This window comes from Pseudoclavibacter sp. CFCC 14310 (genome assembly GCF_008831165.1).
In the GTDB taxonomy this organism is placed as follows: Bacteria; Actinomycetota; Actinomycetes; order Actinomycetales; family Microbacteriaceae; genus Pseudoclavibacter_A.
In genome coordinates, this window is record NZ_WBKC01000002.1 from 115,343 (window position 1) to 229,746 (window position 114,404).

Genomic DNA, 114,404 nt, shown 5'->3' on the forward strand with positions numbered 1-114,404 from the left:
CCGCACCGACACCAGGCATGTCGCACACGCACAGATTGGTGAGCACGTCGAGATCGCTGCGTCTGCCGAGATCGACCCTGGCACGACTCTCGGCTCTGCTGCTGGCGGCCACGCTGCTCGCGTTGGCGCTGCTGGCGACGTCCGTCAGACCGGCAGCGGCATCCGTCGACGACTTCAGCTTCGAATCGATGTCTGTCGACTACCACCTGAGCCGCGACGCCGACGGCAGAGCCCGAATCGATGTCACCGAGACTCTGGTCGCCGACTTCCCGAGCTTCGATCAGAACCGCGGTCTCGTGCGCAAGATTCCCCTTGACTATGACGGGGTGGCGCTCGACCCGACGGTCACGGCGGTCTCCGATGACGCCGGCCGCGCAGTGGTGTACGACACCAAGCGCGTCGGAGGCCAGCTCGAAGTGTCTCTCGGCTCAGACGAGTTCGTGCACGGCAGGCAGACCTACGCGCTGAGCTACACCATGCAGAACACCGTGCGTCACTTCGCCGACACCGACACCGACGAGTTCTACTGGGATGTCAACGGCGAGAGCTGGCAGCAGCCGTTCGGGGTCGTCTCTGCGACGCTCACGGTCGATCCCTCGCTCGTCTCCGCCCTGAACGGCCAGGCCTCCTGCTACCAGGGTGCACACGGCTCGACCGCGCGCTGTCAGATCGTGCGTCTCGAAGACGCGGGTGACGCTGCCGCCCGGTTCACCGCGCAGACTGACGGCGGGCTTGCCCCCGCGCAGACCATGACCATCGCGGTCGGCTTCGCTCCGCAGACCTTCGTGATCCCCGAACCTCCCTCACGGGCATGGTGGACGACATGGCTGCCGCTGGGGCTGAGCGCAGTCGCTCTCGGGCTCGCCGTCGCCCTGGTCGTCGTGCGAAGCCGCCGGTGGCGGGACGCCCCGGGGCGTGGAGTGATCGTTCCGGAGTACGCACCGCCCGCTGGGCTTCCGATCGTCGCCGGGGCCGACCTGGTCAACCGGATGAACAGCTGGATGCCGGCCGCAGTCATCGACATGGCGGTTCGCGGCGTCGTTCGCATGGTCGACATCGAACATGTCGGCATGTTCGGCGCCAAGAGACCGAGCTTCGCGATCGAGATGGTCGACCCCGCTCGAATGCAGGCTCATGACGCAGAGGTGCTCGCCGTGCTGGCCGGGCCTCGTCAGCTGCAGCCGGGTGAGCGCGTGGCCATTGAGACGAAGCCCGACCAGCACCGTGCCGAACGTGCGCAGGCGGTGATCGCCGATGTTCAGCAGCGACTCCTCGCCGGCGGGTTCCGAGCCGTACCGACCTCCACGCTGCCGCTTGCCCTGCGCGTGTCAGGGTGGGGCATGATGGCGATCTCCGCCGCGTACGGGCTGTGGGCGCTGGTGCAGGCCGAACGCATCACCTGGTGGCTCATCGCAGCCGGGTTGGCCACGGTGGGGTCGCTGATGCTGCTGTTCGTGGCCCTGCCTCGTCCGAAGACGCTGACCGAAGCGGGTGCCGAGGCAAGAGACGAGGTCAAAGGCCTGAAGATGTACATGGAGCTTGCCGAGCGAGATCGCTTCGCCGTGCTGCAGAGTGTGCAGGGCGCCGAACGCATCGATCTGTCCGACGGCTCGACCAGTGTGCGTCTGAACGAAAGGCTGCTGCCGTGGGCGGTGCTCTGGGGCATCGAAGGCACTTGGGCGAAGCAGCTGCAGGTCGACTACGAGCGCACCGGCAGCCAACCGGGGTGGTATGACTCGATGACGCCGTTCACTGCAGGAGTCCTCGCTTCCAGACTCGCCGCGTTCAACACCGCTGCGACCACTTCGGTGCAGCCGCCCACCTCAGGAGGCAGCTTTTCTGGTGGGGCAGGGGGCGGGGGCTTCGCAGGTGGTGGTGGCGGTGGCGGCGGCGGTGGCGGCCGTTAGCGCTACCGGGTCGCTGCAGCGGCGATCATCGCTCCTGCCATCGTCGACTGCACAGACGCGTCTGCTCTCGAACCGCATCAGATGACGGGGCACTGCTGCAATCGAAAGAAGGGTCAGATGCGATTCTGTCGATGCCGTTTCAGAGCCTGCTGCACCACTGTGCCCACAGTAGACATTGGCGCATCGACGCCGAAGACCACGACGACCGATTCGGCGTCTGAGACGGTCGGCAGCTGAGGGCGGTCATGATTTCCCTCGGCTGCCGACGATTGTGGCTGCGCCTGTGACGGCTCGCCGACGACGGGCGCGAAGATGGTGAGCAGACGATCGAGTTCGACGCTCAGGTCTCGACGGGCCTGGTCTGGTGAGAGCTGATCTCGAATGGCCTGCCGCAGCACGGCATTGTGCGTGGTCGCGACGACGTCGGCGAACTGCAGAGCCTCGATATGTCGCAATGCGGGCAGCTGCTCGCGCAGATATCTGTCGAAGGCCTTCTGATATCGCGTGATGGTAACGATCTCACGATCTCGCAGTTTGTGCGTGGCTCGCACGATGCGATCACGCGAGCGGATGCTGGGAAGACGGGCCAGAAAACGATCGAGCACCAGCAGTGCGGCGTCGATCACGTCTCTGCGTGCGTCGACGGTGACCACCTCACCACGCAGACGTGCGGCGAAGAAGGCATCAACCTGTTCGAGGATGTCATCATGGTCGGCGAAGATCACATCGTCTTTGGTCCCGAACTGACGAAAGAACGTGCTGCGTGACACATGGGCTGCGGCAGCGATGTCGGCGGCGCTCACCTCGTCATATCCCCGGGCGGTGAACAGTGCGAGGGCGATATCGGCCACTTCGACTCGACTCAGCGATGCGGTGCTCATTCGGTCACGCTACCACGCAGGTGCACCCAAGAAATGACACCGCCTCGCATGATCCATCGCAGCAGGCGTATGCCACGCAGTGCTTGGGAAAACCATCCACCGTCGCCGACCTCGTCCGGAGCCTCGCCGAAGCCGACGTCGTCGCCGGACGGTGGGTCTGGAAGACTGGAAACGTTACGTTTAGTTCTCGGATAGGCACGCCCTACGCTGAGAGCGGATGTCTGCAAGCAGGAGGATCATATGTCGACCCCGGAACCAGCGACACGCGCAAAATGGCTGCCCCGCGGCCCCGGCGTGATGTCCGGCTTCTCGACGACGGTCGGCGTGCTGCTGGCAGTGCTTCTGGCCGCTGTCGTCGTCGCGATCATCAAGCCGCTGACCCTGGTGTTCTTCGCCCTCTTCATCACACTCGGACTGGAGCCGGTGATTCGCTGGCTCGAGAGCAAGGGGATGAAGCGCCCGCTGGCGCTCGGCACGGTGCTCGGCGTCGGCCTGCTGATCTTCGGCGTGGTCGTCTGGATGATCGTGCCCGGCATCGTGAAGCAGGTCGGCCAGTTCGTCGACACGGCGCCAAAGAGCTTCGACGAAGTCAGCCAGCGGCCCTGGTTCCTGCACGTGGACGAGCAGTTCAACGGAGCCGCGACCACGACGCTGCACACGATCGAGACGCAGGTGACGAACCCCGACTTCTGGTGGGGCGTCGGCGGTGGAGCCTTCGAGATCGGCCGCGGCGTGGTCGACGCCATGACCGGCACGATCTTCGTGCTGATTCTGACCCTCTACTTCGTGGTCTCCCTCGATCGCATGAAGCAGGCGTTCTCTCTGCTGGTGCCGAAGACGAAGCGGGCGAACGTCATGGACATCACCGAAGAGATCACCGGATCGGTCGGCAGCTACCTCGGGGGCATGGTCGTTCTGGCCTTCTGCAACGCGGTCTTCAGCCTGATCGTGATGACCGTCTTCGGCGTTCCGTTCTCGCTCGTGCTTGCCATGCTCGCGCTGTTCATCACGATGATCCCGCTCATCGGCAGTGTGATCAGCACCGTGCTGATCACTGCGGTCGCCCTGCTCAGCTCACCGCTCACCGCGGTGTTCGTCGCCGTCTGCCTGATCATCTACATGCAGGTCGAGGCATATGTCCTGACTCCGCGCATCGTCGGCACGAGCGTCAACATTCCCGGATCGCTCGTGCTGATCGGCGCGATGGTGGGTGCGACGCTCGCCGGACTGATGGGGGCGCTCGTCGCCTTTCCCGTCGCCGCTTCGATCCTCATCATCGTCAAACGCGTGATCGTGCCCGCTCAGGAGCAGCGCTGAACTGCCCGGCGATGTAACCTGCGCGCAACGCAGGTCGGCGTAGAATCTCCCCTCGGCGTGGCAGGCTCACGACTCTGCGTCGAGCCTGGAGCAGGAGAGCTCCTGTTCCTCGCCGCTTCATGACATTGAGGAGACGACATGGCTCGAGGAGCTTTCGACTGGCGGCTGCACGGAGACGGCGTGCACATCGGACCGGGCGAGGCGGTGGCTCCCGACGAGCGACTGACCTGGCCGCGCACGATCGGCATCGGCACCCAGCATGTAGTCGCCATGTTCGGCTCGACTTTCCTGGTGCCGCTGCTCACCGGATTCCCACCGGCGACGACCCTGCTGTTCTCCGGCCTCGGCACCATCATCTTCCTGCTGCTGACCCGAAACCGGGTGCCCAGCTATCTCGGATCGAGCTTCGCCTTCATCGCCCCGATCGCCGCGGCGCAGAGCGAGCACGGGTACGCGGGCGCGCTCGGCGGCGTCGTGATCGCCGGTGCCACGCTGTTCGTCATCGGTTTGATCGTGCAGTGGGCGGGCGTTCGATGGATTGAGTGGCTGATGCCGCCTGTCGTCACCGGTGCGATCGTCGCTCTGATCGGCCTGAACCTCGCACCCAGCGCCAAGGCGAACTTCGAGGTTGCCCCAATCACCGCGCTGGTGACACTGGGAGCGATCATCCTGTGGGGCGTGCTCTTCCGTGGGTTCCTCGGTCGTCTGTCGATTCTGTTCGGCGTGGTCATCGGCTACGTCACTGCGGTCGTCCGCGGTGAGGTCGACTTCTCGGCCATCGCCGACGCGGCATGGTTCGGACTGCCGCACTTCCAGACGCCCACCTTCCACATCTCGACCGTGGGCCTCTTCGTGCCCGTCGTCTTCGTGCTGATCGCTGAGAACATCGGACATGTGCGGTCGGTCGGCATGATGGTCGGCCGAAATCTCGACGACAACATCGGTCGTGCGCTGATCAGCGACGGTCTTGCCACGGTGCTCGCGGGTTCGGGCGGCGGCTCGGGCACGACCACCTACGCAGAGAACATCGGTGTGATGGCCTCGACCAAGGTGTTCTCGACGGCGGCCTACTGGGTGGCCGGCATCGTCGCCGTTCTGCTGAGTCTCTTTCCCAAGTTCGGAGCGGCGATCGCCACGGTGCCCGCCGGTGTGCTCGGCGGTGCCGGTGTGGTGCTCTACGGCATGATCGGTGTGCTCGGCGTGCGCATCTGGGTCGAGAACAAAGTCGACTTCTCGAAGTCGATCAACCTGACCACAGCCGGGGTCGCGCTGATCATCGCGATCGCCGACTTCACCTGGCAGGCCGGCGACCTGGTGTTCGGCGGCATCGCATTGGGAACCTTCGCCGCCATCGCCGTCTACCACGTCATGCGTGGAGTGACCCAGCTGCGCGGCGGACGCAGCACGACGCCGGTTTCGCCGGCGAGCACGGATCGCGTGGACGAAGCCGCGCACTGATCCACGCGAGTCGGCCGAGCCGGGCCGGCCGTGACATCCTCATCACCATGACACGACTAGGCTGAGAGCATGCGTCTGATCACTCCCAATCACCCCCTCATCGACCACAAGCTGACCGTTCTCCGAGACCGGAGCACCCCGCAGCCGGTGTTCCGTCAGCTCGTCGAAGAGCTCATGACGCTGCTGGCCTACGAGGGAACCCGCGACGTGGCCGTCGAAGACGTCCGCGTCATGACACCCGTAGCCGAGACCACCGGTGTGCGGCTGCAGCAGCCGCTGCCGCTGGTGGTGCCGATCCTGCGCGCAGGTCTCGGCATGCTCGAGGGCATGACGAAACTGCTGCCGACCGCTGAAGTGGGGTTCCTCGGCATGGTGCGCGACGAGCAGACGCTGCAGCCGACGACGTATGCGAAGCGGCTGCCCGACGACCTCAGCGATCGTGCCTGCTTCGTGCTCGATCCGATGCTCGCGACCGGCGGTTCGCTGATCGGCGCGATCGACTACCTCTTCGAACGCGGAGCTCGCAAGGTGACTGCGATCTGCATTCTGGGTGCGCCGCAGGGAGTCGAGGCGGTCGAAAAGCACTTCGAGGGCCGCGATCTCACCGTGGTGCTCGGCGCCGTCGACGAGGGACTGAACGACCAGAGCTACATCGTTCCGGGCCTCGGCGATGCCGGCGATCGGCTCTACGGAACCATCGACTGATCCCTCCCGGGGCCGTGCGTCGCCCGGCGCCGCATCCGGTATCGTGGGGTGCGGAAGTTCCACGAGTCTTTCGCAGGGCGAAAGATCTCACCGAACCTGATCAAGGGAGACAGTTCATCCATGGCGAAGATCATCTACACGCACACCGACGAGGCCCCGCTGCTCGCCACGTATTCCTTCCTGCCGATCCTGCAGGCGTTCACCGCGACCGCCGACATCGATGTGCAGACGAAAGACATCTCGCTGGCCGGCCGCATCCTGGCCGCGTTCAGCGATCGCCTTCCCGCAGAGCAGCAGGTGGGCGACGCGCTGGCCGAGCTCGGTGCGCTGGCCAAGACGCCTGAGGCCAACATTCTGAAGCTGCCGAACATCTCGGCATCGGTGCCGCAGCTCAAGGCAGCCGTCGCCGAGCTGCAGAGCAAGGGCTTCGACGTGCCAGACTTCCCGGACGAGCCGGCAGACGACGACGAGCGCAGCGTGCGCGCCGTCTACGACAAGATCAAAGGCTCGGCGGTCAACCCCGTGCTTCGTGAGGGAAACTCCGATCGTCGTGTGCCGGTCGCCGTGAAGAACTTCGCGCGCAAGCATCCGCACTCGGTGGCTGAGTGGTCGCCCGAGTCGAAGACTCGCGTGCTCACACTCGGCGATCATGACTTCCGTCACAACGAGCAGTCGGTGGTGCTGCCGAAGGCCGACGATCTCACCGTGCAGCTCGTCGCCGACGACGGCAGTGTCACGGTGCTGAAAGAGTCGATCCCGGTGCTCGAGGGAGAGGTCTTCGACGCGACGTTCCTCAGCGCCAAGGCGCTGGATGACTTCCTCAAAGAGTCCATTCAGCAGGCGAAAGACGCCGGCGTCATCTTCTCAGTGCACCTCAAGGCGACCATGATGAAGGTCTCAGACCCGGTCATCTTCGGTCACGTCGTGCGCGCGTTCTTCCCCGACCTCTTCGAGAAGTACGGTGACGCCCTCGAAGCGGCAGGCATCAGCGCGAACAACGGTCTGGGCGGCGTGATCGCCGGCATCGACTCGCTGCCAGAGGATGTTCGCGAAGGTGTGCGCGAGGCCATCGAGGCCGGCTACCAGAACGGTCCGCGTCTGTCGGCGGTCAACTCTGACAAGGGCATCAGCAATCTGCATGTGCCGAGTGACGTCATCATCGACGCCTCGTTGCCCGCGCTGATCCGCAACGGCGGTCGGCTCTGGGACATGACCGGTGCCGAGGACGACACCTTCGCGGTGATTCCGGACAGCTCCTACGCCGGCGTCTACGAGGCCACCATCGAAGACGCGGTGCGCAACGGCAAATTCGACCCGACGACGGTGGGCAGCGTTCCCAACGTCGGTCTCATGGCGAAGAAGGCAGAAGAGTACGGCAGCCACGACAAGACCTTCGTGATCGATCGACCCGGCGTCGTGCAGGTGCTCGACCAGGCAGGCGAGGCGCTCATCGAGCAGCGCGTCGAGGCCGGCGACATCTGGCGCGGCTGCCAGAGCAAAGACGAGTCGATTCGCGACTGGGTGAAGCTCGCGGTCACTCGTGCGCGTCTGTCCGAAACGCCCGTCGTGTTCTGGCTCGACGACAGCCGTGCCCACGATCGCAACCTCATCGAGAAGGTGCACGCCTACCTCGCCGATCTCGACACCGAGGGGCTCGACATCCGTGTGCTCTCGCCGATCGAGGCCACGAAGTTCACGCTGAAGCGCTTCCGCGCGGGCGAAGACACCATCTCGGCCAGCGGCAACGTGCTGCGTGACTACCTGACCGACCTGTTCCCGATTCTGGAGGTCGGCACCAGCGCCAAGACGCTGTCAGTCGTTCCGCTGCTCGCCGGCGGCGGCCTCTTCGAGACCGGTTCCGGCGGTTCGGCCCCCAAACACGTGCAGCAGTTCCTGGCCGAGAACCACCTGCGCTGGGACAGCCTCGGCGAGTACCTCGCCATCAGCGAGAGCCTGCGCTTCCATGCTCGAAAGAGCGACAGCCCGCGCGCGCAGGTGCTGGGCGACGCGCTCGACCAGGCCACCGAGCGCTACCTCAACGAAGATCGCTCGCCGTCGCGCAAAGCCGGAGAGATCGACGACCGTGGCAGCCACTACTACGTGGCTCGCTTCTGGGCTGAGAACCTGGCGCAGCAGACCGACGACGCCGAGCTCGCCGAGCTCTTCGCCCCGGTCGCCAAGGCGCTGTCCGAGGGCGAGCAGCAGATCACCAGCGATCTGCTCGCAGTGCAGGGCAGCCCGGTCGACATCGGCGGCTACTATCGTCCCGACGACGCACTCGCCTCGGCGGCGCTGCGTCCCTCGGCCGCACTGAACGAGATCATCGACTCGATCGGTCGCGCCTGAACGACGCACCTCTCGGTGGCGCACGGCCTGTGACCGGCGCCGAGACGCCGGCATCCACGTGCAGAACGTGTGATGCCGGCGTCTTTCGTCTCCGCGGCCCTGCCGCGCAGCCGAGTCCACAGCTCGACGCGCGGCAGATCACTCCGGCAGATGTCGGCGAAAGATGTCGGTCGGCGAACCGAAATGTGCCATTCTGACACGACCACGACCGACATCGTATACACCGGTTGTTTCCCCTCTCGGCACTGTCAGAATGAGTGATGTGCGGCCAAGGACGGTCGCGAGGCTGCCGGGCCAGCTTGGTCCGGCGACAAGCGGAATATAAGGAGCATCATGACGATCTATGCAGCGCCCGGCAGCGAGGGCAGCCTGATCACGTTCCAGGAGAAGTACGACAACTTCATCGGCGGCGCATGGGTGCCGCCGGCAGACGGGGAGTACTTCGACAACATCACTCCGGTCACCGGCAAGGTCTTCACCAAGGTGGCACGCGGCAAAGGCGCCGACGTCGAGAAGGCGCTCGACGCCGCATGGGCGGCGTTCCCGAAGTGGAGCAAGCTCTCGGCAACCCAGCGAGCCGACATCCTGTGGAAGATCGGCGACCGCATCGACGCCAGCCTTGAGAAGCTCGCCGTCGCTGAGACGTGGGACAACGGCAAGCCGGTGCGCGAGACGCTCGCCGCCGACATCCCGCTGGCGGCCGATCACTTCCGTTACTTTGCCGCCGCGATCCGCGCGCAGGAGACCAACACCAACGAGATCGACAGCGACATGGTGGCCTACCACTTCAAAGAGCCGCTGGGCGTCGTCGGTCAGATCATCCCGTGGAACTTCCCGATTCTGATGGCAGCGTGGAAGATCGCTCCCGCCCTGGCGGCGGGAAACACCATCGTGCTGAAGCCCGCAGAGTCGACCCCGGTCTCGCTGCTCGAACTGATCAAGGTCATCGAAGACCTGCTGCCGGCCGGCGTGCTGAACATCGTCAACGGCTTCGGCGCCGAAGCCGGAGCTGCGCTGACGTCGAGCAACCGCATCCGCAAGATCGCGTTCACCGGGTCGACGACGACGGGTCGGTTCATCGCGCAGCAGGCCGCGAACCTGATCATTCCCGCCACGCTCGAGCTGGGCGGCAAGAGCCCGAACATCTTCTTCGAAGACGTCGCCGACAAGAAAGACGACTTCTACGACAAGGCGCTCGAGGGCTTCGCGCTCTTCCAGCTCAACCAGGGCGAGATCTGCACCTGCCCGTCGCGTGCGCTGATCCAGGAGTCGATCGCCGACACGTTCCTGCCCGACGCAGTGGCTCGGGTCGAGAACTCGATTCAGGGCAACCCGCTCGACACGGCCACTCAGGTCGGCGCCCAGGCCAGTGAGGCTCAGCTGAAGAAGATTCTCAGCTACCTCGAGATCGGCAAGCAGGAAGGCGCAGAACTGCTGACCGGCGGTGAGCGCAATGTGCTCGACGGCGATCTTGCGGGCGGCTACTACATCAAGCCGACGATCTTCAAGGGCAACAACAAGCAGCGCATCTTCCAGGAAGAGATCTTCGGGCCGGTCGTCTCAGTGACGACGTTCAAAGACTTCGACGAGGCGCTCGACATCGCCAACGACACGCTCTACGGCCTCGGCTCGGGCGTGTGGAGCCGCAACGGCAACATCGCGTACAAGGCCGGCCGCGGCATCCAGGCCGGTCGCGTCTGGACGAACACCTATCACAACTACCCGGCGGGCGCGGCCTTCGGCGGCTACAAGGAGTCGGGCATCGGTCGTGAGACGCACAAGATGGTGCTCGATGCCTACCAGCAGGTCAAGAACCTCCTGGTGTCGTACAGCGAGAAGCCGCAGGGCTTCTTCTAAACCGACGCACACCACGTGTGACCCTGATCGTTCCGGCGGTCAGGGCAGCATACGGGGGTGACCGCAGGCCGAGTCACAGCTGTGTCGACTCGGACATCGACGTGACGGGGCGTGCCCGATCGTTCCGATTCGGAGCGGCGGGCCGCCCCGTCATCGTCTTCGATGGCTGGCGCTCGACGTGCGCGTCCGTCACGATGGGAACACCGGCATCTTCGATGCCTTCGACGAAGGAGTCAATCATGAGCCCACGCACTGAGTCAGTCGACGGCACACCGGCCGCACTGCTCGAACAGGCGCTGCACTCGCGAGTCGTGATCACGACCGCGGCTGCGGCGGTGCTGCACACCATCCGTGAGAAGCACGGCGACGTGATCTTCCATCAGTCCGGCGGCTGCTGCGAGGGGTCAGGGCCAGCATGCTTTCGAGTGGGCAGCTACATCGTCTCACCGCTCGACCGACTGCTGGGCTTCGTCCTGGACGGCAGCAGTGCGGATGCCGCGGGCACGCCGGTCTGGATCTCCAGCACACAGTTCTCGGCGTGGGAGCACACACAGGTCGTGATCGACGTGGCAGAGGGTGTGGGCCTGGGCGGATTCTCGCTGGAGGGGCCCGAAGGGTACGTCTTTCTGTCTCGCGGGCGCCTCTTCAGCAGCGAGGAGACCGCCGAGCTGGCTCCGGCTCCCACGAAGGCCGAAGTCGACGCAGGGGCTGAGACGCCGAGACCGCTGCCGCCGGTCGATCTCGACGGCGAGTTCGGCTCGGTCTGTCAGCTGCCGACCTTCTGATCAGATGTCTTCCAGGCCGTAGGCGCGCATCTTGCGGTAGAGAGACGACCGCGAGATGCCCAGCGCCTGAGCCGTCGCCGACTTGTTTCGGTTGCACTCGTACAGGTTCTGCACGATCGCATCCCGCTCGATGGCCTCCATGGCGGTGAGCACCATGAGATCGCTGAGGCTCGCGAAGCGTGGGATGTCGCTGCGCTGCACGGTCTGCCCGGGCTCGAGATTCGAGACCAGCGTCGCGAGCACGTCGTGCAGCTGCTTGAGGTTTCCGGGCCAGCTCGACTGGCTCAGCGCGGCCATGGCGTCGTCAGCGACGCGCAGCGGCTGTCTGTCGCCGGCGAGCACCTGCAGAAACTGTGCGACGATGCCGGGAATGTCGTCTGGGCGATGTCGCAGAGCGGGAATCATCGTGGTGTGCTGAAAGAACGGAAGCAGCTGCGCCGAGGGCATCCGGTCGCTCATGTGCGACGGGTTGTACGTCGCGGCCACCAGCACGTCGGCGGAACGCGTGATCAGGAATTCGGCCAGCGGCTCGATGGTCTCTTGCGGCAGCGAGTGGATGTTGCGCAGAATGAGCAGGTCTGGTCGGCCGGCGAGCAGCTGTGCGAAGCCGCGGCCGCGACGCACGCGACGATACAGGTCTTCGGGCTCGACGATGGTGCTGCGGCCGTCGGGCTTGAGCTGGTGGAAGATCTCGTCGACGGCCGAGGTCTTGCCCGTTCCGGTCTCGCCGACCGCGAGCACCGACTCGCGTCGACGCAGTGCTGCGCCCAGATCGGTGCGAGTCTGCAGCCACAGAGGAGACCGACCAGAGAGCAGCTGGACGTCTGCGAAGCGACGATAGTTCTCGCCCAGACGCATGGTGCTGCTCGTGCCGGTGTGGCCGATGACCCCGAGCGAGCGACTGGTGCCGATGAACTCGAGCTCGAGCACCAGACCGTCTTGAGCGAGCCCGGACGACATCAGCAGCGTCGGCTTCATCACGCACTCGGCGCCGGTGTGCAGACGAACCTGTCGGCGATCAGCGCTGTGCTGGGTGATCATGCGCAGGGCGGTGCGCTGCAGCATGGCACGGTCTTCGACGTCGAGCGTGAGCGTCGCCCAGGTGTTGCAGATCTCGAAGCCGTCGGCGTAGGCGAGCACCGGTCCGGTTGCCAGCGCGTCGCGATCGCTGAACAGGCGCAGCAGCGGCTGGCGTTCGCTGGTCGTCTCGTCCAGCAGTCGATGCTCGATGCGTCTCTTGGCGATGCTGAGGGTGTGACGCATCAGCTTGGTCGCGAGTTCGTCTCGGGTGGCCTTGGTGGTCATCTCGACGACGCCGATGAGCTGACCGCTGATCGGGTGGCGCAGCGGCAGGCCGACACAGGCGTACTGCTGGAAGGCGTCGTTGAAGTGTTCGGCGCCGATGACGGCCGTGGGCCTGCCCGTCGCGAGCGTCGTGCCGATGCCGTTCGTGCCGACCGACGCCTCGGCGAAAGAGTAGCCGGGCAGCATGTTGATCTCGCTGAGCGAGTCGCGGCCGGAGATGTCGCAGAACGCGGCCGACACGATGTTGCCGGTGGTGTCGGCGACGACGACGCCGGCGCTGACCTCGCTGAGGTCGCCGGCGAGGGTCTGCAGCGCTTCGGTCGAGTGCCGGGCCAATGGTGTCTGAGCCACGCTGCTGATCGGCGTGAGCTGCTGCAGGTCGTGCGCCGAGACATCGGCCTCGCGGCAGCGGCGCCAGGAGTCGGCGATCTCAGGGCGCAGCAGCGCGTCGTCGACGGCGCCGGAGGTGATCAGCCGCTCGCGGGCCCGGACGGCCCCAGAGAGGCCTTTGGGCATGAGAGGCGACGGAACTGACACGGGTGCAGTCTATGCGATGAATCTGTCAGCGAGCGAGGAAGTCTGCGGTCGCCTGGCACGCTGTCGGCGAACGCAGGATTCCGCTGTGCGTGACCCCCGGGAGCAGGCGGATGCGGGCGTTCGGCAGGTTTGCGGCCGCCAGCCGGGCAGCCTGCTCGCGTTCGGCATCCGCACAGCCGGCCAGAAGCAGCGTCGGCATGCGCATCGTGGAGAGCACGTGGGTCGGCACGCCGCGATCTCCGTCGGCCGCGGTCATGTAGGCGGCGAGGGCGAGCGGGTCGTTCATCCGCATGGCCAGAACGGTCGAAGCCGAGAGTGGGCGGCCGAGATGCTGCTCCCAGCGCTCGATGAACAGCTCCATAGACCCCTGTCGCAGCGTCTCGACGATGCCGGGAAAGAAGACCCGATCGAATGCGCCGGGGGAGTTCTGCGGCGATCCCGCCACGCTCACCATCGTCGAGACTCGTGCGGGGTGGTCTGCAGCGAGTGAGAACATGATGCGACCGCCGAGAGAATAGCCCACGACTGCCGCCTGGGGAATCTGAGCGGCGTCGAGCACATCGCAGACGTCTGTGACGAAGTGGTGCATGTCGTAGGCCGTCGCGTCGTGCGGTCTGCCGCTGCGGCCGTGACCGCGGAGATCCATGGTGAGCACGTCGCGGGCCGGCAGAACCGGGTCGATCCAGCCCATGCCGCGCCAAACGGACTGCGACAGCGCGGTGCCGTGCAGCATGATGACTGGAGCCAGGTCGGTCGCTGCCGTCGCGCTGAAACGGCGGCAGCGCAGTTCGACGCCGTCGAGCGATGAGTGCACGGTGAACGACTGCATGTGTGGAGAGTACCTCATGCGCTCGATCGGCCTTCGGCGGGTCGATATATCATCTCGTGGTTCCGAGGTGAGCCGCTCGTGCTCGGCTTAGACTGCAGGCATGAGCACGAACCGAGAGAAGGATCCCGGGCGAAGGGCCCGGAAGGAAGCTGGGCTCGATGCTGATCTCGAACAGATCTGGCAGGATGAGTCCCCGATGACTGCACAGAGCACCGACTTCGCCGACCAAGTCGACGGAGAGCTCGGCACGCGTCGTCGCGCTGGATCGAAGCACAACGATTCGGCTGCCGTCTCTGAGAGCTGACCTGAACTCTCACACCGGTGGTGGTGTCTCACAGCGTGGATGCCGCCACCGGTTCTCTGCGCCCGGCGCCGCTCAGTCGCGTTTGGCGATGGGGGCGTAGCGTGCCCCGGTGACGCTGCAGAGGTCGTCTGGCGTCAGCTCGACGTCAAGCCCACGCTGACCGCCGGAGACCACCATGGTCTCGATGGAGCGGGCGCCCTCGTCGACGAAGATGGGCAGGCGACTCTTCTGCCCGAGCGGACTGATGCCGCCGACCACATAGCCGGTGCGGCGCTGCGCCAGCTGAGGATCGGCCATGTGGCACCGCTTGACTCCCAGCGCGTGCGCCATGGCCTTGAGATCGAGTCGCGCATCCAGGCTCACGACGCCCACGGCGAGATCCTGACTGCGCGATGCAGCACCGTCGATCTCGACGACCAGCGTCTTGAAGATGCGGTCGGCCGGCAGGTCGAGCTTGTCGACGGCTTCGTCACCGAAGTGTCGGTCATCGGGGTCATGCTCGAAGCCGTGCAGCTGATAGGCCACCCCGGCACGGTCGAGGGCACGGGTCGCCGGCGTGGCCGACCCGTGCCCTCTGTGCGCTGCCATCTGTGTCGATCTCTTTCGCGTGTTTCAGCCGGCGATCGACGCCTGGTAGATGCTCTCGATGGCGGCGTCGAGCGTCTGGTTGAACTCGTCGTCGCTCTGCTGCGCCGTGAGACCCTCGGTGAGGGCGCGGCTGAAGCTGGCGATGACTCCCGGATTCTTGGCCAGCAGCGCGTTGGCCTCGTCTCGGCTGTAGCCACCTGAGAGGGCGACGACGCGCACGACGCGGTCGTGGTCGACGAGAGCGGAGTAGAAGCCGGCCTCGGTGGGCAGTGAGAGCTTGAGGGTCACGTTGCGCCCCTCGGGCAGCGCATCGAGGTGCTGCAGAATCTGATCGCGCAGAATCGACTCGGAATCGGCCTTGTCTGCTGCAGTGATGTCGACCTCGGGCTCGATGATCGGCACGAGCCCGGCGTCGAGCACCTGATCGGCCAGCTCGAACTGCTGGTCGACGACGGCGATGATGCCCGACTCGTTGGCCTGTTTGATCAGCGAGCGCTCTTTCGTGCCGAAGACCTCGTTCGCGTTCGCCTTGTCGAGCTGCTGCTGCAGCGTCGGGATCGGCTTGAGCACCTGCACGCCGTCTTTGAGCTCGGCGAGCCCTTTGTCGATCTTCAGGAACGGCACGATGCCCAGCTCGTTCCAGAGATACTTCGCGCTCGGGGCCTCGTTGATCTCACGGTCGACCGTCTGCTCGAAGAGAATCGCGCCGAGCACACGCTCGCTGGTGAAAGCAGGGCTGGTGATGATGCGAGTGCGCAGCTCGTGAATGAGGTCGAACATCTCGGTCTCATTGCGGTACTGCGATTCGTCCACTCCGTAGAGACGCAGCGCCTTGGGCGTGCTGCCTCCGGACTGATCGAGCGCGGCCAGGAAGCCGGCACCGGTCGAGAACCGCTCGTACTGTGCATCGAACACTGATGACATGGTCACCGCTTTCTTTGTTTGGTCAGCAGGGTGCCGTCGTGCGACACGACGAACATTATCTCACGCTGTGGCGAGCTCGGGCAGCGCTGAGCGCAGCTCGCGAGCGGCGGCCTCGGGGTCGTCGGCCTGGGTGATCGCACGTACGACCACGATGCGGTTCGCCCCGGCGTCGAGCACCTGCTCCAGGGTCTCGGCGTTGACGCCGCCGATGGCGAACCACGGCTTGGCATCGCCACGGCTCTGCGTATGCACCTGTCGTACGGCGTCGAGGGTGACCGGGGCCCGACCCGGTTTCGTGGGAGTGCGCCAGACCGGCCCGATGCAGTAATAGTCAGGATCGCCCAGACGCGCCTGCTCGGCCTGCACTCGGGAATGCGTCGACAGGCCGACGAGCGTGCCCTCCGGCAGCAGCGAACGAGCGTCGGCGACGCTGAGGTCGCGCTGCCCGACGTGCAGGATGTCGGCGCCGGTCAGCGTGGCGACGTCGGCTCGGTCGTTGGCGGCGAAGAGTCGCCCATGTCGGCGCGCCGCAGCCGCGAGCAGCTCGAAGTACTCCAGCTCATCACCAGCGTCGAGATGCTTGTCGCGCAGCTGAATGATGTCGACGCCTCCGCGGTAGGCGGCGTCCACGAACTCGTCGAAGTCTCCGGTGCCCAGTCTGGCGTCGGTGCACAGATACAGCTGCGCCTGCTGCAGCATGCTCAGTCGCCATTCTCGGGTGCGAGGTGTGGCGTGCGGGTCGGTGGAGCGGTCAGCGTGCTGAGACTTGACGATCATGCGTCCAGTGTACGAACCGGGCGGTACAATTGCCCCACATGAGCACGGGAGCCGAGAACTCGGCTGAGAGTGCGCGCGATTCACCAGGCCGAAACAGGCCGGTGATCGTGTGCAGACCGTCGACCTGATCCGGATCATACCGGCGTAGGAAGCGAGCAGAATGAACAAGCATGTCATCGTCATCGGTGCCGGCGTCGTCGGCCTGGCGACCGCGTGGCGACTGCATCAGCGCGGTCACGCGGTGACGATCGTCGATCCGGCGCCCGCTTCGGGCGCGAGTCATGCGGCGGCCGGGATGCTCGCCGCCGTGAGCGAGTACGCCTTCGAAGAAGAGAGTCTGCTCGCGCTCTCCGTGCCGGCCGCGCGTCTCTACCCGCAGATCGTCGCCGAGCTGGACCAGGCGACGGTGGTCGGCACCGGCTACCGGTCGACGCCGACCATCGTCGCCACCGCCGACGCCGCCGATCGCGAGCTGCTGCGAAGCCTGCGCGCCCAGCAGCTCGAACTCGGGCTCGACGTGCAGGATCTCACCTCACGAGAGGCCCGTGCGCTTGAGCCGCTGCTCGGCCCGGGCATCAGCGGGGCGTTCCTGGCCCGCGACGACCACCAGATCACCCCGAGACGCCTCGCCGGGGCCTATATATCGGCCCTCGAAGTGTGCGACGACGTGCATGTGGTGCCGGAACGCGCCGTGGAGCTTCTCTGGCGAGACGAGCGGGTGATCGGCGTTCGCCTCGAACCGAGCGAACGTCGAGAAGGACCAGTCACCCATCGCTTCGACGAACAGCCCGCGTGGCCGTCGAGCGAGGTCGTGGCCGACGTGCCGCCGGCGAGCCCGACCCCGAGCGTGTCGGCGCAACAGGTCATCGAGGCAGACGAAGTCGTGGTGGCCAACGGTTTGGAGAGCCCGAGGCTCGGCGGCCTGCCGCGAGGTCTGGTCTGGCCGATCCGCCCGGTGCACGGCGACGTGCTGCGTCTGCGCACTCCGGAGCAGCTGCGCCCGCTCACCACCCACACGATCCGCGGCCTCGTCCACGGCCGCAGCGTCTACATCGTGCCGCGCGAAGACGGAACGGTCGTGATCGGGGCGACCGAACGCGAAGACGCTCGAGACGCCGTGCTCGCAGGCAGCGTGCTGCAGCTGCTTCGCGACGCCCACGAGCTGCTGCCGGCGGTCGACGACCTCGAACTCATCGAGGCCACTGCTCGTGCCCGCCCCGGCACACCGGACAACGCGCCTCTGCTCGGCCGAGTCGCCGACGGGCTGCTCGCCAACACCGGCACCCACCGCCATGGCATCCTGCTCAGCGCTCAGAACGCCGTCGTGATCTCCGATCTCGTCGACGGCACCGCCGCAGCATCCGACTGGCAGGCGTTCGACCCCTGGCGCTTCTCGTCAGACGATCGATCCGAGACCACCACAGGAGCATCCGCATGACACAGATCATTCTGAACGGCGAGGCCGTCGAGACCGAGGCCGACTCGGTGCTCGCCCTCGTGGCCGAACGAACCGGCACCCCGCTCGCCGCCGACGGCCGACCCGCCGACGGCTCGCGGCTCGGCGTCGCGGTGGCCGTAGACGAGACGATCGTGCCGCGCGGCCGCTGGGCGCAGACGGTGCTCACACCGCAGGCCCGCATCGAACTCGTGACCGCGAAACAAGGAGGCTGAGATGGCTGACCACGACGATGACGATCTCTTCGAGGTCGCAGGGCGATCGTACCGTTCGCGGCTGATCATGGGCACCGGCGGCGCACCCAGCCTCGACGGGCTGGAACAGGCACTGCTGGCCAGCGGCACCGAGCTGACGACGGTCGCGATGCGACGGCACACCCCTTCGGCTGGGCCGAGCCTGTTCGACATCCTGCGGCGCAACGACATCGAGGTGCTGCCCAACACGGCCGGCTGCTTCACCGCGCGTGAGGCCGTTCTCACCGCTCAGCTTGCGCGCGAGGCGCTCGAGACGAACCTGGTGAAGCTCGAGGTCATCGCTGACGACCAGACGCTGCTGCCCGACGGGCTCGAACTCGCCGACGCCACCGAGCAGCTGGTCAACGACGGGTTCGACGTCATGGTCTACACCAACGACGACCCGATTCTGGCGCGCCATCTCGAGCAGGCCGGTGCCGCGGCGATCATGCCGCTCGGGGCGCCGATCGGCACCGGGCTGGGCATTCTGAACCCGCACAACATCGCGGCGATCACCGCGAACGCCGGAGTACCCGTGGTGCTCGACGCCGGCGTGGGCACGGCCAGCGATGCGGCTCTCGCCATGGAGCTCGGGTGCGACGCGGTGCTGCTCGCCACGGCGGTGACGCGAGCGGAGCATCCGGCGGTCATGGCGCGCGCATTCCGGCACGCGGTCGTGGCTGGGCGGCTCGCCGCTCTCGGCGGGCGCATTCCGAAGAGGGCGGACGCACTGGCGTCGTCTCCTGTCGAAGGCCGGCCCGACCTGTGAGTGGCGTCGATCACATCGCATCGTTCGTCGAGAGGCTCCAGTCTCTCGACGAGCTGCCCGGGCTCACCGACGACGAGCGACGCAGGTACTCCCGCCAGCTCATTCTGCCCGGGGCAGGCGAGGCAGCGCAGCGTCGGCTGAAGGCCGCCCGTGTGCTGGTCATCGGCGCAGGCGGTCTCGGATCGCCGGTGCTGGAGTATCTGGCAGCGGCCGGCGTGGGCACGATCGGTGTCGTCGACGACGACCGGGTCGACGAGTCGAATCTGCAGCGGCAGGTCATTCACGGCGTCGACCGCATCGGCGAGCTCAAAGTGACCTCGGCGGCGCAGACGGTGGCGCGCATCAATCCGCTGGTGAACCTCGAGGCTCATGCCGTGCGGCTTGATCGAGACAATGCGCTGCGCCTGTTCGCCGAGTACGACCTCGTCGTCGACGGTGCCGACAACTTCGCCACCCGCTACCTTGTGGCAGACGCGGCAGAGATCACCGGACGACCGGTGGTCTGGGGATCGATTCTGCGCTATGAGGGACAGGTCAGCGTCTTCGGCATCGACGCGGGCTACCGCGACCTCTTTCCTGAGCCGCCAGAGCCCGGCGAGGTGCCCTCCTGCGCCGAAGGGGGAGTCTTCGGTGTGCTGCCGGGCATGATCGGAACGGTGATGGCCGGTGAGGCGATCAAGCTCATCACCGGCATCGGCGAGCCTCTGGTCAACCGTGTGCAGGTGCTGGACGCGGCAGCGGGCCGATGGCGCGAGCTGCGACTGACGGCCGACCCCGACCGGGCCAGGGTGCACGATCTCGAGGCCGACTACGTCGAGCTCTGCGGCACGCCGGGCACGGCACAGGGAACCAGTGTGACGGCTCTCGATCTGCAGTCGCTGCTGCAGCGACGAGCCGCCGGCGAGATCGACTTCGATCTCATCGATGTGCGAGAACCGGACGAGTTCGACCTCGTGCACATTCCGGGCGCGCGGCTGCTGCCGTTGGCCCGGCTGCAGCACGAGATCCGTGCCCGGGCCTTCGACGTCCCGGCCGGACGCGAGGTCATTCTGGTCTGTAAGACGGGTGCGCGCTCGACGCAGGCGCTCGAAATGCTGCGTGACTCCGGACGCACCAACGTGCGACAGGTGGTGGGCGGCACGATGGGCTGGGTGCAGACGGTCGATCCCTCGCTGCCGCGCTACTGAACCATCGCTGCGACTGGCTCGGCGTCGAGCCTCAGCGCAGGTCGACGAAGTGATCGACCGGGCCGTGACCCTGCCCGACGTGCAGAGCGTCGGCGCTGCGCAGCGCCCGGGTGAGCCAGGCCTTGACGGTGATCAGCGCGGTGGGCCAGTCGTCGCCTGCGGCGAGGCGAGTCGCCATGGCCGAAGAGAGCGTGCATCCGGTTCCGTGCGTGCAGTCGGTGTCGACGCGCGGAGCGTCGGCTTCGAAGAGCCCGTCGGGCACGGGCGACCCCTCAGGGTCAGACCGGGCGTCGACAAGCGCGTCGTGCACGCGATCGCCGACCAAATGCCCGCCTTTGACGAGCACTACGGTATCGCAGCGTGCGCTGACGAGTCGGGCCTGAGCCACGGCATCCGCCCACGTCTGTGCCTCAGACGCGTCGGCGAGCACCGCGAGCTCTGGAACGTTGGGGGTGATCAGATCGGCACTGCGGCAGAGATCTCGCACGGCCGCCTCGGCCTCTTCGGCGAGCAGGCGGTCGCCGCTGGTGGCCACCATCACCGGGTCGAGCACCACGATCGGCGGCCGCACCTCGTCAAGCCAGGCCTTCACCGTCGTGACGGTGTCGGCGTCGGCGAGCATGCCGATCTTCACGCCGTCGATCTCCACGTCGTCAGACACCGCCTCCAGCTGCTCGCGCAGAAAAGAGACCGGCGGCAGGTGCACCGAGCGCACGCCCCGGGTGTTCTGCGCCACGAGCGCGGTGACGACCGCCATGGCGTAGCCGCCCATCGCCGAGATCGATTTCAGATCGGCCTGCACCCCGGCTCCGCCGGTGGGGTCGGTGCCTGCGATGCTGAGGATGCGCGGCACGCGGATGCTCTTCGGGCGTGATGCGGCATGGTTGACGGTCATTTGGACGATCCCTTCGCTCGTGCTGACGAGAGCAGGTTCGACGGGTCTCTTCTCAGCCCTCGTTCGGGGCACCCCGTGTCACACGCCCAGAGTATACGCCTGCGACCCCGGAGGGTCAGTCTCAGCGAGCGTCGGCGCCGACCCGCGTCTGCACCTCGTGCAGCACCTCGAGCAGGGCCTCGACCGGCTGCGCACCGGAGGCGCCGAAGCGATCGTTGAACAGGAAGAACGGCACTGATGAGATGCCGAGCTCGGCGGCGCGTCGTTCGTCGGCCTGCACCTCGCCCGTATGCGAATGCGTGGTCAGCTCGCGACTGATCGATGCGACATCGAGGCCCTGCTCACCGGCGATCTCCTCGAGCGTCTCGAGACGACCGATGTGGCGACCCTCGCTGAAGTGGGCGTGAAACAGTGCCAGTGCGACTTCGCGTTCCCGGTGGTCGAGACGGGCCGCGTGCAGCAGCTCGTGGGCGAGACCGGTGTTCGACTGCTGCAGCACGTCGAAGTGGAAGTCGAGCCCGGCGTCGGCGGCGGCCACGGTCACTCGGTCGAGCTCGGTTTGGGCCTGAGACACCGTGATGCCCTTGATGTCGGCGAGGTGCTGCGCCGCGCTGCGGGCGTCTGCGTCATCTGCATCGGGGTTGAGTTCATAGCTGCGCAGACCGAGCAGCACACGGTTCTCAGGCCGCTCTTCGCTGAAGCGCTGCACCGCTGCGAGCAGATTGCTCAGCCCGATGTAGCTCCATGGGCAGGCGAGGTCGATCCAGGTCTCGACGCGGAGCGCAGGCGCTCCGTCTGACGACGACTGCTGAGCGGGCGCGGGGGAGTCTGGCATGTTCGGTCTCTCATCCATCTGAAAAGGGTGACTCCATGCTAGCGAGAGCTGCGTGCGCGCTCACGACGACCGGCCGGGCGGTGCGACCCCAGACGAGCCGGCGGGTGTCAGACCCGACCGCGACCGGAGAGCTCCGGAGGCAGGAACTTCGGCGTGAAGTGCCACAGCAGCCAGGCTCCGACGACGCCCAGACCGGCCATGACCGCGGCAGAGGCCGCGATTCCGGCGGCGGCGGCGAGGCCGGAGAGAATCAGCGGCGAACTCGCGCTGCCCGCGTCTGCGACCAGACGCCAGGCTCCCAGAAACGCCGCTGGGTGATGCTCCGGCGCCAGATCCGCGCCCATGGTCATGATGATGCCGGATCCGAGGCCGTTGGCCAGAGACATCAGGCTCGCCGTGACGAGCAGCCCCCACGGCCCGTGCACCGGCAGCAGCGCGAGGTGTGTCACCGCCAGACCGAGCAGCGTCGGCAGCACGACCCAGAGCCGCCCGAAGCGATCCATGAGCTGGCCCGACACGTAGAAGAGCGCGAGGTCGAGGGCACCCGCGATGCCCATGATCAGCGCGATGGTCTCGGTGTCTGCGCCGATGTGCGTGCCCCAGAGCGGCAGAATGACCTGGCGGCTGGATCGCAGCAGCTGCACTGCGGCGATTCCCAGCCCCATGGTCGCGAGCACGCGTCGCGAGCTGACGAGGGTCTGCCACAGCGATGGGGCGGATGCCGTGGTGTCGGAGGCGTGGGCATCGTGCGGCTGCTCTGTGGCCGGCACCTCAGACGTGGATGCCCCGGTGGGAAGGCCAGCTCGCAGCAGTGCCTCGGGGTCGGGCATCAGCACCAGCAGCACGGCGACCACGACGCTGAGCGCGATGCTGGCCACGAAAGCCGACGTGCTGCCGAACCATGCGATCAGCGGGGCGACGATCATAGGGCCGAGAAACAGTCCGCCTCTGACGGTGCCGCCGAGCACTGACATGGCACGGGCTCGATGTGAGACCGGCACGAGCTCGGTGAGCAGGGCGTGTCTGGCGAGGTTGAACGCGGCAGCGGCCATGCCGACCAGCAGCGTGCCGACCAGCAGCACGGTCACAGACGATCCCACTGCGGCAACCGCGGCGCCGGCTGCGCCGAGGGTAGCCGCCACGATCATCGTGCGCTGCTCGCCGAGACGAGCGACCATCCAGCTGCTGGGCAGATCGCCGATCACCTGACCGATCATCAGCATGCCGGCGATGAGCCCCGCGAGGGCGGTGTCGGCTCCGAGCTCGACCGCTCTGGCCGGCAGCACAGGCACCAGGCAGGCCTCAGCGGTCGCGAAGAGCAGAGCTGGAAGAAAGATCGGCACGGCATACCGACGCAGCTGATTCATCCGGCCAGTGTAGACCCGAGGAGGCTGTCGGCTCTCGGTGCGCTGAATCTCGCGTTGCTCGGGGGTCGGGGGTCAGGGGTCGGGTTCGGGATCGGTGTCGGTGTCGGTGTCGGCCGGTCAGGGTAGAGTCAGCGCGACTGAATGAGACGAGCGAGGGCAGAAGGCACCATGGTGACGCAGCGCGGCGCACACGACGAACTGCTGCAGGTCGACGACCTGGTCTGTGTGCTTCGTCGTCGCCCCGTGCGGCGCGTGAGCCTCAGAGTGGGGCGCGTGGGCGGTGCACCACAGAGTGCTCTCGGCGCGCTGAGCTCTGTGGTGCTGACGGCTCCGGCAGGCATGCGCGAGTTCGAGCTGCGGCGTTTCGTGCGCACCAATCGCAGCTGGATCGATCGCTGTCTGGCCGAAGAGCGGCGGCGAGACATCGCGGTTCCGCAGCTCGACTGGTCTGAAGAGCAGATCGCATGGGCGAAGGCCCGACTGGCGGAGCTCGTGCCTGCTCTGATCGCATCGTGGACCCGGCGTCTCGATCTGCCGCGGCCGACGTGGACGCCGCGTCTCATGCGCACGCGCTGGGGAAGCTGCACGCCTGCAACCCGACGCATTCGCTTCAGCCTCGAACTGGCTCGCTACGATGACGCCTTTGTCGAGTACGTCGTGGTGCACGAACTCGTGCATCTGCGAGTGCACAACCACGGTGCCGAGTTCCAGGCCATGATGAGTGCCGCGCTGCCGGCGTGGCGTCGTCTGCGGGCCGCGCTCGGGCATCCGCGCGCTGACATGCTCGCACCCGGTGGCCGCGAGTGCAGGGCGCAGGAACCCGCCTGACCGCGCGTTCGCAGGCACGGCGCGACAGATGAGGCCTACTCTGAGTCGTCTGTCGGATGCACCGGGTGGTCGAGTTTGGCATGACGACCGTCTGCCGACGAGCGCCCGGTCAGCCGCCGCATCGCCCACGGCCAGAGATACTCTCTGGCCCATTGGACGTCGGCCGAGGTGACGTGCCAGCGACCGACAGGCGGCCCGGCCACATGCTCGGGGCTGAGATCGTGTTCGACACCGAGCGTCTCGAGCACGCGAATGGCCATCAGATGGTGGCCGAGGGGCGAAAGATGCAGACGATCCGGCGCCCAGCGGCTGGGGTCATGGAGTGCGCGCAGCCCCCATTGGTCCACGACCAGCGCACCCCGGCGTGCGGCGCTGGCGCGCATGTTCTCGTTGTAGATGGCGACCTTGCCGCGAATCAGAGCGAAGGCGGGCATGGTGCGCAGATCGGGGCCGGTGAAGATCAGCACGGTCGCACCGGTGGCGGTCAGCCGTGCCAGAGAGCGATCGAAGATGGCGGCCACACGGTCGGGGTCGCTGCCAGGGCGCAGAATGTCGTTGCCTCCGGCGCAGAACGTGATGAGATCCGGCCGCATCGCGATGGCCCGGTCGACCTGCTCGCGAACGATCGGCTGAATGAGCTTGCCGCGCACGGCGAGGTTGGCGTATTCGAACGTGGGAGACTGCCTGGCCAGAACTTCGGCTGCTCGGTCGGCCCAGCCTCGTACGCCGCCCGGAGCCTGCGGGTCTTCGTCTCCGACGCCTTCGGTGAAACTGTCGCCGATGGCGACGAAACGCTGAAAACGCATGGTGGCGGGCGTTGAGAGCTCACTCATGCAGACTCCTTTCGTTGTTGGCCGCAGGCGCCGGTGCCGGTGACCGCCACTCGTCGGTGCGGCGGCGCATGGCATCCTCTCGAATGCGAGCGCGCAGCACCCGCCGGCGGTGTCGCTGCCAGCGTTTGACCGACCAATCGATGATCACGCCCAGCGAGAGCGCGATGGCGATGGCGAGGACGGCGGCGAGAAACGGCGACTGCTTGGCCCATGCTCCGGCGAGCAGTCCGATGAGCACCGAGTACACCGACCAGCTGGCTCCGGCGAGCAGACTGAGCGGGGCGAACCGGCGCCAGGGAAAGTCCGTGGCTCCGGCGGTCATATTGACGACGACGCGCCCGACGGGAATGTAGCGGGCGGCGAGTATGAGAACGGCCGGACGGCGGTGCAGCGTGTGGCGCGCGGTCTGGATGAGCCGCTGCATGCGCGGACGGGCCGCCCAGGCGCGCTGATCCAGATGCAGTCGCGAACCGAGCCAGAAGGCGATGTTGTCGCCGGTTGCCGCGGCAACCGCTGAGACGAGCAGCAGCATCCAGAGTTGAGGCTCGCCCTGCGCGACGGCCAGCGCCGCCAAGGCGACCACCAGAGACTCACTCGGCACGGGTGGAAAGAACGCGTCGATCGCGATGAAGAGAAACAGGAAGACGAGAACCCAGGGGCTGGACGACATCGTGAGCAGAGTCGCGTCGAACGCGTCGAACATCTCGGTCATGCACTGCCTCTCGTACCCCGACAGTCTACGGTGACTCCCGTCACGGCTCGGACAGCGTCGCCGAACCTCATGGCCAGCTCACAACCAATCGACAGCTTCGTCGCGTGACCCTCGTCGACTCGGGGGATCGGCCGCCCGGTATATTGACTCAATATGTTCGAGAGTCTCGACGCAATGCCGATCTGGGTGCCGATCGGCCTGGTCGTCGCTTCGCTGATCGCGGGGCTGGTCGATTCGATCGTGGGCGGCGGCGGGCTCATCCAGCTGCCGGCGCTGCTGCTCGTGCCAGGATTTCAACCGGTGCAGGCGTTGGCGACGAACAAGGTCGCTTCGGCGTGCGGCACGATCACCAGCTCGATCACCTTTGCGAGGCGGGTGCGGCCAGACTGGCGAATGCTGGCCCCCGTCGTCGTCGCGGCGTTCGCGGCTTCGTTCGGCGGGGCGGTGCTCGCCGCACGGCTGCCGGCCGGCATCTTCACGCCGATCATCGTCGTGGTGCTCGTCGGCGTGCTGATCTTCACCCTGATGAGACCGGAGCTCGGCAGCCGTCCACGTGACGACGTCGGCAGCGTGTCGTTCGCGATGCTGCGCGGGCTGGCCCTCGGCCTGGTGCTCGGCTTCTACGACGGCCTGCTGGGGCCGGGCACCGGCGTGTTCCTGGTGCTGGGCATCACGCTGGTGCTGCAGGCCGATCTGCTTCGTGCCGCGGGTGGGGCGAAGATCGTGAACGTGGCCACCAACCTGGGCGCCCTGGCATATTTCATCCCGTTGCAGGCGGTGCACTGGCCGCTGGCGATTCTGCTCGGCGCGGCGAACCTCGTCGGCAGCTATCTCGGGGCACGGCTTACCATGCGTCTGGGGGCACGATTCGTGCGATGGATGCTGGTGATCGTGGTGAGCGCGCTGATCGTTCGCCTCGTACTGCAGCTGTTCGGCGTGTGACCGAACAGCCGCAGGCGAGAGGCCAGGGTGCGGTTGCGCTGGCGGATCAGTCGAAGAACGTCTCGATGTCGGCACCGAGCGAGACGAGTCTCTCCTGCAGCTGCTCGTAGCCGCGGGCGATGATGTCGACGTCGCGCAGCACGCTCTCGCCCTTGGCCGCGAGCATCGCGATCAGAATGACGACCGCGGGGCGCAGCGCCGGCGGGCAGCTGATCTCGGCACCAGACCAATGGGTCGGGCCGGTCACGTCGAGGCGATGCGGGTCGCGCAGCCGAACGTCGGCGCCGAGACGGGTGAGGTCGGTCAGATGGATGGCACGACCCTCGTACACCCAGTCGTGAATGAGGGTGTGCCCGTTGGCGCAGGCGGCGATCACCGTGAAGAACGGCAGGTTGTCGATGTTCAGACCCGGGAACGGCATGGAATGGATCTTGTCGATCGGAGCGCGCAGCGTCGAGGGAAAGACCGTGACGTCGACCAGCCGCGTGCGGCCGTTGTGCGCGGCGTACTCCGCTGAGAGCGAGTACTGCAGTCCCATCTCGTGCAGGGTCGCGAGTTCGATCTCCATGAACTCGATCGGCACGCGACGCACGGTGATCTGCGAGTCGGTGACGATGCCCGCCGTCAGCAGGCTCATGGCCTCGATCGGATCTTCGCTGGGCCAGTAGTCGACGTCTGCGTCGATGTGGCTGCGGCCGGTGATGCGCAGGGTGGTGGTGCCGATGCCCTCGATCTCGATGCCCAACAGCTCGAGGTAGAAGCAGAGATCCTGCACCATGTAGTTGGGGCTGGCGTTGCGGATGGTGGTGACTCCGTCGTGCACCGCGGCCGCCATGATCGCGTTCTCGGTGACGGTGTCGCCGCGTTCGGTGAGCACGATCGAGACGTCCTGCGGGGTGTCCTGCGACACGGTGGCGTGGTACCAGCCGGCTTCGGCCTTGATACCGAGGCCGAATGCCTGCAGAGCGATCAGGTGCGGCTGCACCGATCGCTCGCCAAGATCGCAGCCGCCGGCATAGGGCAGGTCGAAGCGGGAGTGGCTGCCGAGCAGCGGCCCGAGGAACATGATGATGCTGCGGGTGCGCCGACCGGCGGCCTCATCGATGTGGGTTAGATCGAGGTCTGCGGGAACCCGGATCTCGACGTCGTTGCCGTCATCGCTCCAGGTGACGCTGACGCCCAGGCTGCGCAGCACGTCGATGATGCGATCGACCTCGACGATGCGGGCGACGCGATGCAGGCGCGTCGTGCCGCGGTTCATCAGCGATGCGCAGAGCAGTGCGACGGCGCCGTTCTTGCTGGTCTTGACATCGATCTCGCCGTGCAGCTTCTTTCCGCCGTGCACGCGCAGATGCGTGTGTCGAGGGCGGTCTTCGAGGTTGATCAGTTCTCGTCCGAGCGCGTCGCTGATGCGGCCGAGCAGTTCGACGCCGATGTTCTGGCTGCCGTGCTCGATGCGGTTGATCGCCGACTGACTGGTGCCGACCTGTTCGGCGAGCTCAGCCTGGGTGAGATTGCGGCCCTGCCGGGCGCTGCGAATCAGCAGCCCGACCTGCTTCACGAAGGGCGAGGGGGCGTTGGGTGTGGTCTTGATCGCCTGAGTCATATGCGCGAGTGTATCTCGTATCTGAGATATTCGGAATGTGACACGCAGGGTCTGAGCAGGCGGTCGCGGTTTCGGCTCGGTAGTCTGAACCCGGTGCGGATGTGCCGCAGCCTCTGCCACGAAGGAGCATTCAGATGAACGCCGACTCCCGCAACCCGAAACCACGCATGAGCGCCTCGTCTGGACCACGAGAGCGCGGGTGGGCGGGGTGGAAGCTGACCGCCTGGGCGGCTGGCATCATGCTGGTGCCTCTGATCGTGCTGCTCTTCGTGCCGAATCACGAGATCTGGACGCTCGCATGGTTCGCCTATGTCTCGCCGATCATCGCGGTCGTGTTCGGGGCCATCTGGGGTCGGGGGCGTGAGCACCCGAGCGAGCTGTGGCAGCTGCCGGCGGCCGTCGCGGTCATTTCGGCCGTCGTGGTGCTGATCTTCATGCGGCCGTTCGACGTCATGTCGGCCACGATCATCGTAGGCGAGTGCTTCGTCGTCGGCATGATCGGAACCCTGGTCGGGCTCGGTCTGCGCAAGCTCTCGGGCAAGTAGCGCTTCACACAGACGCGCCTCGCGCAGGTCGCTGGTGGCGGCAGCAGGGGATGCGTCGTGCGCAGCACAGAGTCTGGCGCCCCTGAGCCGGTCGCGTCTGCACCTGGGGTGCCGACGAACCACGGGCATCCAGCCAGACCACGCAGCCGTAAGGGCATATGAAAAGGCCCGGTCTGCCTCGCGAGAGTGCGAGGCAGACCGGGCCGAGTGCTGATCAGCAGTCGAGCTGATCAACGGTGGATCAGGCGGGGATCATCCAGCCGAGCACCGGTGTCGACTGCAGGAACACGATGATGCAGACGATCAGCAGCAGGCCGAGCGACCAGGGGAGCGCCTTGCGCAGAATGGTCGACTCCTGACCCTTGAGATCGACAGACGTTGCGGCGATCGTCAGGTTCTGCGGGCTGATCATCTTGCCCACGACGCCACCTGACGTGTTGGCAGCCGTGAGCAGGTGCTCATTGATGCCGATCTGGTGCGCAGCCGTCTGCTGCAGCTTCGCGAAGAGAGCGTTCGCCGAGGTGTCTGACCCGGTGACCGCCGTGCCGAGCCAGCCGAGGATCGGCGACAGGAAGGCGAAGAACACGCCGGTTGCGGCGAGCCACTGACCGATCCAGATGGTCTGCCCGGAGAGATTCATGACGTACGCGATCGACAGCACGGTGGCAACCGTGGCCAGCGAGATGCGCGACTTCACAATGGTGTGCCAGAACTCTGCGAGAGCCTGCCCGACGGTCATGCTGAACTTGCCGCCTGCGGTGAAGATGCTGAACACGATGGCGACGATGATTCCGGCGATCAGCAGCGTCGTACCGGGCGACGACAGCCATGTCAGTGTGTACGTGGCCGACGAAGAGATCTTGCCGTCGGCGGTCATCAGACTCTGGCTGAGGCCGGGCCAGGGAATCTTCAGGTCGGTGCCTGCCAGCAGCTTCGGAATGTTGGCGCCCATCGTCCAGAGCTTGGTGAAGCCGAAGAGTGCGATGACGATGATGTACGGCAGCAGAGCCATCCAGACACGCACGCCGGTTAGCGGCTCTTCTTTGACCTTCGACATCTGATCTTCGGGGGTCGTGGGCTTCCAGAACTTGAGCAGGATGGTGGCGATCAGGAAGCCGCCCAGTGCAGCGACGACGTCGGTGAGCTCGTAGACGAAGTGGTGCGCGCACCACCACTGCAGCACAGAGAAGGTGAGGCCGGTCACCAGTGCGGGGAACCAGAGCTGGCGCACACCGCGGAAGCCGTCGAGGATGAGCAGCAGCAGAATCGGCACAACCCATGCGATCAATGGGGTCTGCACGCCGACGACCTGTGCGATCGCCTCGGCCTGGGCCCGCTTGTCGCCGTCACCGGCGGTCAGGTTGCCGGCGGTGGTGATCGGCACGGCCATGGCGCCGAAGGCGACCGGGGCGGTGTTCGCGACCAGCACCGCGAGCGCGGCGCGCAGCGGCGGCAGACCGAGCGCCACCAGCATCACACCGGTGATCGCGACGGGCGCGCCGAATCCGGCGAGCGCCTCGAGCAGGCCGCCGAAGCAGAAGGCGATCAGCACAGCCTGGATGCGCATGTCGCCGCGACCGACGCTCGAGAAGATGCGCCGCAAGTCGTCGCTGCGCCCGCTGAGCACGGTGACCTCGTAGAACCAGATCGCCGTGATGACGATCCACATGATCGGGAACAGGCCGAAGACCGCTCCTTGGGTCGCTGCGGCGAAGGTGAGCCCGACCGACATCTTCATACCGAAGATGGCGACGAGCATCGCCGTCAGCAGCGCTCCGAGACCGGAGCGCAGAGCACTGATCTTGAACCCTCCCAACAGCACGAAGAACACCACGAGTGGGATGAGTGAGACGAGAGCAGTAAGCGGAAGGCTGCCGCCGATGAGGCTTGACTCCAGATTGGGAGTGAAGCCATCGCTAAGCAGGACCGCGGTGTCTGAGGGCGACATGGTCGTGATTCTCTCCTTCGAGAAGTCGGACGTTAGAGACGCAGATGCGTCGTTCGGGCAGATTATCTGGCGTGGTCAGACCACGTCAAGTCGTGAAATACGGTTAGTGTCTCAGAAGCGAGTCAGGCTGCTGCGGTGTGGGCCTCGGTCAGCTGGTAGTAGCCCGTGATGTGGTCGGTCACCAGGCGCGTCGCCGCCTCGTGGTCGCCGCGACGAAACGCCTCGAGGATGCCGGTGTGCTCGGCGTGCAGCGTGCGTGCGGTGGTCGGCCAATCTGGCAGCTGTCTTGCGCGGTCGAGTGTGTGGTCGGCGATTGCCGTGCGCATGCCGTCCATGAGCGTGGAGATGAGCGGATTGGCCGCAGCGTCTGCGAGCGCGGCGTGAAAGCTGGCGTCCAGCGCCAGATACTGCTCGACGGGAAGGTCGGGGTCGGCCATACGATCGAGCAGACGCTGGGCGACCTCCCAGTCGGTGTAGCCGGGGTCAGCGTGGCCTGCGACCCAAGACTCGAGCAGCAGACGAGTGTGTACGACGTCTTCGAATCGCACACTGCGTGAGCTGAGCTGCATTCCGAGCGCGAGTGCGAGAGCCTGCTGCGGCTCGGCAATCACGATGGTGCCGGAGTTCGGGCCTGAGCCCGTCGCAGAGGTGAGCGTGCCGAGTGCCTCGAGAATGCGCAGGCCCTCTCGAACCGTGCTGCGTGAGACCCCGAGCTGCTCGGCGAGCTGGCGTTCTCCGGGCAGACGATCGCCGACCGCGAGCGTACCCGCAGCAAGCTGGTCTCTGACCCAGGACATCACCGTCTCATGTGCTCTCATAGCGAGATGAGGATACCCTACATTGCCGCGTTTCCGCGAAAGTGGTGGCATGGACTCCAGCGGCGCCCGCTCGTCGAAAGTGTGGTCAGACCACAGTGTCGACGCCTGTTCCTGGGCACAGCCGCCAGCTGATTCTGTCAGTCGCAGCGAACGGAGGCACTCCATGCGAGTGGGAATTTTCGGAACGTGTCTGGTCGACACGCTCTATCCAGATGTGATCAGGGCGACGGCTCGTCTGATCACCAGACTCGGCCACGAGGCGGTGTTCCCCGAGGGACAGACCTGCTGCGGCCAGATGCACATCAACACGGGCTACCAGAAAGACTCTCTGCCGCTGGTGCAGAACTACGTCGACGTCTTCGGCGACTCGTCGATCGACGCCGTGGTGCTGCCGAGCGGCTCGTGCACAGGGTCGGTGCGACACCAGCATCCGATGATCGCCGGAAAGTTCGGCGACGAGGCGCTGAGCCGAGAGGTCTCGTCGGTCAATGACAAGACGTACGACCTCGCCGAGTTCATCGTCGACGTGCTCGGTCTCACCGACGTCGGAGCCTACTTTCCGCACACTGTGACCTACCATCCCACCTGCCACTCGCTGCGCATGATCCAGGTGGGCTCGCGCCCGTACCGACTGCTGCAGAACGTCGAGGGCCTTGAGCTGCGCGAGCTGCCCTTCGCAAAGGAGTGCTGCGGCTTCGGCGGCACCTTCGCCGTCAAGAACGCCGCGACCTCGACCGCAATGGTCGAAGACAAGGTCAAGCACATCGAAGAGACCGGTGCAGAGTACTGCGCCGCCGGGGATGCCTCGTGCCTGACGAACATCGGCGGAGCCATGTCGCGCCTGCAGCTGGGAACGAAGACGATCCACCTCGCGCAGATCCTGGCCTCGACGCATGCCGACGCCGATCGCTCGATCACGTTGCTCGGCGAGGAGGTGGCCGCATGACCACGTTCCTCGGCATGCCGGCGGTTCCGCCGGTCGCCCCGGCAGGGGTCGGCAACCTGCGCGGCACAGAGAAGTTCCAGCAGGCAGCGGTGCACGAGCTCGCCAATGAGCAGCTGCGCCGCAACCTGAACTTCGCCACGCACAAGATTCGCGACAAGCGTCAGCACGTCGTCGACGAGATGCCTGACTGGCAGCGCCTGCGTGAGGCCGGTTCGCGCATCAAGCGCGAGGTGCTCGCCAACCTGCCCGATCTGCTCGAGCAGCTGGAAGAGAAAGTGACCGAACACGGCGGCCAGGTGCACTGGGCTCGTGACGCCGCAGAGGCGAACGAGATCGTGCGCGGCATCGTCGCCGATCACGGCGCGAAGGAGGTGCTCAAGATCAAGTCGATGGCCACGCAGGAGATCGGCCTAAACGAGTACCTCGAAGAGCACGGCATCCATGCTCAAGAGACCGACCTGGCCGAACTCATCGTCCAGCTCGGCCACGACAAGCCCTCCCACATTCTGGTGCCGGCCATCCATCGCAACCGCAGCGAGGTGCGCGACATCTTTCTCAAAGAGATGCCGGGCGTCGACCCCGATCTCGACGACAACCCCGCCCATCTGGCTGAGGCGAGCCGTCGCTTTCTGCGAGAGAAGTTCCTGACCTCGAAGATCGCGATCTCGGGTGCGAACTTCGGCATCGCCGAGACCGGCACGCTCTCGATCTTCGAGTCGGAGGGCAACGGGCGTATGAACCTGACCCTGCCCGACACACTGGTCACCGTCATGGGCATCGAGAAGCTGCTGCCTCGCTTCAACGACCTCGAGGTCTTCACCCAGCTGCTGCCGCGCTCGTCCACCGGCGAGCGCATGAATCCCTACACCTCACTGTGGACCGGCGTCACTCCCGGTGACGGCCCGCAGGAGTTCCACCTCGTGCTGCTCGACAACGGCCGCACCCACGCTCTCGCCGACGGCATGGGACGCGAGGCGCTCAAGTGCATTCGCTGCTCGGCATGCCTGAACGTCTGCCCGGTCTACGAACACGCCGGCGGACACGCCTACGGATCGACCTACCCGGGCCCGATCGGAGCCATTCTCTCGCCGCTGCTGACGGGCATGGAGGACTCACACGACCCCAACAGCTCGCTGCCCTACGCGTCGAGCCTCTGCGGGGCCTGCTACGAGGTCTGCCCGGTCAAGATCGACATCCCGTCGATCCTCGTCGAACTGCGCGACCAGAAGGTCAACACCGTCGGCTCCGGGCTCGAGAAGCCGATGCTCAAGACCGTGGCGTCGGCCATGAGCTCCGGCAAACGCTGGCATGCGGCGCAGAAGGCGGCCAGCATCGGCGGCCGCATCGTGGCTGGTCCTGACAAGAAGATCACCAAGCTGCCCGGGCTCTTGGGCGGCTGGACGGACGCCCGCGACTTTCCGGCGCCGGCGAAGCACTCGGCCCGCGAGTGGTTCAAGACCACGGATGCCAAACGTGAGCTGGCGGCCGAGCAGGCGCGTTCCAGCGCAGTGCAGGCCGATCTGACGCAGCGCCCGGGCAACCAGGACGCCCAGCGCGACGCCGATTGGGAGCGCAGGCCCATGCCCGCAGGCTTCGGGAGCCCCGCGGCGCCGTCTGAGCAGTCCGAAGAACGAAGCAGCACGCAGGGGAGCACAAAGTGAGCACCGCACGCGAAGACATCCTGGATCGCATCAAAGACGCGCTGCGGATCGCGCCGCCGGTGGTCGAGCCCGTGGTGCGCGACTATGACGCCGAGATCGAGCTGCCCGACGCCGAACGCATCGATCTGCTGATCGATCGGCTCGAAGACTACAAAGCCGAGGTGCGGCGCGCCACGCCGAGCACCATCGGGGCAGAGGTCGCCTCGGCCCTCGCCTCCGTGCAGGCGAGCCGCGTCGGCATCCCCCCGGCACTGGATCGCAGCTGGCTGGGTGACTACGCGGGCGAGGTGCAGGTCGACGACGCTTCGATCCCTGCCGCATCGCTCGACAGCCTCGATGCCATCGTCACCGGAGCGGCCGTGGCCTGCTCGATCAGCGGCACGATCTTTCTGGACGGCAGCGGCACCCAGGGTCGCCGCGCGCTGACGCTGGTGCCCGATGTGCACGTGTGCGTGGTGCAGGATGCAGAGATCGTCGTCGACATGCCGGCGGCGATTCGGCGGCTGGTGCCGGAAAGGCCGATCACGATGATCGCCGGGCCCTCTGCGACCTCGGACATCGAGCTGCAGCGCGTCGAAGGCGTGCACGGCCCGCGCACCCTGATCGTGGTGATCGTCTCGGCCGAATGACTCGCCCAGACTGAGCAGTAGCAGACCCCGGTCGGCCGTGTGCCGACCGGGGTCTGCTACGCTTTCGACGAAGACACGGGGTGCTCCGAGAGCTGGAGCTGAGATGAGACCCGCTGAACCTGATCTCGTTCACACGAGCGGAGGGATGTCACACGATGGAATCGACGCGCGTCGAATCCGACACCGCAGTCGTCGTCAGCGACGTGGTCTACACGCCTGAGGGCGCAGCGGCGCCGGTGCTCGAAGAACTGAGCCTGAGCATCCAGACCGGCGAGCACGTCGCCGTGATCGGTCGTTCCGGCTGCGGCAAGACCACCGCCCTGTCGGTGATCACCGGGCTGCTCACACCAGACGCAGGCACGGTCCGAGTGCTCGATCACTCCGATCCGGCCGAACGAGTGCGCAGCTGCGCACTCATGCCTCAGGGCGACTCCCTGCTGCCGTGGCTCTCTCTGGTCGACAATGTCGCGATGCCGCTGCGCAACCGCGGCGTCTCCAAGTCAGCCGCACGCGAGCAGGTGCGTCCACTGGTCGAGCAGTGGGGGCTCGGCTCGGTCGCGCACCGCCGCCCGCATGAGCTGAGCGGCGGCATGCGACAGCGTGCTGCTCTGCTGCGCGCCCTCGCCGCCGACAAACCCGTCCTGCTCGCCGACGAGCCCCTGGGAGCCCTCGATGCGATCACCCGTGCCGACGGTCAGACCTGGCTGCGCGAGCGGCTGCGCGATCGGCAGACCACGCTCGTGCTGGTCACCCACGACGTCGACGAAGCCCTGCTGCTGGCTGATCGGGTGCTGGTGCTGGCCGGACGGCCTGCGCGTGTGACCGCTGAGAGTCGCGGCTGGTTCGGCGATCCTCGCTCGCGCACCGAGCTGCTCGCAGACGTCGATCTGGCCGCTGCGCGCACCGGTCTGCTGACCGCGCTGTCCGCAGAGGGGGCGATGCGGCGATGAACACGCGCAACGCACAGAGCCGCCTGCACCGGGTGCTGCCGCCGGCCACTGCGGTCGTGATCGTGCTGGCCGTGTGGTGGGGAGCCACCACGTGGCTCGGAGTGCCGAAATACCTCGTTCCGGCCCCGCAGGACGTCATCGTGGCGCTCGGCCGCTACTGGGGCACGCTGTGGTCGGCCACTCTCGTGACCGGCAGTGAGACTGTGCTCGGCCTGCTGGTCGGCGTTCTCGCCGCCGGCGTCATCTCGGTCACGGTCTTCGCGGTGAAACCGCTGCGCAGCGCCCTCGAACCCCTGCTGATCGGCACGCAGACAGTGCCGGTCATGGTCTTCGCCCCGATTCTCACGATCGCGCTCGGCTACGGCATCGCATCGAAGGTGGTGATCGTCGCGCTGCTCTGCTTCTTTCCGGTGACCGTCAGCCTGCTGTCGGGCCTGCAGAGCGTCGACCCGCGACTGATCGACACGATGCGCACGCTGTGGGCAAGCCCGAGCGCGCTTTTCTGGCGCGTGCGGATGCCATTCGCACTCCCGCAGGGCTTCGCCGGGCTGCGCATCTCGGTGACCTTCGCTCCCGTGGCCGCCGTCTTCGGCGAGTACGCCGGATCGAGCAATGGTCTGGGCTATCACCTGATCCAGGCGATTCCCAGACTGCGCACCGACTTCGTCTTCGCCGAGGTCGTGCTGCTCACCGCCATGACGGCCGCCCTGTACCTGCTGACGCTGCTCGCCGAACGCCTGGTGTGCGGCTGGCAGCGTGACAGCCTGCGCTGAGCCCCGACCTCGGGCGACATCGGCGACCACGCCGATCGAACGGCGCACCGACCCCGGCCGTCACACCCAGAATCCCGGTCCCGATGCCACCTCACGGCACAGATAACTTCACAGCACCGACAACTTCCCAGAACCGATACCACTTCCACGAACCGATACCACAGAGAAGACGAAGGAGAGACAATGATCACCTCGCAGACCGCGTCCCAGAGACGGGCGCATGCACGCATCCGCCGATCGATGGGCATGGGGCTCATCGCCGGAGCCGCCGCGTTGAGCCTGGCGCTGAGCGGATGCTCGAGCCAACAGCAGGACTCGGCCGCCTCAGACGGCCTCGACCCGGTGAGCGTGCTGCTCGACTGGACGCCGAACCCCGACCACGTGTCGCTCTACACGGCGCAGCACACCGGCGCGTACGAGCAGGCCGGGGTCAAGGTGGACTTCACCACGCCGAGCGGCACCGCAGACGCCGCGAAGATGGTCAGCCTCGGTCAGACCGATCTGGCGATCTCGTACGAGCCCGACACACTGATCGCCGAGGGGGAGGGGCTCGACGTCATCTCGGTGGGCGCGCTCGTTCCGACCAGCCTCAACTCGGTGATGACCTGGGAGGGATCGGGAATCAACGGACCGCAGGATCTCGCCGGCAAGAAGGTCGGCACGTCAGGGCTCGCCTCGCAGGAGACGACGATGAACTACATCGCCAAGAAGCACGGCGTCGACCCGTCGACGATCACCTACGTGAACCTGTCACAGGGGCTCAACCAGCCGCTCATCGATCATCAGGTCGATGCGACCATCGGCGCATACCCGAACATCGAGGGCGTCGAGCTCGCCGAGCACGGCAGCTTTCCGTCGTGGTCGAACACCGAGCTCGGGCTGCCCGACTACGACGAGCTCGTCGTGATCGCCCAACGTTCGCGTCTGCAGAGCGACTCGGCCTATGCCGAGCGCGTGCGCAAGTTCCTGGCCGGCACGGCGAAGGGCCAGGAGGTGGCAGAGGCGAGCACCGACACCGCGGTCGAGGCTCTGACCGGACCGACCGACGGCGCCTACGAACCCGATGTGCTGCGCCGGATGGTCGAGCGCACGGTGCCGCTGCTGAAGAACGACGGAGGCTTCGGTCACCAGCCGGAAGACGACTGGGCCGCGTACGCCGCCTGGATGCACGAGAACGGTCTGCTCGAGAACGAGTACGACGGCCGTCAGGGACTGACCAACGAGTACCTGCCCGGCAGGTAATCGAGGCTCCGCAGTGAGAACGGGCTGCGGAGACACCGAACCGTGAGTTCTGGCGTCTCCGCAGCCCTTCGTCTGTGCGGCGGCCTCAGCCGCGGGCTGCGTCGATGATCAGATGACGCCCTGTGCGATCATGGCATCGGCCACGAGCTGGAAGCCGTGGATGTTCGCGCCGCGCACGTAGTCGCCCGGGTGACCGTACTCTTCGGCGGTGCGACGCACCGAGCGGTGCAGCCGGGTCATGATCTGCTCGAGACGCTCCTCGGTGTATTCGAACGTCCACGAGTCGCGCGAGGCGTTCTGCTGCATCTCGAGTGCCGAGGTGGCGACGCCGCCGGCGTTGGCCGCCTTGCCCGGGCCGAAGAGCACACCGGTCTTCTGGAACGTGCGCACCGCGTCTGGCGTGCAGGGCATGTTCGCGCCCTCGGCGACAGCCCGGACGCCGTTGCGCACCAGGGTCTCGGCGTTCTCGGCGTTCAGCTCGTTCTGGGTGGCGCAGGGCAGAGCCACGTCGATGCCGTCGACATCGGCGATGTCCCACACCGAGCTGCTGTCTCGGTACTCGGCGCGGCCGCCGCGGCGCTCGACGTAGTCGCGCACGCGACCGCGCTCGACCTCTTTGATCTCGCGCAGCAGCTCGAAGTCGATGCCGTCGGGGTCGTGGACTGCTCCCTGGGAATCTGAGGCGCCGATGACCGTGCCGCCGAGCTGCTGCACCTTCTGAATGGCGTAGAGTGCGACGTTGCCTGATCCTGAGACGATGACTTTTGCGCCGTCGAAGCCCTGCTGGCGAGTCTCGAGCATCTCACGGGCGAAGATGACGGCACCGTAACCGGTCGCCTCGGTGCGGGCACGCGAACCGCCCCAGCCGATGCCCTTGCCGGTGATGACACCAGACTCGAACTTGTTGCGCAGACGCTTGTACTGCCCGAAGAGGTAGCCGATCTCACGGGCGCCGACACCGATGTCGCCGGCTGGCACGTCGACGTACTCGCCGATGTGGCGCTGCAGCTCGGTCATGAACGACTGACAGAAGCGCATGACCTCACGGTCGCTCTTGCCCTTCGGATCGAAGTCGGAACCGCCTTTGCCGCCGCCGATCGGCAGACCGGTGAGCGCGTTCTTGAAGATCTGCTCGAAGCCGAGGAACTTCACCGTGCCGAGCAGCACGCTGGGATGAAAGCGCAGACCGCCCTTGTACGGGCCGAGGGCGCTGTTGAACTGCACACGGAATCCGCGATTGATGTGCACGTGATTGCGATCGTCCGTCCAGGGAACACGGAAGATGATCTGACGCTCGGGCTCGCAGATGCGTTCGAGGATCGCCGACTCGGCGTATTCTGGGTGACGTTCGAGCACCGGCTCCAGCGACTCGAACACCTCGTGTACCGCCTGGTGGAACTCTCGTTCGCCAGGATTCCGAGTGAGCACGGTCTGGTACACCGAATCGATGAACTCAGCTGCTTTGGACATTCATGAACCTCTCTGCACGGCTGCTCGGGGGCCCGTTCGAAGTGCCCACCGGGGGCACACACGGCGGCGTGCGCACCTCGCTCAGTCTACAAAAGACGATGCGGGCCAGACCATGGCGACGCCATCATCCGACCCGCATCCTGATGCGAACCCACTCTGTCGATCAGTAGATCGCGTCGATCTTCGCCTTGTCGCGAACCGCTCCCTTGTCAGCTGACGTCGCCAATGCGCCGTAGACCTTGAGGGCGGTCGAGATCTCACGCTTGCGATCTTTCGGGTGGTATCCGTTGCCCTCCTCCAGGGCGGCGCGGCGCTCGGCGAGCACCTCGTCAGAGACGTTCAGCTCGATTCTGCGATTCGGGATGTCGATGGTGATCGTGTCTCCGCTCTCGACGAGCGAGATCAGGCCGCCGGATGCCGCCTCGGGGGAGACATGGCCGATCGAAAGCCCCGAGGTGCCGCCGGAGAAACGGCCGTCGGTGATCAGCGCGCACTTCTTGCCCAGGCCACGACCCTTCAGGAACGACGTCGGGTACAGCATCTCCTGCATGCCCGGGCCGCCCTTTGGTCCCTCATAGCGAACGACGACGACGTCGCCGGCCTTGACCTGCTTGTTCAGGATGACGTTCACCGCGTCCTCCTGCGACTCGACCACGACGGCCGGTCCGCTGAACGTCAGGATCGATTCGTCGACGCCGGCGGTCTTCACGACGCAGCCGTCCTCGGCAAGATTGCCGTAGAGCACGGCCAGGCCGCCGTCTTTCGAATAGGCGTGGGCGACGTCGTGGATGCAGCCGTCCTCGGCGTCGAGATCGAGCGTCTCCCAGCGTTCTGACTGCGAGAACGCCTTGGCGCTGCGTTTGCAGCCCGGAGCCGCGTGGAACAGCTCGAAGGCCTCGTCGGTCGCCTTGCCGCCGCGCAGATCCCAGTCGTCCAGGTAGGAGCCGAGCGTCGGATGGTGCACCGAGTGCACGTTCTCGTTCAGCAGGCCGCCACGGTGCAGCTCGCCGAGAATGGCGGGAATGCCGCCTGCGCGGTGCACGTCTTCGACGAGGTAGCTCCCGTTCGGCGCGACCTTGCACAGGCAGGGCACATGGTGCGAGAGGTCGTTGATGTCGTGCATCGTGTAGTCGACGCCTGCCTCCTGGGCGGCGGCGAGCAGGTGCAGAATCGTGTTGGTCGAGCCTCCCATGGCGATGTCCATGGCCATGGCGTTCTGGAACGCCTCACGCGTGGCGATCGAACGGGGCAGCACACTGTCGTCTTCGTCGTCGTAGAACCGGTGGCACAGATCGACCACGAGCGAACCGGCGTTCTCGAAGAGCGCGCGCCTGGCCGTGTGCGTGGCGAGAGTGGTTCCGTTTCCGGGCAGCGACAGACCGAGCGCCTCGGTCAGGCAGTTCATCGAGTTGGCCGTGAACATGCCCGAGCACGATCCGCAGGTCGGGCAGGCGCTGGCCTCGAGCCGGAGCAGGTTCTCGTCTGACAGGTTGGGGTCGGCCGTGCCTGACATCACCGAGATGAGCTCGACGCGCTTCTTCACGGTGCCGTCGACGAGAACTGCCGTGCCGCCCTCCATCGGGCCGCCTGAGACGAAGACGGTCGGGATGTTCAGTCGAAGCGCGGCCAGCAGCATGCCGGGAGTGATCTTGTCGCAGTTCGAGATGCAGACCAGCGCGTCGGCCTGGTGGGCGTTGACCATGTACTCGACGGAGTCGGCGATCAGGTCGCGGCTGGGCAGCGAGTAGAGCATGCCCGAGTGGCCCATGGCGATGCCATCGTCGACCGCGATGGTATTGAACTCGCGGGGAATGCCGCCGGCGGCGCTGATCGCCTCTGAGACGACTCGCCCGACGGGAGCGAGGTGGGTGTGTCCGGGAACGAACTCGGTGAAGCTGTTCGCGACTGCGATGATCGGCTTGCCGAAATCTGATCCGTCGACGCCGGCGGCGCGCAGAAGGGCGCGAGCGCCGGCCATGTTTCTGCCGTGGGTGACGGTGCGTGAGCGTAGATTGGCCATCTGCCCACAATACCCGCCCTCTCTGCTCACGTCATGTGAGGTCGCCCTCTATTTGTCCCGGCCGGGTTTGGAGCTTTCCTGCTGACCGACCCGACGACCACGCAGTGGGAACGTTGGCTAGAGTCGAAGCATGAGAACAGTGGGCTCCCGCATCATCGCAGGCATCGTCATCGTGGGCGTGGGGCTGGTGCTGCTCGCCAACGTGGTGATCCCTGACTTTCAGATGGGCAGCGTCTTTCGTCTGATCATCGGCATCGCCGTGATCGCCTTGGGCGTCTCGACGCTGGTGTCGTCCTGGTCGAATCTCTGGTGGGCGCTGGCGCTCGTCGTCGTCGGCACCGCACTGATCCTCGACAACTTCGGTCTGCTGCCGTTCAGTCCATGGGCACTGATCGCACCGGCCGCTGTGATCGCGCTGGGCCTCAGTGTGCTGACGAGACGTCGTCCGAAGGCGGCGGCGAGCAGGTCTTCGGCAGACCATTCGGTTCCGAGATCGCCAGCCGAGGCGTCTGCCGCAGAGGAGCGCCGATTCGGCGCACGTGACGGCGACGCCGCCCTTGACCAGAACGTGACTGCGGTGCTGGGCAGCTCCGAGGTGCGCAGCACGGCACACGGCTTTCGCAGCGCGTCAATGACTGCCGTGCTCGGCTCGTCGACGCTTGATCTCACTCGTGCCGTGCTGGCACCGGAAGTTCGCATCGAGGTGCTCGCGTTGATGGGCGGCGTCGAGATTCGCATCCCGGACGGCGCCCGGGTGCGGGTCGAGGCGACGGCTCTGCTCGGCGGCGTCGAAGACCGGTCGGTCTTCACCGCGTCGGCTGCCGATCCGTCGGTCGCGGCTCTGGCTCCGGTCGTGGTCATCGGCGGGCAGATCATGCTGGGCGGCCTCGAGGTTCGCAACTGATGCGCAGCACGCACGAGCCGGGCGCGCCTGGCCCGACTTCGGCAGGCGCGTCGACGGCCGGGCTGACGCCGCTGCGCCGTTGTGCGACGGTGCTCGGCATGCTCGTCGCCGTTCTGGTCTCGCTGCTGCTCGTGGTGGTGCTGAGCTTCGCCACCACCCCGATTCCGGGCGCGCTGCTGATCCGGTCGTCGTTCAACGCGGGAGGCGTGCAGGGCAACGAGGCGCTTGGTGCCTACGCACCGGCCGACGTGCGACGTGACGCCGATCTCGCCTACACCTCGAGCGGTCGCGCCGACGAACGGCTCGACGTGTACCGCCGTGCGGACGCGACCGAACCGGCAAGCACCATCATCTGGGTGCACGGCGGCGGCTGGGTCGGCGGCGACAAGTCGCAGGGCGAGAACTACTCGCGCATTCTTGCGGCGAGCGGAGCGACCGTCGTGCAGATCAACTACACGCTCTCGCCAGAGGCACGATTCCCGACTGCGGTGCAGCAGCTCGACGCAGCCACCAGCTACCTGCTCGATCACGCCGACGATCTCGGCATCGCGGCCGACCGTCTTTTCTATGCGGGAGACTCTGCCGGATCGCAGGTCGTGGCCACCTATCTCGCCGCTCTCGAAAGCCCCGACGAGGCCTCGCTGCTCGGCCTGCAGCCGCAGGTTCAGCCGAAACAGGTTCGTGGGGCGGTGCTCTTCTGCGGGGCCTATGACGTCGGCGCCGTGCAGGCGACCGGTCCGTTCGCCTCATTTCTGAACACAGTGATGTGGGCCTACAGCGGCGTGCGCGACTGGCAGAGTGCCGAGATGCTTCGCCAGGGCTCTCCCATAGACGCAGTGACGGCAGACTTTCCGCCGACGTTCGTCAGCGCAGGCAACGGCGACCCCTTGGAGTCACAGTCGCGGGCATTCGCCGCGCATCTGCAGCAGCTCGGAGTGCCGGTGGTCACGCAGTTCTACGACACCGATCACGAACCGCCGCTGCCGCACGAGTATCAGGTGCTGTTCTCGCAGTACCCCGAGGCGATCGCTGCGACGCGCGCGGCCGTGGCCTTCGTCGGGGCACACGGGGGAGGGGACGTCGACGTCGACCGTGTGCCGGTGCTCGCTGCTGCGCGATGACGTCGGGTGCAAGTAACATGAGTTCGTCACTCCATAGTCGCCAATGACGTCGACTGGGATCACCCACACACGTCAGGAGCTCGATGTCCCCCTCTGATCACCACCAGCGACGTCAATTCGCCGTCGGCCGTCAGGCGCAGAACTCGCAGACATCGAACATGCTCGGCTACCTGATCTTCGCCAGCAGGTGGCTGCAGGCTCCGCTCTACATCGGTCTCATCGTGGCGCAGCTGATCTACGTGATCGTGTTCTGGGTCGATCTGTTCCACCTGCTCACCGACGTCTTCACCGACTGGGGCAAGCTCGATGAGACCACCATCATGCTGACCGTGCTGGGACTCATCGACGTGGTCATGATCGCGAATCTGCTGATCATGGTCATCATCGGCGGATATGAGACGTTCGTCTCGAAGATCAACGTCGACGGCCACCCGGACGAGCCCGACTGGCTGTCGCATGTGAACGCGAACATCCTCAAGGTCAAGCTGGCCATCTCGATCATCAGCATCTCGTCGATCCATCTGCTGAAGATCTTCATCGAAGTCGGCGATCTCGGCGCAGAGCATGCGCACAACGTGACCGGCGAGAGCTACACGACCACCGGCGTGATGTGGCAGGTGTTCATCCATCTCACCTTCATTCTCTCGGCGGTCGCCCTCGCCTGGATCGAACGCATCCAGCGCCCCGAACACCACGGAGAGACCGCATCCGGCGCACCCGCGCTGCCGGGGCATCCGTCTGCACCCGATGCCGTGCACCCGGTTGAGCAGGTGGCCTCGGCCGTGCCGTCAGAGCCGGCAGCGACGCACACCGGCAAGCCGCGTGACCACTGATGCACGAAAGTCGGTCAGCGGCTGACGTGCGACGGCACCCCGGAGCAGTGCGCGAGGCTCTGCCCGTCGCTGCCGGCCCCAACCGGCTGTCGCGCGCAGGGCTGGCTCTCTCGGTGGCGCGCACCGTGCTGCTGGCCGTCGGCGTGGTCGCCTTGGGCAGAACGCTTGCGACGGCCTTCGGACCTGACGGCACGGCGGCCGCGGCGCACCTGTTCCTGGTGACGGCCGTCGCGTTCGCCGGCGTCGTGATCGTGCAGTTTCTCGGCGAGGCCGCTCAGGACGCAGCCGAGCGGCAGCTGCAGACCGAGGTGCGCGAGAGCCTTCTCAGACGGCTGGGCGGCCCGGCCGACGCCGACGATCGGCTGCCCGCCGAGGGAGACTTCGCCGATCTGGCCACCGCTGACGCCGCGAAGTACGCGACCTACCGGGCCGAGTTCCACGGCAGCATTCTCGCCGCGCTGCTCTCGCCCGTGATCGTGCTCGTGGTCATCGCACTGGCCGTCGACCCGGTGCTGGCCGGATGCCTCGCGGCTCTGGTCGTGCTCGTCACGGCGGCGGTGGGCGCCTTTCAGCGTGTCACCCGAAAGTCGATGGGCGGTTGGCGGCGGCGCGAGGCCTCGCTGGCCGTGACGTTTCTGCAGGGGCTCCAGGGGCTGCGCACGCTGGCGCTGTTCGGCGCCGGCGACCGGTATCTGCAGCGCCTGGCTCGCAGCGCGGAGCAGCAGCGCACCGAGGTCATGCGGCTGCTGGCGGTCAACCAGCTGCTGATTCTCGTGCTCGACGGGCTGTTCTATGCGGGCGTGCTCGCCGGTTCGGCTCTGCTGGCCGTGTGGCGGCTGCGCAGCGGTGCCATCGACGTGACAGAGGCCGCGGTCGTCGTGCTGCTGGCGGTGGTGATGAGTGCGCCTCTCGACGTGGTCGGCAAGTTCTTCTATCTGCGTGCGCAGGGTCAGCGCGCCGAAGGCCGGCTGGCGCGCGTGATCGGCGTGGGCGACGGTGACTCACGACACGAGACGGCACGACGCGCACCCACGGCTCCGTCAGACGGCAGCCTGCTGCGCATCGAGCAGGGCACACTCGTGACGCCAGACGGGCGCGAGCTTGCGCAGGGTCTGCAGGTCGACATCCGCCGCGGCGACCGACGGACGATCATGGGCCCCAGCGGCGTCGGCAAGTCGACACTGCTCGGCGTGATCGCTGGTCGTCGCGAACTCGGAGGCGGCACGCTGGAACGACTTCCCGGGCTGCGCACCGTCGAGGTCGTGCAGAACCCGGTGATTCTCTCTGGCACAGTGCGTGAGAACCTCGCGCTCGGTCTGGGAGCAGAGGCCGACCAGAGCGCGACGGGCGACGATTCGTCGGATGCCGTGGACGATGCCGCCTGCTGGCGTGCGCTTGAGCTGGCCGGCCTGAGCACGACGATCGGCGAACGACTCGGAGGCCTGGATGCGGCCCTTGGGGAGCGCGGAACGGGGCTCTCCGGTGGCCAGCGCCAGCGGCTCGCGGTCGCGCGCGCTCTGATGCAGCCCGTGGACGTGCTGCTGCTCGACGAGCCGACCAGCGGCCTCGACCGCCAGACCGGCGAGCGTCTGGTCGACACGCTCGCCGACCTGCCCGAACACATGGCCGTCGTCTGCGTCACACATGATCCTGCGGCGTTCGCGCGCCGTATGGCCACGTCTCGCCTCACGACGGACGGTCTGCACGATGAGAGGTCACGATGACGAGCGCGACGCAGGCGAGCACGGCAGACACGCTGCGACAGCTGCTGCCGATGACGAAGGGGTTTCGGGGCAGTCTGGCTGGTTCGTTCGCATTGCGTCTGGTCTCGCAGGCCACGGGAATCGCAGCGGTCGTCGCCGGGGTGCTGCTGGTGGCGGCGAGTGCCCGGGGTCAGGTCTCGGTCTGGACCGTGGGGCTGGTGCTGATCGGCCTCGCTCTGGTGAAGGGCCTGACTCGCTACGGCGAGCAGTATCTCGGGCATCGCGTCGCGTTCATTCTGCTGGCGCGCCTGCGCGTGCGCTTCTTCGCCAGCCTGCTGCCGCAGGCTCCGGCAGTCACGTCGCGCAGCGGCAGCGGCGACCTGCTCTCGCGCGCAGGCCGTGATATCGATCGGCTCGAGGTGTTCTTCGCGCACACCATCGTGCCGGCGGTGAGCGCGGTGATCGTCAGCGTCGGTGTGGTGTTCGCGCAGTGGCTTCTGACCGGGTGGCCGGCGGCGGTGGTCGTTGCCGTCGGTCTGCTGCTCGCCTTCGGCTGCGCCGGGCTGGGACTGCGCGGCGAGGCGCAGACCGCGTCAGAGGGTGCCCGACTCGACGGCCAGAGTGCGCAGTTCGCCGCCGAGACGATGCACGCGCTGCCCGATCTGCGCGGGCTGCACGCGATCGATCGTCGGCTCGGCCGCTGGCACCAGCTGAACCGCAGGCACGCTGACATCATGCGTGCGGAGCAGCGGCTCGGTCGCACCAGACGAGCGCTGGTCACTCTGGTCTGGCTGCTCACAGTGCTGGCCTCGGTGCTCGTCTCCACTGCCGACTCGCATGGCGGAGGGCTGCTGCAGGAGCCGCTGGGCGCAGCGCTTGTGGGTGCCGCACTCGCGTTCTCCGCGTTCGCCGCGCCGGAGTCAGTGGTCGGATTCGTCAATGAGTGGCGTGCTGTGCAGGCGGCAGCGCTTCGTGTGCAGGCGACGATCACGCGCGAACCCGAGGTGACGTTTGCCGCTGAGGAGCCTCCCGAGTCGTCGGCTGCAGCCGCAGAGTCTGGCGATCGGGGAGCGGCCGCGGTGATCGGCCCGCTGGTCTACCGTCACGACGCTGTCGGCGGCGCTCACGGGCCGCAGCTGCGCGTGCCGGAGCCGATCAGCGTCGAGGCGGGCTCGCACGTGCTCGTCGAGAGCTCGAGCGGCAGCGGCAAGTCGACGCTGGTGGATCTGCTCGCACGTGTGCACGATCCGGATTCCGGCTCGGTGCAGATCGCCGGTCGCGATCTGCGAGAGCTGAGCCGTGCCGAACTCGTGCGCACCGTGGCTGTGGTCGATCAGTCGACGTTTCTCTTCGACGCGAGCATCGCCGAGAATCTGCGAATCGCACGGCCTGACGCCAGCGACGACGACCTGCGCGAGGTGTGCGCGACCGTCGGCCTCGGTGCGTTCGTCGACAGTCAGCGCCAGGGCATCCGCACGCGGCTCGGTCGCGGTCGCGGGTGCGTCGGGCTCTCGGGAGGTCAGGCTCAGCGGCTGGGTCTGGCACGCGCGCTGCTGGCTGAGACGCCGGTGCTGCTCGCCGACGAGGTCACTTCTCAGCTCGATGCGCGCACGGCCGATGACATTCGCCGCGTGGTGCTCGATCCTGCTTCGGGACGCACCGTGCTCTGGGTCTCGCACCGTGACGATGCGTGGAACGGACCGGTCGTCGCGGTCGGTGAGACCGGTGTCGTGCGGCTGGTCGCAGCCGACGATCGCTGATGACCGGAGCGGCTGCCCCTACTCGGTGACGAGGATGTTGCCGGCGGCAGGCAGACCGAGATCGAGGGGCTGGCCGTTCATCACCAGACGAATCGTGCCGGCAGCGGGGATGCGCTCTCGAACAGTGATGGTGCTGTCGAGGGTCAGACCGATGTCGGTGAGATAGCGCAGCAGCTCTGGGTTCTCGTCCGAGACACGGCGTACGTGCACGGTATGCCCCTCTGGCACCTCGCTGAGCGGGTGGGCGTCGAGAGTCGGAATGCTGCCGTCGGCTCGCGGTATCGGATCGCCGTGCGGGTCGCGGGTGGGAAAGTTCAGACGGGCGTCGAGCCGCTCGATCATGCGCGGGCTCACCGCGTGCTCCAGCACCTCGGCCTCTTCGTGCACTTCGTCCCAGTCATAGCCGAGATACGACACCAAGAAGGTCTCGAGGATGCGATGGCTGCGCACGAGGTTCACCGCCGCCGATTCTCCGGCCGGGGTGAGCGTGATGTTGCCGTAGCGTTCGTGCACGACATAGCCCTGATCGGTCAGCCGACGCACTCCCTCTGAGACGGTCGAACGGGTGAGGCCCATGCGCTCGGCCAGCTGGCCGGTGGTGATGGGATCGCCCGACCACTCGGCGAACTGCCAGATCTCTTTCAGATAGTCCTGGTTCGTCTGCGAGAGGGCTGTGCGCGGGTCTGACATGGTTTCGATTGTACGTGCCGTTCATCTTGATTCTTGGGCGATCCCTCAGGTGGTTCACCTGGTGGGGCATAATTGACCCGTGACTGAGCAGCAGAGGCAAGACGACATTCCGAGACCGTGGCTCGACCTGTATCCCGATGACGTGCCGAGCGAAGTCGGCACCCTCGAACACCGGTCGATCGTCGATCTCGTCGATCAGACATGTGCCCGTTTCGGTGATCGCAAGGCGTTCACCAACATGGGGCAGACGCTCACGTTCCGTGAGGTCAAACAGCTCTCAGACGACTTCGCCGCCTATCTTCAGGTCTCTCTGGGGCTGCAGCCAGGTGACCACATCGTGCTGCAGATGCCGAACCTGCTGCAGTACCCGGTCGCACTCTTCGGCGCCATAAAAGCGGGCCTCGTCGTGGTCAACGCGAACCCCCTCTATACCGCTCCCGAGACCAAGGCGGTCATTCTGCAGTCGCGAGCGCGTGCCATCGTCGTGCTCGAGATGTTCGCAGACAAGATCGCCGAGATTCTGCCCGACACCACCCTGCAGAACGTGATCATCACCCGGCCGGCAGACCTCTGGCGCAGTCCGGCCAGACGTGTGCTGACGAACGTCGGCATGAGGCTCAAGGGCATGGTGCCGAAGTATCGCCTGCCCGGAGCCGTCGACTTTCGTGACGCCATCGCGCATGGGGCAGACCTGCGTCTGCAGCCCGTCTCGGTCGGACTCGACGACGTCGCACTGCTGCAGTTCACCGGCGGAACGACGGGCACGCCGAAGGGCGCCATGCTCACGCATCGCAACCTGCTGGCCGACTCCCAGGCCATGCGGCACTGGATGCGCGTGATCCTGGACGAGGGCGCCGAAAACGTTCTCGCAGCGCTGCCGCTCTACCACGTGTTCTGCATGACGGTGAACTGCCTGTGCTTCTTCGCCTATGGTCTGCACAACGTGCTCGTGACCAATCCTCGCGAGATCTCTCCGCTCGCCAAGACGATCGTGAGAGAGCGAACCTCGGTGATCATCCTGGTCTCGACTCTCGCTCAGGCGCTCCTCGAGAACCCGCGGTTCCTGAAAGCCGACTTCGACTTTCTCAAACTGACGGTGGCCGGCGGCATGGCTCTGCGCGAGTCGACGGCGAACGAGTGGCAGAACGTCACCCAGCGCCCCATGCTCGAAGGGTACGGGCTCACCGAGGCCTCACCCGTGGTGAGCGTGAACCCGACGTGGCTGCCGCCGATCATCGGCACCGTGGGCATTCCGCTGCCGTCGACCGAGATCAAAGTGCTCGACGACCACGGTCGTGTCGCGGCGTTCGAAGAGCCCGGAGACCTCTATGTGCGCGGCCCCCAGGTGATGAAGGGGTATTGGGAGCGCGAGGACGAGACAGCCGAGGTGCTCGACGCCGACGGATGGCTGGCCACGGGCGATGTGGCCGTGCTGCACGACAACGGCTACTTCTCGATCGTCGATCGCCGGAAGGACATGATCTCGGTGTCCGGGTTCAACGTCTACCCGAACGAAGTCGAGGCGGTGCTGAGCGATCACCCACGCATCAAGACCGCCGGAGTGATCGGCGTGCCTGACGAACACTCCGGCGAGGTGGTCAAAGCCTTCGTCGTGCCGGCTGACCCAGAACTGACCGAACAGGAGGTGCGGCAGTACGCCCGCCGCTATCTCACCGGATACAAACGCCCGCGCTACATCGAATTCCGTGACGAGCTTCCGCTGTCCAACGTCGGCAAGGTCATTCGCCGCGAGCTGCGCGATTGAGCGCGCCAACGGGGGAGACACTGGTCGTCATTCCCACATACAACGAACGAGAGTCGCTGCCTGGAGTGCTGGAGCGGCTGTTCAAGACGCTCCCCGAGGTTTCAGTCCTCGTGGTCGACGACGGATCCCCAGACGGCACGGGCCTGCTCGCCGACCGGCTGCGGGAGCGGCATCCGTCGCTGTCAGTGCTGCACCGTGACCAGAAGCACGGCCTCGGACCTGCCTATATCGCGGGCTTCGAGTGGGGCGAGGCCCACGGGTTTCGCTATCTGGTCGAGATGGACGCCGACGGATCGCACCTGCCTGAGCAGCTGCCGCATCTGCTCGCAGCAGCGGGTGAGAATCGGCTGGTGCTCGGATCTCGATGGGTGCGCGGCGGCACGATCGTGAACTGGCCGTGGTACCGCAGCTCGCTGTCGCATGCGGCCAGCATCTACTCGCGACTGATGCTCGGCCTCGGCCAGCGTGACGTGACCTCGGGATATCGGGTCATTCCCGTCACTGCGCTGCGAGCGCTTCGGCTCGACGAAGCGGCCAGTCATGGGTACTGCTTTCAGATCGACGTGCTGCGACGCGCCGTGGCAGCGGGGCTCGATGTGACCGAGGTGCCGATCACCTTCGTCGAACGTGAGAACGGCCGCTCGAAGATGGATCTCTCGATCATCGTCGAAGCTGTGCTGCGGGTGACCGCTTGGGGCATGCAGCGGATGCTGCCGACACGCCGCTGAGAGTTGCAGAATGCGCTTGCGCTGGTGCATTCATGTGGATACTGTTGTAGATACAACCACTGATGTGCGGACGAAGGCCCGACATCTTCAATGAAGGAGCAGACATCATGACTCAATCCGCAATCGCAGGCTTCACCTCGGGCACGTGGCAGATCGACCCCACGCACAGCAATATCAGCTTCAGCGTGCGTCACCTCGTCACGAAGTTCCGCGGCAGCTTCACCGATTTCGCGGCGACGCTCACCACCGGAGAAGACGTGCTCGACTCCAGCGTGAGCGCCGACATCAAGGCCGCCAGCATCTCGACCGGCAACCCAGATCGCGACGGCCATCTGCGGACGCCTGACTTCTTCGATGTCGAGAATCACCCCGAGCTCACGTTCCGTTCGACTGCGGTGCGGTATGACGGCGATGACCTGGTGGTCACCGGAGACCTCACGCTGCGCGGAGTCACGAAGAGCGTCGACTTCCAGGTCGAGGTCGGGGGCATCACGACGAGCCCGTACGGCCAGACCGTTCTGGGCATCGAAGCCGACACGACGATCAAGCGCGAGGAGTTCGGACTGGAGTGGAACAGCGCCCTTGAGACCGGCGGCGTGCTGCTGGGCAGCGATGTGAAGATTCACATCGAGGCCGAGTTCGTGCTCGACCAGCAGTGATCGTCTGCCGCCGGCCGCGCTGAGCCGGTGACAGAGCACGACGGCCACGGGAGATCCTGAGATCGATCCCCGTGGCCGTCGCCGTGTCTGCAGTCTGAGGCGACGCGGCAGCGTGGTGCGCGGCTTCACGAAGAGTTCACGGAATGGCCGTTCGAACCCAGGGCGCGCTGTGGGGCACGTTCTGTGGGTGCGATAGTCTGGAGGGGCACCGACGCACAACGAACAGATGGAGATCTCATGCCCGACGGACTGCTCATCACTGGTGTGGGGGAGACCTCTGGAAAGTCGCTGGTCACCATCGGGCTGCTGCGCCAGGCTGCTGCTCGGTACGCTCGTATCGGGTTTCTGCGGCCGATCACATCTGCTGACAAACCGACCGAGTCGCGCATCGTCCAGCTGGCCGAACGGCTGCTTCCCGAAGGCGCCCTGACCGCTGTCTCGGTGATGACCGCCGCGCATGCCGAAGAGCTGGTGGCCGACGATCGCACAGACGAGCTCATCGCCGAATGCCTCGGCGCCTTCGAGAGGCTCGCCGCCGAAGTCGACTTCGTCATCATCGAGGGCACCAACGCCATCACCGTGCCCGTGCACGGTGAGCCAGACGTGAACGTCGCTCTGGCGCGGCACCTCGACGTGCCGCTGCTTGCGGTCGTCGACGGCTTCGGGCGCAACGCCGCTCGTGTCGCCGCCGCGGTCTCGCTCACCCGGCAGCGACTTCGCCAGGCGCGTTCCACCCTGATGTGCATCGTGGTCAACCGCGTCTCACCCGAGGTCATCGACGAGGCCCGCACCCTGATTCCCTCGGGGTCGCTCGGGCGCCCCGTCTACCTGCTGCCCTATGTCGAGAGCCTCTCGTGGCCGAGTGTCGAAGAGACGGCGGAAGCCATCGAGGCGCTGCGCATCGGCACCAATGGCGACGCCGATCATCTGGTGCGTCGCATCACGGTGGCAGCGATGGAGGCCGAGCACGCGCTCTCCGTCATCGGCTCGGGAGCGCTCGTCGTCGTGCCCGGTGACCGCGTCGAGCTCATCGAAGCGGTGCTCCAGGCCGCCCTCGCCCCAGAGGCCGTGATCATCAGCGGTGACTTCGACATCTCCGAGCGCCTGCAGCGCGTCGTCGCCGCGGGCAGCATCCCCGTCTACGGCAAACGCGCCGACACCTTCGCCGTCGCACAGGCCGCCAGTCGGGTTCGCGGCGAGATCGGTGCAGGCAACCCGACCCGCACTCGGCAGGCGCTGAAGACTTGGGACGAGCACGCCGACGGCGCCGAGATCCTCTCGCGTTTCGAGTTGTCCCTGCGCGACGTGACCACCCCCGAGCGCTTCGCCTACGAGCTCGCCCGTCGAGCCCGTGCGGCTCACGCTCGAATCGTGCTTCCCGAGGGAGGCGACCCGCGCATCCTCACGGCAGCAGCAGAGATCGCGAAGCAGGGTCTCGTCGATCTCGTGCTCTTGGGCGACCCTGACGAGGTGGCGAAGCTGGCGCGTCTGCACGGGGCGAGTCTCGATGGCATCGAGATCATCGACATCGATCAGTCCCCTCTGCTCGACGAATTCGCACAGACCTACCAGCAGCTGCGCGCCCACAAAGGGGTGACGCTCGAACAGGCGGCACAGCAAGTCCGCGACCCCAGCTTCTTCGGCACCCTGCTGGTGCACTCGGGGCAGGCCGACGGAATGGTCTCGGGCGCGATGCACACGACCGCCGACACGATCCGTCCCGCCTTCCAGATCATCAAGACCCGGCCCGGCGTCCGCGAGGTCTCGTCAGTGTTCCTCATGTGCCTGCCCGATCGGGTGCTGGTCTATGGCGACTGCGCCGTGATTCCGAACCCGACGCCCCAAGAGCTCGCCGGCATCGCCGTGGCCAGCGCCCAGACGGCGGCCGCCTTCGGCATCGAACCTCGGGTGGCGATGCTGTCGTACTCGACCGGAACCTCAGGACACGGCTCCTCGGTCGACGCCGTGCGCGAGGCCACCGAGCTGGCTCGCGCGGCCGCACCCGAACTGCCGGTTGAAGGGCCGATCCAGTACGACGCCGCCAGCAACCTGAAGATCGCGGCTGGCAAACTGCCCGACTCGCCGGTCGCCGGGCGCGCGACGGTCTACGTGTTCCCCGATCTGAACACGGGCAACAACACGTACAAAGCGGTGCAGCAGTCGAGCGGTGCGATCGCCATCGGGCCGGTGCTGCAGGGGCTGCGCAGGCCCGTCAACGATCTGTCCCGCGGCTGCACCGTCGATGACGTGGTCAACACCATTCTGGTGACGGCCGTACAGGCGGGGGCCACGAAAGCCGCCGAGACGCAGAAAGAGGACAACGCATGAGCATGCTGCTGGTGAACGCGGGTTCGTCGAGCCTGAAGCTGAGCGTCGCCGATCAGGACGAAGTCGTCTACAACCGCACGGTTGCGACGCCGCCGGCCGAGATCACCGACGAAGCGTGGGCCGAGCTGATCGCCGACTTCTCGTCGGTGAGCGGCGATATCGAGGTCGTCGTGCATCGCGTGGTGCACGGCGGTCGTCTCTTCGGTGAGGCCGCGATCGTCGACGACAAGGTGATGGCCGGCATCGAAGAGCTCACCGATCTGGCGCCGCTGCACCAGCCGCCGTCGGTGGCGACTCTAGAACGGCTGCGTGCGCTGCTGCCGGAGGCGACGCAGATCGCCTGTTTCGACACTGCGTTCCACGCCAGAATGCCCGCCGAGGCCTATACCTACGCGATTCCTCGTGAGTGGCGCGAGGGGCTCGGGGTGCGCCGGTTCGGCTTCCACGGTCTTGCACACGAGTACAACGTGCGCGAAGCCGCACGCATTCTCGATCAGGATCTCTCCGAGCTGCACATCGTCAGCGCCCACTTGGGCTCGGGTGCCTCCCTGACGGCGGTGCGCGACGGACACAGCGTCGACACCACCATGGGCTTCACTCCGCTGGAGGGTCTGGTCATGTCGACCCGTTCCGGCACGATCGACCCAGCGGTGTCGGCATGGCTCGTGGCGAACACCGGCCTGAGCGTTCGCGAGGTCATCTCGCGGCTTGAACGCCAGTCTGGTCTGCTCGGCCTCGCCGGTGACACGCACATGGGCAACATCGTGAACCGTGCGCATGCCGCCGAGCCTTCGGCACAGCTCGCGCTGGCCGTCTGGGCGCATCGTGCGGCAGGCATGATCGGGCAGATGACGATCGCTGCTGGTGGGCTCGACGCGCTCGTGTTCAGCGGCGGCATCGGCGAGAACTCGCCGGCTGCACGCGCACTCGTGCTCGAACGTCTGCGCCCGCTCGGCGTTCGCTTCGACGAGCGGCTCAACCGCCGCAACGAGATGAACAGCCAGATTCAGACCGAAGGCTCGTCGGCCGCGATCATCCTGGTCAAGACTCGCGAGGACGTGACGATGATCCGGCAGGCCGAGGCCCTCCTGTGGCAGCGCGATCACTGATCGCCTGCTGCGCGTAGCGCAGATAGGCCTCGGTGTTTCGCTCGCGATGAGCTCGGATGAAGGCCTCGACCTCGTCGGGCGAGGTCTTCTTCTCGAGCATCTGCAGCAGGTGCTCGTGCTCTTCGACCAACCCGTCGACACGCCCGGGCAGCAGGCCGAAGACGGCGCCTTTGACCGCGGCGGCCTTGGCCCAGCCCTCGTTGAGCGTCTGCATGAGGTAGCGGTTGGGGCAGTCGCGGTAGAGCACGCGGTGAAAGAGCGTGCTGAACCGGTTGGCCTCGGCGAAGCGTGACGCCTTGAGCGCCTCGATCAGATGGCGGTTGTAGAAGCGGGCCTCGTCGATGGTCTGCTGCCGGATGTGCGGAACGGTCTGTGCGACGGCAGCGCCTTCGAGCACCGAGAGCGTCGACATCATGTGCCGGTACTCCTGCGGCCGGAAGTCGGTCACCTGTGCACCGACGTTGTGAGCGAATGTGACCAGGCCCTCTGACTCGAGCAGCCGGATCGCCTCACGAACCGGAACCGGAGACATCTTGAGCTCACGAGCCAGCTGCGAGATGACGAGACGCTGGCCTGACTGCAGTCTGCCTGCGGCGATCGATCGCTTGATGGCGTCGCGCGCCTGCAACGCCTTGCTGTTCGTCTGCTGCTCGGTCATCGTGTTCTCCCTCAGGATCCCGCGTCAGTCGCAGTCCTCGATGACTGCCGTGATCATAATAGGACAGTCCCGAGAAAATGCCCGTCGGCAGGCCGCAGACCCACGGAATCACCGGCCCCGACCAGAGCGGCCCACGTCGGTCTGACAGGCGCACGTCGTCGGCTGCGGGTACAATCTCTGCCGTGCACCCCCCAATCGACTTCGGCAACGCGTCTGCCCGCGATCTGCCCCCGGCCTACCCGCGCCGTGCGGCACGAGGCACCGCGAGTCGACTGCGCGCCTGGCAGGCTGAGGCTCTTGAGCGGTACTTCGCCGAACAGCCCAGAGACTTTCTCGCCGCAGCGACCCCTGGAGCCGGCAAGACCACCTTCGCACTGCAGCTGGCTGCAGGACTGCTCGATCAGGGGACCGTCGATCGTGTGCTGGTCGTCGCGCCCACCGAGCATCTGAAGCGCCAATGGGCCGAGGCCGCCGAGCGAGCGCTCATTCGCCTCGACCCGAACTTTCGCAACGCCGATCGCGTCTTCGGCTCGCACTACGTGGGTGTGACGGCAACCTATGCACAGGTCGCCGCCAACGTCGAGGTGCACAAGGCGCTCGCCGAGGCGAAGCGCACCCTGGTGATTCTCGACGAGGTTCATCACGGCGGTGACGCACTGAGCTGGGGCGACGCCATTCGCGAGGCCTACGCGCACGCCACACGGCGTGTCTGTCTGACTGGTACGCCGTTCCGCTCTGACGAAGCGCAGATCCCCTTCGTCACCTACGAGCCGCAGCCCGACGGCTCGAAGATCTCACGCGCCGACTACACCTACGGTTACGGCCGCGCCCTGCACGACGGCGTGGTGCGCCCGGTGATCTTCCTGACCTACGCCGGCAACATGCGCTGGCGCTCCCGCAGCGGTGACGAGATGAGCGCCGATCTGGGCGCACCGGCGACCAAAGACATCATCGCCCAGGCCTGGCGCACGGCGCTCGACCCGCGCAGCGACTGGATCGGCTCGGTGCTGCGTGCCGCGGATGCTCGGCTCACGCAGGTGCGTCGGGGAGTGCCCGACGCCGGCGGGCTCGTGATCGCGACCGACCAGACGCAGGCTCGGGCCTACGCCGGCATCCTCAAACAGATCACGGGGGAGTCGGCGACCATCGTGCTGAGCGACGAAGACGGCGCCAGCGATCGCATCGAAGAGTTCTCGGCAGGGCAGCAGCGCTGGATGGTCGCCGTGCGCATGGTGTCGGAAGGCGTGGACGTGCCTCGGCTGGCAGTCGGCGTCTACGCGACGAGTGCGAGTACGCCGCTCTTCTTCGCCCAGGTCGTCGGGCGATTCGTGCGAGCTCGCAAACGAGGCGAGACGGCCACCATCTTTCTGCCCAGCGTGCCCGGTCTGGTGGGTCTGGCACACGAGCTCGAGGTCGAGCGCGACCATGTCTTGGGGGGCCCGAAAGACCGGGACGACGACGGTCTCGAAGACTCGCTGCTCGAACAGGCGAACCAACGCGAGGCCGCATCCGACGATCTGCTCGACGGCGTCGACTTCGAGCCGCTCGAGGCACAGGCCGCCTTCGACCGCGTGCTCTTCGAAGGCGACGAGTTCGGGTCGGGCGCCGAAGCCGACAGCTTGGAAGAACAGGACTTCCTCGGTTTCCCCGGCCTGCTCGAACCCGACCAGGTGCGCTCGCTGCTGCGGTCTCACCAAGACGAGATCACGAAGCGCAAACAGCGCAGGGCGGCGGCGACGCCCGAGACCGAGGCCGCGTCGAACGAGCCGCTCTTCAAACAGCTGAAGGCCAAGCGGGCCGAACTGCACCAGGCGGTCTCGGTCTGGGCCCAGATCAGCGGCGAGTCGCACAGCAGCATTCACTCCAAGCTGCGGCGCATCAGCGGTGGCCCTGCGGTGCCGCAGGCAGACCTCGGGCAGCTGCAGAAGAGGCTGCAGACCGTTCGCGGCTGGATGCACCGCGGACGTCGCTGACGCGCAGCGCCGCTCTTCGCCATCCTGGCGCCGAACGTCGTGTCAGCACGGCGCAGAAGCACTCGATTCGAGCTGTGACAACGTCGATTCGTCTCGATTCGACACAGGTTAGGGTCGTCTACTTTGCACTTGTATACAAGCCGGAGTAACGTCTCCAACAGGTGTCGCCGACAGGTGTCGGAGACCGAAATTTCACTGGAGTGAAGAGGAACGCACATGACCGATACATTGGCCGTGCTGCAGAGCGACCCCACGGCACTGGCGCTGGCGCGCTGGCAGTTCGGGCTGACGACTCTGTACCACTACCTGTTCGTGCCGCTGACGATCGGGCTGATGCTCATCGTCGCGATTATTCAGACCGCTTGGGTGCGCACCGGCAAGGTGAAGTACCTGCAGCTGACGAAGCTCTTCGGCAAGATCTTCCTGATCAACTTCGCCATGGGCGTGGTGACGGGCATCGTCCAGGAGTTCCAGTTCGGGCTGAACTGGTCGGAGTACTCGCGCTTCGTCGGAGACATCTTCGGCGCCCCGCTGGCCATGGAGGGGCTCTTCGCCTTCTTCTTGGAGGCCACGTTCATCGGCGTCTGGATCTTCGGCTGGAACAAGGTGTCGAAGGGCGTGCACCTCGCGTCGGCGTGGCTGACGTCGATCGCGACCATCCTCTCGGCCTACTTCATCATCGCCGCCAACTCGTTCATGCAGAACCCGGTGGGCTACGAACTGAATCCGAACCGTGGGCGCGCAGAGCTGACCGACATCGGCCAGGTGCTCACGAACCCGGTTGCGGTTTCGGCGTTTCCGCACGCCATCACGGGCGCAGTCGTGTTCGCCGGTGCAGTGATCGTAGCCGTGAGCGCCTACCACCTGCGGCGCAATCAGCATGTCGAGACGATGCGCACCGGCCTCAAGATCGGTGCCTGGTCGGTGCTCGCGGGCTTCGCGGGCGTCTTCCTGAGCGGCGACCAGCTCGGCCTGGCCATGGTGCACACCCAGCCCATGAAGATGGCGGCTGCCGAAGCGATGTTCGAGACGAGCACTGGCGCAGACGCCTCATTCTCCGTCTTCACCCTCGGCACGCCCGACGGCCACAGCGAGCTCTTCTCTCTGCGCATTCCCTATCTGCTGTCGTTCCTCTCGACGCACACGTTCAACGGCACTGTCGAGGGGCTGACCGATCTGCAGGCGAAGTACACCCAGCAGTTCTGCACGGATGCGTTGAACCCTGCACTGACGTGCCCGACTGATGGGTCGTTCATGCCGGTGCTCTGGATCACCTACTGGAGCTTCCGCTGGATGATCGGTCTGGGAGCGTTCAGCGCGCTGATCGCTCTGGTCGCGCTGTGGATCACACGCAAGAAGAGCCGGATCACGGTGCCCGACTGGTTCTGGCGTGTCGCGATCTGGGCCGCTCCGGTGCCTCTGCTCGCCAACCTCGTCGGCTGGGTCTTCACCGAGATGGGTCGACAGCCCTGGATCGTGTTCGGCCTGATGACCACCGAACGTGCGGTCTCGCCGAACGTGCCGGCGTGGTCGGTCGGCCTGTCGCTGGCCCTCTTCACCTTGGTCTACGGAGCACTGGCAGTCGTTGAGTTCAAACTCATCAAGAAGGCGGCTCAGGCCGGTCCGCCAGAGTTCGACGCAGACCACAGCGGAGATGAGACCGCAGAGGTCGATCCCCACAAACTGGCGATCACGTACTAGTAATGGAGATTTGATCAAATGACTCTCGAAATTTTCTGGTTCTTCATCGTCGGGGTGCTGTTCGTCGGCTACTTCGTGCTCGACGGCTTCGACTTCGGCGTGGGCATGTCGCTGCCCTTCCTCGGCAAGAACGACACCGAGCGCCGCCAGATTATCAACACGATCGGCCCGGTCTGGGATCTCAACGAGACCTGGGTGATCGTGGCTGGCGCCTGCCTGTTCGCCGCCTTCCCCGAGTGGTACTCCACCCTCTTCAGCGGTGCCTACCTGGCACTGGTGCTGATTCTGATCGCGTTGATCTTCCGAGGCGTCTCGTTCGAGTACCGCCACCAGGGCCACCACGAGAACTGGAGCAAGTGGTTCGACTGGTTCATCGTGATCGGCTCTGCCGTTCCCGCCCTGCTGTGGGGTGTGGCGGTGGCCAACATCGTCAACGGTCTGCCGATTCTGAAGGTCGAGCACTCGTTCATCTATCAGGGCACACTGCTGACGCTGCTCAACCCGTACGCACTGCTGGGCGGTCTGACCACGCTGCTGCTGTTCTTCACGCACGGAGTGCAGTTCGTCGGGCTGAAGACCGACGGCAAGGTCAAGGCACGCGCCCATCGGCTGGGTCGCTCACTCGGCCTGATCACCATCGTCGTCGCGGCGCTCTTCCTGCTGTGGACCAACATCGCGCACTTCTCGCCGCTGGTGCTCGTGCTCTCGCTGCTCGCCGCTGTGACGCTGATCATCAGCTACTGGTGCAACTGGATCGAGCGTGACGGCCTCGGCTTCACCTTCACCGCTCTGACCGTCGTCTTCGCGGTGCTGGCGCTGTGGATGGTGCTGTTCACGAGCTACCCCGAGCACATGGTGATGCCGAGCACCTACGGTCTCGAGAACAGCCTGACGCTCACGAACGCCTCGAGCTCGACGAACACACTGTCGTTCATGACCTGGGTGGCGGCATTCGCTCTGCCGGTCGTGCTGCTCTACCAGGGCTGGACCTACTGGGTGTTCCGCAAGCGCGTTCGCCGCGTCGACATCGAGCAGGCGGCCGTGGCGCACTGACACCCCAGCTGCCGGAACGAACCGCTCCAATCGTCTGCACGACTACACTGTTGTGGCAGGCGAGGGGAGCGGTTCTTCCGTCTGCAGGACGCAGCCACCTGGGGCGTGGGGCTGCGCAGAGATCTTCGAACACGAGGTGAACCATCAAACCCATCGACCCCCGGCTGCTGCGCCGGGCAACGGCCGCCCGAGGCTATCTGCTCGTCAGCGGGCTCATCGGTCTGCTGCAGATCGCCTGCATTCTGGTCTTCTCATGGGCGGTGGCACAATGCGTGGCCGGTGCGCTCATGCAGCATCTGACCTGGAACGAGAGCCTGCACCTGGTCGCACTCGCCGCGGCCGCCCAGGCGATTCGAGCCCTGCTGGCATACGCGTGGAACGTCTCTTCAGAGTTCGCCGCGGCAAAGGTCAAAGCCCAGCTGCGTGAGCAGATGGCTGAGCGGTTCGCGGCACTGGGCCCCGCCTGGCTCGCCAGCCGCTCTGCTCCGCAGCTCACGACCGTCTATGGGCGTGGTCTGGACGCGCTCGACGGCTACTTCTCGAAGTTCCTTCCGCAGCTGGTGCTCACGGTCATCTCGGTGCCGGTCTTCCTGTTCGTGCTCTGGCGCGAAGACCTGCCGTCTGCGATCACAGTGGGCGTCACCCTCCCGCTGATCCCGATCTTCATGATCCTGATCGGCTGGTACACCCAGCGGGTGCAGAACTCCGAATGGGAGGCCTCACGAACACTCTCTGGTCACTTCGTCGACGTCGTCACCGGTCTCTCCACGCTCAAAGTCTTCGGGCGGCAGTGGCACCAGCGTGACGTGATCTCGACCGTGACCGACCACTACCGCCAGCGCACCATGCGCGTGCTGGGCATCTCGTTCATGTCGGGCTTCGTGCTGGAGCTCGCGTCGACCCTGGCGGTCGCACTCGTCGCCGTGTCGATCGGCACACGTCTCATCGGCGGCGAGATCGATCTCTACACCGGTCTCTTCGTCCTGCTGATCGCACCAGAGGCCTTCTCTCCGCTTCGCCTCGTGGGCTCGCATTACCACGCGGCCACCGAGGGCATCTCGGCCGCCGACGACGCGCTGAGCGTGCTCGACGAGCCAGATTCTCGGCCTGGCGCGCACCCGGCCGCCCCGATCCGCAGCGCCAGGAGCGACGCGACCACGGCATCCGCAGAGTCACCGTCGAGCCTCAGACCCGCAGACCTGCGACTCGAAGACATCTGCGTCTCGAGAGGCGATGTCAGGCTGCAGACGGTCACGCTGCGCGCCGAGGCAGGCCGGCTCACCGTGATCAGCGGCCCGTCAGGAGCCGGTAAGAGCAGCATCTTCGCGGCGCTGCTCGGCTTCGCGCCGGCGACGGGTCAGGTGATCTGGCAGGGCGAACGCATCGACCTCGAACGAGACGCGCCGCTGCGGCCCGTCATCGCCTGGAGCGGACAGCGCACTGATCTCTTTCCGGGAACGATCGCGAGCAACGTCGCCCTCGGGCTCAACTCGGGCGACCACGTCGATGCCGATCTGCTGCGGCGCTGCCTGAGGCTGGCCGGCGCGGGTCGGCTCGATCTCGACCAGGTGATCGACCCTGTCGGCGGAGGCATCTCGGGCGGGCAGGCCCAACGCGTCTGCATCGCGCGCGCCTACTACCGCGCCTTCTCGCACGACTGCCGCATCGTGCTGCTCGACGAGCCGACGAGTGCCGTCGACGAGCAGACCGAACGCGAGATGATCGCCGGTATGCGCACCATGGCGCAAGACGGGCGCGTGGTCGTCGTCATCAGTCATCGTCCGCGTGTCATCGCTGCGGCGGATGCTCGCGTGTCGATCGCCGCGCAGCCGACGGGCCGCGCAGGCGGTGCGGTGGCGAGCGCATCCTCGGCGTCGCGTGACGAAAGAGACGGAGTGGTCGCATGAATCGTGGCAGGACTCTGCTGCCGGCACCCGGCGTCGACGAGCGGCTCGCCAGACTCGCCACCCCAGACCCGAAGCGCTTCTGGGCAGGTGTGCTGTTCGGCGTGCTGAGCGCCGCGGCCGCCATCGGGCTGACCTGGGCCAGCGCCTACCTCATCTCGGCGAGTGCGCTGCGCCCGCCCATCCTCACGCTGATGGCGATCATCGTGAGCGTTCGAGTCTTCGCGCTGGGACGCGCATCGTTCCGTTACATCGAGCGTCTGCTCAGCCACGACGCCGCGTTCCGAATGCTCGGGCGACTGCGCGTCGGCGTGTTCGAGCGACTGATACCGGGTGCGCCTGCGAACCTCTCGCATCTGGGCCGCGGCGACCTGATGAGCCGGTTCGTGTCGGACATCGACGATCTGCAGGATCTTCCCCTGCGCGTCTGGCAGCCGCTGCTCACTTCGCTGCTGGTGAGTGCCGTCACGACCGCGCTGCTCGCACTGATCTCTCCGATGGCGGGTCTCGTGCTCGCGCTGAGCCTGATCGGCGCCGCGGTGTTGGGCGGCGTGCTGCCTGAGCGGGCGACCTCGGCTCGCACCCGAGACGCGGCGCCGGTGCGTGCCGCGCAGAACGAGCACATGCTGCGCATGCTCGAGTCGATGGACGTGCTGACGGCCTATGACGCGCTCCCGCAGGCTCAACGCGAGGCTCAGAGTCTGGCGCGGCGGCAGTCGGTGATCGACCGCTCGCGTGCCGCCACACAGGGGCTCGTCGATCTGTGCCTGACCGGATTCACCGGCATCGCCGTGATCGGCGCGATCTGGGCGGGCGGCACCGATCTGCAGGCCGGAGCCTTTCCCGGCAGCTGGCTGGCGGTGCTGGTGCTGGTGCCGATGACGATCTTCGACGTCTTCTCGCAGGTGCCGACCGCCATGACGGCGATCGAGAAGGTGCGTGTGGCCTCGCACCGCATCGGTGCGGTCATCGACGACGGCAGGCGGCTCAACGGCGGGGCCGACGATGCCGGTTCCGGCGCGGGTGCAGACGGGGATGCCGGAGCCGAGCCCGCACCGCAGGCAGACGAGCGAGCATCCGCATTCGCGTCACTGCAGCTGCGAGACGTCAGCATCGGCTGGCCGGGAGCCGCGATCATCGCAGAGGGCATCGACCTCGACCTGAGGCCTGGCCGCCGTGTGCTCATCACCGGTGCGAGCGGTGCAGGCAAGAGCACGCTCGCTGCCACACTGGTGCGCTTTCTCGACCATCGCTCCGGAGGGTATGCGATCGATGCGCAAGATGTGCGCGACCTCGGCGGCGACCGCGTCCGTCGCGTCGTCGGTCTCTGCGAGCAGCGACCGCACCTGTTCGCGTCGACGGTGCGCGCCAACCTGCTGCTGGCGCAGCCCGAAGCCGAAGACGACCTGTTGCTCGCGGTTCTGCGCCGTGTGGGACTCAATGACCTGATCGAGTCACGCGAGGGTCTCGACACGGTGGTCGGAGAGAACGGACAGCTGCTGTCGGGCGGGCAGGTGCAGCGCCTCGCATTGGCACGGGCTCTGCTCGCAGAGTTCCCGGTGATCGTCTTCGACGAGCCCACGGCCAACGTCGACCCGGAGCTCGCAGACGAGCTGCTCGTCGATCTGCTCGCCATCGCTGGAACGCACGGCAGCACGAGAGACGGTCAGGCTGCCGCGGTCGTGCTGATGAGTCACGATCGGGTTCCCTCGGCGCTGGTCGACGAACATCTGCATCTGGCCGACGGGCGGCTCACGCGGGTCGACGCGGTCGAACAGGCGTGATCGAGTAACCTTGAGGCGGTCTGCCTCGTTTCCGACAGACCAGCGCGATCCATGAGAACAGGTGAAGAAGAGTTGAGCGACGAGACGGCAGAACAGCCAGAGTACGACTTTCGCAGACTGCAGCAGAAGTGGCAGCCCATCTGGGCCGAGCAGCGGCTGTTCGACGCCGAACGGGCGGTGACCGAGCATCCTGATCGACCGCGCAAGTACGTGCTCGACATGTTCCCCTACCCGTCGGGCGATCTGCACATGGGCCATGCCGAGGCGTTCTGCTACGGCGACATCGCGGCGCGCTACTGGCGTCACCGCGGCTACAGCGTGCTGCATCCGATCGGCTGGGACTCGTTCGGCCTGCCCGCCGAAGACGCTGCGATCAAACGCGGCATCAACCCGCGCACCTGGACCTACGACAACATCGCCCAGCAGAAGCGCAGCTTCGAGACCTACGCGCCGAGCTTCGACTGGTCGCGTGAGCTGCACACCTCCGACCCGGAGTACTACCGCTGGAACCAGTGGCTCTTTCTGCAGATGTACGAGCGCGGGCTGGCGTATCGCAAAGACTCCTGGGTCAACTGGGATCCGGTCGACCAGACCGTGCTGGCCAACGAGCAGGTGCTCGCCGACGGCACCAGCGAACGCAGTGGCGCCATGGTCGAGAAGAAGAAGCTCACGCAGTGGTATCTGAAGATCACTGACTACGCCGATCGGCTTCTCGACGACCTGGATCGACTCGAGGGTCATTGGCCGGCCAAGGTGCTGCAGATGCAGCGCAACTGGATCGGACGCTCGTACGGTGCAGACATCGACTTCCGCATCGAGGGCCGCGAACAGCCGGTCACTGTGTTCAGCACACGGCCAGACACGCTCTATGGGGCCACCTTCATGGTGGTCGCGCCAGAGAGCGATCTCGCAGCGGAGCTCGTCTCGGCCGCCAGCCCCGAAGCACGAATGCGTTTTCAGGACTACCTCGAGCGCACCCAGCACGCCACGGAGATCGAACGGCAGGCATCTGACAGGCCGAAGACCGGCGTGTTCCTGGAACGCTATGCGGTGAACCCGGTCAACGGCGAACGTCTGCCCGTCTGGGCTGCCGACTACGTGCTGGCCGACTACGGTCATGGCGCCGTGATGGCCGTGCCCGCGCATGATCAGCGTGACCTCGACTTCGCCCGCGCGTACGATCTGCCGGTGCGGGTCGTGGTGAGCAGCGACGATGATGACCCCGCCGAGAGCGGTGTGGCCGTCACCGGCGACGGAGTGCTGACCAATTCGGGCCCGCTCGACGGCCTGCACAAGGACGAGGCGATCGCACAGGTCATCGAGAAGCTCGAGGCCGACGGCACCGGTCACGGCACGAAGACCTACCGGCTGCGCGACTGGCTGATCTCTCGCCAGCGCTACTGGGGCACGCCGATTCCCGTGCTGCACGCCGAAGACGGTTCGCTGGTGCCTGTGCCCGAGTCTGAGCTGCCCATCGAGCTGCCCGACACCGAGGGTCTCGACCTCAAGCCCAAGGGCACGTCGCCACTGGGCGCCGCCACCGACTGGGTGCACACGACGCTGCCCGGCACCGACGAGCCTGCGCTGCGCGACCCGGACACGATGGACACCTTTGTCGACAGCTCGTGGTACTACCTGCGCTTTCTCAGCGCGAACGATGCGACGCAGCCTTTCGACCCCGAACAGGCCCGCCAGTGGGCGCCGATCGACATCTATGTGGGCGGCGTCGAGCATGCGATCCTGCATCTGCTCTACTCACGGTTCATCACCAAGGTGCTGCACGACATGGGCTGGGTCGACTTCGACGAGCCCTTCACCTCGCTGATCAACCAGGGCATGGTGCTGCTCGACGGCTCGAAGATGTCGAAGTCGAAGGGCAACCTCGTCGAGTTCGCCTCCGAGCTGCGTGATCACGGCGCCGACGCGCTCCGTGTGACGCTCGCCTTCGCCGGGCCGGTCGAAGACGACATCGACTGGGCAGACGTCTCAGTGCAGGGCTCGGCGAAGTTCCTCGCTCGTGCCTGGCGCGTCGCTCGTGACGTGAGCAGCGCATCCGCCGCAGACGCCGCGGCTCTCAGCGACGGCGACCTGACCCTGCGGCAGGCCACGCACCATCTGCTGGCAGATGCGCCCGACCTGATCGAGGCGACGAAGTACAACGTGGTCGTGGCGCGTCTGATGGAGCTGGTGAACCTCGCCCGCAAGACGATCGATCGACCGCAGGGGCGTGGAGCCGCCGATCCCGCTGTGCGCGAGGCCGCTGAGGTGCTCGCACGCGTGCTCGACCTGTTCGCGCCCTATCTGGCCGCCGAGATGTGGCAGATGCTCGGGCATGAGGATGCCGTGGCGTTGTCGGTCTGGCCTGTGGCCGATCCGTCTCTGCTGGTTCGCCAGGAGGTCACGGCGGTCGTGCAGGTCAACGGCAAGGTGCGCGCCCGTCTTCAGGTCTCGCCCGAGATCACCGAGGGCGAGCTGCAGGAGCTCGCACTGGCGAACGAGCACGTGCAGGAGCTGGTGGGCGACCGCAGCATCCGCCGTGTGATCGTGCGCGCGCCGAAGCTGGTCAACATCGTGGTCGGCTGAGTCCCAGCCGTCTGACGGCGACGTGCCCCGGTCGGGCGGCGGAGTGATCTTACCCGCTGCCCACCGGGGCACGCCTGTGTGCACAGAAGGTGTCGGCCGTCCAACCTGTGCACAGCGGTGCCCAAGGATGAGCGGGCAGATGGGCGATCGACCACAGTCGAGGCATGCCAGCTTCAGAGCATCCCACGACGTCGACCCGTTTTCTGCACGCTCGAGCCCTGATTCTGCTCACCGTGCTCGCCTTGGTCGTCTGCGTGCTGCTCTCGGCCTGTCAGGGCTCGAGGCATTCGGTCGTCGAAGCCGGTCAGAACACAGCGTCTGACGGGGGAGACCTCAACGCTGCCTCGGGTGCGCCAGGCGAAGCGAATCGCACGCCGGGCGGTGACGACGGCGTGCACGTGCATGTCACCGGCGCAGTACGTGCCCCGGGTCTGCATCGGCTCGATCCAGGGCTGCGCATCGCCGATGCCATCGAGAAGGCCGGCGGGTTTGCCGACGACGCCGACGTCGAGACGCTGAATCTCGCCCGTGTGCTGGTCGACGGCGAGCAGCTCGTCATTCCGCGTCGCGGCGAAGAGGCTCCTGCCGCATCGGCACCGAGCGGGTCCGCATCCGGATCGGCCGGCGCAGCATCCGGTGCGACCGCCGGCGGTGCGGGCAGCCAGATCAATCTGAACTCGGCGACGGCCGATCAGCTGCAGACGCTGCCTGGTGTGGGGCCCAGCACCGCGCAGAAGATCATCGACTCGCGGGCAGCCGAAGGCGCGTTCAGGTCGGTGGACGACCTGAACCGGGTGTCGGGCATCGGTGAGAAGACGCTCGAGAAGCTGCGCTCACGGGTGACCGTATGACGGGCAGGAGGCGTTCGCTGCTGGCCTCACCGCAGCTGATCGAATGGCGGCAGCTGGGCGAGGTGCGGGGTGACCGCCCCAGATGGCGCGCTGGAACGGCGCTGCTGGCAGTGCTCGGCGGGTGGATGCTCGCGTTGAGTCAGGGAGCCGGGGAGCCAGCCGCGCGCAGCGAGCTGCGGCGCAGTCTCGAACTCTTCGATCCCCACTGGGCAGAGCAGATGCGGGCTGCGTTCGGCCGCATTCTCGCAGACCTTGGCGGGCTGCTGCCGCTGAGCCCCGAGGTCACCGGCCTGATCGGAGGGGTCTCAGTCGGCGTGGTCGACGGGCTGCCCGAAACGACGGACGCGAACATGCTCGCCACCGGCCTCGCCCACATCACTGCGGTCAGCGGGTCGAATGTGGCGGTGCTCGTCGGCATGGTGCAGGGGCTGCTCGGGCTCATGCACACACCGAGACTCTGGCGCGGCGTGGGCGAGCTGGCCGGCATCTGGGGGTTCGTGCTGCTGGTGGGCGGCGAGGTCACCGTGCTGCGGGCGGCGGCCATGCTCACACTGGTCACGCTGCTGCGCCCGTGGCGCGGCGGCCGCGGCGTGGTCGGCATCTGCGTCGCCGTTGTGATCCTGCTGCTCTGGGAGCCGCAGCTTGCCGGCAGCGTCGCTTTCGGGCTGTCGGTGACGGCGACAGCTGGCCTGATGCTGTTCAGCGGACCGGTCGCCCGCTGGCTGTGTCGATGGATGCCCGAGGCGATCGCGAATCTGCTGGCGCCCAGTACGGCCGCACTGATGGCTTGTCAGCCGCTGCTCCTGCTGATCGACGGGCAGCCCGCGTCCGGTCACCAGCTGGCTGCGAATCTGCTGGCTCTGCCCGCAGTGCCTGCGGTGACGGTGCTCGGCGTGCTCAGCTGCCTCACGGCAGCGTGGGCACCGTGGCTCGCCGTCGTCTTCGCGCTGCTTGCGGCTCCCGGCGGGTGGTGGATCGGTCAGGTCGCGGCGCACTTCAGCTCGCACCCGTTCGGCGCGATTCCGTGGCTGTCCTGGCCAGCAGGCGGAATGGCGAGCGGGCTGCTGCTCGCACTCTTGACCGTCGGCACCCTGATCGGCTCCGGGCATGGGCCGACGTCAACTGCGTCTTCATCGACTGGCTCACGCCGATTGAGCATTCGCTCCTCAGACGAACGACGAGACCACGAACTGCACCGACCACGACGGCGCCGATCGCGACGGCATCGGCCACGACGGCATCGGCGGCGCCTGAACTGGCGGCGGCGCGTGCGGCTGGTCAGCTTTGGCGGCGCGCTGATGGTGACGACTGCGACTGTGGCGGTCACCGGCATCGGCCACGTGCTGTCGGCCAGTCGGCTGCCGGTGGGCACGCCGATACTGCAGTGCGATGTGGGGCAGGGCGACGGCCTGCTCGTGCAGGGCTCCGGCGCAACCGTGCTGATCGACACGGGCGAGTCTGAGCAGAAGATCACCGACTGCCTGCGCGGGGCGCAGGTCACCGCAATCGACGTCGTCGTGCTGACACACTCGGACGTCGACCATGCCGGAGCCACCGAAGCGGTCGCGAAAGTGGCTCAGGTCGACACTGTTCTGATCCCCGACGTCGTCGACGCGAAGCTGGATCGTGCGGCCGGGCGGCTGCAGGCTCGTCAGGTCGTGCGTGCCGGCCTCGGCGACGCCGGGAGCATACAGGCGGTCCCCGGTCTCGACGATGCACGCAGCTCGAAACAGCAGACACCGGCCGGGGCAGGCATCGCGTGGCGTGCCCTGCACCCCAAGAAGGCGGCGCCAGGTGCGACAGGGGGCCGACCTGTGAATGACCCGAACGCCAGCAGTCTCGCGATGCTGATCGATCTGCCAGATCTGCGCCTGCTGACGCTCGCCGATCTCAACGCAGACGGGCAGCGATCGGTCGCTCGCGAGCTGTCTGCGCTCGGTGTGCGAAGAATCGACGTGGTGAAAGTCGCCCATCACGGTTCCGCCGATCACTGGCCGGGCCTCTACCTCGAGCTGCGTCCCACCCTGGGTCTGATCTCCTGCGGGCGGGGCAACTCCTATGGGCATCCGACGTCCAAGCTCCTGGCCACGCTGCAGCGCAGCGGCACTGCTGTTCGCCGCACCGATCAGCACGGCCGCGTGGCAGTGAGCGCCGAGCCTCCCGACGTCGCGGAAGGCACGCGTGAGGCACCCTCTGCGCACGAATCGGCCAGAGGAGGTCAGCGGCTCGCGGTATGGTGTGAGCACGGCTGCTGAGCCGACACGACGTCGACCCGGCACACAGACAGAATCAGAGCGAAGACGAGGAGTCGCGTGGCGGCGAAGGGCAAGATCCAGCGTGCACGATGGAGCCAGGTGCGTCTCGCACCGATCGTTCTGCTGAGCGGCCCAGAAGACCTCTTGGCCGATCGCGCCCGACAGCTGCTGCGTGTCGCAGCGCAGCAGCAGGCGAGCGATCAGCAGCAGGAGGTCGAGTTCTCTGATCTTGACGCGCGAGAGTACGCCTCCGGCTCACTGCTGAGCGTCGCGTCGCCTTCGCTCTTCGCTCAGCCGCGTTTCATCTGGGTCGATCACCTTGAGCAGATGACCGATGCCTTTCTGAGCGATGCGATCGACTACATCGGTCAGGCCGATCCCGATGTGACCGTTGTGCTGAGGCATCGCAAAGGGGTCCGCGGCAAGAAGCTGCTGACTGCGATCCGCGATGTGGCCTCTGCGCTCGAGGTGGAGTGCGCAGAACTCAAACGCGACGATGACAAGCAGACCTTCGTGCGAGAAGAGCTGCAGCTGGCTGGTCGGCGCATCGACCCCGATGCGGCTCGGGCGCTCGTCGACGCGTTCAGCGCAGACACCACCGAGCTGGCGGCCGCCTGCAGGCAGCTCGTCGCAGACGTGACCGAGAACATCACTCGGGCTGACATCGACCGCTACTTCGGCGGGCGGGTCGAGACGACGGGCTTCGCCATCGCAGACGCCGCACTGGCGGGGCAGACCGCGAAGGCCCTGGTCTTGGTTCGACACGCCGGGCAGCAGGGCATGAACGCGGTGCCGATCGTCGCGGCGATCGCGACGAAGGTGCGCCTGATGGCCGCCGTCTGCGAGGTGCACGCCTCTCCGCAGCAGCTGGCCTCGAGGGTCGGGGGCGCACCCTGGCAGATTCGGCGTGCCCAGCAGGATGCGGCACGGTGGAATCCCGTCGAGCTGGGTCGTGCCGTGCGAGCGGTGGCCGACACAGACGCCCAGATCAAGGGGCAGTCCGTCGACGGCGGCTATGCTCTGGAGCGGCTCGTGCGCAGACTTGCGACACGACGCATCGGCAGTTGAGCGCCTGCCCCGGCGTTTGGTAGTGTAGATGCTTGGCCTGCACACCCTCGGTGTGATGTGTCCGTGTCGAACCCGACCGGGCTTACCAGAAGACTGACAGAAAGACGACAGTGGCGAACATTAAGTCCCAGAAGAAGCGCATCCTCACCAACGCCAAGCGCACTGAGCGCAATCGCGCGCTGAAGAGCGAACTGCGCACCCTCTCACGTAAGACCCGTGAGGCCGTCGCAGCAGGCGACAAAGAGAAGGCTCAGGCCGAACTGCTCATCGTCTCGAAGAAGCTCGACAAGGCGGTCACGAAGGGCGTTCTGCACAAGAACACCGCTGCGAACCGCAAGTCGAAGCTGACCAAGCAGGTCAACTCTCTCTGAGTCTGAGACCCAGGAGTTCGTGAAGGCCCGCCCCTGAGCGGGCCTTCTGCATAGCAGGCCGCAGAGAAAGAGGAGCGCATGCCCAGAGTCACCGACCAGCAGGCACGTCAGATCGTGCCAGCAGCCACCGACTCGAAGCGCATCCGCAACTTCTGCATCATCGCGCACATCGACCACGGCAAGTCGACCCTGGCCGATCGAATGCTGCAGATCACCGGCATCGTCTCTGACCGTGACATGCGGGCGCAGTATCTCGATCGCATGGACATCGAGCGCGAGCGCGGCATCACGATCAAGAGCCAGGCCGTGCGCATGCCGTGGGGTGTCGGCGATCAGGGGTATGCCCTGAACATGATTGACACGCCCGGTCACGTCGACTTCACCTACGAGGTGTCGCGTTCTCTGGCAGCCTGCGAAGGCGCCATTCTGCTGGTCGACGCGGCGCAGGGCATCGAGGCCCAGACTCTGGCCAATCTCTATCTGGCTCTTGAGAACGATCTGACGATCATCCCGGTGCTGAACAAGATCGACCTGCCCAGCGCCGACCCGGAGCGCTTCGCCGCCGAACTCGCCGGGCTGATCGGCGGCGACCCCGCCGACGTGCTGCGGGTCTCGGGCAAGACCGGCGAAGGAGTCGAAGCGCTGCTCGACGAAGTGGTGCGCCGCATTCCAGCACCGCAAGGCGACCCCGATGCGCCCGCTCGTGCGATGATTTTCGATTCTGTGTACGACGCATATCGTGGCGTGGTCACCTATGTCAGAGTCGTCGACGGCCGGCTGAACCCTCGCGAACGCGTGCAGATGCTCAGCACCAAGGCGACGCATGAGATTCTGGAGATCGGCGTCAGCTCGCCAGAGCCGAGACCGAGCGACGGTTTGGCCGCGGGCGAGGTCGGCTATCTGATCACCGGGGTGAAAGACGTTCGTCAGTCGAAGGTCGGCGACACGATCACCACACATGCCCGGCCCGCGACCGAAGCGCTGCCCGGCTATGACGAAGCCAAGCCGATGGTGTTCTCGGGGCTCTATCCGCTTGACGGCAGCGACTACCCAGATCTGCGCGAGGCGCTTGACAAGCTCAAACTCGAAGACGCCGCGCTGATCTACGAGCCAGAGACCTCGGTGGCACTCGGCTTCGGCTTCCGCTGCGGGTTTCTGGGCCTGCTTCACCTCGAGATCATCTCAGAGCGTCTGCGCCGCGAGTTCAACCTCGATCTGATCGCCACCGCACCCAGCGTGATCTACGACGTCACCGCCGAAGACGGCACCCAGGTGCACGTCACCAACCCCTCCGAGTTTCCAGACGGCAAGATCGTCGATGTGCAGGAACCGATCGTGCGTGCCACGATCCTGGCGCCGAAAGACTATGTCGGAGCAATCATGGAGCTCTGTCAGTCCCGTCGCGGCACCATGCAGGGCATGGACTATCTCAGCGAGCAGCGCGTCGAACTGCACTACACGCTGCCGCTCGGCGAGATCGTCTTCGACTTCTTCGACCAGCTGAAGAGTCGCACGCAGGGCTACGCCTCGCTTGACTATGAGCAGACCGGCACCCAGAGCGCCGACCTGGTGAAGGTCGACATCCTGCTGCAGGGTGAGAAAGTCGATGCGTTCAGCGCGATCGTGCATCGCGATGCGGCCTACGCCTATGGCGTGAAGATGACACAGCGGCTGCGCGAGCTGATTCCTCGCCAGCAGTTCGAGGTGCCGATTCAGGCGGCCATCGGCGCCCGCATCATCGCTCGCGAGAACATTCGTGCCCTGCGCAAAGACGTGCTGGCCAAGTGCTACGGCGGCGACATCTCGCGCAAGCGCAAACTGCTCGAGAAGCAGAAAGAGGGCAAGAAGCGCATGAAGTCGATCGGTCGCGTCGAGGTTCCGCAAGAGGCCTTCATCGCCGCAATCTCGAGCGACGGCGGCGGCCAAAAGGGCGAGAAGCGCAAGTGACGTTCAGCGTCTACGTGCACATTCCGTTCTGCCGGGTGCGCTGCGGATACTGCGACTTCAACACCTACACCGGCACCCAGCTGCGCGGCTTCGGCCAGAGCGAGTATGCGCAGGTGGCGGCCGACGAGGTCGGCTACGCCGCCAGCGTGCTGCGCGACGGCGATCATGCTCCCGACCAGGTCGACACGGTCTTCTTCGGCGGCGGCACCCCGACCATGCTGCCGGTCTCCGATCTCACCATGATCCTGCACCGCATCCGCGACGAATGGGGCCTGGCGCCCGACTGCGAGATCACCACCGAGGCGAACCCCGAGACGGTCGACGCCGCCGCCCTGCAAGAACTCGCCGCGGCCGGGTTCACCCGCGTGTCGTTCGGCATGCAGTCAGCCGTGCCGCACGTGCTGCGCACCCTCGACCGGGTGCATCGCCCTGAACGCATTCCACTGGTGGTGCAGTGGGCGCGAGCAGCAGGGCTGCAGGTGTCGCTCGACCTGATCTACGGCACGCCGGGGGAGTCGATGGCCGACTGGCAGACCAGCGTCGACGAGGCTCTGGCGCAGCATCCCGATCATCTCTCGGCCTACGCGCTGATCGTCGAGCCGGGCACGAAGCTGGCCCGCCAGATCAGGCACGGTGAGGTCGCCGAACCCGACGACGACCTCACCGCAGACAAGTACGAGTGGCTCGATGCCCGCATGCGTCGCGAGGGGTTCGAGTGGTATGAGCTCAGCAACTGGGCGCGCGTCGTCGATGACGACGTCGACCGACGCTGTCGACACAACCTGCGCTACTGGCACAATGACGACTGGTGGGGCATCGGCCCCGGTGCGCACAGCCACGTCGGCGACCAGCGCTGGTGGAACGTGAAGCATCCCGCGCCCTATGCCGCCCGAGTGCGCGCCGGCGAGAGCCCGGAGGCGGGCCGTGAGACTCTGGACGCCACCGCTCGCTACGAAGAGCGCATCATGCTGGGCAGTCGGCTTCGCGAGGGCATCGGCGTGGCCGAGATCGCCGCTGCGCGTCGTGACGAGCTGCCACTGCTGGCCGGCGACGGCCTGCTCGATGCGGATGCGCTGGCAGGTGGGCGAGCAGCGCTCACGCTGCGTGGTCGCCTGCTCGCCGACCGCGTGGTGGCAGATCTGATCGCATAGGTCTGGCTCGCGCCGTGAAGTCACAGGCGCGCTATGATTAGCACTCGAGGCATGAGAGTGCCAGCAGCGGAGTCAACCCGGAGGTGATTGCCATGGCGACCGAACGAGGTCTCGCGGTGCTTCAGGCGATCGTGAACGACTATGTGGCCACCCGAGAGCCGGTCGGCTCGGCGGGTCTGGTCTCTCGACACCAGTTTCACGTGTCTGCGGCCACCATTCGCAATGACATGTCGGCTCTGGAAGACGAGGAGCTCATCTCAGCGCCTCATACCTCGGCCGGCCGCGTGCCGACTGAGAAGGGCTATCGGGTCTTCGTCGACAACCTGACGCGGCTGCGCGGCATCACGGCGCCCCAACGCAGAGCGATCGAGCGGTTTCTGACTCCCGGCGAAGCCGATCTCGATGTGATGATCGAGAAGACGGTGCGTCTGCTTGCTCAGCTCACCAACCAGCTGGCCGTCGTGCGGTACCCGACGTTTTCGAGCACGCGCGTGCGCAAAGTCGACATCGTCGACGTCGAGGGTGGTCGTCTGCTCGTGGTGCTGATCACCAGTCGTGGCACGGTCGCACAGCATCACGTGACGCTGCCGGCCGGTGCGTCGACGCAGTCGGTGCGTCCTTCGGTCGTGCGCCTGCGCGCCCTCATCAACGACCAGCTGCGCGGCGTCGACCTCGAGCAGTTCGGCGACCGTGCCGAGCAGGTGCGCGAGTATGCGGCACCAGATGATCGCCCGCTCGCCGAACTGCTGCTGGGCGCGCTCGAACTGGGGGTAGAGGGCTCTCGGTCAGAGCGTCTGGTGGTTGCAGGCACCGGCAACCTGATGCGCACTGAGGCCGACTTCGACCACACCCTGGTGCCGGTGCTCGAGGCCATCGAAGAACAGGTGGCTCTGCTTCGGCTGCTCGGCGAGATGGGCGCCGAGGGGCGCGACATCACCGTGCGCATCGGCCGCGAGAACGAGCACGAAGGCCTCGAAGAGGCTGCCGTGATCTCGAGCGGGTATGGCTCCGAACAGCGCGGCGAGTACGGCAGGCTGGCTGTTCTGGGCCCGACCCGCATGGACTACCGCGCGAACATGGCGGCCGTCCAGGCTGTCGCCAGCTATCTGTCGAAGATGCTGCGATGACCGCGAACCGCACGAATCCCGCCCCTGAGGCGAACGACGACCATCACAATTGGAGACGAACAGAATGACCGATCACTACGAAACACTGGGCGTGTCTCGTGAGGCGAACCAGGATGAGATCAAGAAGGCCTACCGCCGCCTGGCGCGCAAGCTGCACCCCGATGTGAATCCCGACCCGCAGGCGGCAGAGCAGTTCAAACAGGTGACGCTGGCCTATGAGATTCTCTCGGACGAGACCAAACGCGCGCAGTACGACCGCGGCGACACAGGTGACGGGCAGTTCGGCTTCGGCGACATCTTCGACGCGTTCTTCGGCGGCGGGGGAGGCGGTCGCGGACACCGCGGCCCCAAGCCACGCCAGCAGCGCGGGGATGACGCCTTGGTGCGCATCAACGTCTCGCTTCGTGACGTCGTGTTCGGCGCCTCAGAAGACGTCGAGGTCGACTCGGCGAAGGTCTGCGAGACCTGCACCGGATCGGGCGCAGCGCCCGGCTCGTCGCCGGTGACCTGCGACTACTGCCACGGCGAGGGCTACGTTCAGCAGCAGGTGCGGTCTCTGCTCGGCAACGTGCTCACAGAGGCCGTCTGCCCGATGTGCAAGGGCTACGGAACGATCATTCCGCAGCCGTGCCCCGATTGCGCCGGGCAGGGCCGCCTGCGCTCACGCGAGACCATCACAGTGCCGATTCCGGCAGGCATCGACAACGGCGTACGTCTGCACCTCGCCGGTCGCGGTGAGGTCGGCCCCGGCGGCGGGCCCCGCGGCGACCTCTACTTCGAGGTGCACGTCGAGAACGACGAGACCTTCACCCGCGACGGCGACGACCTGCTGGCCTCACTCGAGGTCTCGATGACCGATGCGATTCTCGGCGCCAGTGCGAAGATCGAGAGCTTCGACGGCCCTCTCGACATCGAGGTCAAGCCCGGCGCACAGAGCGCTGATGTGATCACGATCGCCGACCACGGCGTCACGCACCTGCATCGCAACTCGCGCGGCGCGCTGCGAATCTCGCTGCGGGTGTCGACTCCCACCAAACTGAGCGGCGATCAGCGCCGTCTGGTCGAACAGCTGGCGAAGCTGCGCAATGACGAGGCACCACATCTGACCAGCGCAGCGAAGTCGGGGTTCCAGCGCTTCCGCAAGCGGTTCATGGGTCGCGGCTGATGCCGCTGTTCCTGCCCGAGCACCTGCTGCGCCTGGAGCTCGCCGCCGACAGTGACGAGCAGACCGTCAGCCGCACGCTCGCCCAGCTGCCCGGTCAGGCGTTTCACGATGCGGCCACCGCATCCGCATGGCAGGCGCAGCCCGGTGACCTCGTGGCCTTCTCCGGGGCCGAGGCGCACCACGCGACGTCAGTGCGTCGGCTGAAGCGAGACGAGACCCTGAGCGTCGCCGACGGCACCGGGCTCGAACTCGTCGGAGCCGTCGCCGCCACCACCAAGTCAATGCTCGCGCTGCGCGTCGAACAGCGAATCGCCCATGAGCTGGCGACGCCCTCGCTGACCCTGGTTCAGGCTCTCGCGAAGGGCGGTCGTGACGAGCTCGCGATTCAGAGTGCGACCGAGGCGGGTGTGGATGCGGTGATGCCATGGCAGGCGAAGCGCAGCGTGTCGGTGTGGCAGGGGCGCAAACTGACGACGGGGCAGGAGCGTTGGGCGTCGGTTGTGCGAGAGGCCGCGAAGCAGTCGCTGCGTGCGCGCGTGCCAGAGGTCGGCGAACCGGTGACGACGCCGCAGCTTGCGGCGGCGTTGGACGGCGCGCAGGCAGACGCAGCAGGAGGGCGGCTTGCCCTGCTGCTCGACCCAGAGGCGAAGGAACGACTGACCGCGGTATCGCTGGATCGGGCCGTCGAAGCGGCACACGGCGAGGTCATGGTGATCATCGGCCCCGAAGGCGGAACGGATCCCGCCGAACGCGACCGGCTGATGAATGCCGGGGTGATCCCAGTGCGTCTTGGCGAGAGCGTGCTGCGCACGTCGAGCGCCGGTCTTGCGGCGATCTCGGTGCTGAGCGCCCGGCTCGGCCGGTGGTGACCGGCGGGCGACTAAGATGAGCAGCATGAGCGCCGAGACACCCAGCATCTTCAGCAAGATCATCGATCGAGAGATTCCCGCCGACATCGTCGCCGAGACGGACGACCTGATCGCGATCCGCGACATCAACCCACAGGCCGAGCTGCACCTGTTGGTGATTCCCAAGAGCGCCGACTTCCGCGATGTCGTCGAGCTTGCCGAAGAACCCGAGCTGCTCGCCAAAGTGGTGAAGATGGCCGGCGATCTCGCCCGCCAGTACGCCGACGGCGAGTTCCGACTCGTGTTCAACACCGGCGCTGCCGCAGGGCAGTCGGTGTTCCATGTGCACGCCCACGTGCTCGCCGGCCCGACACTCGACGAGGGAAAACTTGCCTGACGCTGCATCAGAATCCACCCGCGGCACCGTACGAGTGCCGCTGAGCACCTCGGCGGTACGCGTACTCGGCGCCGGCGACCTGCACCTGCGTCGCATGGAAGAGCAGTGGCCCGGCCTGCGGTTTCAGGTCGACCGCGACGGCATCGAGATCAGCGGATCGGGTGAACAGCGTGATGCCGCAGCACGACTCATCGAAGGTCTGGACGCCGAGGCGCATCATCGGCAGATCACCGGAGCCGTCGTTGACGCCGTGCTGAGACAGCAGGCGTCGACTGCGCTGGGCTCTGTCATCGTCGGCGAAGGCACGCGAAGCGTTCGCCCCAAGACAGCCGGCCAGCAGCGCTACGTCGAGGCGATTGATGAGAACGTCATCGTCTTCGGCCTGGGCCCCGCCGGCACAGGCAAGACCTACTTGGCGATGGCCAAGGCCGTGCAGGCACTGCAGCGCAATGAGGTGAGCCGGATCGTGCTGACCCGGCCGGCGGTCGAAGCCGGCGAGCGACTGGGGTTTCTGCCCGGCGGGCTGCAAGAGAAGATCGACCCATATCTGCGCCCGCTCTACGACGCTCTGGGCGAGATGATGAGCCCCGAGTCGGTGCAGAAGCTGCTCGAGCTCGGCGTCATCGAGGTCGCACCGCTGGCCTACATGCGCGGCCGCACACTCAACAGTTCGTTCATCATTCTCGACGAGGCCCAGAACACCACGCCCGAGCAGATGAAGATGTTTCTCACACGGCTCGGCTTCGGCTCGCGAATGGTGGTGACCGGTGACTCCAGCCAGGTCGACCTGCCGGTGCGACGCAGCGGGCTGATCGACGCCGAGCGTGTGCTCGGCGACGTCGCCGACATCGAGATGGTGCGTCTGAGCAGCGACGACGTCGTGCGTCACGGCCTGGTCAGCGCGATCATCGAGGCCTATGACGATCGTGCGGCGGCCGCCGAAAGCCGCGGGGCACCCAGCGCGGGCGAGCCAGCCGACGCGCGGGAGCATCCGCATCGCCACACCACACAGCCAACCGCGCCCGACGAGAACGATGGGCGACGAACCACGCCGAGAGCGTCAGAAGGAGCACAGCAATGAGCGTCGAGATTCTCAACGAATCGGGCGTCACGATCGACGAGGGCCGCTTTCAGCGACTCATCACCTATGCGCTCGACGAGCTGCACGTGCACCGTGATGCGGAGCTCTCGCTGATCTTCGTCGAGGTGCCGGCGATGGAGCAGCTGCACATCCGCTGGATGCACGAACCGGGACCGACCGACGTGCTGAGCTTTCCGATGGACGAGCTGCGGCCGGGAACCTCCGATCGCCCCACAGACCCCGGGGTGCTCGGCGACATCGTGGTGTGCCCAGACGTCGCAGCCGAGCAGGCGGTGCGCGCCGGACATCCCGCTGAGCAGGAGATGCTGCTGCTGGTCACGCACGGCCTACTGCATCTGCTCGGCTTCGACCACGCCGAACCCGACGAAGAGAAAGAGATGTTCGCTCTGCAGAACGAGATTCTGATCACCTTTCTGCACAACGAGCGCATCGCGGGACGATGACTCTGTCGCTGATCCTGATCGCCGTGGTGCTGATCGGCGCCGGCGGAGTGTTCGCCGCCGTCGAGGCCGCGATCGTGACACTGCCGGTCGCTGAGATCCGCGAGATCGCCGAAGACCACCCGAAGCAGCGCAATCGTCTGCTGGCCATCGCCGCGCAGCCGCGCGAACATGCCAACACCGCGGCCTTCGAGCGTGTGCTCAGCGAGATGGGCGCTGCGGTGGTCGTGACGATCGCCCTGGTCAACGCCCTGCCGAACATGGTGCTGGCGCTCATTGTCGCGATCGTCGCCATGACGCTGGCGTCGTTCGTGCTGGTGGGCGCGTCGCCGCGCACCTTCGGCATCAACCGGCCAGAGAAGGTGCTGGTTCGCACGGCTCGTCTGATCTCGATCTCGCGTATCGTCATCGGGCCGATCGCGGTGTCGCTCTCGTCATACGGCCGCCGAACGAATCGTGTCGCCGAGGCCGATCAGGACGACGACACGCAGCTCATGCATCTGGTCGACAAGGCCGTCGAGCGCGACGTGCTCGAACAGGGGGAGCGCGAGCTGATCCATCAAGTGGTCGAGTTCGGCGACACGCTCACGCGGTCGATCATGATTCCACGCATCGACATGCGCACGCTGGATACGACGACCACGCTCGACGACGCGATGGACGTCTTTCTCGAGAGCGGCTATTCGAGGCTTCCTCTGCAGGACGAAGAGACCGAAGACGTCGTCGGGGTCGTCTACCTGCGCGACGTTGCGCGCGCGCTCTTCGAACAGGATGCCGCACGCGAGGGTCAGCGCACCGTCGAGTTCCTGGCACGTCGGCCGAACCTCGTGCCCGAGTCGAAGCCGATCGACGATCTGCTGGCTCTGATGCAGCGCACACGTCGGCACATGTGGATCGTCATCGACGAGTACGGCTCGGTGGCGGGGCTGGTCACGCTGGAAGACGTCATTGAAGAGCTGGTCGGCGAGATCAGCGACGAGCACGACCGCAACGCCTCCGAAGTCATCCGTCTGGCACCGCACCGCTACCGTCTCAGCGCGCGACTGGCCTTGGACGAGCTCGGCGACCTCTTCGACGAAGAGCTCGAAGACGATGAGGTCGATACGGTCGGCGGTCTGCTCATCAAGGCACTGGGGCACCTTCCGGCCCTCAACGAGCGCGTCGTGGTGGGTGACCTGTCGCTGACAGCCGCCAGAATCGACCCGCGAAGCCACCGCCTGCTCACCGTCATCGCCGAGCCCGCAGCAGGCGCCACGGCCAGCACGAATCGTCCGCAGACGACCGAGACCACACTCGAGCGCGCCCAGAGTCAGCGCGGCGCCTCCGACACCGAGAGAGACCGATCATGACCGATTCCGCCGAATCACCCGTTCAGCCTGACTCCGAGGTCAGTGCGTCGGCCGTGCCAGAGGCCGCGACCGCATCAGCAGCAGACCGTCATCCCGACTTCCATGCCGGCTTCGTGGCCTTCGTCGGCCGCCCCAACGCGGGCAAGAGCACCCTGATGAACGCGCTCGTCGGCGAGAAGGTCGCCATCACCAGTGCCAAGCCGCAGACGACACGACGGGCGATCCGCGGCATCCTCACTGCCGATGCCGGACAGATCGTCGTCGTCGACACACCTGGTCTGCACCGCCCGCGCACGCTGCTGGGGCAGCGGCTGAACGACATCGTCGAGGCCGAGCTCGACGGCGTCGACGTGGTGTGCGTGTGCCTGCCGGCCGACGAGGCAATTGGCCCGGGCGACCGGCGGATCATTGAGCAGGTCGGGCGACATCCACGTGCCAAACGCGTCGCGCTGCTGACGAAGACCGACCGGGTGCGGCCCGATGACGTGGCCGCCCGGCTGATCGAGATCGATGCGCTGGCCGAGTGGGCGACGCTGATTCCGGTCTCGGCAGTGACCGACGACCAAGTGGATGTCGTGCGCGACGAGCTGATCCGTCTGCTGCCCGCCTCGCAGCAGCTCTACGACGCCGAAACCCACACCGAGGACTCAATCGAGGTGCGCGCCGCAGAGCTCATTCGCGAGGCGATGCTCGAAGACGTGCGCGACGAGCTGCCCCATTCGCTGGCGGTGGTCATCGATGACGTCGAGGCCCCAGAGGCTGAGGGCGGAGTCACCAAGATCTACGCCAGCGTCTTCGTCGAACGGGACTCGCAGAAGGGCATCATCATCGGCAGAGGCGGGCAGCGGCTGAAAGCGTTCGGCACCGCGGCGCGCAAGCAGATCGAACAGCTGATCGGCGGCCGCGTGCATCTCGATCTGCGGGTGAAGGTCGCCAAAGAGTGGCAGACCTCGCCGAAGCTCCTCGATCGCCTCGGATTCTGAGCGCTCGGGGTCTGCTATGCTGATGCGCATGCGTTCGGTGCAGCTTCTTCTTAGCCGCCGCGGCGAGTCTTAGATTCTAAGACCTTCCTCGCCGCGGAGTTTCGTCGTGGTCTTGACACGCAAGTCTCGAGGAAGAGAAGCACAATGGAAAACCGCCAGCAGCCCAGCGGCATGCACACCGACAAGTACGTTCCCTATCACCAGCAGTTCTCCGTCGAACTGCCTGATCGCACCTGGCCCGATCAGCACTTCACGAAGGCCCCGCGCTGGTGCGCAGTCGACCTGCGCGACGGCAACCAGGCTCTGATCGATCCTATGGATCCCCACCGCAAGCGCGTGCTCTTCGATCTGCTGGTCGAGCTCGGGTTCAAAGAGATCGAGGTCGGCTTCCCCTCTGCCAGCCAGACCGACTTCGACTTCGTGCGGTCTCTGATCGAAGACGGAGCGATTCCCGACGACGTGACCATCCAGGTGCTGACGCAGGCACGTGAGCACTTGGTGCACCGCACCTATGAGGCGCTGCAGGGTGCCAAGCGCGCCGTCGTCCACTTCTACAACTCGACCTCCGTGCTGCAGCGCGATGTCGTCTTTCACAAAGACCGCGCCGGAATCATCGACATCGCCGTCTCAGCAGCGCAGCTGTGCAAGCGACTCGAGGGGGACATCCCCGACACCGAGATCACGTACGAGTACTCGCCAGAGTCGTACACCGGCACCGAGCTCGACTTCGCCGCCGAGATCAGCAACCGCGTCATCGAGATCATCGATCCCACTCCTGAGCGCCCGATGATCCTGAACCTGCCCTCAACCGTCGAGATGACCTCGCCGAACGTCTACGCCGACTCGATCGAGTGGATGGGACGCCATATCGACCGCCGTGACTCGGTGCTCATCTCGCTGCACCCGCACAACGACCGCGGCACCGGTGTCGCTGCAGCCGAGCTGGGCTTTCTCGCCGGCGCCGATCGCATCGAAGGCTGCCTGTTCGGCAACGGCGAGCGCACCGGCAACGTCGACCTGGTCACCCTGGCGCTGAACCTGTTCACGCAGGGGGTCGATCCCGAGCTCGACTTCAGCGACATCCCGCGCGTTCGACGCATCGTCGAGTTCTGCAACCAGCTCGATGTGCACGAGCGCACGCCCTATGGCGGCGATCTCGTGTTCACGGCGTTCAGCGGCTCGCATCAGGATGCGATCAAGAAGGGCATGGAACGCATGCAGGCCGACGCCGATCACGTCGGCAAAGACTTCAACGAGATTCCGTGGGCGGTGCCCTATCTGCCGATCGATCCGAAAGACATCGGCCGAGACTACGAGGCGATCATCCGCGTCAACTCGCAGTCGGGCAAGGGCGGCGTCGCCTATCTGCTGAAAGCCGATCACAACCTCGATCTGCCGAAGCGCCTGCAGATGGAGTTCTCGTCGGTCATCCAGCACAAGACCGACTCCGAGGGCGGCGAGGTGAGCAGCCCGCAGATCTGGTCGATCTTCTCGGACGAGTACCTGCCGGCCGACGACCGGGGCAACAAGTGGGGCCACTACGAGCTGCTCGGTCTGAGCACCACCTCTGAGATGACCGGTCAGGTGCACATCGAGGCGAACATCCGCCGCGGCGACGAGCGCAGGCAGGTGGGCTCCACCGGCAACGGCCCGATCGACGCGTTCGTCAACAGCCTGCGCGACGCGGGAGTCGACGTGCAGGTCGAAGACTACGTCGAACACGCGCTGAGCTCGGGCCGTGACGCCGTGGCAGCCGCCTACGTCGACGCCAGCGTCAACGGGGTGCGTCTGTGGGGCGTCGGCATCGACGCAGACAGCTCGACAGCGGCTCTCAAGGCCGTGGTCTCGGCTGTGAACCGCGCGATCCGAGCTGAGACGGCAGACGCAGAGCGCGAGCCGGCCACCGCATCCGCAGGAGCCTGACCCCGCGTGCCCCTGTATCGTGATGAGGCGGTCGTGCTGCACACCCATGACTTGGGCGAGGCAGACCGCATCATCACGATGCTGGCACGCCACCACGGGCGGCTGCGAGCGGTCGCCAAAGGCGTGCGCCGCACCTCGTCGAAGTTCGGCGCACGCCTCGAGCCTTTCAGCGTCGTCGACCTGCAGTGCTTCGAGGGGCGCACTCTCGACACCGTCACCCAGGCCGTGACCTTGGCAAACTTCGGTGCGGCCGTCGCCGGCGACTACACGAAGTACACTGCGGGCACCGTGATGCTCGAAGCCGCCGAACGGCTCAGCGCCGAGACGGCGAACCCGGCGCTCTACCGACTGACCGTCTCGGCACTGCGGTCGCTGGCCCGCGGCGAACACGATCCCGTCTCGACCGCAGACGCCTTTCTGCTGCGTGCGCTGTCGCTCTCTGGGTGGGCGCCGTCGTTCGCCGACTGCGCACGCTGCGGCGCACAGGGGCCCCACCGACTCTTCTCGGCCGTCGCCGGCGGCATGGTCTGCGACACCTGCGCTCCGAGCGGCTCACTCGCCGTCGAACCGCGCACCCTGGAGGTGCTCGCAGGGCTGCTCTCGGGCGTCTGGGAACTGGTCGACGGCGACAGCGACGACGACGCACTCGCGCGATCACGGGCACACGAGGTCACCTCGAAGTACACCCAGTACCACCTGGAGCGTCGTGTGCGTTCCCTGCGTCACCTCGACGGTCAGAGCACGTAGAATCAGAGCGCTATGACATCCTCAGCTGATTCGAAGCCCGCCATGCTGCCGCTGGACTATGCCGGCGGGCAGCCGCCGAAGATCCCCGCGAGGTTTCTGCCGGCGCATGTCGCGATCGTCATGGACGGCAACGGGCGGTGGGCGAACCAGCGCGGTCTCACCCGCACCGAGGGGCACCGGGCCGGCGAAGAGGCGCTGCTCGACGTCGTCGCCGGGGCGATCCAGATGGGGGTGAAACATCTCTCTGTGTATGCCTTCTCGACCGAGAACTGGAAGCGCTCGCCCGACGAGGTGCGCTTTCTGATGGGCTTCAACCGCGATGTGCTGCACCGGCGGCGCGATCAGCTGCACGCCTGGGGTGTGCGCGTGCGCTGGGCTGGCCGGCGCCCGAAGCTCTGGCGCTCGGTCATCAAAGACCTCGAGATCGCCGAAGAGCTGACCCGAGACAACACCGTGATGGATCTGACGATGTGTGTGAACTACGGCGGGCGGGCCGAATTGGTGGATGCCATGCGCGCGATGGCCGAAGAGGTGGCCGCCGGTCGGCTGCGTCCGCGCGGCATCACCGAACGCACCATCGAGCATCACCTGTCGACCTGGCCGGTGCCCGACGTCGATCTCTTTCTGCGACCCTCGGGCGAGCAGCGCACCTCGAACTTTCTGCTCTGGCAGTCGGCCTATGCCGAGTTCGTCTTTCAGGACGTCCTCTGGCCCGACTTTCGGCGGGCGAATCTGTGGGATGCCGTGGTCGAGTACGCGCATCGCGATCGCCGGTTCGGGGGCGCGGTCGATCATCCCACCGAGGCGTCGGGGGAGCGAACGGTCGAGGCTCGCCCGGATTCTGTGCCGGGCGTCTAGACTGGAGAACGGGTGCCTGCGTGCGCCCAAGCCCTTTCGACCGCGGTCGTGTGACGTGCCAGCCATGTCTCGATCTCGGCGACAGTCAATGAATCAGGAGTGCGTGTGTCCAAGTCATCCCGTCTCGATGCGGTCATCTCACTCGCGAAGCGTCGCGGGTTCGTCTTTCCCTCTGGAGACATCTACGGAGGCACGCGTTCCGCATGGGACTACGGCCCTCTCGGCGTCGAGCTCAAAGAGAACATCAAGCGTCGCTGGTGGGACGACTTCGTGCGCGGCCGCTCCGACATGGTCGGTCTCGACTCGTCGATCATTCTGCCGACCAAGGTGTGGCAGGCGTCTGGGCACGTCGAGACCTTCACCGACCCTCTGGTCGAGTCGCTGCACACGCACAAGCGCTATCGTGCCGACCATTTGATCGAGGCCTACACCGCGAAGCACGGTCACCCGCCTGTCAACGGCCTCGCCGACGTGAATGATCCTGAGACGGGTCAGCCAGGCGCATGGACCGAGCCGCAGCAGTTCTCGGGGCTGATGAAGACGTACCTCGGCGCCGTCGACAACGAGCAGGGTCTGCACTATCTGCGCCCCGAGACGGCTCAGGGCATCTTCGTGAACTTCGCCCACGTCGTCACTGCCGCGCGCAAGAAGCCGCCGTTTGGCATCGGCCAGATCGGCAAGGCATTCCGAAACGAGATCACGCCCGGCAACTTCATCTTCCGCACTCGCGAGTTCGAACAGATGGAGATCGAGTACTTCGTCAAGCCAGAAGACGCCGACGAGGCGTTCAAAGCCTGGGTCGAAGACGCCTGGAACTGGTTCGTCGACCTCGGCATCGACCCGGCCAACCTGCGCCGGTTCGACGTGCCAGAAGACGACCGCGCACACTACTCGACCGGGACGATCGACGTCGAGTACAAGTTCGGCTTCGAGGGCGGCGAATGGGGCGAGCTCATGGGCATCGCGAACCGCACTGACTTCGATCTGAAGAACCACACCGAGGCTTCGGGCAACGACCTCAGCTACTTCGACCAGGCCACCGGCGAACGCTTTATCCCGTACGTCATCGAACCGTCGTTCGGACTGACCCGCTCGCTCATGGCGTTCCTGGTCGACAGCTACGACGAAGAAGAGGTGCCGAACGCCAAAGGTGGCACCGACAAGCGCACCGTGCTGCATCTCGACCCGCGTCTCGCGCCCGTCAAGGTGGCCGTGCTGCCGCTCTCGCGCAACGAGAAGCTCTCGCCCGAGGCACGGGGGCTGGCCGAGCGCCTGCGCAAGCACTGGAACGTGCAGTTCGACGACTCCGGCGCGATCGGCCGTCGCTACCGTCGCCAAGACGAGATCGGCACGCCCTTCGCCGTGACCGTCGACTTCGACACCCTCGACGACCATGCCGTGACCGTGCGCGAACGCGACTCGATGACGCAGGAGCGGGTGTCGCTCGACCAGATCGAAGGGTACCTGGCACAGCGGCTGATCGGCGCGTGACCGTGCCCCGCTCTCAGCGCGAGCAGCCGCAGCCACTCGGCTGGCAGCACCAGCCATTGGGCTGGCACTGGGAGTGGGTGCGGCCCGAGCCTCTGCAGTTTCACCGCCTGCAGCTGAGTCTGCCCAACTACCGCTGGTGGCGGCCTCTGCTGACAGTGCTGCTCGCGGTGGTGTACTACCTCGTGCTCTCGGTGCTGCTGTTCGTGGTCTACGGCATCGCGATGTTCGCAAACAGCCGCAGCGGCCTCGCCGGTCTGGAACAGCTCGACACCTCTCGCGTCACCGATCCGATGACGCTGTCGCTGCTGCTCGTCTCGGTGATACTGATGGCGCCGGCCGTGCTGCTGGCCTGCCTGTCGACCGGTCTGCGACCGTGGCGGCATATGCTCTCGGTCACCTCACGCATCCGCTGGCGGTGGATGCTCTGGTGCGTCATGCCTGCCGTCGTCACGTTCGTGGGCACACAGGTGCTGGTCTCTGTGCTCACGATCATCGCGTCGCTCACGACGGGCGGCATCTCAGACCATGAGGCGAGCGCGCTGTCGAGCACACATGGGTGGGTCGGGTGGCCGACCTACGCCGTGCTGCTCGGCATGATCATCGTGCTCGTGCCGCTGCAGGCGGCCACCGAGGAGATCGTCTTTCGAGGGCTCATTCTGCAGACCGTCGGCGGCTGGGTGCGTCGGCCGTGGGTGGCGGCCATTCCCAGTGTGCTGCTGTTCACGGCAGGCCACGGCTATGGTTTCTGGGGGCAGCTGAGCATCGTCGTGTTCGCCGTCACAACGGTCTGGCTCACGATTCGCACTGGCGGGCTCGAAGCCTCGATCGCGCTGCACGTGGTTAACAACGTGCTGCTGTTCGTGGTGCAGGCCACCGGCATCACAGGTGACGACACGCTTGAGGGCTCTGCTGACACGCCGATCGTGCTGTTCCAAGAAGTGATCCTCTGCGGCTCGTTTCTCTGCTGGGTGCTCATCGCGGCGCGTCGTCGTCGCATTGACAACAGGTTTCATCCTGCGCCGCACCCGGTGCCCGTGTGGCACGGAGCGCAGCCGACGTTCGCCGCGCAGCCGCCGTTCGCAGCGCAGCCGCCGTTCGCAGCGCAGCCGCCGTTCGCAGCGCAGCCGCCGTTCGCAGCGCAGCCGCCGTTCGCAGCGCAGCCGACCGATGACACCGTCTCTATCCGAACCCTTCAGCCGTCGACCGACGGCGATGACGAACAGCATCCCCCGATGCAGAGAACACAGAAGTAGCGCATGACAGAACATCTCACCGCTTCGGCCGATGCCCGACCTGCGACGCAGACGCGCGCAGAACGACGGAACGACGCCGCATCCGCACCAGCAGACGTGCCTTCGGCCACTCGGGGCCTGCAGATCGGCCGCCTGCACGTCGACACCCCGGTCGAGCTCGCACCGATGGCAGGCATCACGAACCGGGCGTTTCGGCATCTTGCCCGCGACTATGGCGGCGGCATCTATGTCTGCGAGATGATCACGACGCGTGCCCTCGTCGAGCGCAACGCCGAGACGATGCGCCTGATCACGTTCGACGACGATGAGTCGCCGCGGTCGGTGCAGCTCTACGGCGTCGATCCGAAGACCGTGGGCGAGGCGGTGCGCATGATCGTGGCCGAAGACCTCGCCGATCACATCGATCTCAACTTCGGCTGCCCAGTGCCAAAGGTGACCCGCAAAGGCGGGGGAGCGGCTCTGCCCTGGAAGCACGACCTCTTCGCCTCGATCGTGCAGACCGCGGTGCGCAGTGCGGGCGATCTGCCGGTGACGGTCAAGATGCGCAAAGGCATCGACAACGATCACATGACTTTCGAGTGGGCCGCGAAGGCAGCCCGTGACGCCGGTGTCGCAGCGGTGGCGCTGCACGGGCGCACGGCGGCCGAGCACTACTCGGGGCATGCCGACTGGTCGGCGATAGCCCGCCTGCGCGAGATGCTTCCCGACGTGACGGTTCTGGGCAACGGCGATATTTGGTCGGCCGAGGATGCGATCCGCATGGTGCGTGAGACCGGCGTCGACGGCGTGGTCGTCGGTCGCGGCTGCCTGGGGCGACCATGGCTGTTCCAAGACCTGGAGCGGGCGTTCGCCGCGTATGCCGCCGACCCGACGAGGCCGAGCTACGAGTATCAGCCCGCGCAGCCGAATCTGCGAGAGGTCGGGCAGGCTCTGCTGCGGCATGCGCGTCTGCTGGGCGATTTCTTCGACGACGAGATGCACGCCTGCCGCGACATCCGCAAGCACGTCGCCTGGTACTTCAAGGGGTATCCGGTCGGCGGCGAGCTGCGCCAGCGCATGGCCCTGGTCGAGACGTTCGGCGAGCTCGAAGACCTGGTGGGGCAGCTCGACGCAAGCGTGCGCTACCCGGGCAAAGACGCCGAGGGGCCGCGTGGTCGCGCCGGTCGCCCGAAGCGTCCGCACCTGCCCGAGCACTGGCTTGAGTCGAACCTGCTCGACGCCGAGCAGTCGTCCTGCCTGCTCGAGGCCGAACTCGACGTGAGCGGCGGCTGATCGCATGAGCGAAAGTGAGACCGGGGCGCGCGACAGTCGCGCGGCTGCCACGGTGGCGGTCACGTCGTCGGGGCGCTTGAAGCGGGCGAAGTACTCCAAAGCCGACCGGGAGCGCTGGTACCCAGAGACCCACACGAACCGCCGCGGCGACTTCGAACGCGATCGAGGTCGAATGATCCATTCCTCGGCTCTGCGCCGGCTGTCGGCCAAAACCGGTGTGTTCTCGCCGACCGCAGGCCTCGACTTCGTGCGCAACCGACTGACGCACTCGCTCGAGGTCGCCCAGGTGGGTCGCGAACTCGGCAAGTCGCTCGGGCTGAACCCCAATCTGGTCGACAGCGCCTGCCTCGCCCACGACTTCGGACACCCGCCGTTCGGACACAACGGTGAGATGGCCCTGGCCGAGTGGTCAGTGCGCTTCGGAGGCTTCGAGGGCAACGCGCAGACGCTGCGGCTGCTCACCCGCCTTGAGACAAAGCGCATGGTCGACGGAGTCAGCTACGGGCTCAACCTGACGCGTGCCACGCTTGACGCCACCGCGAAGTATCCCTGGGGCGTCGAAGAGGGTGTGCGCCGCGCCGACGAGACCGGGGGCCCGCTGAAGTACGGCGTCTACGCCGACGATCTGCCGGTCTTCGAATGGCTGCGAGCCGGGGCGCCCGCAGGGCGGCGGTGCATCGAGGCGCAGGTCATGGATCTCAGCGACGACATCGCCTACTCGGTGCATGACTTCGAAGACGGCATCGTCGAGCGCTATGTCGACCCTGAGATCATCAACGACCCGCAGCATCTCGACGAAGTGCTGCGCGGAGCGATGATCTGGACGGGCACACGGCACTCGCCAGACGAGCTGGCCGCTGCGCTGCATCGTCTGCAGCGGCTGCCGCTCTGGCTCTGGAACTGGAGTGAGAGCCGCGAGCATCTCGCCCAGCTCAAAGATCTCACCAGCGAGCTGATCGGCCGGTTCTGCCGATCAGTCACTGAGGCCACCCGTGCCGCACATCCAGTCGGCAGCCTGATCCGCTACCGCGCCGACGTCGAGCTCCCGGCCGCGACCTCAGCCGAGATCACCCTGCTGAAAGGCATCGTGGGCATGTTCATCATGGCCTCCGACAGCCTGCAGCCGTATTACGAGCGGCAGCGTTCGATGCTGGCGGCGCTGCTCGACGCGCTGTGGTCGACTGGGGACGCACATCTCGAGCCCGCCTTCCGCGAGCTGTGGCGAGCGGCACCCGACGACGACGGGCGTCGGCGTGTCGTCGTCGATCAGGTGGCGATGCTGACCGATCTTTCGGCCGAGCACTGGTACGCACGTTTCGTCGAGGGATAGCCGCGCCTCGTCGACGCACCAGCGAGGAAGGTCGCGTCGAGCCACACGGGGCGGATCAGCGCCGAGGATCTAGACTGGTGGGCATGGCCGGACGGATTGCACGACGCGACATCGACGAGATTCGCTCGCGCATCGACATCTCTGAGGTCATCGGCCAGTATGTGACGCTGAAGTCGGCCGGCATCGGCTCTCTGAAGGGTCTCTGCCCGTTTCACGACGAGCGTTCGCCCTCATTCCACGTGCGCCCCCAGCTCGGCTACTACCACTGCTTCGGATGCGGCGAAGGCGGCGACGTCTTCACGTTTCTGCAGAAGATGGATCACGTCACCTTCACCGAGGCGGTCGAGCAGCTCGCCGATCGGCTGGGCTACGAGCTGCACTACGAAGATGGCGGCCCCGATCTGCAGGCTCGCGGCCGTCGTGCCCGCATTCTCGAGGCCAACGAGGCTGCGCGCAGCTGGTTCGCCCAACAGCTGAACAGCCCCGAGGCGAAGGTCGCCCGCGCCGAGCTGCTGCGCCGTGACTTTGACTCCCACGCAGCCCACGAGTTTCACATGGGCTATGCGCCCAAAGGCTGGAACGGCCTGCGCGACCACCTGCAGCAGCGCGGATTCACCAATGACGAGCTGATCGCCGCCGGGCTCGTCTCGCAGGGCCAGCGCGGCGTCTACGATCGGTTTCGTGGTCGACTGATGTGGCCGATCATCGACCTCACCGGCCGCACGATCGGGTTCGGTGCCCGCAGACTCTATGACGACGATCAAGGGCCGAAATACCTCAACACACCCGAGACCGACGTCTATCACAAGGCAAAGGTGCTCTACGGTCTCGACCTCGCCAAACGCGCCATCGCGAAGAAGCGTCAGGTGGTCGTGGTCGAGGGATACACCGACGTGATGGCCTGCCACCTGGCCGGCGTCGACACCGCCGTCGCCACCTGCGGCACCGCCTTCGGCCCGGGGCACATCGAGGTCATCCGACGGGTGCTTGCCGACGATGCCTCCAAGCCGGCCGAGGTGATCTTCACCTTCGACCCCGATGAGGCGGGGCAGAAGGCCGCTCTGCGCGCGTTCGCCGAAGAGCAGCGCTTCGTCGCGCAGACCTACGTGGCCATCGCACCCGACGGCCTTGACCCCTCAGATCTGCGCATGAGCCGGGGCGATCAGGCCGTGCGAAGCATGATCACGGCGAAGACCCCGCTTTTCGAGTTCGCCATGCGCCAGGTGATCAAGCGTTTCGATCTGAACACTGTCGAAGGCCAGGTGCAGGCGCTGCAGCAGGCCGCTCCGATTGTCGCCAGTCTGCGCAACCGGGCGCTGCAGCCCGGCTATGCCCGCGTGCTCGCCGGATTGGTCGGGGCAGACCCCGACGAGGCTCTGCGCGCGGTGCGAGCCGCAGAACGCGATCGGTCGCGGCGTTCGACGGCTTCGCCTGACGTGCCTGACGCGCCTGCGGTGAGCGCGCAGCAGGTGGGGTCGGGCTTCGTCAGAGCCGGTGACGCCGAGCAGCGGGCGGATGCCGTGAGCGCGCCCGCTCCCGCTGTGCCGGTGCACCGAGCCGATCTGCCGATGGGCTCGCAGCATGCCAGACGCGAGGTGCAGCTCGCCGAGGCTCTTCTGCAGGTGCCCGAGCTGTGCCCGCCCGATCTGCGCAGCCGAGTCGAACAGCTGCCGGTCAACGAACCCCGCTTGCGTCAGCTGCTCGAAGTGCTGTTCTCGGTGCCGAACTACGCCGAGCAGAAGAACCGCGTCGAGACGGTCGGCGAGCGCGTCGCGCCCGAGCTGCAGTCGCTGGTCGGCGAACTGGCGATGACCCAGCTGCCGGTGAGCACCGGTGCCGAGGCGGCCGCCTATGCACGCGAGGTGCTGACCCGGTACCTGCTTGACCGACTCGACCAGCGCATCCGCGAACTGCTCGGTAGACTCTCGCGAGGAGCGGCCGTCGCTCCGCCAGACCAGGTGCGCAACGTGCAGCGTATGCTCGTCGACCTTGAGCAGGAGCGCAGAGACCTGCAGGAGTCGATCGCCTGAGTCTGTGACACACGCGATTCAGTCATCACACAAAGGAGTTCCCATGACGATCACCGTTCTTCCCGAGGCTCAGGCCCCGTTCGTCAAGGCCGTCGCCGCAGGCGGCGTCGAGGCGCAGCCGCTCAGCGCCGAGACCGAGGGTGTGGTCTGGCTCGATCCGAAGGGCGTCTCGCAGCTCGCTGAGGTGCTCGACGCCAACCCTCAGGTTCGCTGGGTGCAGTTGCCCTTCGCCGGCGTCGACGCGTTCACCGACGTCTTCACGAGTCACAGCTCGATCACGTTCACCTCTGCCAAGGGAGCCTACGACGAGCCGGTCGCCGAGCACGCTCTGGCTCTCACTCTCGCTGCGCTGCGTGACTTCGGCCCCTACTCACGGCGCACTAGCTGGAGCGCTCAGGCCGGCCGCTCTCTCTACGACCTGCGGGTGGCAGTCGTGGGCGCCGGCGGCATCGGTCGTGAGATTGTGCGTCTGCTGCAGCCGTTCCGCGCGAAGATCACGGTCGTGCGACGTCGTCAGCAGCCTGTCGAAGGAGCTGAGCGCGTCGTCGACGACCAGACATTCCGCAGTCTGGTGGCAGAGTTCGATGTGATCATCCTCGCTGCGGCACTGACGGCCGGCACGAAGCACCTGCTCGGGGCCGAAGAGTTCAAGGCGCTGCCGAACGACGCGGTCGTCGTGAACATCGCCCGCGGCCCACAGATCGACACGGATGCGCTGGCCGAGGCCATCACCCAGGGCGAGATCGCGGGCGCAGGCGTCGACGTGACCGACCCCGAGCCTCTGCCCGACGGTCACCCGCTGTGGACGGCGGGCAACGTGATCATCACACCGCACACGGCGAACACCTGGGCGATGGCGCAGAAGCCGCTGTCAGCTCGAATCAGCCACAACGTGCGCGCATTCCTCGGCGAGAGCGACGGCGGCAGCGCCGTCGAGTTCGCCGGTGTGGTCGACAAACAGGCCGGCTACTGAACCACGACGAGAAGAGATCAGCAAGACAATGACGAAGCGTCGATTCCCAGATCCCAAAGAGTTCAGCCAGTTTCTGCGGCTGAAGCCGTTCGAGCCCAATGGTAAGAAGCGCCGACTCGACAAGGCTGCCGACCTCTGGGACATCCGGCGCATCGCGAAACGTCGCACACCGAAAGTGGCCTTCGACTACACCGACGGTGCGGCCGAGAGCGAGATCAGCCTGCGGCGGGCACGCCAGGCCTACCGCGACATCGTCTTTCACCCCTCGGTGCTGCGTGACATCGCAGAGATCGACACCAGCACCGAGGTGCTCGGCGCCAGTGCCGCCATGCCTCTCGGCATCTGCCCAACCGGCTTCGTGCGCATGATGAATCACGAGGGCGAGGTCGCTGCCGGGCAGGCGGCACGTGACGCGGGCGTTCCGTTCAGCCTCTCGTGCATGGGCACCACCTCGATCGACACACTCGCCCAGAGCACGCCAGGCGGTCGCAACTGGTTCCAGCTCTACCTCTGGAAAGAGCGCGACCGGTCGCTGAAGCTGATCGAGCAGGCGCAGCAGGCAGGCGTTGACACGCTGATCGTGACGGTCGACACCGCTGTGGCCGGCGCCCGCCTTCGCGATGTGCGCAATGGCATGACCATTCCGCCGAGGCTCACCGGCAAGACGTTCATGAACGGTGCCGTTCGCCCATGGTGGTGGTTCAACTTCTTGACGACCGAGCCGCTCAGATTCGCGGCGCTGGATTCGTGGCAGGGCACGGTCGGCGAGCTGGCCAACCAGATGTTCGACCCGACGGTCTCGTTCGACGACGTCGACTGGCTTCGCGAGCAGTGGAAGGGCAACCTGGTCGTCAAAGGCATTCAGAACGTGGATGACGCCAAGCGGGTGCGCGACCACGGTGCCGACGGCGTCTGGCTGTCGAACCACGGCGGGCGACAGCTCGACCGAGCTCCGGTGCCGCTGCACCTGCTGCCAGAAGTGCGTGCCCAGCTGGGCGATGACTACACCATTCTCATCGACACCGGCATCATGAACGGTGCCGACATCGTCGCCGCCGTTGCCAATGGTGCCGACATGGCGATGATTGGGCGCGCCTACCTCTACGGGCTGATGGCTGCGGGCAAAGAAGGCGTCGCCAAGGTGCTTGAGCTGCTGCGAGGCGAGTACACGCGCACACTGCAGCTGCTCGGCGTCAACAGCACGGCTGATCTGACCCCTGATCACGTCGAGCTGCTGCAGCGGCTGACCCCGTTGGCACGGCCTCATGCTGCTGCAGGGCAGCTGTCGACCGCTCACTCAGGCCGGAAGACACGACACAGCTGAGGCAGCGGTCGTCATGCAGACGTATATGCTGAGGTCTTCTCGGGCAGGGTGCCATATGATGCTGCCATGAGCACACTGAGACTTGAAGAACTGAACGCGAAATACATCATCGCTGCCAACGCGCTCTCGCTGAAGCCAGGCCAGGCGCAGTACATCGCTCCCGTCTCGTACTCAGCTGCGGTCTCGGTGGTGAACCCCGACACCGCGTGGCAGCGCGTTGTGGTCGATGACGAGACCGACGAGGTCGTCGGTTTCATCCACGGCAGCTTCGACCCGCACGCTGATCGCGACGAGTTCAGCGCGGCTCTCTGGCGCATCCACGTAGACGCCCGGGGGCAGGGAAGGGGCATCGGGCGGTTCGCCGTCGAGGCACTGGCCGACGAGGCTCGGACACGCGGCTTTGGGGCGCTCTATGTGATCTACGAACCCGGGGAAGACGGCCCCGGACCATTCTTCGAGCACGTCGGTTTCATGACCGTCGGCGAGACCCCTTATGGCGAGTCTGTGGGGCGCATGTCGCTGTGACACCCCGCTCAGCCTGAGCAATCACAGGTGGGTGCCACGTCAGACGATGATTATGCGATACACTGTGCAACGGGGGAACCAATGGGGGGACCGTTCGTCTCGGGTCTTCGGGCCCGAGACGAACCGTATCGGCCGTCTCACCTAGGAGCCCCTTGACTGATCCCCGTCTCACGTCAGCACGCGAGAGCTCCGGTCGGCCTCTTGACGCAGGCGTCTCTCAGGCGATCATCGATTCCGTCGTCGACATCACGCTTGCTCACGGTCTGCGTGAGGTGACGATCTCATCGGTCGTGACCGCGGCGAAGACCACGAGACCTGCATTCTACCGTCGCTTCAAGAGCCTCGACGAGATGCTGCTGTTCGTCGTCAATTCACGCGCCACCTCGTTCAACGCCTCAGACCACGGAAGTCTCGAAGAAGATCTGTACGCCGTTCAGCTCGTCTCCGTGGAACGGCTGAACGATCGATTTCTTCGTGCGGTGCTGCCGTATCTGGCGTATCGCGGCATGTCAGACGGTTCTTGTATGCCCCTGTTGAACCGGGAGTTCATCGGCCCCTTTCGCGACACGGTCAGGTCTGCCCTCGAACGTGCAGTCGATCGTGGAGAGATCAGCCAGTTGCCAAATCTGAGCGAGGTCTGCAATGTGCTCTCTGGAATGCTCGTGCCTGACGCACTCTGCTCGGAAGGCTCACGAGATCTCACAGAGCGAGACGCCCGCCGTTCGGCACAGGTCGCCGCGTTGGCTGCGAGGCTCGGGCCGTCAGACGGCTGAGTGCCTAGCCTGGGCCTGAGACGGCCGCTCAGCGATGGTCTCGGCGGATGCTCTTCGTCATATAGCGGCCGGTGCGCGTGCCGTCGTGCGAGATCGGAACCGGCAGCAGCTGATCAGTGCCGGGCGCCAGGATGGGCAGAGTCACGTTCTGAGTGTCGTGCGCGGTGAACCCGAGCGCGGCGAAGAACCCCTCGGATGCCTCTTGACAGACCTCTTCGGCGAAGGTGTAGACCCCCGCGATGCTGGGATGCAGAGACGAAATCGCAAGGGCAGCCTCGACCAGAGCCCGGCCGACGCCGGCTCCACGGTGCTCGGGAATGACGGCGAGCTGGGGGAGCAGCGCCCACTGTGAGACGAACGAACGCGCGATACGTGGATCCAGACCATTTGCGATGATCATGTAGACCTCGGTGTCTGCACGGAGCACACAGGCGCCCAAGAGGGTTCCGTCATCGTCGCGCGCGGCGAGCACCGTCTCATCGACTCCTCCGAGGGATCGAACCAGTGCGGCCGTCTGCGCGTCGGGTTCGTCAGGAAACAGCGGCATCGTCGTCCGGAGCTCTGCCTGGAGCAGAGTGCGGCAGGCGGCGCGATCGTCAGCGCGGCGTGCGCGCTTCACTGAGAGGGACATGACCAGCAGTCTACTGAGCGATTCGGCAGCTCGCCGGCAGGGAACCAATCGACGCTGAGGCAAGAGGCATGATGGAGAACATGAGAGAGACGCCGATCTACTACTACTCATCAGCCAGTGGCTTGGTGCGACGTTTCGCCGGGCATCTGAACAGAGATGTGCGCGACCTCTCAGATCACGACGTGCGCAACAGCGTCACCGACGGCCCCTGGGTGCTGCTGACGCCCTCGTACAAAGCGGGCAACGGGGCCAATGACACCCTGCCGAAGGCCGTGCTGAGGTTTCTGGCCTCGCCGCAGAACCGACGACACATGGTGGGGGTCATCGGATCTGGAAACCGGAATTTTGGCGAACACTACCAGGCAGCCGCACGACAGATCGCGCAGCGTTCTGGCCGACCGATGCTCTTCGAGTTCGAACTCTCGGGCACTCAGGAAGACGTCGTACGGTGCCGGGAGATTCTCGCCGAGCTCGACGAGAAGCTGGATGAGAGACACCGAATCGACCACACTGAGCGGGTGTAGAGGGCCGATCTGGCGTCTGCTGAGGCATCGTTGGCGTCTGCGCAGGCCCAGCAGCAATCGGCCCAGTCGGAGTATTCCCGGCAGAACCGTGTGTTTCAGCAGTGGGGGTCAGCGCCGGCTGATCAGGTGCCCTCTGGGTTGTCGGTGCCGTCGGGGTCTGTGGTGCGTTCTCTGTACCGGCAGCAGCAGGACGCGGCCTCTCGTGTGGGGTCGGCGTCGTCCCAGGTCGGTGACGCGCAGTCGCGGCTGGATGCGGCCAGACGCCTTGTTGCACAGGCGAAGCAGTCGTATCAAGAAGACGCGCATACCACGGCGGGTCGTTTGCAGGCCGCGACCGACAGTGCGATTCCGAAGGATTCTTGGTGGGAGAAGCTCACCAACTCTGATGCGTGGAAGGTGCTGGTCACGGTCGCGACAGTGGTGGTCGTGGTTGCCGCTGTGGCGGGGTTGTTTCTGTCGGGTCCAGCGGGGTGGATCGCTGCTGGTATCGCGTTCGGTGCGGGGGCGCTGCTGACTGCTGATGATGTTGCTGAGTTCGCCAAGGGCAACATGTCGTTGGGCGAGTTCGTGGTGTCGATGGGGCTGAACTTCATTCCAGGCGGTGCGTTCGCCAAAGGCGGGAAGGCCCTGGCCAAGGGGTTGAGTCGTGCTGCGCATGGGGTGGGTAGGGCCGGGGGTGCTGCGGTGGCGGGCGTGAGTAGGGCGGCGTCTCGTGCGGGTGAGGCCCTGGCCGGAGCGTCACGGCGGGCAGTTGATGGTGTCATTTCGGGGGTGCGGAATGATCCGATCTATCAAGGCGTGCTCGCTGCGGGGAGGCGTGGTATTGACCAAGCCACGGGTGTGTTCGAACATGCGGGGCAGGGGTTGCGGGCCCGGACTGGTATGTTGAGTCGCGTGTCTGGGGATCTTGTTTTGGGTGTGCGTGAGACCGCGATGCGTGCGGGAGCCAGTCAAGGTGTGAAAGGGTTCGTCACCCAGGCCGCGTTTGGTGCCGCGGGGAATGTGGGGGTGTACTCCGTGACGAACGCTGCCGACGGGAAGCCCTGGACGGTGTCTGGTGCCGCAGCCGCCGCGGCTGGTGGCGCGGCCGCTGGCGGCCTCGGATCCCAAGCCGGAAAAGCCGGAGCGCTCTTTCATGGTGATACTGCCCAAGCGGGCGCGGGGGTGGTTGCGTCGGCTGGTGCTGAGGTGATCGGTGGCGTGGTCGAGGACCAGCTCAACGGTCCTGAGAATGACTATGACCTGGTTGACGTTTTGCTTGATGCTGTTGATGGTGGCCTGTTGTCGAAGTTCCCTGACGCTGCCGCTATTTCCGGGGCGAACCCGTCGTGGGGTGCGCATGTGGGTGCCGCGTTCGCGGGCGAGCACGCAGGCTTAGGTGTTGACGCGGCCAAGTTCACGGCAAAGCATGTCGTAGAGAACCTCACTGGAGCCAACGCCGCAGCACCCGAACCCAACCAAGGTACGACAGACTCCAGCCACGGGGCCACGCAATGACCCACCCCCAACCCCAGTCAGGGCCAGAGCCTGAACCAAAGTCTGGACCAGGGGCAGGCTCGGAGTCTGCGGCTAGCGACGCCGCGAGTGGCGGTGTCGACCCGGGGCGTTGGGACAAGACCGGGAAGGTACTCGGACAGATCTGGAACTGGTTGCTTTGGGCTGGCCTTGTCGTGTCGGTGGCCGCCGTGGTGTATGTGTTGACCCAGGTGCCGTGGACTACCACGGTGGAATACTCACGTCGCAACGGCCGTGCCCCACTCTTGGTTCTGCTCGGGGTCCCGGTGATCATCTGGCGGCTCGTGCGCCCAATCAAAAAGATTCGAGCGCTCAGGGCGAAGACGCCCATCACGGAGGAAGCTGAAGACTGGACCTTCTTGAAGATTCTAGTCTTCGTGGGCCTGGTCATGTTCGGCACCTGCGCCTTCATTTTTGGTCAGTTGTACCTGTCGTATGAGTTCTTGCGTGAGGGTGGTGCGTTGGGCTGAATCGGCCCGCCCTGCACTGTTCCTGAACGCTCACGGCTGATGCAGGTAGGCGTGGTGTTGACGGGGCCACGGGGTTGTTCGAGCATGCCGGGCAGGGGTTGCGGGTCGAGGCTGGTATGTTGAGTCGCGTGTCTGGGGATCTTGCTATGGGAGTACGTGAAACCGCGACCCGTGCACTAGCCAGCCAAGGCATGAAAGGCTTCGCCACCCAGGCCGCGTTCGGTGCCGCGGGGAATGTGGGGGTGTACTCCGTGACGAACGCTGCCGACGGAAAGCCCTGGACAGTGCCTGGTGCTGAGGTGGCCGGTGGCGTGGTCGAGGATCAGCTCAACGGTACTGAAGACGACTATGACATGTTTGACGCTGGGCTTGATGCTGTTGGTGGTGGCCTGTTGTCGAAGTTCCCTGACGCGGCCAAGTTCACGGCAAAGCATGTCGTAGAGAACCTCACTGGAGCCAACGCCGCAGCACCCGAACCCAACCAGGGTACGACAGACTCCAGCCACGGGGCCACGCAATGACCCACCCCCAACCCCAGTCAGGGCCAGAGCCTGAACCAAAGTCTGGACCAGGGGCAGGCTCGGAGTCTGCGGCTAGCGACGCCGCGAGTGGCGGTGTCGACCCGGGGCGTTGGGACAAGACCGGGAAGGTACTCGGACGGATCTGGAACTGGTTGTCCTGGGTTGGTCTTGTCGTGTCGGTGGGCGCGTTGGTGTATGTGTTGACCCAGGTGCCGTGGACTACCACGGTGGAATACTCACGTCGCAACGGCCGTGCCCCACTCCTAGCCCTGCTCCCGTTCCCATTGGCTTTCTGGTGGTTCGTGCGCCCGCGCACTGCCGAGCAGAAGGCAAAGGAGGCCGCAGAATCAGAGACCAAGCACTGGAGTGTTTTCACGCTCATTCTTTTCGTGGTCCTGGTCATGTTCGGCACCTGCGCCTTCATTTTTGGTCAGTTGTACCTGTCGTATGAGTTCTTGCGTGAGGGTGGTGCGTTGGGCTGAATCGGCCCGCCCTGCACTGTTCCTGAACGCTCACGGCTGATGCAGGTAGGCGTGGTGTTGACGGGGCCACGGGGTTGTTCGAGCATGCCGGGCAGGGGTTGCGGGTCGAGGCTGGTATGTTGAGTCGCGTGTCTGGGGACCTTGTTTTGAGTGTGCGTGATACCGCGACCCGTGCACTAGCCAGCCAAGGCATGAAAGGCTTCGCCACCCAGGCCGCGTTCGGTGCCGCGGGGAATGTGGGGGTGTACTCCGTGACGAACGCTGCCGACGGTGTGCTGTTGTCGAAGTTCCCTGACGCGGCGGCTATTTCCGGGGCGAACCCGTCGTGGGGTGCGCATGTGGGTGCCGCGTTCGCGGGCGAGCACGCAGGCTTAGGTGTTGACGCGGCCAAGTTCACGGCAAAGCATGTCGTAGAGAACATCACGGGAGCCAACGCCGCAGCACCCGAACCCAACCAAGGTACGACAGACTCCAACAACGGGGCTGCACAATGACACAACCCTGACTAGGGCCAAAGCCTGAACCAGAGGCGCGGAAACTCGACTTGGAAGAACTCAATGGTGTTGACTTGGCGCGTCTAGAAAAGACCAGAAGTCTGCTGGTAGGTATCCTGATGTGCTTATGCTGGATTGGTCTTGTCGAGTCGGTGGCCGCCTTGGTGTATGTGCTGATGCAGGTGCCGTGGACCACCACGGTCGACTACTCACATCGCAATGGCCCAGCCCTACTCCTGGTTCTGCTCGCGTTCCCGGTGATCTTCTGGATGTTCGTCCGCCCAAGCAAGAAGACCATGAAGAAGAAGGTGCCACGGAAACCCGAACGGGGAGACATTTGCCGCGTGATCGCAGCCATGGCTTTGGTGGCGGGGTAGTTTCGGTCGGGTCCGACGGGTTGGGTGATCGCGAGCGCGACGTTCGCTGCTCCTGTTCTGCTTGTGACCTCCCTGATTTGCTATGCCCATGCGGAGGCGATCTTGTTGATGTGGAGGTGGCGGCGCTGAGCATGGTGCTTGGGGCCGGTGCCTTGTGTGACAGGGGTGCTCTTGATCCGTGAAGCCAGACACATAGCTACAGGAGGCCAAGTGGATTGCGTAGGGGCGTTCGAGTTCAGGTCTGCGAGACAGCTGTAGATTCTCAGAGGCTTGTTGAAAGTCCTAACACCGGGGTTGCCGTAGAGTATCGCAGCCTTTGCGGTAAGGGGCATGAACCCTGCCATGGGTTCGTCAAGCACCACGAGTGATTGATCGAGACGCTTTTTGACGAGCAGGATGGTTCAACTCGCTATGGGCCTTGGCGGCCTCTAGAACAGCTATCACAGTAACGAAACTCGATCGGTCTTATAATCGAGATGAGAGTTCGATTTCAGGAAGATGGCTCTAAATGTCTGATTATCGTTTAGATACGGCTCGGCATATCGGTAAGACCATTTTCCACCTCCCGCAAGAGTATCGACCTGAGTTTGAACGATACTCACAGGAGGATGAGCAACTGCATATTGACATACTACGTGCACGGGATACGCCGACCCTGGGAGAAACATGCTACGGGTCAATCGGAATTAGTCAATTTGACAATGAACTTGAAATCGAAGGCCAGCCACTACGTGTTGAGATCCTAGCTGTATGTGCTTCTCAATGGGATATTATTGGTCACGGTATTGCGGCTTGTGGATTTCAGCTGGCGTCCGGTTACAGAGTACTTCGGCCTGATATTGTCTGTGAGGGCGTTCTCTCGGGGTATAACGATTGTATTACGACAACCGGACTGCTGTTGACTGCTCCGTTTAGCTTTGAGCATACACATGTTTTGTCGTTTCCCAGCTTCTCAATTTCATGGTTGCAAGCGATCCCGATAACTCAATCGGAATGTGAGTTTGTTCTCTCTCATGAGCATTCTGCTCAAGAACTTCTATCGCTATTTGAGGCGCAGCAGCTTAAACTCAATTGTCTTGATCGAGATTCCGTCCATTTTGACTAGTGGTAGTTTCTCATTCGGTTGCGCACCAGGTGGAAGCGGCTCGCTACTCTATTCCGCAGACGTACATTGTGGACGTAGCGATAGAACCAGTTCTCTACGTCACTTCCTTGGTTGCGTTGCAATCTCTTCTACGCGCAATTCTTGACTGGGTAGGGGTCGAACACGTGCCAAGATCAGACAGAAGCGCCGACGGGTGTTGTACTTGACCCAGTGGCAGGCGCAGCGTTCGTTTGTGGATGTGCGGTTTGAGGTTGTGGTGGGGAAGTGAGGGTTGGTTGTGGATGGTCGGTATGTGTTGCCGGGGTTTGTGTCGTCTGGTGGTGTGGTGTCGAAGAGGGCTCGGCGTCGGTTTCGGAAGGTGTTGCCGCCGGGTGTGTTGGCGTGGTGGGGTGAGTATAGGCAGGGTGTCGCCTTTGATGGGTTTCTGCGGCTGATCGACCCGTTAGATGGTGTGGTGCACTTGAATCGTATCGAGGGTGCAGGGTCTGTGGCCTGTGAGGTCAAACACGGTACCGTGCTGCTGTGAGCCGCTGAATCTGTCAGGGGCTCATATGCAGTCACTCAGCAAGAGACAACAGGAGAAGTCATGGGAGGCCAGACAATGCGCGACTGGCGACGCGACGAAGAGTTCTACCGTAAATGGATCAAAGCTGATGACGGGAAAGCAGCAATCTTCAAAAAGTACTCCAACGAGACGCTCTGGCCTGTTGCTGAAAGAAAGTCGACACCACTGAGTCTGATCGCCGATACCACCGCTTGGATGGGCAATGTGGAGTTGGGGTGGTTGCATCGGTATTCGTTTGGTGTGGATCTTGGGGTGCTGCGCGAGCGGTTGTTTCCGACCGTGGCTGTGTTCGTGGAGGCTCGTCGTCGTGTGAGCCAGTTCACGGTCGAGCAGATGAAGGGCTGGTCGTGGCTGGCGCACTCTGATACGGGCCTGCCGGATTATGAGCGTGTGTTGCGTTTGGTGTCGTTGGGTGTGTGTTTGGGGGTTGGGCCGGTGTGGGTTGGTGCGGTGGTCGAGGCGTGGCCGGGCTGGCCTGGTGGGCATGATCGTCTGTTGGACCGGCTGGTGGCCTCGGCGCTGCCTGACCGGCAGATCGGTACCGTGGATGCGGCCAAGCGGCCCGCCTACGGCCTGTTGGCGTCAGCGTTCGAGACCGACGTCCCGGACGAGCAGGTGGCGATCATCACCAAGTATCTGGATGGTTGGTACAAGCAGTGCCGCAAGTCGTGGTGGTGGGACACCCACTCGCTGGGAGATCTGCGCGGCTCCGGGAACTATTTTGGGTATTGGTGTTTCGAGGCGGCGGCGGTGATCTCGGTGCTGTGCCTCGATGCTGACCGGTTCGACTCGGAGTATCTGCCCAAAGACCTCGCCGCATGGCGCAGCCAGCACCCGGACCTGATCGGTACCAGCCCCAGCCCAGACGAAGTGGACCTGGACTCAGTCATTGGCCCCCTGCCGAGTGCGGCGGGCGCGGGCGCTTCTGGTGCGGGTAGTTCTGGTGTTGGTCAGGGAGATGCGTGATGGGTGTGTTTGAGAGTTTCGAGGCGGTAGCTGGCCGGGTGCGGTTGCGTCTGGTGGGGCTGGACGTGTCGGGTGTGGCCGGGTTGCGTTTGGATGCGGCTGGTCATCCGGGCAGCAGACAGGCGGTGCTCGCCCTTGCACCCGGGGTGGGTGTGGGTGCGGTGATCGATGATGGTGACCGTCTGGTGCAGGTCAGTGTCGACATGGTGGATGCGTGGGGTGTCGGGTTCGGTGAGGTGGTCGCTGCCGGTGCGCGGGCGTTTTCCGGGCGTGCGGTCGAGACGTCTCAGGTGCAGCCGGGCACCTGGATTCTCTCCGATCCAGAACAGATCGCCGTTGCCATACTTGATTCGGCCACGATTGACGGGTTTCAGGTGACGGGGCGGCCTGTGGTCATTCCTGTCGCCCAAGACCTGTTGGTGCTGGTCGGCAGCGACGACCATGACGGGTTGGGCAAAGCAGTGCGCGCGGCCCTGGATGCTTCGCAGGCGGTGCGGGTTCCGGTGTCTGGCTGGCCGCTGACCGTCGCGGCTGATGGCAGCCGGTGGCAGGGCTACGCGTGGGCCGCTGACCTGAATGTCGGGTTCTCACAGCTGACTCGTTCGTGGGACGCCCGCTGGTACGGTGCACAGCGCGAGGTGTTGGGCGAGACCACGGCGGCGGGGCGTTTCGTGCCCGCCGTCGAGCTCGCCCAGGGCCGTGATGGGTCGTACGTGACGTACTGCTCACTGCCCGCAGGAGTCGAGGCACTGCTGCCCAGAGTCGACTTCGTGCACACCGTCAGCGATGACGGCACCGTGCATCCCCACCCCTGGCAGCAGATGATCGACACGTACGGAGCTGCCTTGACCGATACCGGCGTGCACCCTGCTCTGCGGATCGCACCAGCGAACACGATCACCGGCTGACCGACCAGACACCACGCTGCAGCCCCGACCACTGACACCCCGCCCACTGGCCGCTGGTGTCCTGGCCGCTGGGGTCAGGCGAGCACGGTGGCAAGTGTCGGCAGCGCTGCCTCCTTGCCCAAGGCGGCGGCAGCCGAAATGATGTCATCGACATGATCGGCGTCTGCAGCCACAAAGGTGTACGAGTCAGAATCGGTATCCCAATGCACAAAGACGATTCCAGCAGGTGACAGCCACGCGTTGACGAACGCAACAGCAACCATCATGCGGTCGAGCCCGGGCGCATCCAGATCGTCGAGCAGCTCGACCAGCGCATCGAGCTTCGAGCCGTCCAGGCCGGCCTGCGCGACAACCGTGAGGTCTTCGATCAACTCGACCAGATTCGTCGGCAGCTCATCCCAATCGATCGTCACCGCCCGATTATCAGCCTCGAGCAGTGCTGCCAACCCCACCCACGCATCCACCGATTCAGCAGACCAGAACACGTCACCGAGCACCGCATCATCCGTCATGCCCGCATACGCTGCCTGCGGATCACTGGCCATCTGACCCACCAGATCACGCACATGCGCGTCCGCATCGACCGCGGTGAGAAGCTGCTGCCAGACCTGCTTCTGTTGATAGACCATGACCACAGAATACCTAACTGTTGCGTATCGAAAGCCGTCTGGCTGGACGTACGATGAGATCATGGGTGGGATGCGAAGCCGTGGATGGCGTGGCGACAGAGTCGATGTCGTACGGCAGCCGGACGGTCGGGTCACGAGTGTGGACAACACCAGAATCCGGGCCGCAAGAGAAACCGACACTACGGTCGAAGCCCGAATACACAATCCCGGTGACCGCATCGGTGATTCGGAGCTGGCGCAGCGACTGCAAAACCACAAGACTCATCAGGACGTCTCAACTTGGGGTGAAGGTGTAGCAAACCGGATTCGTAAACAGGGCGCAGGGTGGTCTGGGGAGAACCCACTGGGGTCTGATGTGCTACCGAGGGTTACTGGAGTACCAATTGGGTAAAGAAAGACGTGTTCTTACCTCTGATGAACGATGCAGGGAAATGTTGTGTTCGGCATCGTCAGAATTCCACTTCCCAACCTCGTTTCTACGCTTCATCGAAGAGGACCCTCTACCAGATATAGAGCCTTGGTTTTTTACCTCGGCTCTAGAAGGTAACCAGCAGTTCTTCTCACGTATAGTACGTGAGCAGTTTCCGTATCGTGTGTTGGTGCCGTTCGCTGTCATGGATGGTACTGATGATGTGTTCTGTTTTGATGGGTCGGATGTGACTGGTGATCCGGCGGTGTTGGTGATTCATACGTTTTGTGATCCTGGGTGGGAGTATCGGGGGCATTGGTCGGGGTTTGCTGCGTGGTTGGAGCGTGCGGAGCAGTTGCATGCGTTGTTCGTCGCGGGTGATGACCGGTATCTGGAGTGGGAGGTGCCGTTGTTCAACGAGGAGTGGAAGGTATCGCCTCGTCGTCGGCGGTGGTGGAGGCGGTCATGAGCGGGGTGAACCAGTTGCGGTTGTCTCAGCTGTTGACGCAGGCGTTGCGGCATGTGCCTGGTGAGTTTGGGCTGGTGCTCGATGCGCAGGGGTGGGCGCAGCTGTCGGATGTGATTGCTGCTGTCGGCCGGGCTGGTCTGGAGGGCGTCGGAGAGTCGACTGTGCGTGACTTGGTCGCTCATCAGTCGAAGAAGAGGCTGGAGATCAGTGGTGGCCGGATTCGTGCTGCGTACGGTCATTCTTTCTCGACGGTCGTTGACCACAATGTCATCTCTACGCCGCCCTCGGTCCTGTTCCATGCGACATCCCCGCAGGCGTGGCAGCGCATCCGTGAGGAGGGGCTGAAACCGATGGGACGGCAGTTCGTGCACTTGGCCACAAGTGCGGAACAAGCGATGATCGTGGGGTTGCGCCATGCTGACCATCCGGTGCTGTTGCGCGTCGACACGGCCTGCGCGGCAGCGCGTGGTGTGCAGTTCATGAACGGATCCGACAGCGTTATCCTGGCCGATGCGGTGCCCACGGAGTGCATATCCGCTGAGTTCTGAACGATAGCGTTCGTTTCTGGATGTGCGTTTTGAGGTTGTGGTGGGGAAGTGAGGGTTGGTTGTGGATGATCGGTATGTGTTGCCGGGGTTTGTGTCGTCTGGTGGTGTGGTGTCGAAGAGGGCTCGGCGTCGGTTTCGGAAGGTGTTGCCGCCGGGTGTGTTGGCGTGGTGGGGTGAGTTTGGGCAGGGTGTCGCGTTTGATGGGTTTCTGCGGCTGATCGACCCGTTGGATGGGTGGATGGAGTTGGTCGCCCAGACTGCGCAGACGCTGGGCGAGGTGGTGCCGGTGGCGACAACTGCCATGGGCGACGTCCTCGCCTGGCAACTCGAGAATGATGGGCGGGGGCATCTGCTGCTTATCGACTACAGGCATGGTGAGATCCGCACCCTTGCCTCTCGGGATGTGGACTACTTTGCGAAGGATCTTCGAGACGAACCAGATTCTATGCAACAGGCTGAGGAGCTGGGGTGGTCGCCGTTTCCTGAGGCGGTGGAGCGCCTGGGTGTTCCTGGGTTTGATGAGTGTTTCGGGTATGTGCCGATTCTGGCGGCTGGTGGGCCCGAGGACGTCTCGCATCTGCAGCGTTTGGATATGCGCACGCATTTGTTGATCATCGCCGAGTTCGCGGGGCCTGCGAAATGGTGAACGATGCGACTGGGGTGCTTGCGCGCGTATTTGGTGAGGCGTTCGCCGGTGACGGCCGTCTGTTCATCGGCGTAGATTCAACCGGCACAGTCACACACGTCAGGGCTCAGCCGCTGGCATGGCACTCCCACAACTCTGGCACCAGTCATCCATCATCTATCGCACACTCTTCGACACCTCAACGCATCTCAACAACTTGGTCGCCGATGGTGCGCATGTCAGCCCATTTGAGTACAAACTCATCGAGAGCCAATCCGCGCTTGAGCTTCGATCTGGCGGTTTGAGGATGGTCAGTAGCATTACACAGAGAGATGTGGCTCCTCCGGTTGATCGAGTATCTGGTAGACGGAAGCAGTTCAGCATCGAGAATGGAGTTGATGTTGGATGCGCCGCAGAGAGATTCTGAACCATTGAGTGCTCTTGAAGAAGTTCTTGGAACAGCTGTCAGCGAGATGGTCAGTGCTGCATTAGAATACGCGCCACAAGTCGACGAAGTCCTCATCTATTTTTCTAATGAGAATGGCACCCGTACTGCTGACGTTGCATACGTGCAAAACGGCACCCTGTTAACGAAAGATCATGTTGAGGCGCCAGATACTTCCTCTGCGATGAAACGAGCGCTTCTGAAATTCATCGTCTCGCAAGTGGGACGTATCCAAGCTTCTGTAGACTCCGCACACCCGATCCCGACAGCAGGACGCATCCGATATGCGGTCGCAACGAGATCCGTGGATATGGACCTTACTCCAACCCCTGAGCTTACTGACTATCAGGTGAGCCCCTCTGACAAGTTTCAGGAATGGCTCCAACAAGTTGCCCCTTGACGGTAATCAGCTCCACGCCTGCACCTTCCCCGTATCCCCGTTGTCTCATGCCTACACACGCCGGTCGAGCGCGGCACTGGCTGAGCCCGCCCTACTACTGACATCGTCAGTCTTACCCCGGCAGCAGTGGTGGGGCTCAGACACCAGGAACTCTGGCATGCAAATGAGCGAAGACGAGCTCAATAGCCCTGTCAGGGTAGGCGACGATCAGACACGGAAAATCGAGGCCTTCGGCCACGAGCTGTCAGGACTAGATACGTTCGTGGAGCAGTATGCGGCGGGCAGCGTGGATCGAGTGTTGTCTCGTGTTGATGTGGATGGTGTGGTGCACTTGAATCGTATCGAGGGTGCAGGGTCTGTGGCCTGTGAGGTCAAACACGGTACCGTGCTGCTGTGAGCCGCTGAATCTGTCAGGAGCTGATTTGCAGTCACTCAGCAAGAGACAACAGGAGAAGTCATGGAAGGCCAGACAATGCGCGACTGGCGACGCGACGAAGAGTTCTACCGGAAAGCCATCGAGTTCGATGATGGCGCTGAAGTCATATACCGCAAACGTGCTGACCAGGTGCTGTTGCCCTCAGATTCGCGCACGCTGTCTTCACGAATTCTTAGCTCTTATGTGATGAGCTGGTCGAATAGTGCTACTGCTGCGTGGTTAAAAAGGTACTCGTTCGGGATTTCACTTGACGAGCTTCGGTCGCAGTTTTTTCCTATGCTCGCGACGTTTATTGATGCACGGAGACGGGTATCGCTCCTGCCTGAAGAATCTGTGAATGCTTCCGGCTGGTTTCCGTATCCCGAGTCGGCTTTGCCTGATCATTATCGCGTGTTGCGTTTGGTGTCGTTGGGTGTGTGCCTGGGCGTTGGCCCAGTGTGGGTCGAGGCTGTGGTGGGGGCGTGGCCGGGGTCGCCTGGTGGGCATGATCGTCTGTTGGACCGACTGGTCGCCTCGGCGGTGCCTGACCGGCAGATCGGCACCGTGGATGCGGCCAAGCGGCCCGCCTACGGCCTGTTGGCGTCAGCGTTCGATACCGACGACCCCGACGAGCAGGTCGCGATCATCACGAAGTATCTGGGTGGTTGGTACAAGCAGTGCCGTGGGTTCGGGTGGTGGAATGCTCATACGCTGATAAACAAGCAAGGCTCCGGACGGTATTCTGGGTATTGGTGTTTTGAAGCGGCGGCGGTGATCTCGGTGCTGGGCCTCGATGCTGACCGGTTCGACTCGGAGTATCTGCCCAAAGACCTCGCCGCATGGCGCAGCCAACACCCCGACCTGATCGGTACCAGCCCCAGCCCAGACGAAGTGGACCTGGACTCAGTCATCAAACACGGCTAGCAGTGCACGGCACGAGCGTCGACGCCTTCAAGAAGGTCAGGATATGGAACCAGTACAGTGCCCATTCGAAAGAGTCTTTGACGAGCTCAGCCTGATGGTTGCTGGTGCATTGGAATACGCACCCGATGTCGACGAGGTTTTCATCTACTGCTCGGATGAGCACGGCTCGGTCACAGCTGACGTCTTTTATCGGCAAGATGGGGTAATCAGGTCGAGTCGGAAATATGCGGGGGAGGGCATGAAAAAAGCCCCCGCCAGGATGATTCGACCGGCTGGGGCTTTAGCTCCCCCGGTTGGACTCGAACCAACAACCCTTCGTTGTTGCAAAAGAAGAGTCATCCCAGTGATCCAGCGGACTCTACGGCAGCTGAACGGAAGTTATCGTACCCCGTTCGACCCCGTTTTAGTCAACGGATTAGTCAGTCTCGAAGGCCAACCGTTTCTACGTCGGTTCGTCATAAGTCCCAGTGGCCTTAGATCTCAGCGTAGAGTTCTGCCATGTTTCGGCCACCGTCGTTCACTTGGCTGCCGTACTCGAGTGCCTCGGCGAATGTCGTCGGCTGGAACGCTTTGACGCGGCCACCGTTGCGGGAGAGGTCGGACAGGCGGATGGAGCCGTGCTCACTGATGAGACCTGAGTCAGGCGGGAATACGAATGCCCCGTTGACGATCGGGTCGTCTCCGTCTTCGGTGATGTCGGTGGCATACAGGATGGAGCCCCGGCCGCTGTGGTCACCGTTGAAGTTGGGTGCGTTGTAGATGAAGACTGCGGCGACCTCGTCATGTTCGCTCTCATCGTCTGGGATGCCGTCGACGGTGGCCTTCCCAATGTCGGGGATCGCGGAGGCCGCCATACGTGCTTGGTCTTCGAAGTGCTTGACCTGACCGTAGCCGTCACGAGCTTCGATCACGTTCAGGGAGTCGATTGGGTATGCCTTCGACCGGCTCCCCTTCTGGAGGAGGTAGTCCGTGCCGTTCAACGTCATTGCGCGCCCCTCGATGACACGCAGGCTCCCTGAATTCCCGTGCGTGAGCACGGTCACCTTGCGATCAGTCTGGTCTCGCAGGAGAGCGCGTGCTCGGTCCTGGCCTTCGACGCCGGCATCATCTCTGAGATAGTTCACCAGGGCTCCGCCAGCGCCGTTCAGATCACCATGGCGGGCGCCGATCGACACACTGATGACCGAATCGCTGCCGGCCTCCTGGGAGATGTTCCGGACCATTGGGTTGAACAGCACCGTCTCGCCACGGTTGGTCGAGGTTGGTGAGATGAGGTGCTCCAGGGAGCCGCGTGGGTCGGCGCCGGCGAGTCCGATCTCGGAGCTGGTCTGGGTCTTGGTCGCGAATTGACCGGCGTGGCCGGTGGTCTGATTACCGCGCGGATGCTGGGTGGGGTCGAATGTGTTCATGCCCGCAATGTGGGCTGCTACTGCATCGTGCGGGTCTTCCCTCGCGGGTGGTTGTCTACGAAGTCCACGCCGCTGACACCCTTCGCCCGCGCCGCATCCCATTCGAGCTGCAGGGCCCTCGCCTCACGCAGCGTGAACCGGTCGCCGAGCACCATTCCCCTCACCCAAGCGTCGGCACGGCGTCGAGCCATGGGCCGCATGCGCCTGAGTGTGGTTCCTGGTGTGTAGTCGTTGAAGACGTCGAGCGCGGCAGTGAGGGTCTCAACGGTGTCGGTGTACGCCTCGGGGTTCGTGCGCTGGCCGGTCTCCGCGAGGACGAGTTCTCCAAGCGCCGTCAGATCTGCCATCTGAGGATCTTCGTATCGCCCATTGGGGGTGTTCACATAGTCCCAGCGGCCCGCGGCGACCTTCCCGAGTCGCCCCTGAAAATCGGCTGCGGACAGCTCCTGACCGAGGCCGACTTCAGCGTCGGACTGGGCCTTGGTCGCGAACTGCCCGGCGTGGCCGGTGGAGGTGTTACCGCGCGGGTGCTGAGAGGGGTCGAAGGTACTCATGCCTGGTATGTGGGCGGCTGCACTCGGGTCATGATCTTGTGCCCGCGGATGACGCTCCAGCTCCGGTCGAACAGGAGCCGACAGATCTCTTCGCTGTCAGCAGTCGAAAGGTTGCCTGGGTCGTAGGCGCCACTGCATAGCCCGCGAGCAGTCCGTTCAGCAGTACCTTCGCTGGCGAGCCACGCGTTCATTCGACGCGTCCAGCCAAGGACCTTCCGTTCGGTTAACGGGCTTTTGGGGAACGTCGGCGCAGGTGTAGTGATGCGTCCGCTTGTCGTTCGATGCGGACGCCCTGGGGTGATCATGCACTCATCGTTGACACAGACAGCCTGGGATACGTCATCTGACATAGCCGGTCTGTGCGCGGTGGCAACTGGTGCCGCTCACATCCGTGGGTATGAGCGCATTCGATCCCAGCAAGCATCCTCGAGGTAACGCCGGCCATGCCGGTCGTTTCGCCACACGCAAGCTCACGATCAGTGAAGTCAGCCTTGATGACGGGCCACCACCGCCTCCTGCGTTCGGGCAGTCGTACCAGGGGCTGCAGGAGCACGGCTTCCCACCACCACGGCAGGCACTGCCGCTGCAAGTCGCCCCTGGCAGTGACCCCGATGACCCTGAGGCGGTCCGATACCGCGTTGAACGGAGGGATCGCGGGCCGATACCGCCGATGCCGCCGGCCCGCTGACCGCCGTCAGTACACGTGACCTCGGACGAAGTCGGACGCAGCCTGCGCGAGGTCCTCGAGTGTGCCGTCGTTGCCGATGACGACGTCGAATGCTCCGGAGGTGAGGGAACGTTCCGAGGCGTGACCTGACAGGTTCCGTTCGACCTTGCGCTCGATCCACACAGTCACCCCACCGAGGCGTTTGACCATGCCCAGCTCATTCGGGAAACGGACACCTGTGATCGCCACGTTCACCCCGGTCCCGCGCAACGCAGCAATTCGACTCTGCGCAATGTCGACCCAGCAGTCCTCGCCGATGATGTTGCGCCCAACATCGGTACCAAGCGCCTGATAGAGCCTACGGACCTCAGGATGGGCTTTCGCTCCGATGAACCCGCGCTCCGCTTCCAGATCGAGGTAACGGACACCCGGCTCGACATACGGATTGAGTCGGCTGACCGCCTCACGCAATGGTGCCGAGAACCCTGTGATGGTCAGCGGACGTAGATGTTCCTGCAGCAGTTCTGCGAACGTGTCTTTGCCGGAGCGGTAGTGGCCGCCAATGCCGATGAGTGCCGGGAAGGTTTGATGCGAACGTGTCATGACTACACCTGTGCGCGTGCTGCGGCCGTCAGGTCAACTCTGCTTCCAGCTGACCCACGCGCTCAGTGCCGCATCGCGTCGATCAGCTCTTCATCGAGTCGGTGCCAGCCGCCGTGCGCTGCGATCGCGACCGGCATCCACGGGTCCGGGATGCGGGCGGCGTGGAGAGTCAGCCAGACCTCATAGGCTCGCTCGCTGGTATCGGTGCGCCGCTCCTCGGTGCCCGCCCATGCGCGGGAGATGAGTGAGGTCGTCTGCTCCGGCTCGTCAAGGTCGAGTCCGTACACCCCGGCTGCCTCGAGAACGCGGGCCGTCTTCAGCAGGTCGCGGCGAGGCACAGCCGATTCGAGGATGATCCGCCAGTAGGGTGCGACCTCTCGGCCGTGCGGGTGCCGCGGGCCGGGGGCCTCGTAGGTAGGGAGAGCGTCGGTGCCGGTGGCGTAGGCGAGCAGGGCTCGCAGTGCGGCAGCCTTCGGTGAGAGCTTCATCGTCATCCTTGTCGTCCTGAGGCTGTAACCCCATGTGCTGATGTGACTTCAAGCGCACATATGCGCGGGACAGTCTCAAGCTGGGCACTCATCAGGCATGGATCGTTCCGTATTCCGCTCGGTGGACGCATTTGTCCCCAGCCAGGTGATGGTCGCGAATACCCGCAGCCCCCGGCTCAAACAGCGGAGGAAACACTGACCTCGTCACCACTGTGCCGCAGCAGTCCACAATCTGGCGCATGAGCACATTCGATCCCAGTCAGCACCCACGCGGTAACCAGGCCACCGGCCATGCCGGGCAGTTCGCGGCCAAGGCCCAGACCGACGCGGAGATCGGGCTCAGCCACGCCACGCCCACAGGCTCTGGGCTCTGGACCTCTGAGAGCATTGAACGGGCTGCGGGAACGATCTCGGCTTTCGACGGGGTCGACTCAGTGACCTTTGACTTAGAGCCGGAGACAGTGACCCTGCCCCCGAACGGGCGAGCGTACGAGCGCCTGCATGGCCGCCTACAGTACAAAGGCCACGAATTCGAGATCGAAGTCATTGAGAAGATGGGCACGGTGTCCGGGACCGGATACGTCACCGTCAACGGTCCCGGGAAACAGGGGATCGCACATTCGACCTATCATGTGCCGAAGATCTATCACTCGCCTGGCGTCGTCTTCCCGAGCCGTCCTGATGACCTCGGGAACAACATCGAGACGGCCCTGCTGGCCGACGACATCACCTCCAGACTGGCCCGCAGCCCGCACAACGCAGACGGATGGGCTCGGACACGGATGGACATCCACTCCAGCGGAGGGAAGGCCTGGGTGTCTCTGCCCGGCGAGACCTTCGGGAACACCAGCCTCTACTACCACGGAGGCCGGAAATGGCGTGGCTATGGTGGCATCGCCTTTGGGGACCAGGCTGCGCAGCGAGAGAGCGTCATCCGCGGGCTCGGGCAGGGACAAGCCACGCATGGCCGAAAGATGCTCCGTGAACTCGACCAGGTGATGACCGCCGTGCAGGCAGCTCATGACCGTGAGTACCCGCCCACTCCGGCCCAGCTGAAGCGGCGCCGAAAGATCTGACTGCGGTGCCCCTGTGCTGCTGCAGCCCACATGGTGAGGCATGAGCACATTCGATCCCAGCCAGCACCCACGCGGTAACCAGGCCACCGGCCACGCCGGGCAGTTCGCGGCCAAGGCCCAGAGTGGAGCCGAAGTGGGCCTTGAGCGGCAGGAACTGTCCCCAGTCGCCGCGGCTGAGACCCATCTCAACG

The 114,404-nt window shown here is 65.4% G+C and carries 104 protein-coding genes and 3 riboswitches (1 of these 107 cut by a window edge); of the genes, 79 read left to right on the top strand and 25 right to left on the bottom strand.

The window, feature by feature from the left end; translation table 11 throughout:
* Window positions 1-38 precede the first annotated feature (38 nt).
* Entirely contained in the window at window positions 39-1,907 is a 1,869-nt protein-coding gene (locus F8O06_RS12160; protein WP_192496835.1) for a DUF2207 domain-containing protein, read from the top strand.
* Between the two features lie 113 nt (window positions 1,908-2,020).
* Here F8O06_RS12160 and F8O06_RS04275 read toward each other — a convergent pair whose 3' ends face one another.
* Window positions 2,021-2,788, bottom strand: coding sequence for a TetR/AcrR family transcriptional regulator (locus tag F8O06_RS04275; protein WP_158037688.1), 768 nt, complete (start codon window positions 2,786-2,788; stop codon window positions 2,021-2,023).
* Between the two features lie 240 nt (window positions 2,789-3,028).
* Between F8O06_RS04275 and F8O06_RS04280 the strand changes: the two genes are divergently transcribed.
* The 5 genes from F8O06_RS04280 to F8O06_RS04300 all read left to right on the top strand — a co-directional run bounded on the left by F8O06_RS04280 (window position 3,029) and on the right by F8O06_RS04300 (window position 10,471).
* The gene (locus F8O06_RS04280) at window positions 3,029-4,105 is read left to right on the top strand and encodes an AI-2E family transporter (protein WP_158037689.1); all 1,077 of its coding nucleotides are present in this window, start codon (window positions 3,029-3,031) and stop codon (window positions 4,103-4,105) included.
* 138 nt (window positions 4,106-4,243) lie between these two features.
* Window positions 4,244-5,563 carry a uracil-xanthine permease family protein gene (locus F8O06_RS04285; protein ID WP_158037690.1) on the top strand — a complete coding sequence of 440 codons (1,320 nt, stop codon included), beginning with the start codon at window positions 4,244-4,246 and terminating at the stop codon, window positions 5,561-5,563.
* A gap of 69 nt (window positions 5,564-5,632) precedes the next feature.
* Window positions 5,633-6,268, top strand: a complete 636-nt coding sequence (gene upp / locus F8O06_RS04290; RefSeq protein WP_158037691.1) for a uracil phosphoribosyltransferase — start codon at window positions 5,633-5,635, stop codon at window positions 6,266-6,268.
* A 120-nt stretch (window positions 6,269-6,388) separates the two neighbouring features.
* The gene (locus F8O06_RS04295; protein ID WP_158037692.1) at window positions 6,389-8,614 is read left to right on the top strand and encodes an NADP-dependent isocitrate dehydrogenase; all 2,226 of its coding nucleotides are present in this window, start codon (window positions 6,389-6,391) and stop codon (window positions 8,612-8,614) included.
* Between the two features lie 333 nt (window positions 8,615-8,947).
* Window positions 8,948-10,471 (top strand): aldehyde dehydrogenase family protein, encoded by a 1,524-nt coding sequence (locus F8O06_RS04300; RefSeq protein WP_158037693.1) that lies wholly within the window; start codon window positions 8,948-8,950, stop codon window positions 10,469-10,471.
* A gap of 73 nt (window positions 10,472-10,544) precedes the next feature.
* Here F8O06_RS04300 and F8O06_RS12165 read toward each other — a convergent pair whose 3' ends face one another.
* Window positions 10,545-10,712, bottom strand: a complete 168-nt coding sequence (locus F8O06_RS12165; RefSeq protein WP_192496836.1) for a hypothetical protein — start codon at window positions 10,710-10,712, stop codon at window positions 10,545-10,547.
* Here F8O06_RS12165 and F8O06_RS04305 point away from each other — a divergent pair.
* Window positions 10,711-11,256, top strand: a complete 546-nt coding sequence (locus tag F8O06_RS04305) for a DUF779 domain-containing protein (protein ID WP_158031181.1) — start codon at window positions 10,711-10,713, stop codon at window positions 11,254-11,256. The genes F8O06_RS12165 and F8O06_RS04305 overlap by 2 nt on opposite strands.
* On the opposite strand, the gene F8O06_RS04310 is transcribed toward F8O06_RS04305, so the two are convergent.
* From F8O06_RS04310 to thiE, 5 genes are all read right to left on the bottom strand, one after another.
* Window positions 11,257-13,098, bottom strand: coding sequence for a sigma-54-dependent Fis family transcriptional regulator (locus F8O06_RS04310; protein WP_158037694.1), 1,842 nt, complete (start codon window positions 13,096-13,098; stop codon window positions 11,257-11,259).
* Between the two features lie 25 nt (window positions 13,099-13,123).
* Window positions 13,124-13,927 carry an alpha/beta fold hydrolase gene (locus tag F8O06_RS04315; RefSeq protein ID WP_192496837.1) on the bottom strand — a complete coding sequence of 268 codons (804 nt, stop codon included), beginning with the start codon at window positions 13,925-13,927 and terminating at the stop codon, window positions 13,124-13,126.
* Window positions 13,928-14,303: 376 nt separating this feature from the next.
* Window positions 14,304-14,819 carry a Cys-tRNA(Pro) deacylase gene (gene ybaK / locus F8O06_RS04320; protein WP_158037696.1) on the bottom strand — a complete coding sequence of 172 codons (516 nt, stop codon included), beginning with the start codon at window positions 14,817-14,819 and terminating at the stop codon, window positions 14,304-14,306.
* Between the two features lie 24 nt (window positions 14,820-14,843).
* Window positions 14,844-15,743 (bottom strand): fructose bisphosphate aldolase, encoded by a 900-nt coding sequence (locus tag F8O06_RS04325; protein WP_158038200.1) that lies wholly within the window; start codon window positions 15,741-15,743, stop codon window positions 14,844-14,846.
* A 60-nt stretch (window positions 15,744-15,803) separates the two neighbouring features.
* The gene (gene thiE / locus F8O06_RS04330) at window positions 15,804-16,442 is read right to left on the bottom strand and encodes a thiamine phosphate synthase (protein ID WP_158038201.1); all 639 of its coding nucleotides are present in this window, start codon (window positions 16,440-16,442) and stop codon (window positions 15,804-15,806) included.
* A 112-nt stretch (window positions 16,443-16,554) separates the two neighbouring features.
* Window positions 16,555-16,688, top strand: a riboswitch (TPP riboswitch).
* Between thiE and F8O06_RS04335 the strand changes: the two genes are divergently transcribed.
* The 4 genes from F8O06_RS04335 to moeB all read left to right on the top strand — a co-directional run bounded on the left by F8O06_RS04335 (window position 16,681) and on the right by moeB (window position 20,165).
* Complete coding sequence (locus tag F8O06_RS04335; protein WP_158037697.1) at window positions 16,681-17,958, top strand: FAD-dependent oxidoreductase; 1,278 nt, start codon at window positions 16,681-16,683, stop codon at window positions 17,956-17,958. It overlaps the preceding riboswitch by 8 nt.
* Window positions 17,955-18,191: a sulfur carrier protein ThiS gene (thiS, locus tag F8O06_RS04340; protein ID WP_158037698.1), complete on the top strand. Its 237-nt coding sequence runs from the start codon at window positions 17,955-17,957 to the stop codon at window positions 18,189-18,191. Before F8O06_RS04335 ends, thiS begins: the two co-directional genes overlap by 4 nt.
* Before the next feature lies 1 nt (window position 18,192).
* Window positions 18,193-18,978 carry a thiazole synthase gene (locus F8O06_RS04345; protein ID WP_158031187.1) on the top strand — a complete coding sequence of 262 codons (786 nt, stop codon included), beginning with the start codon at window positions 18,193-18,195 and terminating at the stop codon, window positions 18,976-18,978.
* Window positions 18,975-20,165 (top strand): molybdopterin-synthase adenylyltransferase MoeB, encoded by a 1,191-nt coding sequence (gene moeB, locus F8O06_RS04350; protein ID WP_158037699.1) that lies wholly within the window; start codon window positions 18,975-18,977, stop codon window positions 20,163-20,165. Before F8O06_RS04345 ends, moeB begins: the two co-directional genes overlap by 4 nt.
* Window positions 20,166-20,196: 31 nt before the next feature.
* Here moeB and thiD read toward each other — a convergent pair whose 3' ends face one another.
* The 3 genes from thiD to F8O06_RS04365 all read right to left on the bottom strand — a co-directional run bounded on the left by thiD (window position 20,197) and on the right by F8O06_RS04365 (window position 23,262).
* Window positions 20,197-21,060 carry a bifunctional hydroxymethylpyrimidine kinase/phosphomethylpyrimidine kinase gene (thiD, locus tag F8O06_RS04355; RefSeq protein WP_225733395.1) on the bottom strand — a complete coding sequence of 288 codons (864 nt, stop codon included), beginning with the start codon at window positions 21,058-21,060 and terminating at the stop codon, window positions 20,197-20,199.
* Window positions 21,051-21,146: riboswitch (TPP riboswitch) on the bottom strand. (Overlaps the previous gene by 10 nt.)
* 35 nt (window positions 21,147-21,181) lie before the next feature.
* Window positions 21,182-21,895: a DsbA family protein gene (locus tag F8O06_RS04360; RefSeq protein WP_192496838.1), complete on the bottom strand. Its 714-nt coding sequence runs from the start codon at window positions 21,893-21,895 to the stop codon at window positions 21,182-21,184.
* A gap of 107 nt (window positions 21,896-22,002) precedes the next feature.
* Window positions 22,003-23,262, bottom strand: coding sequence for an MFS transporter (locus tag F8O06_RS04365; RefSeq protein ID WP_158037701.1), 1,260 nt, complete (start codon window positions 23,260-23,262; stop codon window positions 22,003-22,005).
* Between the two features lie 141 nt (window positions 23,263-23,403).
* Between F8O06_RS04365 and F8O06_RS04370 the strand changes: the two genes are divergently transcribed.
* On the top strand, window positions 23,404-24,090 hold the full coding sequence (locus F8O06_RS04370) for a M48 family metallopeptidase (RefSeq protein WP_158037702.1): 687 nt from the start codon (window positions 23,404-23,406) through the stop codon (window positions 24,088-24,090).
* A 35-nt stretch (window positions 24,091-24,125) separates the two neighbouring features.
* On the opposite strand, the gene F8O06_RS04375 is transcribed toward F8O06_RS04370, so the two are convergent.
* Both F8O06_RS04375 and F8O06_RS04380 read right to left on the bottom strand, forming a co-directional pair.
* A complete protein-coding gene (locus tag F8O06_RS04375; RefSeq protein ID WP_225733396.1) occupies window positions 24,126-24,923 on the bottom strand; it encodes an SGNH/GDSL hydrolase family protein in 798 nt (265 codons plus the stop codon).
* Window positions 24,916-25,635 carry a DedA family protein gene (locus F8O06_RS04380; protein WP_225733397.1) on the bottom strand — a complete coding sequence of 240 codons (720 nt, stop codon included), beginning with the start codon at window positions 25,633-25,635 and terminating at the stop codon, window positions 24,916-24,918. Before F8O06_RS04380 ends, F8O06_RS04375 begins: the two co-directional genes overlap by 8 nt.
* A 153-nt stretch (window positions 25,636-25,788) precedes the next feature.
* Here F8O06_RS04380 and F8O06_RS04385 point away from each other — a divergent pair, with 153 nt between their 5' ends.
* Window positions 25,789-26,577, top strand: coding sequence for a sulfite exporter TauE/SafE family protein (locus F8O06_RS04385; protein ID WP_158037703.1), 789 nt, complete (start codon window positions 25,789-25,791; stop codon window positions 26,575-26,577).
* A gap of 46 nt (window positions 26,578-26,623) precedes the next feature.
* On the opposite strand, the gene F8O06_RS04390 is transcribed toward F8O06_RS04385, so the two are convergent.
* Complete coding sequence (locus F8O06_RS04390) at window positions 26,624-28,183, bottom strand: helix-turn-helix domain-containing protein (protein WP_158037704.1); 1,560 nt, start codon at window positions 28,181-28,183, stop codon at window positions 26,624-26,626.
* Window positions 28,184-28,317: 134 nt separating this feature from the next.
* On the opposite strand from F8O06_RS04390, the gene F8O06_RS04395 reads away from it, so the two are divergent.
* Window positions 28,318-28,728, top strand: coding sequence for a hypothetical protein (locus F8O06_RS04395; RefSeq protein ID WP_158037705.1), 411 nt, complete (start codon window positions 28,318-28,320; stop codon window positions 28,726-28,728).
* Between the two features lie 241 nt (window positions 28,729-28,969).
* Here F8O06_RS04395 and F8O06_RS04400 read toward each other — a convergent pair whose 3' ends face one another.
* Window positions 28,970-30,676: an L-lactate permease gene (locus tag F8O06_RS04400; protein ID WP_158037706.1), complete on the bottom strand. Its 1,707-nt coding sequence runs from the start codon at window positions 30,674-30,676 to the stop codon at window positions 28,970-28,972.
* Between the two features lie 122 nt (window positions 30,677-30,798).
* Window positions 30,799-31,494 (bottom strand): FadR/GntR family transcriptional regulator, encoded by a 696-nt coding sequence (locus F8O06_RS04405; protein WP_158031197.1) that lies wholly within the window; start codon window positions 31,492-31,494, stop codon window positions 30,799-30,801.
* A gap of 163 nt (window positions 31,495-31,657) precedes the next feature.
* Here F8O06_RS04405 and F8O06_RS04410 point away from each other — a divergent pair, with 163 nt between their 5' ends.
* The 6 genes from F8O06_RS04410 (at window position 31,658) to F8O06_RS04435 (ending at window position 37,695) form a co-directional block, all read left to right on the top strand.
* Window positions 31,658-32,440, top strand: a complete 783-nt coding sequence (locus tag F8O06_RS04410) for a (Fe-S)-binding protein (protein WP_158031198.1) — start codon at window positions 31,658-31,660, stop codon at window positions 32,438-32,440.
* Entirely contained in the window at window positions 32,437-34,101 is a 1,665-nt protein-coding gene (locus F8O06_RS04415; RefSeq protein ID WP_158037707.1) for a LutB/LldF family L-lactate oxidation iron-sulfur protein, read from the top strand. The genes F8O06_RS04410 and F8O06_RS04415 overlap by 4 nt, the downstream gene beginning before the upstream one ends.
* Complete coding sequence (locus F8O06_RS04420) at window positions 34,098-34,730, top strand: LutC/YkgG family protein (protein WP_158037708.1); 633 nt, start codon at window positions 34,098-34,100, stop codon at window positions 34,728-34,730. The genes F8O06_RS04415 and F8O06_RS04420 overlap by 4 nt, the downstream gene beginning before the upstream one ends.
* A gap of 66 nt (window positions 34,731-34,796) precedes the next feature.
* Window positions 34,797-34,893: riboswitch (TPP riboswitch) on the top strand.
* The gene (locus F8O06_RS04425) at window positions 34,886-35,680 is read left to right on the top strand and encodes an ABC transporter ATP-binding protein (protein ID WP_158037709.1); all 795 of its coding nucleotides are present in this window, start codon (window positions 34,886-34,888) and stop codon (window positions 35,678-35,680) included. Its footprint overlaps the riboswitch before it by 8 nt.
* Entirely contained in the window at window positions 35,677-36,453 is a 777-nt protein-coding gene (locus tag F8O06_RS04430) for an ABC transporter permease (protein WP_158031202.1), read from the top strand. Before F8O06_RS04425 ends, F8O06_RS04430 begins: the two co-directional genes overlap by 4 nt.
* Before the next feature lie 183 nt (window positions 36,454-36,636).
* Window positions 36,637-37,695 carry an ABC transporter substrate-binding protein gene (locus F8O06_RS04435; protein WP_158037710.1) on the top strand — a complete coding sequence of 353 codons (1,059 nt, stop codon included), beginning with the start codon at window positions 36,637-36,639 and terminating at the stop codon, window positions 37,693-37,695.
* 108 nt (window positions 37,696-37,803) lie between these two features.
* On the opposite strand, the gene gdhA is transcribed toward F8O06_RS04435, so the two are convergent.
* Together gdhA and ilvD are read right to left on the bottom strand one after the other, a co-directional pair.
* Window positions 37,804-39,165, bottom strand: a complete 1,362-nt coding sequence (gene gdhA / locus F8O06_RS04440) for an NADP-specific glutamate dehydrogenase (protein WP_158037711.1) — start codon at window positions 39,163-39,165, stop codon at window positions 37,804-37,806.
* Between the two features lie 163 nt (window positions 39,166-39,328).
* Window positions 39,329-41,185, bottom strand: a complete 1,857-nt coding sequence (gene ilvD / locus F8O06_RS04445; RefSeq protein WP_158037712.1) for a dihydroxy-acid dehydratase — start codon at window positions 41,183-41,185, stop codon at window positions 39,329-39,331.
* A 130-nt stretch (window positions 41,186-41,315) separates the two neighbouring features.
* Between ilvD and F8O06_RS04450 the strand changes: the two genes are divergently transcribed.
* The 5 genes from F8O06_RS04450 (at window position 41,316) to F8O06_RS04470 (ending at window position 47,506) form a co-directional block, all read left to right on the top strand.
* Entirely contained in the window at window positions 41,316-42,089 is a 774-nt protein-coding gene (locus F8O06_RS04450; protein WP_158037713.1) for a LiaF transmembrane domain-containing protein, read from the top strand.
* Window positions 42,089-43,210, top strand: a complete 1,122-nt coding sequence (locus tag F8O06_RS04455) for an alpha/beta hydrolase (protein WP_158037714.1) — start codon at window positions 42,089-42,091, stop codon at window positions 43,208-43,210. Before F8O06_RS04450 ends, F8O06_RS04455 begins: the two co-directional genes overlap by 1 nt.
* An 83-nt stretch (window positions 43,211-43,293) precedes the next feature.
* Window positions 43,294-44,043: a TIGR00645 family protein gene (locus F8O06_RS04460; RefSeq protein WP_158037715.1), complete on the top strand. Its 750-nt coding sequence runs from the start codon at window positions 43,294-43,296 to the stop codon at window positions 44,041-44,043.
* Window positions 44,043-45,767 carry an ATP-binding cassette domain-containing protein gene (locus F8O06_RS04465; protein WP_158037716.1) on the top strand — a complete coding sequence of 575 codons (1,725 nt, stop codon included), beginning with the start codon at window positions 44,043-44,045 and terminating at the stop codon, window positions 45,765-45,767. The genes F8O06_RS04460 and F8O06_RS04465 overlap by 1 nt, the downstream gene beginning before the upstream one ends.
* Window positions 45,764-47,506 (top strand): amino acid ABC transporter ATP-binding/permease protein, encoded by a 1,743-nt coding sequence (locus F8O06_RS04470; RefSeq protein ID WP_158037717.1) that lies wholly within the window; start codon window positions 45,764-45,766, stop codon window positions 47,504-47,506. The genes F8O06_RS04465 and F8O06_RS04470 overlap by 4 nt, the downstream gene beginning before the upstream one ends.
* Window positions 47,507-47,524: 18 nt before the next feature.
* Here F8O06_RS04470 and F8O06_RS04475 read toward each other — a convergent pair whose 3' ends face one another.
* Window positions 47,525-48,196, bottom strand: coding sequence for a metal-dependent transcriptional regulator (locus F8O06_RS04475; RefSeq protein ID WP_158037718.1), 672 nt, complete (start codon window positions 48,194-48,196; stop codon window positions 47,525-47,527).
* Window positions 48,197-48,275: 79 nt separating this feature from the next.
* Between F8O06_RS04475 and F8O06_RS04480 the strand changes: the two genes are divergently transcribed.
* The 5 genes from F8O06_RS04480 (at window position 48,276) to F8O06_RS04500 (ending at window position 54,785) form a co-directional block, all read left to right on the top strand.
* Entirely contained in the window at window positions 48,276-49,961 is a 1,686-nt protein-coding gene (locus tag F8O06_RS04480) for an AMP-binding protein (protein WP_225733398.1), read from the top strand.
* Entirely contained in the window at window positions 49,958-50,689 is a 732-nt protein-coding gene (locus F8O06_RS04485; protein ID WP_158037719.1) for a polyprenol monophosphomannose synthase, read from the top strand. Before F8O06_RS04480 ends, F8O06_RS04485 begins: the two co-directional genes overlap by 4 nt.
* A gap of 107 nt (window positions 50,690-50,796) precedes the next feature.
* Complete coding sequence (locus tag F8O06_RS04490; RefSeq protein WP_192496839.1) at window positions 50,797-51,348, top strand: YceI family protein; 552 nt, start codon at window positions 50,797-50,799, stop codon at window positions 51,346-51,348.
* A gap of 237 nt (window positions 51,349-51,585) precedes the next feature.
* Window positions 51,586-53,676 carry a phosphate acetyltransferase gene (gene pta / locus F8O06_RS04495; RefSeq protein ID WP_158037720.1) on the top strand — a complete coding sequence of 697 codons (2,091 nt, stop codon included), beginning with the start codon at window positions 51,586-51,588 and terminating at the stop codon, window positions 53,674-53,676.
* Window positions 53,673-54,785 carry an acetate/propionate family kinase gene (locus F8O06_RS04500; RefSeq protein WP_158031214.1) on the top strand — a complete coding sequence of 371 codons (1,113 nt, stop codon included), beginning with the start codon at window positions 53,673-53,675 and terminating at the stop codon, window positions 54,783-54,785. Before pta ends, F8O06_RS04500 begins: the two co-directional genes overlap by 4 nt.
* Here the strand turns inward: F8O06_RS04500 and F8O06_RS04505 are convergent.
* Complete coding sequence (locus tag F8O06_RS04505; RefSeq protein WP_158037721.1) at window positions 54,718-55,443, bottom strand: GntR family transcriptional regulator; 726 nt, start codon at window positions 55,441-55,443, stop codon at window positions 54,718-54,720. The two genes, F8O06_RS04500 and F8O06_RS04505, sit on opposite strands and share 68 nt — an antisense overlap.
* A 77-nt stretch (window positions 55,444-55,520) precedes the next feature.
* Between F8O06_RS04505 and F8O06_RS04510 the strand changes: the two genes are divergently transcribed.
* From F8O06_RS04510 to F8O06_RS04665, 32 genes are all read left to right on the top strand, one after another.
* Window positions 55,521-57,416, top strand: coding sequence for a DEAD/DEAH box helicase (locus F8O06_RS04510; RefSeq protein WP_158037722.1), 1,896 nt, complete (start codon window positions 55,521-55,523; stop codon window positions 57,414-57,416).
* A 216-nt stretch (window positions 57,417-57,632) separates the two neighbouring features.
* Complete coding sequence (locus tag F8O06_RS04515; protein ID WP_192496664.1) at window positions 57,633-59,117, top strand: cytochrome ubiquinol oxidase subunit I; 1,485 nt, start codon at window positions 57,633-57,635, stop codon at window positions 59,115-59,117.
* 18 nt (window positions 59,118-59,135) lie between these two features.
* A complete protein-coding gene (cydB, locus tag F8O06_RS04520) occupies window positions 59,136-60,170 on the top strand; it encodes a cytochrome d ubiquinol oxidase subunit II (protein WP_158037723.1) in 1,035 nt (344 codons plus the stop codon).
* Between the two features lie 197 nt (window positions 60,171-60,367).
* Window positions 60,368-62,077 carry a thiol reductant ABC exporter subunit CydD gene (gene cydD, locus F8O06_RS04525; RefSeq protein ID WP_225733437.1) on the top strand — a complete coding sequence of 570 codons (1,710 nt, stop codon included), beginning with the start codon at window positions 60,368-60,370 and terminating at the stop codon, window positions 62,075-62,077.
* Window positions 62,074-63,858, top strand: a complete 1,785-nt coding sequence (gene cydC / locus F8O06_RS04530) for a thiol reductant ABC exporter subunit CydC (protein ID WP_158037725.1) — start codon at window positions 62,074-62,076, stop codon at window positions 63,856-63,858. The genes cydD and cydC overlap by 4 nt, the downstream gene beginning before the upstream one ends.
* Before the next feature lie 51 nt (window positions 63,859-63,909).
* On the top strand, window positions 63,910-66,441 hold the full coding sequence (gene leuS / locus F8O06_RS04535) for a leucine--tRNA ligase (protein ID WP_158037726.1): 2,532 nt from the start codon (window positions 63,910-63,912) through the stop codon (window positions 66,439-66,441).
* A gap of 164 nt (window positions 66,442-66,605) precedes the next feature.
* Entirely contained in the window at window positions 66,606-67,292 is a 687-nt protein-coding gene (locus F8O06_RS04540) for a helix-hairpin-helix domain-containing protein (RefSeq protein ID WP_158037727.1), read from the top strand.
* Window positions 67,289-69,547 (top strand): ComEC/Rec2 family competence protein, encoded by a 2,259-nt coding sequence (locus F8O06_RS04545; protein ID WP_158037728.1) that lies wholly within the window; start codon window positions 67,289-67,291, stop codon window positions 69,545-69,547. Before F8O06_RS04540 ends, F8O06_RS04545 begins: the two co-directional genes overlap by 4 nt.
* A 57-nt stretch (window positions 69,548-69,604) precedes the next feature.
* The gene (gene holA / locus F8O06_RS04550) at window positions 69,605-70,615 is read left to right on the top strand and encodes a DNA polymerase III subunit delta (protein ID WP_225733401.1); all 1,011 of its coding nucleotides are present in this window, start codon (window positions 69,605-69,607) and stop codon (window positions 70,613-70,615) included.
* 110 nt (window positions 70,616-70,725) lie between these two features.
* Entirely contained in the window at window positions 70,726-70,986 is a 261-nt protein-coding gene (rpsT, locus tag F8O06_RS04555) for a 30S ribosomal protein S20 (RefSeq protein ID WP_158031224.1), read from the top strand.
* A 78-nt stretch (window positions 70,987-71,064) separates the two neighbouring features.
* Entirely contained in the window at window positions 71,065-72,933 is a 1,869-nt protein-coding gene (gene lepA / locus F8O06_RS04560; RefSeq protein WP_158037730.1) for a translation elongation factor 4, read from the top strand.
* Complete coding sequence (gene hemW, locus F8O06_RS04565) at window positions 72,930-74,084, top strand: radical SAM family heme chaperone HemW (protein WP_158037731.1); 1,155 nt, start codon at window positions 72,930-72,932, stop codon at window positions 74,082-74,084. Before lepA ends, hemW begins: the two co-directional genes overlap by 4 nt.
* Window positions 74,085-74,176: 92 nt before the next feature.
* Window positions 74,177-75,211 (top strand): heat-inducible transcriptional repressor HrcA, encoded by a 1,035-nt coding sequence (hrcA, locus tag F8O06_RS04570; protein WP_158037732.1) that lies wholly within the window; start codon window positions 74,177-74,179, stop codon window positions 75,209-75,211.
* Between the two features lie 64 nt (window positions 75,212-75,275).
* Window positions 75,276-76,376 carry a molecular chaperone DnaJ gene (gene dnaJ, locus F8O06_RS04575; RefSeq protein WP_158031228.1) on the top strand — a complete coding sequence of 367 codons (1,101 nt, stop codon included), beginning with the start codon at window positions 75,276-75,278 and terminating at the stop codon, window positions 76,374-76,376.
* Window positions 76,376-77,245: a 16S rRNA (uracil(1498)-N(3))-methyltransferase gene (locus F8O06_RS04580; protein ID WP_158037733.1), complete on the top strand. Its 870-nt coding sequence runs from the start codon at window positions 76,376-76,378 to the stop codon at window positions 77,243-77,245. The genes dnaJ and F8O06_RS04580 overlap by 1 nt, the downstream gene beginning before the upstream one ends.
* Window positions 77,246-77,270: 25 nt before the next feature.
* Window positions 77,271-77,621: an HIT domain-containing protein gene (locus tag F8O06_RS04585; protein ID WP_158037734.1), complete on the top strand. Its 351-nt coding sequence runs from the start codon at window positions 77,271-77,273 to the stop codon at window positions 77,619-77,621.
* The gene (locus F8O06_RS04590; RefSeq protein WP_158037735.1) at window positions 77,566-78,702 is read left to right on the top strand and encodes a PhoH family protein; all 1,137 of its coding nucleotides are present in this window, start codon (window positions 77,566-77,568) and stop codon (window positions 78,700-78,702) included. The genes F8O06_RS04585 and F8O06_RS04590 overlap by 56 nt, the downstream gene beginning before the upstream one ends.
* Window positions 78,699-79,166 (top strand): rRNA maturation RNase YbeY, encoded by a 468-nt coding sequence (ybeY, locus tag F8O06_RS04595; RefSeq protein WP_158037736.1) that lies wholly within the window; start codon window positions 78,699-78,701, stop codon window positions 79,164-79,166. Before F8O06_RS04590 ends, ybeY begins: the two co-directional genes overlap by 4 nt.
* Window positions 79,163-80,512, top strand: coding sequence for a hemolysin family protein (locus F8O06_RS04600; RefSeq protein ID WP_158031233.1), 1,350 nt, complete (start codon window positions 79,163-79,165; stop codon window positions 80,510-80,512). The genes ybeY and F8O06_RS04600 overlap by 4 nt, the downstream gene beginning before the upstream one ends.
* The gene (era, locus tag F8O06_RS04605; RefSeq protein ID WP_158037737.1) at window positions 80,509-81,495 is read left to right on the top strand and encodes a GTPase Era; all 987 of its coding nucleotides are present in this window, start codon (window positions 80,509-80,511) and stop codon (window positions 81,493-81,495) included. The genes F8O06_RS04600 and era overlap by 4 nt, the downstream gene beginning before the upstream one ends.
* A gap of 144 nt (window positions 81,496-81,639) precedes the next feature.
* Window positions 81,640-83,418: a 2-isopropylmalate synthase gene (leuA, locus tag F8O06_RS04610; RefSeq protein ID WP_158037738.1), complete on the top strand. Its 1,779-nt coding sequence runs from the start codon at window positions 81,640-81,642 to the stop codon at window positions 83,416-83,418.
* A 6-nt stretch (window positions 83,419-83,424) separates the two neighbouring features.
* Window positions 83,425-84,165: a DNA repair protein RecO gene (recO, locus tag F8O06_RS04615; RefSeq protein WP_158037739.1), complete on the top strand. Its 741-nt coding sequence runs from the start codon at window positions 83,425-83,427 to the stop codon at window positions 84,163-84,165.
* A gap of 12 nt (window positions 84,166-84,177) precedes the next feature.
* Window positions 84,178-85,023, top strand: coding sequence for an isoprenyl transferase (locus F8O06_RS04620; protein WP_158037740.1), 846 nt, complete (start codon window positions 84,178-84,180; stop codon window positions 85,021-85,023).
* 105 nt (window positions 85,024-85,128) lie between these two features.
* Entirely contained in the window at window positions 85,129-86,514 is a 1,386-nt protein-coding gene (locus F8O06_RS04625) for a glycine--tRNA ligase (RefSeq protein WP_158037741.1), read from the top strand.
* Entirely contained in the window at window positions 86,511-87,767 is a 1,257-nt protein-coding gene (locus F8O06_RS04630) for a CPBP family intramembrane glutamic endopeptidase (protein ID WP_158037742.1), read from the top strand. The genes F8O06_RS04625 and F8O06_RS04630 overlap by 4 nt, the downstream gene beginning before the upstream one ends.
* A gap of 3 nt (window positions 87,768-87,770) precedes the next feature.
* Entirely contained in the window at window positions 87,771-89,039 is a 1,269-nt protein-coding gene (gene dusB, locus F8O06_RS04635) for a tRNA dihydrouridine synthase DusB (protein ID WP_158037743.1), read from the top strand.
* Window positions 89,040-89,043: 4 nt separating this feature from the next.
* Entirely contained in the window at window positions 89,044-90,369 is a 1,326-nt protein-coding gene (locus F8O06_RS04640; RefSeq protein WP_158037744.1) for a deoxyguanosinetriphosphate triphosphohydrolase, read from the top strand.
* 83 nt (window positions 90,370-90,452) lie between these two features.
* The gene (gene dnaG / locus F8O06_RS04645) at window positions 90,453-92,399 is read left to right on the top strand and encodes a DNA primase (RefSeq protein WP_158037745.1); all 1,947 of its coding nucleotides are present in this window, start codon (window positions 90,453-90,455) and stop codon (window positions 92,397-92,399) included.
* A 43-nt stretch (window positions 92,400-92,442) separates the two neighbouring features.
* Window positions 92,443-93,372, top strand: coding sequence for an NAD(P)-dependent oxidoreductase (locus F8O06_RS04650; RefSeq protein WP_158037746.1), 930 nt, complete (start codon window positions 92,443-92,445; stop codon window positions 93,370-93,372).
* A gap of 28 nt (window positions 93,373-93,400) precedes the next feature.
* Entirely contained in the window at window positions 93,401-94,696 is a 1,296-nt protein-coding gene (locus F8O06_RS04655; protein ID WP_158037747.1) for an alpha-hydroxy acid oxidase, read from the top strand.
* Between the two features lie 66 nt (window positions 94,697-94,762).
* Window positions 94,763-95,221: a GNAT family N-acetyltransferase gene (locus F8O06_RS04660; RefSeq protein ID WP_158037748.1), complete on the top strand. Its 459-nt coding sequence runs from the start codon at window positions 94,763-94,765 to the stop codon at window positions 95,219-95,221.
* Between the two features lie 152 nt (window positions 95,222-95,373).
* Window positions 95,374-95,994 (top strand): TetR/AcrR family transcriptional regulator, encoded by a 621-nt coding sequence (locus F8O06_RS04665; protein WP_158037749.1) that lies wholly within the window; start codon window positions 95,374-95,376, stop codon window positions 95,992-95,994.
* A 28-nt stretch (window positions 95,995-96,022) separates the two neighbouring features.
* On the opposite strand, the gene F8O06_RS04670 is transcribed toward F8O06_RS04665, so the two are convergent.
* The gene (locus F8O06_RS04670; RefSeq protein ID WP_158037750.1) at window positions 96,023-96,625 is read right to left on the bottom strand and encodes a GNAT family N-acetyltransferase; all 603 of its coding nucleotides are present in this window, start codon (window positions 96,623-96,625) and stop codon (window positions 96,023-96,025) included.
* Window positions 96,626-96,705: 80 nt separating this feature from the next.
* Between F8O06_RS04670 and nrdI the strand changes: the two genes are divergently transcribed.
* The 10 genes from nrdI (at window position 96,706) to F8O06_RS04720 (ending at window position 104,552) form a co-directional block, all read left to right on the top strand.
* Entirely contained in the window at window positions 96,706-97,149 is a 444-nt protein-coding gene (nrdI, locus tag F8O06_RS04675) for a class Ib ribonucleoside-diphosphate reductase assembly flavoprotein NrdI (RefSeq protein WP_158037751.1), read from the top strand.
* A gap of 321 nt (window positions 97,150-97,470) precedes the next feature.
* On the top strand, window positions 97,471-98,646 hold the full coding sequence (locus tag F8O06_RS04680; protein WP_158037752.1) for a hypothetical protein: 1,176 nt from the start codon (window positions 97,471-97,473) through the stop codon (window positions 98,644-98,646).
* 227 nt (window positions 98,647-98,873) lie between these two features.
* Window positions 98,874-99,134 (top strand): hypothetical protein, encoded by a 261-nt coding sequence (locus F8O06_RS04685; RefSeq protein WP_158037753.1) that lies wholly within the window; start codon window positions 98,874-98,876, stop codon window positions 99,132-99,134.
* 191 nt (window positions 99,135-99,325) lie between these two features.
* Window positions 99,326-99,655, top strand: a complete 330-nt coding sequence (locus F8O06_RS04690) for a hypothetical protein (protein WP_158037754.1) — start codon at window positions 99,326-99,328, stop codon at window positions 99,653-99,655.
* Window positions 99,656-99,882: 227 nt separating this feature from the next.
* Window positions 99,883-100,137 (top strand): hypothetical protein, encoded by a 255-nt coding sequence (locus tag F8O06_RS04695; RefSeq protein WP_158037755.1) that lies wholly within the window; start codon window positions 99,883-99,885, stop codon window positions 100,135-100,137.
* Window positions 100,138-100,328: 191 nt separating this feature from the next.
* Window positions 100,329-100,631 carry a hypothetical protein gene (locus tag F8O06_RS04700; protein ID WP_158037756.1) on the top strand — a complete coding sequence of 101 codons (303 nt, stop codon included), beginning with the start codon at window positions 100,329-100,331 and terminating at the stop codon, window positions 100,629-100,631.
* A gap of 50 nt (window positions 100,632-100,681) precedes the next feature.
* A complete protein-coding gene (locus F8O06_RS04705; RefSeq protein ID WP_158037757.1) occupies window positions 100,682-101,008 on the top strand; it encodes a hypothetical protein in 327 nt (108 codons plus the stop codon).
* Between the two features lie 508 nt (window positions 101,009-101,516).
* A complete protein-coding gene (locus F8O06_RS04710; protein WP_158037758.1) occupies window positions 101,517-102,113 on the top strand; it encodes a suppressor of fused domain protein in 597 nt (198 codons plus the stop codon).
* Between the two features lie 586 nt (window positions 102,114-102,699).
* The gene (locus F8O06_RS04715; RefSeq protein WP_158037759.1) at window positions 102,700-103,644 is read left to right on the top strand and encodes a PoNe immunity protein domain-containing protein; all 945 of its coding nucleotides are present in this window, start codon (window positions 102,700-102,702) and stop codon (window positions 103,642-103,644) included.
* A gap of 5 nt (window positions 103,645-103,649) precedes the next feature.
* Entirely contained in the window at window positions 103,650-104,552 is a 903-nt protein-coding gene (locus tag F8O06_RS04720) for a hypothetical protein (RefSeq protein ID WP_158037760.1), read from the top strand.
* Window positions 104,553-104,626: 74 nt separating this feature from the next.
* Here the strand turns inward: F8O06_RS04720 and F8O06_RS04725 are convergent, their stop codons facing one another.
* On the bottom strand, window positions 104,627-105,181 hold the full coding sequence (locus F8O06_RS04725) for a hypothetical protein (RefSeq protein WP_158037761.1): 555 nt from the start codon (window positions 105,179-105,181) through the stop codon (window positions 104,627-104,629).
* Between the two features lie 832 nt (window positions 105,182-106,013).
* Here F8O06_RS04725 and F8O06_RS04730 point away from each other — a divergent pair.
* The 5 genes from F8O06_RS04730 to F8O06_RS04750 all read left to right on the top strand — a co-directional run bounded on the left by F8O06_RS04730 (window position 106,014) and on the right by F8O06_RS04750 (window position 109,416).
* Entirely contained in the window at window positions 106,014-106,607 is a 594-nt protein-coding gene (locus F8O06_RS04730) for an RNA 2'-phosphotransferase (RefSeq protein WP_158037762.1), read from the top strand.
* 61 nt (window positions 106,608-106,668) lie between these two features.
* Window positions 106,669-107,253, top strand: a complete 585-nt coding sequence (locus tag F8O06_RS04735; RefSeq protein ID WP_158037763.1) for a T6SS immunity protein Tdi1 domain-containing protein — start codon at window positions 106,669-106,671, stop codon at window positions 107,251-107,253.
* A gap of 377 nt (window positions 107,254-107,630) precedes the next feature.
* Entirely contained in the window at window positions 107,631-108,077 is a 447-nt protein-coding gene (locus F8O06_RS04740; protein ID WP_158037764.1) for a hypothetical protein, read from the top strand.
* Between the two features lie 163 nt (window positions 108,078-108,240).
* Complete coding sequence (locus F8O06_RS04745) at window positions 108,241-108,474, top strand: hypothetical protein (RefSeq protein ID WP_158037765.1); 234 nt, start codon at window positions 108,241-108,243, stop codon at window positions 108,472-108,474.
* A 60-nt stretch (window positions 108,475-108,534) separates the two neighbouring features.
* The gene (locus F8O06_RS04750) at window positions 108,535-109,416 is read left to right on the top strand and encodes a PoNe immunity protein domain-containing protein (RefSeq protein WP_158037766.1); all 882 of its coding nucleotides are present in this window, start codon (window positions 108,535-108,537) and stop codon (window positions 109,414-109,416) included.
* 473 nt (window positions 109,417-109,889) lie between these two features.
* Here F8O06_RS04750 and F8O06_RS04755 read toward each other — a convergent pair whose 3' ends face one another.
* The 4 genes from F8O06_RS04755 to F8O06_RS04770 form a co-directional block, all read right to left on the bottom strand.
* Window positions 109,890-110,825 (bottom strand): hypothetical protein, encoded by a 936-nt coding sequence (locus tag F8O06_RS04755; protein ID WP_158037767.1) that lies wholly within the window; start codon window positions 110,823-110,825, stop codon window positions 109,890-109,892.
* A gap of 17 nt (window positions 110,826-110,842) precedes the next feature.
* Window positions 110,843-111,379: a hypothetical protein gene (locus tag F8O06_RS04760; RefSeq protein ID WP_158037768.1), complete on the bottom strand. Its 537-nt coding sequence runs from the start codon at window positions 111,377-111,379 to the stop codon at window positions 110,843-110,845.
* A gap of 694 nt (window positions 111,380-112,073) precedes the next feature.
* A complete protein-coding gene (locus tag F8O06_RS04765) occupies window positions 112,074-112,649 on the bottom strand; it encodes a hypothetical protein (protein WP_158037769.1) in 576 nt (191 codons plus the stop codon).
* A gap of 62 nt (window positions 112,650-112,711) precedes the next feature.
* Entirely contained in the window at window positions 112,712-113,137 is a 426-nt protein-coding gene (locus tag F8O06_RS04770) for a hypothetical protein (protein ID WP_158037770.1), read from the bottom strand.
* A 239-nt stretch (window positions 113,138-113,376) separates the two neighbouring features.
* Between F8O06_RS04770 and F8O06_RS04775 the strand changes: the two genes are divergently transcribed.
* Both F8O06_RS04775 and F8O06_RS04780 read left to right on the top strand, forming a co-directional pair.
* Window positions 113,377-114,213: a hypothetical protein gene (locus F8O06_RS04775; RefSeq protein WP_158037771.1), complete on the top strand. Its 837-nt coding sequence runs from the start codon at window positions 113,377-113,379 to the stop codon at window positions 114,211-114,213.
* Between the two features lie 40 nt (window positions 114,214-114,253).
* Window positions 114,254-114,404, top strand: the 5' end (the start) of a protein-coding gene (locus F8O06_RS04780; RefSeq protein WP_158037772.1) for a hypothetical protein. It continues 218 nt past the right edge of the window; the window shows 151 of its 369 coding nt (coding positions 1-151); its start codon is at window positions 114,254-114,256; its stop codon lies beyond the right edge, outside the window.

What these genes read in the sequence shown, in the direction of transcription:
- F8O06_RS04545 (WP_158037728.1), top strand. Translation starts at nt 67,289, where the DNA reads ATGACGGGCAGGAGGCGTTCGCTGCTGGCCTCACCGCAGCTGATCGAA.
- F8O06_RS04380 (WP_225733397.1), bottom strand. Translation starts at nt 25,635, where the DNA reads ATGACCGAGATGTTCGACGCGTTCGACGCGACTCTGCTCACGATGTCG.
- F8O06_RS04275 (WP_158037688.1), bottom strand. Translation starts at nt 2,788, where the DNA reads ATGAGCACCGCATCGCTGAGTCGAGTCGAAGTGGCCGATATCGCCCTC.
- F8O06_RS04470 (WP_158037717.1), top strand. Translation starts at nt 45,764, where the DNA reads ATGACGAGCGCGACGCAGGCGAGCACGGCAGACACGCTGCGACAGCTG.
- F8O06_RS04620 (WP_158037740.1), top strand. Translation starts at nt 84,178, where the DNA reads ATGACATCCTCAGCTGATTCGAAGCCCGCCATGCTGCCGCTGGACTAT.
- F8O06_RS04590 (WP_158037735.1), top strand. Translation starts at nt 77,566, where the DNA reads ATGTGCACGCCCACGTGCTCGCCGGCCCGACACTCGACGAGGGAAAAC.
- F8O06_RS04410 (WP_158031198.1), top strand. Translation starts at nt 31,658, where the DNA reads ATGCGAGTGGGAATTTTCGGAACGTGTCTGGTCGACACGCTCTATCCA.
- F8O06_RS04400 (WP_158037706.1), bottom strand. Translation starts at nt 30,676, where the DNA reads ATGTCGCCCTCAGACACCGCGGTCCTGCTTAGCGATGGCTTCACTCCC.
- leuA (WP_158037738.1), top strand. Translation starts at nt 81,640, where the DNA reads ATGGAAAACCGCCAGCAGCCCAGCGGCATGCACACCGACAAGTACGTT.
- hrcA (WP_158037732.1), top strand. Translation starts at nt 74,177, where the DNA reads ATGGCGACCGAACGAGGTCTCGCGGTGCTTCAGGCGATCGTGAACGAC.
- F8O06_RS04745 (WP_158037765.1), top strand. Translation starts at nt 108,241, where the DNA reads ATGAGCGAAGACGAGCTCAATAGCCCTGTCAGGGTAGGCGACGATCAG.
- F8O06_RS04710 (WP_158037758.1), top strand. Translation starts at nt 101,517, where the DNA reads ATGTCTGATTATCGTTTAGATACGGCTCGGCATATCGGTAAGACCATT.
- F8O06_RS04325 (WP_158038200.1), bottom strand. Translation starts at nt 15,743, where the DNA reads ATGTCATCAGTGTTCGATGCACAGTACGAGCGGTTCTCGACCGGTGCC.
- F8O06_RS04305 (WP_158031181.1), top strand. Translation starts at nt 10,711, where the DNA reads ATGAGCCCACGCACTGAGTCAGTCGACGGCACACCGGCCGCACTGCTC.
- F8O06_RS04345 (WP_158031187.1), top strand. Translation starts at nt 18,193, where the DNA reads ATGGCTGACCACGACGATGACGATCTCTTCGAGGTCGCAGGGCGATCG.
- dnaG (WP_158037745.1), top strand. Translation starts at nt 90,453, where the DNA reads ATGGCCGGACGGATTGCACGACGCGACATCGACGAGATTCGCTCGCGC.
- nrdI (WP_158037751.1), top strand. Translation starts at nt 96,706, where the DNA reads ATGAGAGAGACGCCGATCTACTACTACTCATCAGCCAGTGGCTTGGTG.
- F8O06_RS04640 (WP_158037744.1), top strand. Translation starts at nt 89,044, where the DNA reads ATGAGCGAAAGTGAGACCGGGGCGCGCGACAGTCGCGCGGCTGCCACG.
- F8O06_RS04365 (WP_158037701.1), bottom strand. Translation starts at nt 23,262, where the DNA reads ATGAATCAGCTGCGTCGGTATGCCGTGCCGATCTTTCTTCCAGCTCTG.
- F8O06_RS04775 (WP_158037771.1), top strand. Translation starts at nt 113,377, where the DNA reads ATGAGCACATTCGATCCCAGTCAGCACCCACGCGGTAACCAGGCCACC.
- F8O06_RS04460 (WP_158037715.1), top strand. Translation starts at nt 43,294, where the DNA reads ATGTCCCCCTCTGATCACCACCAGCGACGTCAATTCGCCGTCGGCCGT.
- ybeY (WP_158037736.1), top strand. Translation starts at nt 78,699, where the DNA reads ATGAGCGTCGAGATTCTCAACGAATCGGGCGTCACGATCGACGAGGGC.
- F8O06_RS04670 (WP_158037750.1), bottom strand. Translation starts at nt 96,625, where the DNA reads ATGTCCCTCTCAGTGAAGCGCGCACGCCGCGCTGACGATCGCGCCGCC.
- F8O06_RS04335 (WP_158037697.1), top strand. Translation starts at nt 16,681, where the DNA reads ATGAACAAGCATGTCATCGTCATCGGTGCCGGCGTCGTCGGCCTGGCG.
- leuS (WP_158037726.1), top strand. Translation starts at nt 63,910, where the DNA reads ATGAGAACAGGTGAAGAAGAGTTGAGCGACGAGACGGCAGAACAGCCA.
- lepA (WP_158037730.1), top strand. Translation starts at nt 71,065, where the DNA reads ATGCCCAGAGTCACCGACCAGCAGGCACGTCAGATCGTGCCAGCAGCC.
- F8O06_RS04585 (WP_158037734.1), top strand. Translation starts at nt 77,271, where the DNA reads ATGAGCGCCGAGACACCCAGCATCTTCAGCAAGATCATCGATCGAGAG.
- F8O06_RS04755 (WP_158037767.1), bottom strand. Translation starts at nt 110,825, where the DNA reads ATGAACACATTCGACCCCACCCAGCATCCGCGCGGTAATCAGACCACC.
- F8O06_RS04660 (WP_158037748.1), top strand. Translation starts at nt 94,763, where the DNA reads ATGAGCACACTGAGACTTGAAGAACTGAACGCGAAATACATCATCGCT.
- pta (WP_158037720.1), top strand. Translation starts at nt 51,586, where the DNA reads ATGCCCGACGGACTGCTCATCACTGGTGTGGGGGAGACCTCTGGAAAG.
- thiD (WP_225733395.1), bottom strand. Translation starts at nt 21,060, where the DNA reads ATGACCGTCAACCATGCCGCATCACGCCCGAAGAGCATCCGCGTGCCG.
- F8O06_RS04715 (WP_158037759.1), top strand. Translation starts at nt 102,700, where the DNA reads ATGGGAGGCCAGACAATGCGCGACTGGCGACGCGACGAAGAGTTCTAC.
- F8O06_RS04450 (WP_158037713.1), top strand. Translation starts at nt 41,316, where the DNA reads ATGAGAACAGTGGGCTCCCGCATCATCGCAGGCATCGTCATCGTGGGC.
- F8O06_RS04765 (WP_158037769.1), bottom strand. Translation starts at nt 112,649, where the DNA reads ATGACACGTTCGCATCAAACCTTCCCGGCACTCATCGGCATTGGCGGC.
- F8O06_RS04455 (WP_158037714.1), top strand. Translation starts at nt 42,089, where the DNA reads ATGCGCAGCACGCACGAGCCGGGCGCGCCTGGCCCGACTTCGGCAGGC.
- era (WP_158037737.1), top strand. Translation starts at nt 80,509, where the DNA reads ATGACCGATTCCGCCGAATCACCCGTTCAGCCTGACTCCGAGGTCAGT.
- dusB (WP_158037743.1), top strand. Translation starts at nt 87,771, where the DNA reads ATGACAGAACATCTCACCGCTTCGGCCGATGCCCGACCTGCGACGCAG.
- F8O06_RS04385 (WP_158037703.1), top strand. Translation starts at nt 25,789, where the DNA reads ATGTTCGAGAGTCTCGACGCAATGCCGATCTGGGTGCCGATCGGCCTG.
- F8O06_RS04285 (WP_158037690.1), top strand. Translation starts at nt 4,244, where the DNA reads ATGGCTCGAGGAGCTTTCGACTGGCGGCTGCACGGAGACGGCGTGCAC.
- F8O06_RS04740 (WP_158037764.1), top strand. Translation starts at nt 107,631, where the DNA reads ATGTTGGATGCGCCGCAGAGAGATTCTGAACCATTGAGTGCTCTTGAA.
- F8O06_RS04360 (WP_192496838.1), bottom strand. Translation starts at nt 21,895, where the DNA reads ATGCCAGACTCCCCCGCGCCCGCTCAGCAGTCGTCGTCAGACGGAGCG.
- F8O06_RS04760 (WP_158037768.1), bottom strand. Translation starts at nt 111,379, where the DNA reads ATGAGTACCTTCGACCCCTCTCAGCACCCGCGCGGTAACACCTCCACC.
- dnaJ (WP_158031228.1), top strand. Translation starts at nt 75,276, where the DNA reads ATGACCGATCACTACGAAACACTGGGCGTGTCTCGTGAGGCGAACCAG.
- F8O06_RS04540 (WP_158037727.1), top strand. Translation starts at nt 66,606, where the DNA reads ATGCCAGCTTCAGAGCATCCCACGACGTCGACCCGTTTTCTGCACGCT.
- F8O06_RS04650 (WP_158037746.1), top strand. Translation starts at nt 92,443, where the DNA reads ATGACGATCACCGTTCTTCCCGAGGCTCAGGCCCCGTTCGTCAAGGCC.
- gdhA (WP_158037711.1), bottom strand. Translation starts at nt 39,165, where the DNA reads ATGTCCAAAGCAGCTGAGTTCATCGATTCGGTGTACCAGACCGTGCTC.
- cydC (WP_158037725.1), top strand. Translation starts at nt 62,074, where the DNA reads ATGAATCGTGGCAGGACTCTGCTGCCGGCACCCGGCGTCGACGAGCGG.
- F8O06_RS04315 (WP_192496837.1), bottom strand. Translation starts at nt 13,927, where the DNA reads ATGCAGTCGTTCACCGTGCACTCATCGCTCGACGGCGTCGAACTGCGC.
- F8O06_RS04690 (WP_158037754.1), top strand. Translation starts at nt 99,326, where the DNA reads ATGAAAGGCTTCGCCACCCAGGCCGCGTTCGGTGCCGCGGGGAATGTG.
- F8O06_RS04425 (WP_158037709.1), top strand. Translation starts at nt 34,886, where the DNA reads ATGGAATCGACGCGCGTCGAATCCGACACCGCAGTCGTCGTCAGCGAC.
- F8O06_RS04295 (WP_158037692.1), top strand. Translation starts at nt 6,389, where the DNA reads ATGGCGAAGATCATCTACACGCACACCGACGAGGCCCCGCTGCTCGCC.
- F8O06_RS04505 (WP_158037721.1), bottom strand. Translation starts at nt 55,443, where the DNA reads ATGACCGAGCAGCAGACGAACAGCAAGGCGTTGCAGGCGCGCGACGCC.
- F8O06_RS04300 (WP_158037693.1), top strand. Translation starts at nt 8,948, where the DNA reads ATGACGATCTATGCAGCGCCCGGCAGCGAGGGCAGCCTGATCACGTTC.
- F8O06_RS04435 (WP_158037710.1), top strand. Translation starts at nt 36,637, where the DNA reads ATGATCACCTCGCAGACCGCGTCCCAGAGACGGGCGCATGCACGCATC.
- F8O06_RS04725 (WP_158037761.1), bottom strand. Translation starts at nt 105,181, where the DNA reads ATGGTCTATCAACAGAAGCAGGTCTGGCAGCAGCTTCTCACCGCGGTC.
- cydB (WP_158037723.1), top strand. Translation starts at nt 59,136, where the DNA reads ATGACTCTCGAAATTTTCTGGTTCTTCATCGTCGGGGTGCTGTTCGTC.
- F8O06_RS04395 (WP_158037705.1), top strand. Translation starts at nt 28,318, where the DNA reads ATGAACGCCGACTCCCGCAACCCGAAACCACGCATGAGCGCCTCGTCT.
- F8O06_RS04515 (WP_192496664.1), top strand. Translation starts at nt 57,633, where the DNA reads ATGACCGATACATTGGCCGTGCTGCAGAGCGACCCCACGGCACTGGCG.
- ilvD (WP_158037712.1), bottom strand. Translation starts at nt 41,185, where the DNA reads ATGGCCAATCTACGCTCACGCACCGTCACCCACGGCAGAAACATGGCC.
- F8O06_RS04375 (WP_225733396.1), bottom strand. Translation starts at nt 24,923, where the DNA reads ATGAGTGAGCTCTCAACGCCCGCCACCATGCGTTTTCAGCGTTTCGTC.
- F8O06_RS04770 (WP_158037770.1), bottom strand. Translation starts at nt 113,137, where the DNA reads ATGAAGCTCTCACCGAAGGCTGCCGCACTGCGAGCCCTGCTCGCCTAC.
- thiS (WP_158037698.1), top strand. Translation starts at nt 17,955, where the DNA reads ATGACACAGATCATTCTGAACGGCGAGGCCGTCGAGACCGAGGCCGAC.
- F8O06_RS04370 (WP_158037702.1), top strand. Translation starts at nt 23,404, where the DNA reads ATGAGACGAGCGAGGGCAGAAGGCACCATGGTGACGCAGCGCGGCGCA.
- F8O06_RS04490 (WP_192496839.1), top strand. Translation starts at nt 50,797, where the DNA reads ATGACTCAATCCGCAATCGCAGGCTTCACCTCGGGCACGTGGCAGATC.
- F8O06_RS04700 (WP_158037756.1), top strand. Translation starts at nt 100,329, where the DNA reads ATGAAAGGCTTCGCCACCCAGGCCGCGTTCGGTGCCGCGGGGAATGTG.
- thiE (WP_158038201.1), bottom strand. Translation starts at nt 16,442, where the DNA reads ATGCTGCAGCAGGCGCAGCTGTATCTGTGCACCGACGCCAGACTGGGC.
- F8O06_RS04405 (WP_158031197.1), bottom strand. Translation starts at nt 31,494, where the DNA reads ATGAGAGCACATGAGACGGTGATGTCCTGGGTCAGAGACCAGCTTGCT.
- F8O06_RS04510 (WP_158037722.1), top strand. Translation starts at nt 55,521, where the DNA reads ATGCCCGTCGGCAGGCCGCAGACCCACGGAATCACCGGCCCCGACCAG.
- F8O06_RS04655 (WP_158037747.1), top strand. Translation starts at nt 93,401, where the DNA reads ATGACGAAGCGTCGATTCCCAGATCCCAAAGAGTTCAGCCAGTTTCTG.
- F8O06_RS04475 (WP_158037718.1), bottom strand. Translation starts at nt 48,196, where the DNA reads ATGTCAGACCCGCGCACAGCCCTCTCGCAGACGAACCAGGACTATCTG.
- F8O06_RS04390 (WP_158037704.1), bottom strand. Translation starts at nt 28,183, where the DNA reads ATGACTCAGGCGATCAAGACCACACCCAACGCCCCCTCGCCCTTCGTG.
- F8O06_RS04280 (WP_158037689.1), top strand. Translation starts at nt 3,029, where the DNA reads ATGTCGACCCCGGAACCAGCGACACGCGCAAAATGGCTGCCCCGCGGC.
- F8O06_RS04580 (WP_158037733.1), top strand. Translation starts at nt 76,376, where the DNA reads ATGCCGCTGTTCCTGCCCGAGCACCTGCTGCGCCTGGAGCTCGCCGCC.
- F8O06_RS12165 (WP_192496836.1), bottom strand. Translation starts at nt 10,712, where the DNA reads ATGATTGACTCCTTCGTCGAAGGCATCGAAGATGCCGGTGTTCCCATC.
- F8O06_RS04750 (WP_158037766.1), top strand. Translation starts at nt 108,535, where the DNA reads ATGGAAGGCCAGACAATGCGCGACTGGCGACGCGACGAAGAGTTCTAC.
- F8O06_RS04465 (WP_158037716.1), top strand. Translation starts at nt 44,043, where the DNA reads ATGCACGAAAGTCGGTCAGCGGCTGACGTGCGACGGCACCCCGGAGCA.
- upp (WP_158037691.1), top strand. Translation starts at nt 5,633, where the DNA reads ATGCGTCTGATCACTCCCAATCACCCCCTCATCGACCACAAGCTGACC.
- ybaK (WP_158037696.1), bottom strand. Translation starts at nt 14,819, where the DNA reads ATGGCAGCGCACAGAGGGCACGGGTCGGCCACGCCGGCGACCCGTGCC.
- F8O06_RS04600 (WP_158031233.1), top strand. Translation starts at nt 79,163, where the DNA reads ATGACTCTGTCGCTGATCCTGATCGCCGTGGTGCTGATCGGCGCCGGC.
- F8O06_RS04415 (WP_158037707.1), top strand. Translation starts at nt 32,437, where the DNA reads ATGACCACGTTCCTCGGCATGCCGGCGGTTCCGCCGGTCGCCCCGGCA.
- F8O06_RS04430 (WP_158031202.1), top strand. Translation starts at nt 35,677, where the DNA reads ATGAACACGCGCAACGCACAGAGCCGCCTGCACCGGGTGCTGCCGCCG.
- F8O06_RS04500 (WP_158031214.1), top strand. Translation starts at nt 53,673, where the DNA reads ATGAGCATGCTGCTGGTGAACGCGGGTTCGTCGAGCCTGAAGCTGAGC.